Below are 110,080 nucleotides of genomic sequence, written 5' to 3'. Positions count from 1 at the left end.
ACAGTACATGCAAATGTCCGACTATGACTGCCCATAAACCCGGATCTGTTGCCAACCCCGCCCGACACCGGCACCCCGCCGAGTCCACGGCGAGCATCCGGTCGTTCGTGCAGCAGGTGAACCCGGGCGGAGGCGTTCACTGTGGTCACCCGCGAGTACAACCACAGCTTCCCGGCGTCGTTGAAACAGACGATCGACTACGCGTACGACGAGTGGCAGGCCAAACCGGTCGGCTTCTTGTCGTACGGCTGCGGTTCAATCGGCCTGCATACGGTCGACCAACTCCGGACGGTCTTCACCGCCCTGCACGCGGTGACGGTGCGCGGCTTCGTCGGCGTGGACCCTGCTGGCCGGCGAGCCGACGCCGCAGGTCGAGGACCAGCTGCGCGAGGGCCGGGCGGCGCGCCCATACGTCTCCTGAATGTCGAAGGAAGGTAGTGATCATGAGTAACCGGAACACCGGGTTGGCCGTCGAGGCCGACGGCCTGGTCCGGTCGTTCGGCACGACCCGCGCCCTGGACGGCCTGGACCTGCAGGTCCCCGCCGGCACCGTCTACGGGCTGCTCGGCCCGAACGGGGCCGGCAAGACCACGGCCGTGCGGGTGCTGGCCACGCTGCTGCGCCCCGACGGTGGCCGGGCGCGGGTCTTCGGCCACGACGTGGTGACCGAGGCTGACGCGGTGCGCGCCCGGGTCAGCCTGACCGGCCAGTACGCCTCGCTGGACGAGGACCTGACCGGGATGGAGAACCTCGTCCTGCTGGGTCGCCTGCTCGGGCTGCGCAAGCCGGCCGCCCGGGCGAGGGCGGAGAGTCTGCTCGCTGCGTTCGGGCTGACCGACGCGGCGGCCCGCCAGGTGAAGAAGTACTCGGGCGGCATGCGGCGGCGGATCGACATCGCGGCGAGCATCCTCAACACCCCGGACCTGCTCTTCCTGGACGAGCCGACGACGGGGCTGGACCCGCGCAGCCGCAACCAGGTGTGGGAGATCGTCCGGGCTGTGGTGGCGCACGGCACGACGGTGCTGCTGACCACGCAGTACCTGGACGAGGCCGACCAGCTCGCCGGGCGCATCGCGGTCGTCGACCACGGCAGGGTGATCGCGGAGGGCACCCCGGGCGAGCTGAAGTCGTCGGTCGGCTCCGGCACCATCCACCTGCGACTGCGGGACCCGGGTCAGCGGCCGGAGGCCGAGAAGCTGCTTGAGGTGGTGCTGGGCGTGCCGGTGCAGCTGGAGGCGGATCCGGTGGCGGTGATGGCCCGGGTCGGCGAGGCGGGCAGCGACCTGGAGGCCAGCGAGCAGGCGGCTCGGGCGCTCGGGGAGCTGACCCGCGCCGGCATCGTCGTCGACGACTTCTCGCTGGGCCAGCCGAGCCTGGACGAGGTGTTCCTGGCCCTGACCGACCACCCCGCCGTCGCGGCCGGCGAGCGAGACGACGAGCTGGAGGCAGCCCGATGAGCGAGACCGCGACCACGACCGGACGGGCGCCGTCGGTCTACGTACCCTCGGCGGAGGCGTTGGCGACGGTCCTCGCGCCGGGTGAGCGGCCGCCGAGGCCGGGGCCGTTGTCGGCGTCGCTGATCTTCGGCTGGCGGGCGCTGTTGAAGATCAAGCATGTGCCGGAGCAGCTGTTCGACGTGACAGCGTTCCCGATCATCATGGTGCTGATGTTCACGTACCTGTTCGGCGGTGCCCTCGCCGGCAGCCCCCGGGACTACCTGCAGTTCTTCCTGCCCGGCATCATGGTGACCAGCGTCGTGATGATCACCATGTACACCGGGGTCGGCCTCAACAACGACATCGAGAAGGGCGTGTTCGACCGGATTCGGACGCTGCCGGTGTGGCGGCCGGCCGCGTTGGTCGGCATGATCTTCGGTGACGTGCTGCGTTACGTGCTCGCCGCGCTGGTCATCCTCGGTGTCGGGCTGGCGCTCGGCTTCCGGCCCGACGGCGGGCTGCTCGGTGTGCTGGCCGGGATCGGTCTGCTGGTGGTCTTCTCGTTCGCGTTTTCCTGGGTCTGGACGTTCTTCGGCCTGGTGCTGCGCAGCGAGAAGTCGGTGATGGGGGTCAGCATGATGGTGCTGTTCCCGCTGACCTTTTTGAGCAACGTCTTCGTCAACCCGAGCACCATGCCGGGCTGGCTGCAGGCATTCGTCAAGGTCAACCCGATCACCCACCTGGTGGCGTCGGTACGCGCGGCGATGGCCGGATCGTCGGACGCGGCGAACACGCTGTGGCTGCTGCTGTGGAGCGCCGGGTTCGTGGTGGTGTTCGGCACGCTGACCATGTACCGCTACAACCGCCGTTGACCGTGGCCCCGGGTCATCCTGGGGGCAGACCGGTCCGGCCTCGTTGTCGGGCGGTGCGGGCCGTGGACCCGGCGGGGTCCACGGCCCGCACCGCAGCGCTCTCGAACTCGCGCCCGAGCAAGCCCCCGGTAAAGGTCAGTGCATCCGGTGGCGTGCCTTGGCACCCCACTGGGCCACCGTGACCAGCAGGGCGCCGAGGCCGAGGACGATCGCGCCGATCAGTCCCACAGCGGCGGCCGGTGCTCCCGTCACGGGTAGCTCCTGGTTTGCGGACATGTTCACCTCCTCATGCTTTGACGGGATCGGAAGCGCCGATGCGTGGGGGCGAGGCCCACACACAGCGATCGACGGTGGGATGGCGGAGTGCCTTCACCAGCGCGTGCACCATGACCACCCGGTAGAGCAGATCGGCCAGGATGATGAGCGGCAGGAAGAACACCAGCCGGGGACGGGCCAGCCGCCAGGCAGCCAGCACCACCCACAGCGCCTGACCGCCGAGCAGCAGCAGTAGGCCCCGCCCGACGTCTAGCCCGGCGGTGGCCAGCAGCCACAGGGTCAGTGGGCCACCCGCGACGTAGAGGAGCCAGTGCAGCATCAGCAGCAGGTACGCGTAGTCGAAGCGGCTGTGCATGCGGCCGACCCGGTGGCCGATGATGCCCTGAAACGTGCCCCACATCCACCGCAGGTTCTGCTTGTACCAGTCACGCATCGTGGTCGGATCCTGCAGGTACGCCACCGCCCGGGGTGCGTAGACGATCCGGCCGAGCCGGCGCCGGTGGGTTTCCAGGAGCCAGTACGTGTCGTCCACGATGTACGGCGGCTGCTGCGGCAGCACCACATCCAGCAACTCCACCCGGTACAGGGAGTTGCTGCCCGAGATGCAGTTCATGACGTTGAAGTGGCTCTGGATCCGCCGAGTGATCACTTGGTAATTCCAGTAGCTGTACGCCCGCTTGGCCAGCCAGAGGTTCCAGCGGCGTTCGGGTGGCCACCAGGTGACGTTGTGTCCCACTACGATGGCAACCTGGTCTTCGAGCAAGGCGAGTGCGGAACTGACGAAGTCGGACGCGACCAGCACGTCGTCGTCGATGATGGCCACCGCGCGGTAGGCCAGACCGAGCCTGAAGTGGACGTAACCCGCGTGCAGGGCGGCGGGCTTGCCGACGTTGGCGCCAAGGGCGAGCACCTGTGCGCCTGCTGCGGCTGCGACCCGCGCGGTGTCGTCGGTCGACCCGTCGGAGACGACGTAGACGGGTGCTCCGGTCGCGCGTGCCGCGGTGACGGCCGCGGCGATGGTCGCGGCGCCGTTGCGGCAGGCGATCATGATCGCTACCTGATCGCCATGAACCGGGCCGTAGCGGGGGTACGCCGGCCGCCGAACACTGTGCCGGGCGCGAGCAGGGTAAAGGAACCCGTAGACGAACGACACGGCCATCGCCAGCAGCACAAGGGCGGTGAAAACGATGGATGCGATCAAGAAGACGTGAAGAATTGTCCGCTCCTTATCCGCATCAGACGCGCGCCGTTAAGCCAATTGGCTGGCACCGGTGACGCTATCTGTCAATGACGCCCCGGCGGCCCCACCTAAGGGCGCTGAATTGTCGACGGTGTACTGCGATCCGGCATCCGATTGGTTGATCAGGCCTGCCGTGAGGGTCAGAGACCGGCATCCGTATCGGCACCGCGCCGTGAAGCAGTCGCCCAGGTGACGGACGCGCTGTCGGAATCCCAGCAGGCGGCACCGAGCACGAGTGCGCCGCGCCGGCGGGCTTCTTCCGCCGCCGCGGTCACCAGCGTGGTCTTGCCGACGCCGGGCTCGCCCGCCGGCGCTTCTCAGGAACGCCGTGACCCCGCCGACCCGGATGCGGTCGGCGGGGTCACGTTGCTTGCGACTACGGGTGGCAGGACGCCGAACCGGCGTCGGTGAAACCCTTGGTGCTGCCGGCGATCGGCACGAATCGCCAGTCGTAGCCGGTGGGCTTGAGGGTCAGCTCCAGCGCGCCGAACGTGTCGCCCTGGGCGGCCTCCAGGTTGGGGACCTGGTCGGGGGTGCCGTGGAAGCCGACGCCGCCGGTGCCGACGATGAACTCCCGCGGTGCGTCGGGCCGGGGGTTGCCGTCGACGTCCTGCGGCGCGAACCGCTGGTAGCTGTGATCGTGCCCGTTGAGGATCACGTCCACCCCGTACCGGTCGGCAAGCTTGTAGAGCGCGTTGCTGTCGGGGTTGCCGTAGATGCCGCCGCGGAAGGTGCCGGTGTGCACCGGCTTGTGCCAGGTGGCCATCACGCACATGTTGTGGTGCCGCTGGAGGTCCTGCTCGAGCCAGGCGTACTGGGCCGAGCCGGGAGCGCAGGACACCACGCCGCACTCACTGTTGAGGGCGACGACGTGCCAGCGGCCGATGTCGTACGAGTAGTAGCCCTTCTCCCGGTCGGCGGCCCGGCCGTCCTGCGCACCGACACCGTTGAAGTAGTCGAAGTAGCCGTCGGCGCGGGCTCCCGGGTAGTAGGCCTGCCCGTACTCGTGGTTGCCGACGATCGGGTAGGTGATGTCCTTGAGTGCGCCCCACGACTTGTCGTAGGAGGCGAGGAACGCGGGGAGGGTGCCGACGTCGTACTGGTTGTCGGCGAGGGTGAGCACGGCGTCGGGGTTCAGCGACCTGACCGTGTCGGCGACGGCGGCCTGCTGGCAGGCCGTGGGAGTCGTACGGCTGGTCGCGGCGCAGGCGATGTCGCCCGCGGCCACGATGCGCGCCACGTCGGGACCGGCCATGGCGCGGTCGGGCCGGATCTGGCCGCGGTCGTAGGCGCCGGGTGCGATGGTCGGCGGTGGGGTGCGGAACGTGACGTTCTTCGTGCTCGCGTTGCCGGCGGTGTCCTTGGCGGTGACGGCAAGTGTGTGCTCGCCGGCCGGGATGTTGCCGGTCGGGAAGGAGTTGGGGACCGGGATGGTGCGGCCGTCCAGCTTGGCGGTCACGGAGGCGACGGCGGAGACGCTGTCGGTCGCCGATACGGTGACCTCGATGCGATCCCCGGTGATGGTGGCGCCATCGGCGGGAGTGGTGCCGGTGATCACCGGTCCGACGTTGTCGGTGAGGAACCGGACGACTGTGGCAGCGCCGGCCGAGGTCGCGGTGAGGGTGTGTGGGCCATCGGTCAACGGACGGGTGTCCACTGTCGCGGCGACACCGTTGGCCCGAGCTTCGTCGAGGGTGATGGCGAAGTTGGCCGTCACCTGCTCCTCGGTCGCGTTGCCGCCCGGGTAGCCGTCGCCGAGGTCTATCTTGCGGGTTGGCGGGACGGCGGGATCGGAGATGTCCGTACCGTCGAGAGTGGTGATCCGAACGTTACGGATCGTGAAGTCGTCGTGGTTTGCGGTGAGGTCGGTGGGCGAGATCGAGCTGCCGGAGCGGACCGTCAGCGTGTTCGTTCCGGCGGTCAGGTAGCCGGCCGGGATCGGGATCTCCGCGGTGGCGTAGCCGAAGTAGTCCTTGTTGATCAGGGTGACCATCCTGCCGTTCACCCAGATCGAGTTCAGCAGTTTCTGGGATCCGCTCTGAATTCCCTCGCCCTCGAAGAGCAGGGTGGCGGGCAGGCTCGACACGGGATCGGTGGCCAGCGGGTCACCGTCCACGTCCAGCGAGGGCAGGGGTGAACCGGCAGCGTAGATGGTGGTGACGCCGTGGATGACGTCGCCGTCGTGGACCGAGGTCGCGGGTGCCGTCCCCTCCGCGAATGCCGGTCCGCTCAGCATGCCGACGAGCAGTCCGGCGGTGGCGAGGGCCGCCGACGCCCGGCCCTGGGGGCGTTGCAGGATCATTTGTTCCTCCACAGCTTCTGTCGGGCGCGCCACTGTCAAGGGCACAGCCGCAGGCCCTGGTCAGGCTAGGGACCGCGGCGATCTCGCAGGTGAACGCGGCGACAACACTGGAGGACGAGGCAGCGGCAGCCGTGCCCGGACCAGCCACGATCTGATCGTCCCTGGATCACAGGGCGGCGAACTCAGGCCGTACGACGACGTGCGCTCGCTGGACGATCCACGCCAGCGCGATGACTATGCGCTCCCGTGACGGGTACGCGCGGCGCATGGGTAGTCACAAGGCGAACAAGCACGACCCCGGCGGTGAATCGGCGCGCGCGGGACGGAATCCGGGCAGCGGGGCCCGGGGCCGGCAGGGCTCCGAGGTCGAACGCTCGCCGCAGCGCCGGCGCCTGCGGGCCGCGACCGGTACCTCGGGGACGGAGCGCGACCAGGGCCGGGCCAGGGTCGAGCGCGGCGAACGGATCCAACGCCAAGGGACGCGCTGAACGCACGGCTGCGGGACTGATCCGAACAGGCATCGGCGGCCGCGAGGGCGCCGGAGGACGTGAGAGGTGATCGAGGTGCCGAAATTCCTGTTGGAGTCGACCTACACCACTGACGGAGCCAAGGGGCTCGCCACCGACGGTGGCAGCAAACGGGCCGAGGTAGCTCGGCGGGCGATCGAGGCCAGCGGCGGGCGCATGGAGTCCCTGTTCTTCTCGTTCGGCGAGTACGACACCTATGCGGTGTGTGACATGCCGGACGACAAGGCCGCAGCCGCGCTGGTCATCGCCATCCGGGCGGCGGGCGGTGTGACCACGCGGATCACCCCGGTGCTGACGCCGGAAGAGGTCGACGACGCGACCCGGATGAAGGTGGGCTACCAGGCTCCAGGCAAGTGATCCGGAGGCCCGGTCGCTGTCGTTGAGTTCCGGCTCGGCGTCCGCCGGTCGGCTCAGATGCCGCCGTCGACCTGCAGGGTCTCGCCCGTGACGTACGAGGCCTTGTCGCTGAGCAGGAAGGTGACCACGTTGGCGACCTCCTCCGACCGTCCGTAGCGTCGCAACGAGACGATCTGGGAGTGGCGTGCGATGTGTTCCCGCCGCTGTTCCGACGAGTCCCGCGCCGCCTCCTCGGTCTCGATCGTGCCCGGGGAGAGCACGTTGACCCGGATGCCCTGCGGGCCCAGTTCCTTCGCCAGCGAGCGCATCAGCCCGACGAGGCCGGCCTTCGCCGCTGTGTAGTGCGCCCGCTGCGGGATCCCGACCGTGGCCGCCCGGGAGCCGATGACCACCACCGAGGAACCCGCGGTCATCAGCGGCAGCGTCTTGTTGACCATGAGGTAGGCGGCGGTGAGGCTGGTGTCCACCACCCGATGCCACTCCTGGGGGGTCAGCTCAGCGAACGGCACCTGGCTGATCACCCCCGCGTTGTGCACCAGACCGTGGATGGTCCGGTAGGTGCTGCGGGCCTCGTCGGCGAACCGCTCGACGTCCGCCAGCTGGGTCACGTCGGCCCGTACCAGCCGGTGGTCGCCGGGGGTCTCCTTGAGCTGTTGGGCGAGCGCTTCGAGGTGCTCGCCCTCGGTCCGGTAGCAGGCGATCACGTTCGCTCCGGCGGTGGCCAGACCGAGGGTGATGCCTCGACCGATGCCCCGGGTCCCCCCGGTGACGATGACGTTCTTGCCGATGAGTTGACCAGGCATGGCTGTTTCCCTTCTCGGGGCCCCGGTCCGATCGACCGCCGCTGGGTCGGTCGGCGCCGATACGTGGCATCGGCGGCGGTCCACCCGTCAGGCTAACAACGGATGCCCGATTTGCTCCAGACAAGTGGATCTTCCGGATAAATCCTCATGAGTGGCACCATCAGGCCGGGATCACGGCGGGCAGCATCCGCGCCGGTTGCGCGGGGACGGGCGCGCTCAGGGGTGGCAGGGTCACCGCCACGACGAGTCCGCCGCCGTCGCGGGGGTGGGCATGCACTGCGCCACCGTGCGCCTGGGCCACCGCCCGCACGATCGACAGACCGAGCCCGAAGCCGCGGGCGGCACCGGCCCGGTCGTGGGCGCCACCCGACCGCGGGCCGGCCAGCCGGTCCTGGCGTAGCCGGCGGAACGGTTGGAAGATCGTCTCGATGTCATAGCTGGGCACCACGGGGCCGGTGTTGGCGACCACCAGGAAGGCACGGCCGTCGGCGGTGCCGGCACTGACGTCGATCTCGCCGCCGGCCGGCAGGTTGTGCCGGACCGCGTTCTCCACCAGGTTCTGCGTCAGCCGCTCCAGCAGCACCGGGTCACCGGCGGTAAGGGCGGGCGCGAGCTGCCGGCGTACGGTCAGCTCCGGCGCGCCGGCCGCCTGGTCGAGGACGTGGCCGGCGATCTCGGCGAGGTCGAGGGGGGTACGGTCGACGACCTGCTGTTCCGAGTCGGCGAGGGTGAGCAGCCCGTCGATGAGCCGTTCGTGGCGTTCGTTGACCGCCAGCAGGGTCTCGCCCAGCTGCCGCAGCTCGGCGGAGGCGCCCGGCCGGGAGATCGCCACCTCCAGCAGCGACCGGTTGAGCGCCAGCGGGGTACGCAACTCGTGCGACGCGTTCGCCACGAACCGCCGCTGGCCGTCGAAGGACCGGTCGAGCCGCTCCAGCATCAGGTCGAACGTGTCGGCCAGTTCCTTCACCTCGTCCCGGGGGCCCCGCAGCGCGATCCGCTCGTGCAGGCCCCGCCCGGCCGCGCCGGCGGCGATACGCCGGGCGGTGCCGGTGATCTGGTGCAACGGCTGCAACGCCCGTCCGGCGATCAGCCAGCCGAAGCCGAGCGCGACCGCCGAGATCAGCAGCAGGGCGAGGCCGCCCTGGGTGAGCAGGGACTCCAGCGCGTTGCGCTTCGCCTCGTCCTGGGCCTCTTCGACCAGGATCCGCAGCTGTTCGGCCGCGGCCACGCCGGGCAGCTTGCCGAACGGGGGCTGGACGATCTGGGCCCTCACCCCCGTCAGCGGCTGCCGCATCCGCTGGTCGACCAGCACGTACGTGACGCCGAGCAGGACCACGCCGGCGAGCAGCAGGAGTCCACCGTAGACCAGGGTCAGGCGGGCGCGGATGGTCAGTCGCTTCACTGGATCTGGTACCCCACTCCCGGCACCGTCTCGACCACCGGCGGATCGCCGAGCTTGCGGCGCAGCTTCATCACGGTCACCCGTACCACGTTGGTGAACGGATCGATGTGCTCGTCCCAGGCTCGTTCCAGCAGTTCCTCCGCGGAGACCACCGCCCCGCCGGCCCGTACCAGCTCCGCCAGCACCGCGAACTCCTTGCGGGACAGCGGGACGTACCGGCCGTCGCGGTAGACCTCCCGCCGGGCCGGGTCGACCACGATGCCGGCCCGGGCCAGTTTCGGCGGGACCGCCGGCCGGGCACGCCGGGCCAGCGCGTGCACCCGGGCGGAGAGTTCGACCAGCGCGAACGGTTTGACCAGGTAGTCGTCGGCGCCCAGGGCCAGCCCGGCCACCCGCTCCCGGACGGCCGCGGCGGCGGTCAGCATCAGCACCCGCGTCTCGGCGCCGCTGTCCACCACCGCCCGGCAGACGTCGTCGCCGTGCACCACCGGCAGGTCCCGGTCGAGCACCACCACGTCGTAGTCGGTGACGCCGAGCCGCTCCAGGGCGGCGTCCCCGTCATAGGCGACGTCCACCGCGAACGCCTCCCGGCGCAACCACTCCGCGATGGAGTCGGCCAGCAGCGTCTCGTCCTCGACCACAAGCACTCGCACGGACCCATGGTGCCGCGCCCGCGGATAACGACGGCGTAAACGCAGACGGTTACGCCCTGGATACGTCCGCCACGGTCAACTCGTCCCTATCGGCCGGCGTTCGGTGCCGGCCCGGAGAAGGGAGTTGGGCCATGCGCCGACTCAGGTCGGGCACCCTGCTCGTACCACCTCTGCTGTTCGGCCTGGCGGTCGCGGGCTGCGGTTCGAACCCGGACACCCCTCAGGTCGCCACGGCGGGCGGTATCGCGGCCGGTGCCTCGCCGAGCGCCAGCGCCAGCCTGAGCGACCAGGACCGGCAGCGCGAGTTCGTCAAGTGCATGCGGGAGAACGGGGTCGACGTGCCGGACCCCGAACCGGGCCAACGCGGCATGAACGTTCGAATCGGCGGCGCCGACAGGGAGAAGATGCAGCCGGCGATGGAGAAGTGCCGTTCCCTGCTGCCGAACGGCGGCGAGCGGCCGGCGCTGACCGAGGAGCAGGTGGAGAAGATGCGGGAACTCGCCCGGTGCATGCGGGAGAACGGCGTGCCGGACTTCCCGGACCCGGGCGCGGACGGCAGCCTCCAGATCAACGGCAAGTTCAAGCCGGACGACCCGAAGATCAAGGCCGCGATGGAGAAGTGCCGGCCGGAGGGTGTACCGGTGATGATCAGGGGTGGGGCGGGGTGAGCGCGGACACCACGGCACCGATCACCGGAACGCCCGCCACCACGTCGGCCGCTCCGGGCCCGTCCGGCGTGGGTCGGGGTCGCCGGCGCCGCTCGCGTACCCCGATCGTGGCCGTCACCGCGGTGGCGGTCGCCGCCGCAGCGGGCGCCGCGGCCGTCGTCGGTCTCGGCAGCCGCGACGCGGGTACGGCGGCCAGCGGCGGGCTCCCGCCGGCGACCGCCAAGATCACCCGGCAGACGCTGGTCGACTCGCAGACCTTCGACGGGGAACTCGGCTACGGTCAGACCCACACCGCCACGCTCCGCGCCCCCGGCACGATCACCTCGCTGCCCGGCACCGGCAGCCAGATCAGCCGGGGCAAGCCGCTGTTCACGGTCGACGACGCCAAGGTGGTGCTGCTGTACGGCCAACTGCCGGCGTATCGGACCCTGGCACCCGGTGTGTCCGGCAGCGACGTCAAGCAGTTCGAGAAGAACCTCTCGGCGCTCGGCTACTCCGGGTTCACCGTCGACGAGGACTACACCTCGGCCACGGCGACCGCGGTCAAACAATGGCAGGAGGATCTCGGCCTGCCGGAGACCGGCCGGGTCGAGCTCGGCCAGGTCGTCTACGCCGACGGCGCGGTCCGGGTGGACAGCCTCGACGCGGCCCTCGGCGACCCGGCCCAGCCCGGCAAGGCGGTGCTGACCTACACCGGCACCGCCCGGGTGGTGTCCGTCTCCCTCGACATCGACGACGAGCGGCTGGCGAAACCGAACGCGAACGTGAGTGTCACCCTGCCCAACGGCAAGGAGGTCGCCGGGAAGATCGCCGACACCGAAACGGTGATCGAGAACAACAACAGTGGCGGCAACGGCGGATCCAGCCCGGTGACCAGGATCGACGTCACCGTAACCGTCGCCGACCCGAAGGCGCTGACCGGCTTCGAGCAGGCCTCGGTCAAGGTGGCGTTCACCGCCGACGAGCGCAAGGACGTGCTGAGCGTCCCGGTCGCCGCGCTCCTCGCGCTCGCCGAGGGCGGATACGGCGTGGAGCTGGTCGAAGGCACCACCACGCGGATCGTGGCGGTCGATACGGGGCTCTTCGCCGCCGGCCGGGTGGAGATCACCGGTGCCGGCCTCAGCGAAGGGGCGACCGTGGGGATGCCGAAGTGACCGGCGAGGCGGACGCGGTCATCGAACTCGACAAGGTGACCAAGGCCTACCCGGGCGGCGTACGGGCCCTGGACGGGGTCTCGCTGACCATCCGGTACGGCGAGCTGGTCGCCATCGTCGGCCCCTCCGGGTCGGGCAAGTCCACCATGCTGCACCTGATCGGCACCCTGGACCGCCCGTCGACGGGCCGGGTACGCATCGCCGGACACGACGTGGCGGCCCTCGGCGACCGGCAGCTCTCCGCGCTCCGGTCGTCCCGGATCGGCTTCGTCTTCCAGCAGTTCCACCTCGCTCCGGGCGTATCGGCGCTGGACAACGTGGCCGACGGGCTGCTCTACGCGGGCGTACCCCTGCGGCAGCGGCGGGAACGCGCGGAGGCCGCGCTGATCCGGGTCGGGCTGGGGCACCGGCTCGACCACCGGCCGCACGAGCTCTCGGGCGGTGAACGGCAGCGGGTGGCGATCGCCCGCGCGGTGGTGGGTGCTCCCCCGCTGCTGCTCGCCGACGAGCCGACCGGCAACCTGGACTCCACGTCCGGCGCCGGGGTGCTGGAGCTCCTGCGCGAGCTGCACGCGAGCGGGACCACCGTTGTGGTGATCACCCACGACCTGGAGATCGCCGCCAGCCTGCCCCGCCAGATCCAGATGCGCGACGGCCGGATCATGGCGGACCACCGGGCGGCGGGGGTACTGAGATGAGCCGAAACCGGCCGGAACGGCTCACGCCCGGCCGGCTCCGCCCACGCGACATCGTGCGGGTCGGCAGCGTCGGCCTGCGTACCCGGCCGCTACGGGCGTTCCTCTCCGCGCTCGGCATCGCGATCGGGATCGCGGCGATGGTCTCGGTGGTCGGGATCTCCGCGTCGTCCCGGGCGGAGCTGGACAACACCCTCGCCAAGCTCGGCACCAACCTGCTGACCGTCGGTCCGGGCCGTACGCTCTTCGGCGACAACGCCCAGCTGCCGACCGAATCGGTGCCGATGATCAACCGGATCGGCCCGGTCGAGAAGGTCGCCGCCACCGCGCTGCTCTCCGACGCGAAGGTGTACCGGTCGGATCTGATCCCACGTGGGGAGAGCGGCGGGATCGCGACCCGGGCCGTCAACCTGGAGCTGCGGGACACCGTCGGGCTGGAGCTGGCCAGCGGCAGCTGGCTGAACGCCGCCACCGGACGCTACCCGGCGGTGGTGCTCGGCGCCACCACAGCGCAGCGGCTCGGGATCGGCTCCGCCAACCCGGACGTACGGATCCAGATCGGTGGACGCTGGTTCGCCGTGGTCGGAATCCTGGCGCCTGCGCCGCTGGCCCCGGAGCTGGACCTCTCCGCGCTGATCGGCTGGGATGCCGCCGCCTCGTACCTCGGGTTCGACGGGCACCCGACCACGGTGTACGCCAGGACCCTCGACTCGGCGGTCGAGGCGGTACGCGGGGTGCTCGGCGCCACGGCGAATCCGGACGCGCCGAACGAGGTGGAGGTGTCCCGGCCTTCCGACGCGCTCGCCGCGAGGCAGGCCACCGACGCGGCGTTCAGCGGGCTGCTGCTCGGGCTCGGCGCGGTCGCCCTGCTGGTGGGTGGCGTCGGGGTGGCGAACACCATGGTCATCTCGGTGCTGGAACGGCGTGCGGAGATCGGCCTGCGTCGTTCACTCGGCGCCACCCGCGGCCAGGTACGCACCCAGTTCCTGGCCGAGTCGCTGCTGTTGTCCGCCATCGGCGGGGTCGGTGGCGTGCTGTTGGGCAGCGGGGTGACCGCCGGCTACGCGCTCTCGCAGTCGTGGCCGACGGTGGTGCCGGTGTGGGCGGTGGGCGGCGGGGTCGGTGCGACCCTGCTGATCGGGGCTCTCGCCGGGCTCTACCCGGCGATCCGCGCCGCCCGCCTCGCCCCGACCGAGGCGCTCGCCACGCCGTAGCGCCTCGGCAGGAGTCCTGGCGGGTTGGGGTCTACACCGGCCGCAACCCGCCAGGACCACGCTCGTCGTCCACTACGGATCCTCACCCTGCTGTCCATCCGCCGGACGTGGCGCTCCAGGTCCGTCCGGCCGAGGCCCCCGAAAGTGCCGGATCGGCGAGCGCAAACACGCGCTGCAACACCACCGCAAATTCCTGGGGCAGCCGGTCGTCGAGGCGATGCTTGCGCCGCCAAGCGGTCCACCGTGATTGGGCCAACACCGCGTAGCCATCGAGGACCTCGCTCAGCGGAGCGGCCTCGACCTCGCGATACTCGGCAACCCGTCGCACGGCCGTCGCGAGTTCCCCGCCGTCCACGTTGTGCTGCCCAGACAGTAGGTGCACGTCGGCAAAGTCACGCCAGCGAGTGTTTGCCTCGCCGCGCTGCAATGCCGTCACCAGCTTCTCCGCGTACACCATGGGCAGCGGGTAGCCGGTTACCACGATTTCCCCGTCGAGCAGACGGGGCAGCTTGATTGGCTGCGGGTCGGGCCATATCGGATCGCCGACATTGACATCGACATGAAAGGTCAACCGGGCGGCAGCGAGGTTTCCCGTGAGGCTGACTCGGACGCCGGTGTAGACGTCGTCGTCCCGGATCGTTTCCGCAGTCACGGTGGTCGTGTCAAAGATCAGGCCATCGTCGAGCGGCAGGCTGGCCACGTCGCGGACGATGCCGAGCACATGATCCGTGTCGTTGGAGATCCATCGGCCCTGCAGGTCCACGTCCCTGGTGGGCCGACGGGCGGCATAAGCCGCCATCAAGACGCCGCCTTTGAGCACAAGCCTGTCCGCATAGGAAGAGCGGGACAGGCGAGCAAGAAAGCCTTCCAGGGCGTACAACTGGTGCAGTTCATCGGTGGGGCGGTTCGTGCGGCGGGCAAGGTTCTGAAGGTCGAGGTAGGCACGGCCGGCGATGGTGCCTCGGGTCGGTCGGGTGGTCACAGCAAGATCTCCAACGCCTCTCGGAGTGGCCGCTCGGCCTTGGGAAAATGCCGAACCATCGCCAGGAGTTTTGACGGAGACGCACCTCGCTGTCTCAGCCACCGTCTGAGCGCCGCATACGCCAGGTCCGGTCCCTCACGATGCCGCAGGCGGATGGCATCGATGATGCTCCGTTCGGCGTTGTAGAGCCCAATCGAGGTCTCGAAGTCAAGGGGCAGGTTGGTGCGCCCGATCTCGAAGGTGACGGGATCGAACAAATGCCAGGCAACCGGCGCGGTGGTGATGGGTCGGTGCTGCCCGCGCGGCACTGCGACGTCGATGCGGGACGGGATCTCATCGGTGAGGCCATGCCTAGCCAGCGCGGTAGCCAGGCAGAGTGTGGCGAGAGGTGCACGCCGAGCGATCTCGATGAGATCTATGTCCGCCGCCTCCGCGTTATGACGACGGTAGAGACCTCGGCCGACGACTTCGATGGAACCCTGGTCACGCAGGCGGTAGAGCTGCCAGCGAGAGACCCCAGCCGCCATCGCCTGCGAGTACGTAAAGGTCGGTGGAAGATCTCGCAAGACCCCCCGTCCGGCTGCCGACTTTCCCGCTCGACCCACAGGAGGAATCCTATACACGTCCGGCGCATCTGTAGCGGATTTCTCCGGCGCGGCCGGCTGGGCCACGCCCCCGGATTCCGCCCATCCAGGGCCCGGACCTGGGTGAGCCTGACCCCGGCCGGCCGTACCGCCTTCACCGCTTACACGGAATCGCTAAGAAAGATCATCAACGCCGGCGACTGATCCGATCACCTTCGCCCCGGCGCGTGCCACCACTCATGCGCCGACCGGTGTGGCAACCCATTTGTCGGCGAGGTCGGTGCTGACCTGGGTGAGCAGCGCGAGGAATTGCTCGGCGAGCGGGGTCGGCGTGGTGGACGCGGTGACGGCGTGAACGTGCCGGTGCAGGCGAGGCCTGGTCAGCTCACGATGCACCGCGCCGGGAGTAGGTGTGATGGTCAGGCGAGACAGCATCGTGACGCCGATGCCGGTGCCGACCAGCGACTGGGCAACGTTGTAGTTCTCGGTCTCGAACTGCACCCGCGGGGTGAACCCGGTTTCGGCGGCGACCTGATCGAGCTGCCTGCGGGCGGCGTGCCCGGCGACGATGACGATCCACGGATCCTCGGCCAGCTGGTCGAGGCGTAGTCCGCGCGGTGTGCGCTGGCGGCGGATCAGCGGATGGTCGTCCGGCAGGCACAGGGCCATCGGGTCGATCAGCAACGGGTGGGTGCGTACGGCCGGTGGCGCGGTGAGTGTGGTGCCGTAGCTGGCGGTCACGGTGCCGTCGAGCTGCCCGGTGTCGACGAGGTCGACGCCCCGGTCCGAGGTGATCTCGACGATGGTCAGTTCGGCGTCGGGGCGGTGGTGGCGCAGCGCGGTGAGTGCTGGTGGCAGCAGGTGCTGGGCGGCGGCTTGGAACGTGCCGATGCGCAGCCGGCGCGACAGCGGGCCGAGCATGGCGCTGACCCGGTCACCGGCCCGGGTGCACTGCTCGATGATGACGTCGCCGGCGTCGGCGAGGACATGTCCCGGTTCGGTGAGTCTGGCGCCACGCGGGCCGCGGACGACCAGCGGGGTGCCCCAGTCGGCTTCGGCACGGGCGAGCTGCCCGGAGACCGCCGCCGGGGTCACCCCGAGTGCGTGGGCGGCGCCCGCGAGGGAGCCGTGTGCCCGGATCAACGCGAGCAGCTGCAGTTGACCGGGGTCGCGCTGCATGAAGGAATCTTAACGCCCAAGCCGGTATAGGTAACTTCTGTAATTGCTCGACAAGCGTCACGCTGGGAGCCGGCCCTCGATCCCGCTTCACGAACAGGACGCTCATGCCGACGCACCTCGTCGCCTTCGTCACCACGGTGGCCCTGCTGGCCGTGCTGCCCGGTGCCAACAACGCCTCGGTCACCCGACAGATGCTGGCCTTCGGTCGCCGCAGTGGCCTGCTCACGGTGGCGTCCACCGGCATCCTGATCTGGGCGAGCGTCGCCGCCCTCGGCCTGTCCGCGGTGCTGCTGGCCAATCCGCACGCCTACCTGGCGATCCGGATCGGCGGCGCGGCAGTCCTCTGCGGGCTGGGCGGGCAGTCGCTGTGGGCGCTGCGCGGGCGACCCGGCCGGGAACCGTCAGTGGTCGGACCTGGGGCAGCCACGGGCCGGAACAGCTTTCTCGTCGGCGTGGCGACCAGCCTCGGCAACCCCAAGGCCGGCGTGGTGGCCGTGTCGCTCATCCCGCAGTTCGTCACCGCCGACGGACCGGTGCTCGCTTCGTCGGTCGCCCTCGGCGTGATCTGGGCGGCCATCTCCGGTACCTGGTTCAGCCTCTACGTCTGGACCCTCGACAAGGGCCGCGAACGGGTGACCTGACCCGCCACCCAACGCTTCATGCAGGCCGCGACCGGCGTCGGCATGCTCGTTCTCGGCATCGCCGTCGCCGTCGGCGCCTGACTGCCGCCTGCGTGAGCCGATTCGTCGGGTCCGAACCGATAACGCGAAGTCGGCCCGTTGCCGAAGCCAGTTGCAGAATCAGGATGAGAATACGGGGCTGGCGAGTAGCGCGATGGTTGCCAATGTCATCGCTGCGGTGCTTATCCAGGTCACGCTACGACTGAGTAGCCCGCTGGCCCGCTGGCCCATGTGGTGGGGGTCGGCGCCGAACAGGGTCATCAACACCAGGAGTGGCACTGCCGCGACGCCACTGAGGACCGACGCTATGACGAGGGCCTGGATGACGTTCACGTGCAGCAGGTTAATGGCGACGCCGATCGCTGTTGCGAGCACGATGATCACGTAGAATGTGGGTTGGCGTTTGGGCCGTGCGGCGAGGCTGGCGGGTATCAGCGCCGCCTCGTTGATTGCGTAGGCGGTTGACGCGGACAGAACGGGAATCGCGAGGATGCCGGTGCCGATGAACCCGGCGGCGAAGAGCACGGAGGCGATTTGGCCGGCGAACGGGGTCAGCGCTTGGGCGGCGTCGGCCGCCGTCTTGATGTCAGTTTTGCCGTGCTCGTGGAGGACGGCGGCCGCGCTGAGGATGATGCAATACGCCACCAATTGGCTGAAGAACATGCCGATGAAGGTGTCGACTCGTGCCGATTGAATCTCGTCCTGGTCGGCGTTCGCTCTTTCTTCGACGGACAGCTTGCCGGCGGCTAGTTGGTCATCGATCTCCTCGGCCGGCTGCCAGAAGAACAGATATGGCGAGAGGGTCGTCCCCAGGACCGCCACCAGCAAGAGCAGGAACTGGCCTGATATCTCAACGTGTGGTACGAAGGTGGCCGCCAATACCTGCAGCGGATGTGCGTGAGACAAAATGGCCGCGCCAACGTATGCGAACAAGGTCAGCGTAAGCCATTTGAATGTCCTGAACAGCGTCCGGTATTTACCGAGCAGCTGGAAGCCAACTAGCACAACCGCCACCGGAGCGATCAACCATGACGCGCGCAGGAAGCCGTGTGAGAGCAACTCCATTCCGGCGGCCACTGCCTGCAGGTCGGCAGCTATTACGATGACGTTCGATACAGATAGCGTTGCCACCGCCGTCGTGACCAACCAGGCCGGGAACTTCCGGCGCAACGCGGTGCCCAAGCCAACGCCGGTCTGCAGCCCGATCCGCTGCGCCAACTCCTGCACCGCCATCATCATCGGCAACGCGAACAGGCCGGTCCAGAGCAGTCCGAAACCCGCCTGCGCGCCAGCCTGGGCATAGGTGCCGATAGCGCTGGGATCGTCATCGGCCGCCCCGGTGGTGATTCCCGGCCCGAGGACGCGCAATAACCCCCGTGGCCCCTGCCTACGAGCCTCCGCGAGGGTCGGACGCCGAGTATCCTCGCCCTTCTGCCCACGGCGCTCATATTCGGAGCCCGGAACCTCCACCGGTTTGCGTAGCCAACGAAGAATGGGGTCTTGGCGCTGATCGCGGTCGGGCGACATTCAACCCACCTTGCGATAACGGGGCCTGGCGATTATCGCGTAACCCTAACCTCCGTTGTTCCTCGCCACACGGCCTTTGACAGGATTCCACGTGCGTAATCTTGGGGCCGGACGGGGTATCCGGGCACGTGTTCACGACCCGGAGCCGTGCGGCCACGGCCGCACGGCTGGGTAGAAGACGGGTCCGGCGCCCGGGTATCACCCGGGCGCCGGAGCACCGGTCAGTGGCAGCGCCAGCGGACCGCGCGCATCTCGATGGTGCGCCGGTCCGGCTTCGTGTCGAGCTGGCCACCGATCACCTGCCCGTCATCGCTGATGCTCACCGCGCCCGCGCCGTACCGGCCAGTGCCCCCGTCGAAGTCGGGCAGCCGCACCAGCCCGTCGTCGGTCGTCAGTCCGGCGTCGATGTGGTCGAGCGGGCCGACCATCCATCCTCGACCGTTGCCGGCGGACGGATTGAGCTTGGCCGGCAACGGCACGTACTCGCCGCGGGCCAGGTGGTAGCGGACCGCGTGTATGAACCGCGTGTCGCCGTCGTCCCGGTACGCCGTGCCGGTGATCCACCCGCCCTGGAACGACACGGGATGGAATTCCGTCGCAGTACCGTCGGTGACCGACGGCAGCGGCAGCAGCTCGGGCTTCCCGCCGGAGCGCCAGACGACCGCCTGGGTTGCCCCGCTCGGACCGTTCTGAATCTTGCCGACGACCGTGCCCTCGGAGTCGACGCCGATGGCGATCCCTTCCCACTTCGGGCCGGGCAGCGGCAGGTCGACGGCCGGCTTGCCCGGGTCGGACCACAGCACCGGCAGCCGCCGGTCGCCGACCTGCCGGGCCCCGACGATCCGGCCGTCGTCACTGATCGCCGTGGCCTCGCCCGCCGCCACCCCGGGCAGCCGGGTGGCCTTGCCCGACCGCACCACGTACGGCTGCGGCCGGTCGCCGACATACGCCCCACCGACGGCGACGCCGGACGGACTGATGTCGGTCAGCTGCTGGTCGGAGCCGGGCAGCCGCACCTCGTGGGCACGATCGCCGTCCCAGATGATCACCGGGTAGGAAAAGCCTCTGTTCAGGTACGAGCGGCCGAGCAGATACCGGCCGGTCGGGTCGCCGCCGGTGACCAGGCTCTTGCGGGCTCCCCCGGGGATGGGCAGCAGCTCGGGCGTGCAGGTGGTCGGCCCGGACGACGGCGGCGGAAGGCTGGGGCTGGCCGACGGCGGCGGAAGGCTGGCACTGGCCGACGTCCCCGTCGCCATCGGCGGCCCCTGCTCGGCCGGCCGTCCGGCCCGTACGGCCAGCGGCACCGCCGCCACCGCCGCCACCGCCGCCACCCCGGCGACCGAGGCGGTGAACGTCCTGCGGTTGCGCCGGCGCCGGCGCGCCTCGCGTATCGCCGTGGACAGGTCCACCCGGGACGGCCGGTCGGGGCCGTCGTCGAGATGGCGCAGCAGTCCGGCGAAGTGTTCCTCATCGGTTGTCATCGCACCGCTCCTCTCTCCATCAACTCCCGGTCGCCGAGCAGTCGGCGCATCGCGGCGAGACCGTGCGAGGTCTGGCTCTTCACCGTGCCGGCCGAGCAGCCCAGGGTGTGGGCCACCTCGTCCACCGGCAGGTCGTGCAGAAACCGCAGGACCAGGACGGCCCGCTGACGCGGGGCCACCTTCGCCAGGGCGTCGCGCAGCACCGTCCGGTCCTCCACGCCGTGGTCCTCAGTGCGGCGGACATCCGGCGGCGCGCCGAAGAGCCGGATCCGCCACCAGCCCTTTCGACGGCCGTCGAGGAAGAGCCGCACCAGGATCGTCCTGACGTACGCGTCGATCTGGTCGGCCCGCGACGCCCGGGACCAGCGCTCGAAGAGCCGGACCGCCGTCTCCTGCACCAGGTCGTCGGCCTGGTCGGTGTCTCCGCACAGCGAATACGCCAGCCGGTGCAGCATCGGCAGCCGCGCGCTGAGGTACTCGACGTATTCCTGTTCCGATGCGTCGGGCATCCGGTTACCTCCGTCAGTTCCCCCCTACAGACGGCGGTCGGTCGGAAACGGTTGTACGGGCCGACGAGCCGCGCGCGGCACGGCCCCGGCGGGATCGGATCCCACCGGGGCCGCGGGGCTACCAGATTGACCGAGTACGGCTCAGCCGATGGCCACGAGGCCGATGTCGAGGATCGCCTCGCCGCCCTCCGCGATGTCCACCGGATCACTCTGCGCGCTCACGTAGTCCCAGGAGTCGTACGTGACATGAACGTCGGAGTCGGTGGCGTCGTCGCCGACGTCTGGCGTGGTGAAGCGGTACGAGCCCGGGGCAAAGCCGGCCTCAAGGAGATACCGGCCAGCGTGCACGGGCACCCGGTACGTGCCGTCCGCGTTCACCGACACGTTGACGGAGGTGCCGCCGTCCGCCGGCACGACGGAGATGTCGAGCTGGTCCAGCCCCGCCGTGCCCTCGCCGGGGTCGCGCTGGCCGTTCTGGTCGGCGTCGAGCCAGACCCGCCCGCTCACGTACGCCGGGGTCCCGTACTCGAAGCCACCCTCGTACACGCTGCGGGCCGGGTCCTCGTCCGGGGTGCTGGTCGAGAGCGTCACGGTCACTGGCAGCCGGTCACCGGGCTGGCCGCCGGCCGGCACCCGCCCGCTGAAGGAGAGCGTCGGGGTCACCGCGCCGACCGCGAGGGGGCCGTTGACGCACTCCCACTCCCGGCCGTCCACGATGGTGGTGCACTGCCACGACGGGTCGGACTGGTTGCCCACGCCTCCGAACAGGCCCGGGGCGGCGACGACGTGGGCCCGTACGTCGTCGGCGGCGATGTTGCCGGTGTTGCCGAACCGCATCGGGTACTTGACCCAGTCGCCCTCGATGACCTGGTAGTCCGGGATCGGCACCGCGCTGTCCACGTACAGGTCGGGGTAGACGATGCTCGCGTCGTAGGTGACCGACTGGCTGTCGGAGTTGTTCTTGGTGAACGATTCGTGGCTGGTGGTGGTACCGGTGGCGGTGATGGCCACCGACCGGCCGTCGGTGCCCTCGGGCAGCGAGATCGGGAGGCTCAGCGGGGCCGCGCTCGTCCCGGCCGCCAGGGCGGGGTGGGTGCAGCGGGCTGGCCGGCCCAGGACGCACTGCCAGGGCGAATCCGTGGCTGGGCCCTCACCGCCGATGTGGGCGGTGGCGGGAATCCCGATTACCACTGTGATGCCGTCCGCGGTCGCGGCCCCCGCGTTCGCGACGTGGATGTCGGCGGTGACGGGCTTGCCGTTCAGCGGGATCCGGGTGGGGCTGACGGCGAGATCGACGGAGAGATCCGCCCGGGCCGGGGCGGCTGACGCGGGTACGGCGGTGGCCGCCGCGCCGAGAGTGGTGGACAGGGCGATCAGCGCGATGGACGCGCCTGGACGTCGCCGGAAGATGGACATGCAACTCCCAGGTCGGAGGGGGGTGCCTCGTGGAGCTCGGCACCTGTCGGACAAGCCGGGCGGATCCGACGATCAACACCCGGCACTACCGAATACGGCGGTGCTTCGATCCGAAGCGTCACATCGGTCACCGGTCACCACGATGGTCGCCATCGGCGCGCTACCGGCTCGCCATGCCGGCTTCAATCAGAGATCGTTGATCTTTTCCCGCGCGACACGTAGCGTATTTTGCGCCTCCTACCGGGGCGAACTATGCGCCGTTCTCGTACCGGAGGAAACGCCTCATGTCGAAACGTGCCCTGTCCACCTTTTGATCTGGAGGATCCGTTGAGATTGAACATTCACCGCCGTGCCCTGCTCGGCGCCGCGCTCGCCGCTGCGCTGGCACCGCTGTCGCTGGCCGCGCCGGCCAGCGCGATCGAGCCCGCGGGATCGTCCGCGCCGCCCGTGGCGCTGCGGGTGGCCACCTACAACATCCATGCCGGGGCCGGGGAGGACAACGTCTTCGACCTGGACCGGACCGCCGAGGCGATCCGGGCGCTGAACGCCGACGTGGTCGGCCTTCAGGAGGTCGACGTCCACTGGGGGGCCCGCAGCGACTTCGTCGACGAGGCCGAGGAACTCGCCGGGCGGCTGGGCATGCGGGCCTTCTTCGCGCCGATCTACGACTTCGACCCGCTGACCGCCGGTGCGCCCCGCCGGCAGTACGGGGTCGCGGTGCTCAGCCGTTACCCGATCCTCGACGCGGTGAACAATGAGATCACCCGACTCTCCACCCAGGTGCCCAACCCGGTACCCGAACCGGCGCCGGGCTTCGCGGAGGTGACGATCAACGTGCGGGGTGCGCACGTGCACGTGTATTCCACGCACCTCGACTACCGTGCGGACCCGACTGTGCGGCGCATGCAGGTCGCGGACACGCTGAACATCCTGGCCGCCGACTCCGGGCCGAAGGTGCTGGTCGGCGACCTCAACGCGCAGCCGGGGGCGCCCGAGTTGGCCGCCCTCTGGCAGGACCTGCGTGACACCGCCCCGGGTGGCGCCAAGACGTATCCGGCGATCAAGCCGGTGAGCCGGATCGACGTCATCAGTGTCTCGCCGGACATCACCGTGGTGGGCACGGGCACCATGGCGACCGAGGCGTCCGACCACCGGCCGGTGGTCGCCGACCTCCTGCTGCACCAGCGCGGCGACTGATCCGGGCCGCCCGAGCGGCAGCCAACGCGCCAACGACCGGGGCCGCCTTCGCGTGGAAGGCGGCCCCGATCGCACTACCGTCGAATCAGCTGGTGCTCTTCCACGGGCCGTTGGGCTGGCCGGGGACCTGATTACGGGTCCACCACTGGGCGACGTACTTCTTGCCCTGGTAGACGACGGTGTCTCCGGTGTCGAAGACGCGCGACGGGGTCCAGATGGCGGTGCCGTCGGCGGCGGTTGCCATCTCCTGCCACGGGCCGTAGGGGTCACCCGGGGTCTGCTTCTGGGTCCACCAGAGCGCCTGCCACGTGGCGCCCTGGTAGGAGACCTTGTCGCCGGTGTTGTACGCCTTCGAGGCGCTCCATGCGGCCACGGGCGGCGTCACCGGCGGGTTCAGCCCGACGACGACCGGGTTGTGGTCCGACGCCGAGAACGGCTCGTTGCCGTTGAACAACAGTGTGGCGTTGTAGTTGTAGCGGCTGTAGCCGTAGGCCACCGCTTCCTGCGCGTTGATCTGCCACACGTCCGCCCCGGTGACCAGCGCGCGTGCGGCCGCGTTGGCCAGCACGTGGTCGAGCGAGCCCTGCAGGCTGTTGTAGGAGTACGTCCACTCCGACGGGTCGAGCGTGGAGCCCAGGTCGCTGTAGCCGTTGGCGTACAGGACCCGCATCGGGTCTTCCTGGGTGTAGGCGTTGAAGTCGCCGACCAGGAAGATCCGGTTCGTGCCCAGGCTATCCGCCACCTGCGTGGCGAAGGCGCTCGTGTCCTGCGCCTGGCGCACCCGGGTCGCGTTGAACGCACCCTGGTTCACCGCCGGCGAGGACGTGTCCTCGGCGTCGCCGTCGTACAGCGGGGTCCCGCTGCCCTTGGACTTCCAGTGGTTGGCTACGACCAGGAACGCGTCGGCGTCGGTCGCGCCGGCCTTCTTGAAGCCCTGCGCCAGCGGCTGGCGAGCGATCGAGAACGGCTGGCCGGGGCCCGAGTCACCGGTGAGCACCACCGACGACCCGACGAACGCGACATCCGCCGGCTTGTAGATGAACGCCGTGCGGATCACGTCCTGCTGGGAGAGCGGCGGCAGCTTGTCGTCGGCCGGGGAGGGCACGTACGCCCACACCTTGGAGCCGGCGGCGGCGTTGAGCGCGTCGACGAGGCCGGCGAGCGCGGTGTCCCGCGGCTGGCCGAACTTCACGGAGTTCTCGACTTCCTCCAGCGACACGATGCTGGCACCGAGCCGGTCGATGCCGGTGATGATCTTCGCCTGCTGCCGCTGGAAGCTGGCGTCGTTGGCGGCGCCGCGCGGGCCGGAGCTGTTGCCGGGGCCGGAGCAGGTCTTCACGGTGATGCGATTGCCGGCCCGGTCGTTGTAGTAGGTGCAGGTGCCCAGACCCTTGGCGACGTACGCCTCTCCGGTCGTCGGGAAGTAGTTCTGGACGTTGAACGTCGCCAGGTGCACGCTCCCGCCGACGGCGGCCGGCTGCTGGTTCACGGCTCGGGTGTCGCTGAAGGTCGCGACCGCGTGGCCGTCGTCGGTCACCTGCTGGGTCGGCTGGAGGTTCCACAGCGAGAACCGGTATTCGAGGATCAGCGGCTGGTGGAAGGTGACCTTCGAGCCGATGCGGACGGGGTTGTTCGGCGTGAGCCACGGCAGCGGCGTGCCGGTGTACGTGCTGGTGCTGTAGTTCCAGCTCGAGCCGTCGTCCAGGGTCACCGTCCGGGCGGCGTTGTCGGCGACCGCGGCCTGCGCCTCGGCGCTGCCAGCGGGGCCGACGTCGGTGGGCTGGCGCAGCGGCGTGTCACCGGCGGCGAGGGTGAAGGAGCCGTAGTAGTTCGCGTTGTAGTTGTCCGCCACGGTGAAGGTGCCTTGGGGCGCGATCAGCTCGCCCTCGTGCGCCTCCTTCTGAGCATCCGTCGTGAGGTGGGACCACGGGATCACGAGCGGCTTGACGGCGGGCAGCGCCGTGGCGAGCTTCCTGACCGTCGGGAAGGTGATCTCGGTCTCGCCCTGGTACTCCGCGACAGTTCCGGTGACCCGGACGCTCTCGCCGATGCTGACCTGGCCGGCCGCGTCCGAGCCGAACACGAAGATCGCGTCGGAGGCGCCCGGCGTGGCGTCTTCCGCCTCGGTGCCGCCGGCGCCACCGGTCTGAATGAAGAAGCCGTTGAACCCGCCGGTGGCGTAGACAGCGGTCACGACGCCTTCGGTCGTCACGGTCTGGTCGACGTACGGCGACGTGTCGGTGTTCGTGCCCTGGATCTCGGCGATCGGCAGGACCGCCCCCTCGGTCGCGACGTAGAAGTCGAAGGACGCGGAGCCGCTGGCGCCGGTCGAGTCGGTCGCGGTGACCGTCACCGAGGACGTGCCGGCCGCCGTCGGGGTGCCGGAGACGACGCCGGCCGAGGAGATCGCGAGGCCCGCGGGCAGCCCGGTCGCCGTCCATGCGTACGGTGCGGTGCCGCCTGAGGCGCTGAGGGTCAGTGGCGCGATCGAGGCGCCGACCACCGCATTCTGGGTGCCGGGTTTCGTCACCGTGATGGCCGCCGTGCCGCCGTCGGAGGCCGCGTTCTGCGGCGACGGGGTGGCGACGGGGAAGTCGGGAGCGTTGTTGTCCGTGTCAGTACCGGCCGCGTCGCGCTGATAGCTCAGGACGACCGAGTTGCCGGTCGCGGCGGTTCCCTCCGGGGAGTTGCTGTTCCCCCAGCCGATCTTGTCGATGACGGAGGTGTCGGTGGGGAGCACGCCCGAGGTGCTGGCCGCGATGAAGAGCGTGCCGCCGCCCGCGCCCGGGTTGATGCTGCCGCCGGTGCTCAGGTCGGGCGTGGGCAGTGGTTCGCCGGTGGTGCCGTTGCTCGGCAGTTGGATGAGGAAGTGGCCGTGCGCGGCCACCGTCCCCGACAGCGCGAACACCTGCGAACCGGTCGGCACGCCGGTGCTCGTCGGCGCGCGGTACTGCAGGGTGTCGCCGGTGAGCGAGACTGCCTTTGACGTCGGGTTGTAGAGCTCGACGAACTTGTTGAGGTGGCTCGCGCCGGACGACCCGCCGTTGACGTACGCCTCGCTGATGACCAGGTCCGTACCGTCCGGATTGGCAGCTGCCGGGTCGGCGAGCATCGGGCCGGCTAAGCCAGCTGTTGACAAGGACAGGGCGACGACGACTCGCCGTATTAGCGCACGGGGCATGGACCCGGACCTCCCGGTGGTGGTGATTCGGCTCCGACATTCCGCGGGCCGACCTGGGGACGCTGGCGTCCGACTTCAACCTGTCGATGGATGAAAGGTGAACGCCGAGCGACAGCCTCAGGCAACCTTGCAGAATTCATGCCAGTGGTAAAGGCCCCGCGCGTCGATTTGCCGCATTCGCCCCCGGCAATCCGGCTGCTGACCTGGGAAACCCGATCGGAGTACCGGCGCTTGGGATGGTCCGTCCCGGCTTCCTTGATCCAGCAGGTGCGGAAGTCGAGGTCGACGAGGTTCGATTCAGCTCTGGTTGGCGGGGCTCAGGGCTGGACCAGGCCGGCCCGGATCGCGTACCGGGTGAGGTCGATCCGATCGCGCATGCCGAGCTTCTGGAGAATGTTGGCCCGGTGCCGGTCGACCGTCTTCACGCTGATCACCAGCGTCTCGGCGATCTCCTTCGCCGAACTCCCCTCGGCGATCAGCTTTATGATCTCCTCCTCCCGGGGCGTCAGGATGCTCTCCGGCAGCTTTTCGCCCTGCCGGGCCCGGTGCAGGTAGTCCCGGATCAGCGCGGTGATCGCGCCCGGATAGAGAAACGGCTCGCCGCGCATCGCCGCCCGGACCGCCTCCAGCAGATCACGGTCGGCAACCGACTTGAGCACGTAGCCGGAGGCGCCGGCCCGGAGCGCTTCGAAGAAGTACTGCTCGTTGTCGTGCATCGAGAGCATCAGGATGCGTACGTCGGGGGCTCGTCGGGAGATCTCCCGGGCGGCCTGCAGGCCGGTCATCCGCGGCATGGCGATGTCCAGAATGGCCAGGTCGATCTCGGTCCGGCGGACCGCCTCCGCCGCTTCCGCCCCGTCGGCGGCCTCGGCGACCACCGTCATGTCAGGCTCGGCGTCGAGAATCAGTCGCAGCCCCCGCCGGACCAGTGCGTGGTCGTCCGCCAGCATGATCCGGGTCTTGGTCGTGGACACGCTCATCCCCGCTTCCTCTCCGCCGTCGAAGGAGTGGGACCGTCGGCGGGAACGGTCAGCCGGACCTCGGTGCCGGTGCCGGGCACGGCGGTTATGGACAGCCGGGCCCCGATCAGCAGCGCCCGTTCCCGCATTCCTCGGATGCCGGCGCCCTCCGGGCTCACCTCGCCGAGACCATTGTCGGCGACCCGCAGCACCACCGTGCCCGGCTCGGGCCGCAGCGACAGCTCGACCCGGCCGGCCCGGGCGTGCCGGGCCACGTTGGTCAGGCTCTCCTGGGCGATCCGGTAGATCACCAGTTCCTTCTCTGCGCTCAGCGGCGGCAGGTCGGGCTTTGCCCGTCGTACCACCGGTACCCCACTGATCTGGGAGAACTCCGTCGCCAGCGCGTTCATCGCGCTGAGCAGCCCGAGATCCTCCAGCACGTCCGGCCGGAGCCGGCGGGCCACCCGTCCCACGTCGTCAAGGCTGGACCGCAGCGTCTCCTGTACGGCGTGCAGTTCATCGCGGAGTTCGTCCGGGGCCCGGTCCACGGCCCGTTTGAGGCCGAGCAACACGACCGTGAGGCTCTGCCCGATCTCGTCGTGCAGTTCCCGGGCGATCCGCTGCCGTTCCCCCTCCTGGGCGGCGAGCGCGTGCGCACTGCTGGCGCTGCGTTCCGCCTCCAGCCGGTCCAGCATCGCGTTGAAGGTCGCGATCAGGTCCGCCAGGTCGCCGTTGCCGGAGTCCGCCAGCCGGTCTCCGCCGCGCAGCAGGTCCACCCGGCGCATCAGCGCGGTCAGTGCGTCGAGCGGGGCCAGGCTGGCCCGCAGCAGCAGGGCGTTCACCGTCAGGATGAGTGCCAGCCCGACGGTCAGCACCGGGATCTCGGCCAGCCGCACCCGCGACGAGACGGTGGCCGGCGAGAGCGCGAGCACGAGCGTGCCGATCGTGAAGACCAGGCCGTTCAGCACGACCAGCCGGCGGAACAACGCCTGGGCCGGGGCCTGGCGTCCGGCCTCCCCTCGGCGGCCAGGTTCGGGGAGGGCTGCCCGGTCAGCGGTGTTGGTCACCGGGCCAGCCTCGCCCGGGAGCGGAAGGTTTGTCCATCCGGTCGAGCACCCATTCACACCCCCGTTCACCTGCATGTTCCGCCCCGGTCGAGATGGGTGTCGGACCCCATGGTCGGGCAGGCCGGATTCCCGAAACGTTGATGGCGAGCAGCCGCCCCTACCCGAAGGAGGCCACGGTGGAGATCACCCGAACCAGCGTTTCCGGCGTCGGCGTCGTCAACCACTTCCTGACCCGGGGTGGGCAGCGCTTTGGCGTACTGGTGTATCAGACCGGCCGGCGATCGCTGCTCCGCTACGGGGCGGGTGATCCGGACGTACCGGTCGACCGCATCGAACTGGACCTTGACGAGGCCGACCAGGTCGCTGCGGTGTTGCAGAGCGCCTCGGTGGCCGACCGGCTGGCGAGCCTGGAACGGCAGCTCGCCGAGCTTCAGGGCAGGTCCGCATGATCGCGGCGTTTCAGGAGATTGGTCCACGTCCGGGGAGTTGGTGGAATGCAGGCACAGCAGATCGCCGTGACAGTACCGACGGTGACCGTTTCGGACTCCGTGGCCCGGGCGGTCCGGCTGATGGCCCTGCGCCGGCTGCCCGGCTTGATCGTGGTGGACGACCGGGGCCGGCCGCGCACGGTGCTGCCGGGCACCCAGGTGCTGCGGATGGCGGTGCCCGACAGCTTCCGGGCGGATCGGGCGTTGGCTCGGACCATCGACGAGGCGCACGCGGATCACTACTGGGACGAACTCGGCGACCTGACCGTGGGCGACTGCCTGCATCGGGAGCCGGCCCGGGTGGTCACGGTCGGCCTGGATGGGACGCTGCTGGAGGTGGCCGCCCTGATGGCTCGGCAGCGCAGCCCGCTGGTGGCGGTGGTCGACGGCGTCGGCGTACTTGTCGGGGCGATCACCCTGGAGCGGGTGATCGCCGAATTCGCGGTGGCCCACCCGGACGTCTGATCTCAGGGCGCGGGGGCGCGAGCTGGTCGGAGGGTGACCGGTGAGCGCCGTCGCCGCGCTGGTCATCTTCGTGGTGGCGTTCTTCTTCATCGCCACCGAGAAGATCGACAAGGTCAAAGTGGTGCTGGTCGCCGCCGCTGTGATGGTGGTGGTCGGCTTCGCGCCCGGGGCTGACGTGTGGTTCTCCCAGCACGCGGGGGTCGACTGGGAGGTCATCTTCCTGCTGCTCGGCATGATGATCATCGTGGGGGTGCTGAAGCAGACCGGCCTGTTCGACTACCTCGCCATCTGGTCCGCGAAGCGGTCGGCCGGTCGGCCGTATCGGCTGATGGTGATGCTGATGCTGATCACCGCCGTCGCGTCGCCGTTCCTGGACAACGTCACCACGATCATGTTGGTCGCCCCGGTAACCGTGGTGGTCTGCAACCGGCTGCACATCCCCGCGCAGCCGTACCTGATCGCCGAGATCCTGGCCTCCAACATCGGCGGCGCCGCGACCCTGATCGGCGACCCGCCGAACATCATCATCGGCAGCCGCGCCGGGTTGACCTTCACGGACTTCCTGGCGCACATGGCCCCCATCGTCGGGGTGATCTTCGTGGTCTTCGTGCTCCTCACCCGGGTGCTGTTCCGCAAGTCGTTCCAGTACAACCCGGAACACGTCAACGCGGTGCTGGCGCTGCAGGAGCGGCGGGCGATCACCGACGTGCGGCTGCTGGTGCGCTGCCTGGTCGTGCTCGGACTGGTGGTGGTCGCCTTCTCGCTGCACTCCGTCCTGCACATCGACCCGTCGGTGGTGGCGATGGTCGGCGCCGGGGTGATGCTGCTGGTCTCCCGGATGGACGTCACCGAGGCGCTCAACGAGGTCGAGTGGCCCACCCTGGTCTTCTTCATGGGCCTGTTCGTGATGGTCGCCGGTCTGGTGCACACCGGTGTGATCAGCACGTTCGGCGAGTGGGTGATCGGCCAGGTGGACGGCGACTTCTTCGGCGCCGCGACCGCGCTGCTGTTCGGCTCGGCGGTGCTGGGCGCGTTCTTCGACAACATCCCGTACGTCGCCACCATGGCCCCGGTGGTGGAAGGGCTGGTGGCCGAGGTGCCCGACCCGCGGATCGGCCAGGCGCTCTGGTGGGCCTTCGCCCTCGGCGCGGACTTCGGTGGCAACGGCACGGCGGTCGCCGCCAGCGCCAACGTGGTGGCGATCGGCATCGCCGCCCGCACCGGTCACCGCATCTCGTTCTGGCAGTTCACTCGGTACGGCATCGTCGTCACGATCATGAGCTGCCTGATCGCCTGGCTCTACATCTGGCTCCGCTACTTCCTCTGACCGGGCCGCCTGACCGGGCAGGGCGTGGTCGCTCTGCCCGGTCAGCTCTGGTTGGCGCCTCCTCAGCAGACGTGATGCGTAGCGAGGTGGGTGAGCATCGTGTGGTTGGCCGCCCAGCCGTCCGGGAACTTCACCGGCACGTCCAGGTGCACCCGCTCGGTCGACGGGTGCGCGTCGAGCAGTTCGGCGATCCCGGCCCGCGCCACCACCACGCACGCGTGCCGGTGCCGGGAGGCGAGCACGCACAGCCGCCCCGACTCCAGGTGGAACGCGGTCGCGTCCCGCCGCCCGGACAGCGGGTGCAGCACGATCGTCACGTCGTACTCCCGGCCCTGGAGCCGGTTGGCGGTGTCGATGGTGATGCCCGCGCCGGCCTCGCCGAGCCGGGCCCGGATGGCCGCCACCTGGTCGCGGTGGGCGGCACCGACGGCGATCCGGTCCGCGGTCACGGGCGCGCCGTCGGGGGCCTGCTCGGAGACCGCGACCGCGCCGCGCTCCAGCACCCGCAGCGCGAGGGCCGCGCACGCCGCCGCGGCCTCGCCATCGGTACGCAGGGTATGGCTCGTACAACGCCCAGCCGGAGGCGCTGTGGCAACCGGCGTCCATCAGGCGACTTCTCGGATCAGCACACAATGCGCCTGAGCGCGGCGCAGGCACAGGTCGTAGTCCTTCCGATGTGCCGATCACATGTCGACGCCGGCGAAGTAGAACGGTATCGCGACGATCGCCGCGACCAGCGGATCCCACCGCCACGGCTGGCACGCCCACCGCAACAACCGCAGATGCCGGCGCCCGCTGGCGTTCGCCTGCGAGCCCTGGCGCTGACGCAGCCGCAGCCGGGTCTTCTTGTCCGCCGCATCGCCGGGGAACACCCGCCAGCCCCACCGGCCCGCCGCCATCGCCCGCAGCCCGCTCAACCCTGCGCTGACCGCCGATAGCACCAGCCCGAACATCACCACACCAAAGAACGTGTCGGCGGCCGTCTTCCCGATCGCCGGTCCGAGCAGCAGGTCAGCAGCCACACCACCGAACGCCCACAACGCGCCGAACACCGTCCACGCGTAGCCTCGCTCCTGGTTCCGCAGGTTGGCCTCGACGGAGTGGGTCGGCCGCTCCACCGTCTGCCGGCGCAGCGCCGCCTGGTCATCGGCCAACCCCGTCAACCAAACAACCGGACCAGCCATCAGGCGCACCAGACGACCGCCGGGGTCCGAGAGAACGTCCTTCGGGCCCCGATCGTCACTCAGATCCAACCGCCCCGCCACCTACATACCCTGCTCCCGCATGGATGCACGTCCTTGCAGGCCGTCTGGACTCCCGCCGTGGCAGCGTAGCCGACACCGGTGTACTTCCACGGGTTGTACCGCCGCTGGGCCTTGTCGGCGGCCTTCTCGCGTTCGCGGCCGCTGTACTCAACTTGCGCTTGTTCTGCAACTTCCGGGAGTTGTACCCCGGCTTGTAGACGGCTCGTGCTTTCTGGGCACTCTGATAGCCGGCTCGGGCCCTGTTCGCAGTCTTCGCCAACCTCATCGCACCGCCACCGACAACGGCTCCCCCGATGCCCAGGCCACACGAGACTGCTTTTGCCTTGCATGAGGCCGCCGCGTCGATAACTCCAAAGACCAGCGATACCACACCTATCCACTGCAGACCAGGCACAAACGCCTGCATCGGCGCCCGCCGAACTCTTCGTAGTCGAACAGTTCGGGCTCGGTCAGCCCGGCGTCGATAGTCGCGGCCACGTCTGCGTGCAGGCAGGTCAGGTGTAGTCGGGTACCACCGGCCGAGGACGCCGTGGCGACGAGGTCACCGTCAGGCCCCGGGATGTTCCGGGTGACCGCGCCAGTGGCGTCCTCGACAATCCATCGGGGTTTGTCGGAGTCGTCGCCATAGTGGTTGAGCTTGGAGGTGGTGTTGACCCAGCTCGCGTCGACGCGGGTTTCAGTTGTGAAGGCTCGGAACCGGTGGGCGGGGTCGAGGGTCCAGGTCTGCCGGGTGACTCTACGTTCAGAAACAGATAAGGGGCGGAACATAATAATCGAGATCACCGATACCCTGTGGACGACAACATAGGGCGAACGTTGGCGAAGTACTCGGCACATCGGGGCGTACGGCACCTCCGGCAACAGGCAGCGGGTACGGCCGGTCTCCTCAGGCGACGTGGTGCGCGGCGAGGTGGGTGAGCATCGCCTGGTTGGCCGCCCAGCCGTCCGGGAACTTCACCGGCACGTCCAGGTGCACCCGCTCGGTCGACGGGTGCGCGTCGAGCAGTTCGGCGATCCCGGCCCGCGCCACGACCACGCACGCGTGCCGGTGCCGGGAGGCGAGCACGCACAGCCGCCCCGACTCCAGGTGGAACGCGGTCGCGTCGCGTCGCCCGGACAGCGGGTGCAACACGATCGTCACGTCGTACTCCCGGCCCTGGAGCCGGTTGGCGGTGTCGATGGTGATGCCCGCGCCGGCCTCGCCGAGCCGGGCCCGGATGGCCGCCACCTGGTCGCGGTGGGCGGCGCCGACGGCGATCCGGTCCGCGGTCACGGGCGCGCCGTCGGGGGCCTGCTCGGAGACCGCGACCGCGCCGCGCTCCAGCACCCGCAGCGCGAGAGCCGCGCAGGCCGCCGCGGCCTCGCCATCGGTACGCAGGGTGTGCCGGGCCGGCAGCTCGTACAGCGCCCAGCCGGAGGCGGCGGCCACCTCCACGGTCGCGTCGAACCGGTCGCCGGGGCCGGGTTCGGTGAACGTCAGCGCCCGGTCGGCGTGCCCGGTGCCGGCCCGGAACCCGGTGAACGGGTAGAACGCCGCGGCCACCACCGGCGCCGCGGAGGCGGGCAGCCGCCAGGACACCGGCAATCGGTGTACGGGCAGCTCCGGGTTGTGCCGCAGCAGGGTGAGCACCGCCGACTGCATCGGATCCCAGGTCAGGCCGGTCCAGCGCGCGGTCTCGACGGTGGAGAACGGGTCGAGCTGCCCGGGGTCACCGACGAACAGCGCCCGCTCGAACCGGCCGGCCACGCGCAGCAGGGCGTCCGAGCGCATCTGGTACGCCTCGTCCACGATCGCCCACGGCCAGACTCCCTCGCCGAGGGTGGCCCACTTCGCGGCCGTACCGATGATCACGGCCGACCCGCTGAGGTCGGCGACCTTCGCGGCGACACGGACGGTCTGGTGGCCTGCGACCCGCTCGGACGGCTGGTAGTCGGTGGCGGAGAGCCGGCCGATGCGCAGCTCAGGGGCCTTGCGGGCGAGGCGGTCGATGAGGTCGTCGACCTGCTCGTTGGTCTGCGCCACGATGATCAGCGACTCGCCGGCGGCGGCCAGCTCGACGGCGGCGCGCACCACGAGCGTGGATTTGCCGGCGCCGGGCGGGGAGTCGACGACCACGCCGCGGTGGTCGCCGGAGCGCAGGTCGGCCAGCACGGCGGTGATCACCCGTTCCGCCTCGACCGCGGGCGGCACCGCCAGTCCCGCGAGCATCGACAGCCACCTCCCGACTCAGTGTCCCCGGCACCCTACCCGTGAAGGGTTGCCGGTGCGCCGGCCGAGGAAGGCGGCGACGGCCGGTGCGACGCCGAGTGTGACGCTCAGTGAGGTCGACCGCGACCGAGAAGGCTCGTGAGAAGCTCCGGACCTGGACGACGGGCTGACGCGCGGGTGAGTGCGGGTCGACTGGCGCGGGCCAGTGCCTTGGCCATCGGCCACTGACCCTCCTACCATGAGCCATCGTCACATTTACGAGGGCGAGTGCCTTGAACGATCGGACCATGGAAGGTAAGACCGTCGTGATCACCGGCGCCAGCGCGGGCATCGGTGCCGAGGCGGCCCGCAGGCTGGCCGGCCTGGGCGCGACGGTGGCGGTGGTCGGCCGGTCACCGGAGAAGACCGCCGCCGTCGCCCGCGAGATCGGTGCCGAGCCGCTGGTCGCCGACTTCGCCCGGCTGGCCGACGTACGCGCGCTCGCCGACACCCTCCTGGACCGCTACCCCCGCATCGACGTCCTGGCCCACAACGCCGGGGTCGTGCTGTCCAAGCGGATCCGCACCGAGGACGGCCACGACCTGATGTTCCAGGTCAACTACCTGGCCCCGTTCCTGCTCACCAACCTGCTGCTGCAGCGGCTGACCACCGTCGGGCCGGCGCGGGTCATCAGCACCTCCAGCAAGGGCCACCGGTTCGGCAACGTCGACCTCGACGATCTCGAAGGCGCCCGCAAACGATCCGGCATGCTCCGGTACGGGACGACGAAGCTGCAGAACATCCTGTTCACCCGCGAGCTGGCCCGTCGTACGCAGGGCACCGGCCTGACCGCGACGGCGTTCCATCCGGGCGTGGTGGCCACCACCGAGATCAACCGGGACACCCCGCTGATCGCCGCGCTGGTCCGGTATCGCCTGTTGGGCGGGCTGGTCACCCTGGAGCAGGGTGCCGCGCCACTGGTCCACCTGGCCACGATGCCCGATCCGGAGACGGTCAACGGCGACTACTACCACGGCTTGAAGCCCAACGGGCCGGTGCACCGGCAGGTCAAGGACGACCAGTTGGCGACCCGCCTGTGGGAACGCACCGCCGACCTGCTTGGCGTTCCGGTGGCGTGACTTACCCCTTGACACCGCGTCAAATCATGGTCAACGAGCTGACCCTGAGGAGGAGGCGCCGGTGAGCAGCACGGACAAGCCGATCGGCTACTGGCTCAAGCACCTGCACAACCTGATCGACGAACAGTTCGACGCGACGCTGGGCGACCTCGGCCTCGACCGCCGGCAGTGGCAGATCCTGAACGTGCTGTCCAGGGCGGCGCGGAGCCGTGACGAGATCGAGCAGGCGCTCGCACCGTTCTGGCCGGACGGCGTACCCCAGCTCGGTGCGATCCTCGACGGCGCGGACGGCCTGGTCACGCGGGGATGGGTGGGATACGACGGCGACACAATCACCCTGACCGAGCAGGGGCGCGCGGCACACCGCACGGCAGCCGAGCGTGTCGGCGAGACCCGGCAGCTGCTGCTGCGCGGACTCACCCCCGAGCAGTACGCCGAGACCGTCCGGATCCTGTCGGTCATGGCCGGCAACATCGAGGCGGCGCTGGCCAGCCGGACGGCGAGCGGCAACCGGAACGCCGCGATCGTGGTTGAGGAGCGGTAGCCGGCCACCACCGCGCAGACCGCTGCGGTCACCGTGAACGAGAAGCGGGGCCGGCCCGATGGGACCGGCCCCGCTCAGGGATTTTCCCTTTCAATTCCCTCGATCAGCGTTTGCGATCGACCACCGTCAGGGTGAATTCGGCGTACGACGCCGCGTGGGTCTCGTCGCCGCCGTAGACCGCCCGCACCTTGTGGGTGCCGGGGTTGGGCAGCATGCGGACGGTGCAGGAGGCGGTGCCCTTCTTGACCTGGGCCTCGCAGAGCACGTCCTCACCGAGCATGAACTGCACCGGGCCGGTCGCCTTGGTCGGCGTGACGGTCGCGGTCAGTTTCAGGGTCTCCTTCCAGTTGGCCTGTACGTCGTTGACGCGGACCGAGGTCGGGGTGCGCTCCACGGTCGGGACCGCGGTGACGGTGACCACCCGGTTGGCGACCGCCTGGTTGCCGTTGGTGTCAGCGACCACGTAGGACAGCGCGTAGCTGCCCGGGGTGGCGGTGTCGACGGTGCCGATCACCTGGATCCGGTCGGTGACGTCGCCGTCGGTGTTGTCCACCGCGGTGACCCCGGCCAGCGGATCAAAGACCTCATCCTGCTTGACGGAAGTCGAGGCGGGGACGGTCAGCACCGGCGCGGTGACGTCCGTGCCGGCGGCGGTGGCGATGAACATGCCGCCGAACTGGTCAACCGAGCCCACCTGGTCACCGTCGCCGGTGCGGCTGGTGGTGGTCCAGGCGTAGAGCTCGCGCTCGGTCAGGCCGCTCCATTTCACCGTGGCCGGCCAGCCCGACTTGACCGTGGTCTGACCGATCACGGTGTCGGTCGGTGTGACCAGCACGAGACTGCCGGTGCTGAAGCTGGTCTTGCGCGTCGACAGGTCGATCGGCAGGACCATGTTGTCCTCGGCGCCGTTGTAGCGCTTGCGGTCGTCGTACTCGGTGGCACCGAAGTTGTCGAGCATCGGCGAGTAGGTGTCGATGCTCATCTGCGCCCGTTTGACGTCGATCTGCAGCAGCCGCAGGAAGCTGGCGCCGAACTGCAGCAGGTCGCCCTTCTTGTGGTCGATGGTGCCGTCGCCGTCGAGGTCGAGGTTGCCGTTGGCGTCGACCTTCTCCGGCCACAGCTCACCCGCGGTCATCTTGTAGAACTGGTAGTCCGCGAGCAGTTCGACGACCTTGTGCTTGATGGTGACGCCGACCCCGGTCTTGAGGTTGGTGCCGACGCCGTGCTCGTGACCGGCGAGGACCAGGAACACGTTCGGGTTGGCCGCGACGATGCTCGAGAAGGCCCGCGAACCGTCGGTGGAGAAGTTGGCGCCTCGGCCGTCGGGCGTCGCCGACGGTGCGAGGTAGGCGTGGGTCAGCAGGATGCCGTTCCGGTCGTGGTAGCGCCGGAAGATCGAGCTGGCCCAGTCGGCCTCGGCCTGGGTGACGCCGTAGGAGAGGCCCACCGCGACGAAGTCCAGACCGCCCGCGGAGAAGAGGATGTAGTTGTTCTGGTTGTCCTTACCGGGGGTGACCACGGCACCATTGGCGTCGGTGGTCTCGTCCCACGCGTGGTACGACGCCTTGGACGCGGCCGGCCACTGCTTGGCGCCCTCGTAGTAGCGCTCCGGGCCGTAGTACTGGTTGAACCGTGAGGCCGGGCCGGTCTCGGCGCCGCTCTGGTTGTCGTGGTTGCCCGCGACGACCTGGTTGACCAGTCCGGCCGCATCCAGGGTGCGCTGCGCCTCGGCGGTGAACTGGTACTCCTTGGTCACCTGCTCGTTCAGACCCGGGCGGAGCAGGTTGCCGCTGGCGTCGGTGGCCAGCGGGTTGCTGATGTCGTTCTCGATGATGTCACCGGTGTGCGCGGTGTAGGCGATCTTTCGGTTGGCGGCGTTGTCGGCCAGCCATCGGGTGGTGTCCTTGTAGGACTTTGCCCAGAGCGCCTGCTCCTCCATGGTCATCTTGTCGCTGGGCTCGTCGACGCCGTTGAAGTTGTCGTACGTGCCGCCGACCGCGCCCTCGGCGAGGTACTGCGTGTCGGTGAAGTGGGCCAGCGCGAAGTCGTAGGCCGACGGGTCCTCGAAGTGGTCCCGGTTGGCCGCGGCGCCGGCGGTGGCGTCCCGCGACGCCAGGTCGTCGGCGAACGGGTCCTGGCCGGTGACCAGGACGTGGACCGCCTCGTTGTCGACCAGCTCCGGCCGGACGACGGCCTTCAGCGCGGTCTCACCCTCGGCCTGGCCACGGGCGGTGGCGAGCTGGGTCCACGCCTGAGTGGTGCTGTTCCAGGCGTGCAGCGCGACCTCACGCGCGGGGTCGACGACACCGCTCCACAGGATCTGGCGGCGCTCGGCGGACGCCGGCACCTGCACGTCGTACCGCTGGAAGGGGATGTCGCGCGTCGAGGGGCTGTCGATGGCCTTGCCGCCGGGGCGCGGTGCGGTGCCGATCTGGCCGCCCTCGGTGTAGGAGAAGTCCAGCGTGGACGGCATCACCGGGACGACGCCCTGGATGCCGCCGGCCGGGATGCTCGGGGTGGCCTGCTTGAAGGTGGTGGTGACGTCGCCGCCGTCGGGGTTGTGGGCGATCGCGGAGAGGGTCACCCGGCCGCTGCCCTGACCGGCATCGGTGCCGCCGCTGGTCGGAATGGCGTCGGAGGTGAAGCTCACGGTCTTGCTGACCGGTTTGCCGAAGACGTCGGTTGCCGAGATCTGCAGGGTGTGGCTGCCGGACTTCATACCGGCGCCGATCTCCTGGCCGACCTGGACCGGCTCGCCGTCGAGCAGGTACCGCCAACCGGTGGCGTTGCCCTGGTTGGTGGCGGTGACCTGGAACTCGGTCGGGCGGCTGAGGTGGGCGCCCGCGGCGGGGACGGTCTTTGTGACGGCGACGCCCGCGTCACGGACGTCGCCGAAAGCGGCGATGTTGAGCGCCTTGACCTCGTCGAGGGTGAGCACCTTCGAGTAGATGCGGGTGTTGAGCACCGAGGCCGGGGCCCAGAACTGGTTGACCGCGTCGGCGCCGATGTAGAAGGAGTTGCGGGCGGCGCCAGTCGGCAGTCCGAGCGTGCCGGCGGCCGGGGTCTGCGCCGCGAGGACGCCGTCGACGTACAGCCGGATGGTCTGGCCGTCCCAGGTGCCGACCGCGTGGTACCAACGGCCGGAGACGATCTGGGTCTGCGCCGACTTGTAGCCGCCCCCGACGTACGCGGTGAAGGTCAGCTTGTCGCCGTAGATCACGATCGAGTAGCCGCCGCTCTCCTTCTCGGAGCAGACGGAGTGCTCACCGCTGTTGGGCAGGGTGCCGTTGGACTTCAGGGTGCACTCGATGGAGACCTGGGTGTTGATCTTGCTCCACTGGTCTCCGAAGGCGTAGGAGTAGGCGTCGTCGGAGCCGTCGAAGGTGGCGACCCGCGCCTTCACCGCGCTGTCCTGCGCGATCACCGGGTCGCCGTGGACGGTGACGGCCAGGTTCTGCGCGTTGTCCTTCGGGGTACCGTCGTGGAAGTCGACGTTGAGGACGTCGGCCACCGGGACGGGCGGCTTGATGTTGTAGCCCGACGCCAGCTCGGCCACCTGGGCGCTGGTCAGTGCCGCGCTCCAGACCTTGCTCGCGGCGAAGGAGGAGGGCGGGGCGACCTGGCCGATGCCGGTTGGGGCGGCGTCGGCGCCAATCACGAAGCGGCGCGCGGTGGCGACCGGCGGGGTGAGCGTGCCGGTGGCCGCGGACGAGCCGGCCAGCTGGCCGTTGAGGTAGAGGCTCAGGGTCTGGCCGTCCCAGACCGACACGGCGTGGTACCAACGGTTGCCGCTGATCGGGGTCAGCACCGACTTGTAGCCGCCACCGATGTGGGCCATCGTGCCGAGGTTGCCGCCGTTGACGTAGACCGAGAAACCGCCGGCCTCCTTGTCGGAGCAGAGGTCCTTCTCGCCGCTCACCGGCATCGTGGTGTCGACCCGGAAGACGCACTCGATGGCGAAGCCGGTGGAGAGCTTGCTCCACTGGTCGGTGAAGTCGAAGGAGACCGCGTCGTCGACCCCGTCCACCTGAAGGATGTCGTGACCGAACGCCGCGTCGTTGGCGTAGCTCGGGTCGCCCCAGGTGGTGGCGGTCAGGCCCGCGGCCCGGTCGGTGGCGGTGCCGTTGGCGAAGGCGACGTCGAGCACATCGGCAGCCGGAACCGTGACGGCCGTGGCCGCCTGGCCGGTCACGGCGGAGGTCGCCACGTTGCCGACCAGGGTCGGAGCGGCCTGGGCGGGCAACAGCAGCGTGCCGCCGACCACCGCGAGCCCGAGGGTGGACGCGCTCAGGCGGCGCCACCTCCGGGCGATCGGATGGAGTCGTGTTGTCACGACATCTCCTTTTTCTAGGGGTTTCCTGTTGGTGTTGGGTGGGGGCGGGTCGGAATCTCCGGTAAAGAAGGAGCCCGCGGTCAGGTGCCGGGTAGGCCAGCTACGGCGGCGGCCGAGATGCCGACGCCGATCAGGGTGATTCCGCAGGCGGCCAGCACCGGCGCTGCCCGGGTGGCCAGTCGCAGGAGGACGTGGGACCCGGCGGCGCGGGCCACGAGGGATCGGCCGGTGAGGGCCAGGATCCCGACGGTGAAGAGCACCGCGGCGAGCCCGAGGCCGAAGCAGACCACGAGGACGAGAGCGAACCCGGCCCGCCCGGCGAAGATGCCGGTCACCAGGACGAGGAAGGCCGCCGGCGAAGGCGTCAGGCCGCCGGACATGCCGAGGAGGAGAAGGCCCGGGCGGGACGTACGGACGTGCTCGTGTTCGTGGCCGTGATCGTGGCTGTGACCGTGTTCGTGGCTGTGACCGTGGCCGTGGCTGTGACCGTGGCCGTGGCGACGCAGGTGGCGTCGCAGCAGCCAGAGCCCGACGGCGACGACGGTCAGGCCCGCCGCCAACTGCAGGCCGGTGGTCAGCCGCTCGAGACTGACCAGGTCGGACAGCGAGAAGAAGGCCCAGGCGACCGCGACGGCCAGCACCGACACGGTGTGCATCGCGGCCACCGAGAAGCCCAGCCACGCGGCGTCGCGGACCCGGCCCCGGGAGCCGACCAGGTACGCCGCCGCGAGACTCTTGCCGTGGCCGGGTGCGAGTCCGTGCGCGGCCCCGGCCACGAAGGCGATCACCAGCGCCACCGGCACGAAACCCGGCGACTGCACCATCTCGATCAGTCGATCGCCGAACTTGGCGGCGCCGAAGAGATCGACTTCGAAAGGGAGGGCTCTGAGGCCGGAGCCGAGGGCTGCCGCCGCGGTGTCGAGGCTGGTGGTGGCGGTCATGGTTCAGGCCTTTCGTCCCCGCCGGCGGTGCCAGAAGAATCCGGCCGCGACGGCGGCCAGCAGGACGCCCCCGACGACCGAGAGTTGCAGGGCACTCCGGCCCGCGGGCACTGCGGCAGCGACCTGGCTGGACGCGGGGCGGGAGCCGCTGTCCGGGCCGGCGGTGACGGTCCAGTCCACCGACTCGTGCGCGGCGTCGTACACGGCCTTCTGCCCCTGGGGGCCCCGGGCGAGTGTCCGGTACGCCTCGTGCAGGTCGGTGAGCATCCGGGACGCCACGGCCACCGTGCTCACCGGTCCGGGGCAGGTAAACAGCACCTCGGCACCGTGGGCCGCCAGGTCGTCGGCCACGCTGACCTCGCCCGCGCAGGGCTGCCCGTCCTGGGTCACGGCGATCCGCTCGGTCAGGTACTTGGCGAACTCGGGAGCGCCAGCCATCGCCGCGCCGTCGGAGGCCTCGTAGGCCACCGCACCGTCCAGCATCACCCGGTCCTTCGGCAGTACGCCGAGGGAGATGCCGAGCAGGGTCAGGTCATCGGTGCCGCCGACGAGCCAGCGAACCCGTACCCCGTGATCACCCTTACCCGTGATCTCGATCTGCTGTGGAGCACCGAAGGGGTGTGCCGAGGCCGGGTCCGGAACCAGCCCCGCCACGAGCACCACTGCGAGTACGCACCAGGAGCGACGCCGGGCATGGCGTAGGGCAGCACGGCACAGTGCGGACACAACAGACCCTCATCGGCTCGGTGAGTGTGGAAACGCACTGACTGTTTCGGCCGCAGATGACCAACGGGGTTCCGGAAACCGAGCGAACTCTTACGGCAAGGTTGCCGACTACCGAACTGTTGATCTCTGCCCGCAAAGCTCATCGCCGGTGCTCACCAGGTGAGGGCGCGGCCGGTGCTGGGCGCGCCGAGCCAGACGATCTCCTTCTCGCCGGCCGCCCGGCGGTTCGTCCCGCGGCACCCCTCCACACCCAATACCTGCACACCGTCGTGGAGAGGTAACGCTGAGGGATGATTTGACGCCTATCACTGCATGGAAGACCGGGCATGCGGTCCACATGCCGCCGAACCCCTTGCCTGACAAGGGCTTCGTGACGAACAGCGCCACCAACCCGAAGAGGTCTCAATCTACAATTCATGGTACGCATGGGAAGGTTGGGACTGATGGTGAACGGCGGAGTTGCGCGACATGCAGCGCAAACCCGTCCTGTTCGATCCGGCCCGTTGGCCGCTGCGCCTGCCCTTGCTGGCGGCCACCGGGCAATTGACGAGGAGATCCTGGGAATGGACGGTTACTTCACCACGGCACGCCACCACCGACTGCGACAGAAGGTCAGGGCCTTTGCGGAGGCCGAGGTACGGCCCCGGGTGCCGGAGATGGAAGCCTCCCGCGCTGTGGCGCACGAGATCTCCCGGCTGATCGCCCGCCAGGGCTGGATCGGCGTCACGATCAGCCCGGAGTACCGCGGGATGGGCCTGGGACATCTCGCGAAGACGATCATCATCGAGGAGTTGGCGCGGGTCAGCGGTGCCATGGGCGCGATGGTGCAGGCGTCGCAGCTCGGCGTGGCGAAGATCGTCCACTTCGGCAACGAGGCTCAGATGAAGACCTGGCTGCCGGCCATCGCGGAGGGCAAGTGTCTGCCCACCATCGCGGTCACCGAGCCGGAGTCCGGTGGGCACGTCCTGGGTATGACGGCCAGCGCCGTACGCGACGGCGACGACTACATCCTCAACGGCCGGAAGGTCTTCGTCGGCAACAGCCACGTGGGCGACCTGCACGGGGTCGTGGTGCGGACCGGGTCGGGCTCGAAGGGGCTGTCGGCGTTCCTGGTGGAGTCGGACCGTCCGGGCTTCTCGCTGGAGCCGCACCGGCCGGCCATGGGCCTGCACGGCTTCAGTTTCGGCGAGCTCATCTTCGACGACTGCCGGGTGCCGGCGGCGAACCTGCTCGGCGAGGAGGGCGACGGGCTGGCGGTCGCCTACTCGTCCAGCATTCTCTACGGCCGCCCCAACCTGACCGCGGTCTCGCTCGGCATCCACCAAGCCGTCATGGAGGAGACCGTGGCGTTCGCCGCGCAGCAGCAACGCTACGGCAAGCCGCTGTACGAACTTCCGTCGATCAAGCTGAAGATCGGGCAGATGCAGTCGCGCCTGATGACCGCCCGGTTGGCCGCGTACCACGCGGTGCACCTGCTCGACCAGGGGCACCCCTGTGACGCGGAGCTGATGAACGCCAAGCTCGTCAACGTCGAGTACGCCCTGGACTCGGCGCGCAACGCCTTGGAGGTGCAGGCCGCAAGCGGGCTGTCTGCCGATCGGCCGCTCGAACGGTACGTGCGCGACGCGTACCACATCTTCGCCCCGGCCGGAACCTCGGATGTGCAGATGCTCCGGCTGGGCGAGGTGGCGCTCGGTCACTCGAAGGGTCAGTGGTCGCAGCGGCTTGCCGCTGCCCTGACGACAGCGGGGGTCGCCGGCTGACTACTGCCGGCGCCGGTCACGCTGGTTGATTCGCTCCACCAGCTCCTGGGCCAAGGCCTTGATCGTTTCCAGCCCGGGCCGCCCCCAGGGGCGTGGCTCGGTGTCCACCACGCAGATGGTGCCCAGCGTCGCGCCTGTGTGGTCGATGAGCGGCGCTCCCAGGTAGGAGCGGATACCGATCTCGTCGACCACCGGGTTGCCGGCGAATCTCGGGTAGTCGCAGACGTCGTCCAGCACCAGCGCCTTGCGGCGGACGACGACGTGCGGGCAGTAGCCGTGGTCGCGGGCCATCACCCGGCCCGGCTCCCCGTCCGCGCCGCCCTGCGGGTTCGCGTCGGCCTGCTCGGACGACGGCGTGTAGAGCCCGGCGAAGTACTGGCGGTCCTCGCTGATGAAGTTGACCATCGCATACGGTGCGCCGGTGATCTGTGCCAGTCGCTTGGCGAACTCGTCGAACTCGTGGTCCGGGGCGTCCCCGATCCCGAGTTCCCGCAGCCGCTGAACGCGTTGCGGGGCCTCGCGGTCCTCGGGAGTCATCAGCGGGTACCTTCCGGTGTCGTTGGTCACGACGAACTCCATATCTGCTGGTTGCTGCCGGTTCACGGGAGGCGGGAGGGGTGGTTGCCCAGCAGGTGCTGGATCAGCGTGACCAGTACGGAGGTCGCTGAGCGGCTCTGCCGGGCGTCGCAGAGCACGATCGGGATGTGGGGTTTGAGGTCGAGGGCGGACCGGATCTCGTCCGGCTCGTAGCGGAAGGAACCGTCGAACTGGTTCACCGCGACGAGAAAACCGATCCGGCGGGATTCGAAGAAGTCCACCGCGGCGAAGGAGTCCTCCAGCCGGCGGGTGTCGGCCAGGACAACCGCACCGAGGGCGCCGTTGCACAGCTCGTCCCACATGAACCAGAAGCGCTCCTGGCCGGGAGTGCCGAAGAGATAGAGGACGTACCGGGGGTCGATGGTGATGCGACCGAAGTCCATCGCCACGGTGGTGGTGGTCTTCCTTTCCACCCCGTGCAGGCTGTCGGTCCCGACGCTGACGGCGGTCAGGATCTCCTCCGTGCGCAACGGCTCGATCTCGCTGACCGCGCCGACGAAGGTCGTCTTTCCCGCGCCGAAGCCACCGGCGATCAAGACTTTGAGCGCAGCGGGAAGCTGCTCAGAGTCGCCGTCGTAGGCCATCGAGAATCGCCTCCAGGACTGAGGGGTCGGTGGGGTCGACGCCCGGGCCGGGTGCTCGGGCGACCACGGCGTCCCAGCCGACGAGGTCCGAGAGCAGCACCTTGGTGATGGCCGCCGGTAGCTTCATGCGCGCGGCGACCTCCGCAACCGAGGTCGGACTGGCGCACAGGCCGAGCGCCCGGGCGTGGTCCGGTTCCAGGGCCACCCGGGGCGACCGGCCGGTGGCGGTCACCATGGACAGCAGATCCAGCGGGATGGTCGCCTGGGTCCGTCCGTTGCTGATGGCGTACAGGGGTACGAGCCGCCCTGCCTCGTCGTCGAACCAGGTTTCCTCATGCGGCTCGGCCATGCTTACCGAGACGTCGTGCTCGGCACGCCCACGGCGCGGCGCGGGGCTGTCGCCAGGTACGGCCGGACGCTCTTGACCAGCTGTGACATCTCATAGCCCAGCACGCCGGCGTCGGCACCGCGGGTGGCCAGCACGGCGAGGACCGCGTTGGAGCCGGCCGCCGAGACGAAGAGCAGGGTCTGGTCGAGTTCCGCGACCACCTGCCGGACCTGTTCGTCGCCGGCGAACCGGTTTCCGGCGCTTCGGGCGAGTGAGAAGAGGCCGGAGGCGATCGCGGCCAGGTGGTCCGCCGCGTCGGGCTCCAGACCGTGTACCGCCTTCTTCAACCCGTCGGAGGACAGCAGCAACGCGCTGACGGTGTGGGGGACGCGTTGGACCAGACCAGCCAGCAGCCAGCCGAGGTCAGGAGCGTGGCCCGAGGCGACGTCGCTTGGCATGAGGATCAGACCCTTCTGGGAGTTGTGGCGCGTGGTCAGCTGAGGCCGTCAGTACGATCGCGTGGGCCGCTTCCCTCGTCGGCCGCGCTCTCTGCTCGGCTGGCCCCCTGCATGAACGAGGCCGCCAGGCCAGGGTCGTGTTCGACGGGCGGTTCGTCCTCAGGCGAGCCCGGGAGGTGCTTCAGTTGGGGTGCCAGGTGCGTCTGGGCCTGGCGTCGCGGCAGTTGCGGGCGGATGTCGTGGTTGGCGGCCTGGCCGGTGCCGGGGCGGGCAGCCGGACCGGCCGTGGGCGGCGCGGGCACGGGAGCCGGCTCCGGATTCTGCTGCGGCACCCACACCGGCGGCCGGCCGAGGCTGCCGGAGCGGTTGTGGTGGCCGTTGGTGAGGGCCGCCACCTCGGTGGTGGGCGCCGTGAGGGAATGCAGGGCCTGCGGGGCGGCGGCAGTGACCGCCGGCGCGGCCGGGGAGGGCAATCCGGCTGTCGTCTCCCGGCGCACCGGCTGGCTCGCCGGCTGCGCCAGCACCTGGGGCCGCGATCCGCGCTCCGCCTCGCCCTCGCCGAGCAGCGCGTGCGGCAGGACGACGACGGCCTGGATGCCACCGTAGATGTTGTTCTGCAGCCGCACGGCGATGCCGTGCCGGCGCGCGATGGCCGACACCACGAACAGCCCGATCCGGCCGTCGCTGAGCAGCTCCGCGATGTTGACCCGTTCCGGGTCGGAGAGGATTGCGTTCACCCGGTCCTGGTCGGCCAGCGATATGCCCAGGCCGCGGTCCTCGACCTCTACGGCCAGGCCGGCGGTGACGGCCTGGGCGCGCAACCCGATGGTGGTGTGGGGCGCCGAGAAGTTGGTGGCGTTCTCGACCAGCTCGGCGACCAGGTGGATGACGTCCGCGACGGCGTGGCCGCGCAGGGTGCCCTCGATCGGAGGGATGAGCTTGACCCGTGAGTACTGCTCGACCTCGGCGATCGCCGAGCGGAGCACCTCGGTCATGGCTACCGGCCTGCGCCACTGGCGGCGCGAGACCGCGCCACCGAGCACCGCGAGGTTCTCGGCGTGGCGGCGCACCCGGGTGGCCAGGTGGTCGACCTGGAAGAGGCCCTTGAGCAGGTAGGGGTCCTCCACCTCGTTCTCCAGCTCGTCGAGCAGCTGGATCTCCCGATGGACCAGGGACTGCAGCCGCCGGGAGAGGTTGACGAAGATCTCGACCGGCTGGTCGGCCCGGTGGCGGGAGGCCATGGCCGACGCTTGCAGGACGGCCGCCTGGGCGGCGTGCCGGGCGGCGTTCAGATCGTGCTCGAGCGGCCCGAGGAAGTCGCCGCCGACGGGCGGGAAGTTCGGAGCCTGCAGCGCCGGACGTTCACCCCGGTGCAGCTGCTCAAGCAGCCCCCGCACCGCCATGCTGCCCTGGCTGGTCGATGCCCGCATCGCGTCGATCCTGAGCTGGAACGAGCCGGCGAGCCCGGTGGCCCGGTTGGCCGCGCCCAGCAGAACAGCGGCACCGGCGGCCACGGCCACGCCCAGCGTGACAAGAGTCGCGCCGGAGAGCGGATCCTCGGACACGGCAAGCAGGTAGATCACCACGGCTGTCGCGAGCAGGGCCGTGACGGCAGCGGGCAGCACCGAGATCCACAGGAGGTTGGCTCGCAGCCCGCGATCGTCCTGCCCTTGACGTCCTGCGGAAGCGCCGCCTCGTCCGGCGTCACGGTGCACTGCGCGCCCTTCAGGGGGGAAGAGATCAGACATCAGAGCCCTCGACACAGGGAAACTTGCCGGCAAGACGTGGCATAGCGGCTCACTCTACATTGCACGCCCCAAAACAGATATTGGGGAGGGTCGCTAAATCATGAGCGTTGAGCTAGCGCGTCCTCAACCCCTGCCCGCCGCCCCAGCATTCCGCGCCGATCAATATGTCCAGGTCGGCGCCCCTCAGGCAGGCGGATATTCTCCTTCCCCGCGCCCGAATCCCGGTCGACCCGGCCCCGTGGGCGGCATCGCCGCAGGGGCCCACCTGTTCCCCGCAATCACATTAAAGTGACGCGTAATGGACCAATAGGGTTAGCGGAACGCCCAGACGTGCGTACGCGGGCGCACGGCACCGGGCCCAGGCTTCAGCCCCACCCGCGCGGAAGGCGCCCACCTACCTCTGGCTGCTCCTGATCAGCGGCCTCGGCGGCGGGCTACTTCTCGCCCTCCTGCCCCGCTTGGCCGACACCGGACACCGCCTGCCGTGACCGGTACGACGCGGACGCGGATGCGCAGACCTCCACCGGCAAGGCATCCGACTGGCGCTGCTACCGCATCTAGTCGATGTGACCGCAGGCTATGGGTGCGGCCGGCGCCGTCGAGCGGTCCGGCCGCACCCCGTTGAGCCCCGGACGTGGGCCGCTGCTGCGGCTCTCGTCGGCGGTGGCGTCAGTTTCCGCTGCGGTACGGGCCCTCCACATAGACGAGCGCGTCACCGACGGCCCGTTCGGTCGGATCGCTCGGCCGGTTGACGAGGGTGCCCTCGATGGCCATCGCGGTGGAGCCGCCGCCGTCGAGGTTGATCGCGTCGGACATGCCGAGCGCCTGTGCGACGGCGGCCGTCTCGTCCATGGTGGTGCCGACGCTGGTGGTCTGACGGCCGTCGATGGTGGCGAGCACGATCTTCCCGTCCCGCATGGTGCCGGCGATGGTACGCGGGTTGCGGTCGAAGAAGCTGCCGGAGCCGGCCGGGACGACGATCTGGCCGTCCGCCGTCAACGGGTACCGCCCGTTCACCCCGAACAGCCCCGGCCGCAAGGGAAGGTTCTCGCCGTCCTGGTCGGTCAGGGTCGAGGTCACGCTCACGCAGCCCCGCGCGGTCGCGTCCAGCAGGGCGACGGTGTCCCGCCCGGTGGCCTGCAGCGACGTCTGGCCGGCGGCCAGCGCGGTGCCGCGGGTGGTCGAGGTCCGCACCACGCAGCCGAGCCGATCGAGTACGACCTCCACGCCCGCGCCGGACGGGGTGGACGAGGCGAACTCGGGCGTGAATTCGACGACATCGCCGGGGAGGGTGCACTGCGTCTGGTCGGCGAGGGCGGCGCAGCCAGCGGGCACGACCGGCGGGTGGTTGATGAACTCCAGCGGCAGGGTGGCTTCGGTCTGCCGGTTCCGTACGCTGCCCGACCAGGTCAGCTTGCCGGTCAGGGCCCGAGCCCGGTTGCTGTTGGCGTCGACGACGAAGTTGACCTCGGCCGGGTGGGTGGGCTCGCTGAGCAGTTTCCCGCCGAACAGGCCCAGCCCGACCGGGTCACCGGGGTAGAGCTTGCTGGCGGTGAAGGTGAAGAAGGAGGCGTTGACCCCGGCCAGGGCGCCGGAGTCGCGGACCAGGTCGGTGGTCTTCTCGACCTGGCTCAGGTCCGGGCCGTACGTCGCCTTCAGGTGCCCGCGCGCCTGGCGCGGGTCGATGGTGAGCACGTTGACCACCCAGGGGCCCCGCGTGGTGGTGTTGATCTGGTCGGCGGGCGCCGGCTCGCTGCCCCGCTCGATCCGGGTGAGGGTGACACCGTCGGCCAGGGCACGGCTGGTGCGTACCTCGGTCAGGTCGGCGTCGCCGAGCGGAAGGGTGGCGGTGGTGGCCTCGGCCCGGGCGCCCGGAACGACGCCGAGCGCCGCCGCGGCCAGCGCGGCCGCCGCGATCGCTCCGGCCCGGCGGACGCGGGACAGGTCAGGAGTGGAAGCAGTCATAGCCGTGATGTTGGGGTTCGAAAGGAACATCGTCATCGATTTCATCTGACACCTAGGCGAATTGTGCTGTAAGGAGCCGTAGTCAGTGCACCGTGAACAGGTCCTCGACCGGCCCTCACTCCACTTTCCGCCCGGCGCGATCGGACACGTAACGAAAATCCACAGTGGAGCGCCTATAGCGATCGGACAGGATGGATTCCTGCCCCGCCCGGAGCAATCCGGCGCACCCATGACGGAAGGATCCCATGGCTCTGCACCACCGACGACGTCTCAAGCTGGTCGGCGTACTCGCGGGGAGTGCACTGACCGCCACCAGCATCGGGTTGCTGCCCGCCACCGCCGCGAACGCGGCACCGCCCCGCGCCGACCTCGTGGTCACCGCCGGCGTCGACCCGGCCGAAGTCGTCGACAGCGGCGACTGGACCAACCTGACGGTCGACATCCGCAACAACGGCAAGAGGACGAGCGACGCGGTGACCCTGTCATTCGCCCTCCCGGCCGGCGTCTCCTTCGTCACCGACGGCTACGTGATCCCGGATGGCTGGCGGTGCGACCTCTTCGGCACGTCGACCTGCACTACCACTCCGATCGCCGCCGGGTCGGCGGCCGAACCGCTCACCATCCCGCTCAACGTCGCTGCCGGCACCTCCGGTGCTGTGCTCACCATCAGCGCCACCGCCAGCGGTGGCAGCGAGTCGTCGCTCGCCAACAACACCGGCACAGCGACACTCCGCTACATCCCCGCGACTGTCGACCTCGATTTCACCGCCGAGCCGACCGAGTACCAGATGATCAACGGGGAAGTCACCGGCTTCACCACCTACGTACGAAACAGTGGCCGGGCGAGGTCGGGCGAGGTGACGGTGAACGTGCCGCTGCCTGCCGGCCTGATCGAATACGACGCGTCCGGCGACGGCTGGACCTGCGCCTACGGCGACACGGCCGCCGACGGACTGCCCGGTTACCACTGCACCTACGCCCCCCTCTGGGCCGGCCAGACGAGCGACCTGCTCAGCGTGGCGGCCAAGATCTCCGGGGCGGAGCCCAACGATGTCCTCGATATGGTCGCCACCGTGTCCAACCCGGTGCCGGACGTCAATCCTGACAACGACACGGTGCGGACCCGGGTCACCGTGCTCGAGCCGGTGACCATCCGGGGCACAGTCTGGGTGGACAGCGACCGGGACGGCGTACGCGACGAGGGCGAGGCAGGCGCGGCCGCCGGCAGCATCTCGCAGATCGTGCTCGACGCGCAGGCGGTAGGGCAACCTGGCGCCGTCGCCACCGTCAACGCCGACGGCACCTACCTCGCACAAGCCCGGCCGGGCACCTATCGTGTCGAGTTCTGGGTGAAGGACCCGTACCTCTACACCGACTCAGCCGACTCGGACCTGGTCTACTACGACAACTTCTCCGGCTTCAGCAGGTACGGCTACAGCGGCTGGCTGACCCTGGCGGGCGGCGAGGAGGCCGTGGTCGACGCCGCCGTGGTCTCCAGATACCTGTCCTGACAGTCCGGCAACGGACGGGCCCAGGACCCGGGGGTAAAGCCCTGGGGCCTGGGCCCTTGGCGTTCGGGTCGGAGGCCCACGCCGCCCTGTTAGCGTCGATCGGTGATCGTCACCGTACCGGCGTCCCCGCAGCGCACCCGCCGTGCCCCGTCGGGTGGGACGGGGACTGGTCTGGCTGGCGACCGCACTGGCCGGGACGACGGTGGTGGTGGTGACCGGAGTGCGAGCGACTCGCCAGCGCCGTACGCCGGCTTGGTCAGGTCGCGGTGGTGGTACGTCCGCGTCAGCCGGGTACGGTCACCCGCTGCTCCGGGGTCGCCTTGCCGGCGCCCGGAAAGTGCACCTCGGTGTCGAAGGCGAGCACACCGTAGTGCCCGCCCGAGGTGTATCCGGAGAATCGGATCGTGTAGGCATCGCTGCCCGTCGTCGGGGTGACCGCATGGGGCACCAGCCGGCCGCAGGACGCGGTGTGCCCGGGCCCGTTCCCGCTCGGTGAGGTGGCGGTGAGGGAGTAGTCCTGTTCGCCGGCGTGGCTGACCCGGCAGGTGATGGTCAGGCTCAGCGGCTCACGCGAGTCCGGGAGCCATCGGCCGCCGTCGAGGAAGAAGGGCTCGACGAAGACGTACGGGTTGAGGTAGTAGCCGCCCGTGTCGTTCTTGCGCAGCCGTTGGGTGCAGAAGCGGAATTTTCCCTTCGTCTTGCCGCTGAGCGAGACGTACACCTGCTGGCCGGACTGGAGGGTGCAGGTCTGCGACAGCAGGGTGTAGCCGCGGGGGAATTCCGGGGCCGGGGTGGCCCTGGCGGCCGGTGCCGGCGGCGGGGCGGCCGCCGAGCCGGCCCGCGCTGTCGCGGGCGGGCGCGGCTTGGGCGTCGGGGAGGCGCTCGCGGGCAGGTTGCTCGGCGTGGGGGTCACCGCCGCGGCTGCACTCGTCGTCGCCGCCCCGGTGGGCGCCGTCGCCGCGATGGTGGGCGCCGTCGCCGCCCCGGTGGGCGCCGGGGTGGCCCCAACGGTGCCGGCTCCGGCCGTACCGGATCCGGCGCAGCCGGCAGCACTGGTGGTGAGCAGCAGCAGCGCCAGTACGCCGTAACGGAGGAGCGGACGGCGCCGCCGGACCGGTGCGCTCATCGCTGCAGCGTCGCGGTTGCGTAGCCGTCCGGGTAGAACTGATAGTAGTCGCGGTACCGGACCGCGAAGGTGGTGGTGCCGCGCGGCAGCGAGTAGGTGAGGGCGTATCTGCCGCTGGCATCCAGCCTGCCGCGCCAGAACTCCCGCTCGGCCCCGCCGTCGGTCGACGCGGTGATCCACCAGTAGTGGTCGTTGCCGATCGGCGAGCTCCAGGTCACGGTGAGCTGCGCGGTCTGCTTCTCCTTGCCGGTCCCGACCTGGGCGGTGACGGCCAGGTCGGTGACCGGCGGCGTCGGCGGGTGCGCCGGCCCGAAGGAGTGCAGCAGCTGAGTCTCCTGGTAGGGGTCGGTCGAGGTGACCGCCCAGGCCCGGGTGCCGGCCTGGTCGACCAGCAGCGTGCCCTCCCAGAGGCTGTCGCCGCTGCGGAAGTCGACGGCGTACGTCGGGACCGTGCTGCCCTTGCCGTAGAGGTAGACATCGGCGTCACCGGAGGCGGTCGAGGAGCGGCCGATGGCGACGGTGGAGCCGTCCCCGGACCAGGCGGCGTCCTGCGGATAGACGCCGCTGGGATAGACGGTGGCGTCGGCGAGATCCGGCAGCCGGTACGAGTGGTGCTCGTACGGGTGGCCGACCGTCTCCACCACCTCGGTGCCGTCCGGGCTCACGGCGTAGTCGATGAGGTTGCTGCCGGTCTTGTCCCGCCGGGCGATGATCCTCGGGCTGTCGCCGGAGACGTCGATGACGTACGTGGTGACGGGCGAATACCCGGTGTCGCCGGCGACGAGGAGGCCGGGCGCGCCGGGGCTGGCGTCGATGATCGGGTGGTAGTTGGGGCCTGCGGTGTAGACCACCGGCGGGGTGCCGGGCGCGGACCAGATCAGCAGACCGCCGGAGCCGATGCCGGCGTCGATGAACCCGCCGACGACCTTCTCGCCGGTCGGTTCGACGGTGTACAGCCAGGCGCCGGCGGGTGCGGGGTAGCTGGCGATCATGGTGAGCGTGGCGGCGTCCAACGCGATGATCCGCTTGAAGCCCTGGGCCGCGTACAGGATGCGTCCGTCGTCGCTGAGGACGAGGTCGGAAATGTCGGTGACGGCGGTGACCCGGTTCAGCAGCCGACCGTCGAGGTCGGTCACCACCAGCGGCCGCCCGGAACCGACTCCCTGGGCGATGTAGAGGCGCCCGCGCGCCTCGTCGAGCTCGATCGCCCGCAGGTCGTCCACCGGCAGCTGCTTGCCAACGCTCTTGAGCGGGGCCGTCTGGGCTGCGGCGGGTCCTGCGGACAACATCTCCCCGGCACCGAGCCCGATCGCCGCGAACATTCCGGACGCGAGCAGTTGACGACGTCGCATGACACCTCCCTGTCGGTCAGCCGCCATGCCGGCGACCGGGCGGACCCTAATACGCGGCTCGCTGCCGGCGCCATTGCCTCGTAACGCCCGCCGGGGTGACGCCGGTCGTGGATGTAGTGCCCACGAGGCCGAACAAACCCCGGGTCGCGATCTCGTACGCCAGGATGAGCACGGGCAGAAAGTGAACAATCCGCGCGATATTGGGGTTGACTCGACGGGCGCTGCCGAGGCGTACTGGTAGTACTTCCCGCACCGACGGCTGGCGCGGTCGGCCACAGAGGAGGCGGGCAGGCACTCCCAAAGCTGGGGTGCCTGCTCTTGTTCGCGCCGATGCTGCCGGAAACGCCGAGAGATGGGAGGGCCCCACATGAAGGATCGTCCGTCGGCGAGTTGAGCCGCCGCACCACCCTGGCGTCGTCTGGCGCTGCCGGTGGTGAGTCCTGACCCTCGCGGCTCGGCTTGGCCGTCTGCCCTGTGTCCGCCTGTTGACCGCAGCCCGCTGTGCGGGTTGGGTCGATGCCTGCTGCCCTGGTGCCTGCCCCTGCATCCCGGCACCTCGAACCCCTACCAACAAGGCTGGAGGACAAACATGACCTCAACCCACATCACTCCAACCAAGCCGGCGGCTACCTTCCCGGTCCGCCTGAACACGACGACGACATCCGGGGCTTCACCCGGGCGACCTGCCGACAGGTGGTGGGCCGTTGGCGACACCTGAGCAGCGATCCCCTGACCCGCCCGCCGAGACACGGTCGCGGCGGGAACGGCTGGAGAACCGGGCACAGGTGCTGATCATGCTGCTGATCGGCGGCGCCGCCGGCGCAGCCTCGTTCCGCCACGTCCATGACGTCGCCGCCGCACACGGCCAGCCAGGCTGGCTCGCCTGGGCCGACGCTGTCGTCCTGGAGTTGGCCTCGATCGCCGCCGGTCTGGAACTGCGCCGCAACCGGCGCCGGGACACCAGCGTCACCTTCCCCGCCACGGTGCTGACAGTGGCAGTGTTCCTGTCCCTCGCAGCACAGGTCGTCGAGGCGGAAGCGTCAGCGATCGGCTGGATCGCCGCCGCGCTGCCCGCGCTCGGCTTCCTGACGATGGTGAAGATCGCCCTCGGTCGCGCCGACCCCGCCCCACCCGACCGCACCGCCCAGCCCATGCGGGCCGAGCCAGGACCGGCGCTGGTCCTGGACGCCGCGGTCCCGGACACCCGCGAGCCGGTCCCCGGACCGCGGCTGCCGGTCCCCGCGACCACTGCCGCGGTCCGGGACTCCACCACCACGGTCCCCGCTGCTGGGGACCAGGACCCGGCGGTCCCGGACCGACACGACAGCAAAACGCCGGTCCGGGACCGAGGCCCGGAAATCACCGCGCTGGTCCCGGCCGCCCGGACCGCCGCCCGCGCCCTCGCCGCCCATGGGACACCGCTGTCCCGCAAGGAACTCGCCCGACAACTACGCGCCGACGGGCACCAACTGTCCAACGCCACCGCCTCAGCACTCGTGCGCGTCCTACGCGCCGAGGCCATCCCACCCGGACCGGATCTGTCACAGCAGGAGGCCGCGTGACAGAACTACGACCCGCAACTCTTGTCAGATCAAGCCGTCCCTGTCAGACCAGCGTCCGCGCCTGTCAGGATGCCCGCCGTCTGACAGAACCTGGCAAGACCTGGCAGAACACGCCCGCCATGGCGGTACTGCCACTCCACCCGCAGATTCTTCAAGGAGGAACAAGCATGCTGACCCAGCTCAACGCCCCCTACCCGCGCCATCAGCGTTGTCACCGGCCCGCGTCACACGTCCTCTCACACCACGGTCACCGTGTGGCTGGCCGTGTCGGCGTCGGTATGGATCTCCGTTCCACTGTCCGTCTTGATACTGACCCCCGAACCGACCCCCTGTACTCGCTCACAGTCCAGGTCAGGCCCACTTTCACCGATCCCGATCGGCTCCAGACACACCCAGTTTGGGGTGTCCCCCCAGGGGCCGCCCATGCGTAAACCGCTGCCCGCTCAGGATCCGCTGCTGCGGGTGCAGGCCAGCATCACCGCCCGCGACGACCGTCTCCTCGGTTGGCTCTACGACCACGGAGTCCTCACCACCGACCAGATCGCCACCGCCCTGTTCCCGTCCCTGGACTTCGCCCAACGCCGGCTCCGCCGCCTCACCGTCCTCCGCGCGACAGACCGATTCCGACCCAACCGGGCCTACGGCGGCTCCTACCCGTACCACTACGTCCTGGACCAGCTCGGCTACGACCACGTCCACGCCCAACGCGGACTCGGACCACCACGCCGGGACCAGGCCCGTCGCCGCAAACAGTCCCTGACCGCCCGGCCGGACCTGCCGCACCTGCTCGGCGGCAACCAGGTCTTCATCGACCTCGCCGCCCACGACCGCACCCACCCCAACAGCCGTCTGGACCGGTGGCAGCCCGCCTCCGCCTTCCACAGCCCGGGGGTGCTCTACCGGGAAGGCGGCAACCCGCAGATGATGGTCCGGCTGAAAGGACTGCCCCGCCCCGACGGCGCCGGGGTGTGGACCGAGCACGGACGGTCCGTGCCGTTCTTCCTCGAGTACGACACCGGCCGCGAACGCCTCGACATCCTCACCGAGAAGATTGCCAAGTACCAGCGGCTCTACGACATGAGCACCTGGGCGTGGCCAGTCCTGTTCCACCTACCCTCCGCCCGACGGGAAGCGAACCTGCACCACCGCCTCGCCGACATCGGCCTGACGGCGATCATCGCCACCACCACCGCCGACCTCCGCACCGCCCCCCGCCTCAGCCCCGCCGACCAGGTATGGCAACTGACCGGCCGCAGCACCGGCCGCCACCGCCTCATCGACCTGCCCTACACCGACACCCGCCACGACAGCGAGTTCCCCACCCCCACCACGCCCGACCCGAGTGGGCGTGCCGTCTGACGGCCCAGGCCAGGTAGCGCGTCGCGCGGCGTGTGAGGCCCACACGCCGCCGACCGCGCCCACGCTCGCCTGGGGGCCGCCGCTCGCCGTGGTGCCGCCTCCGGGCTGCGGTGGCAGCGGTACGCACCAAGTCGATGCTCGGTCCCCTTCCGATCGGCCCCAACTACCTCGACAAGTGCCGAAGCCGCGCGACCGGCACGTCAGCCGCTGCGGTGGGAGCCGCCTGGGCGGCAGCCGGAACGAGCGGAGTAGTGACCGACAGGCCGTCCGACCCGAAAGGTGACTCATTCTCCGATTCGGCCATCGCTCAGAATCGCCGATTTTACGATCGCCGAGGTGCCCGAGCTGTCGGAGCGTCAGCGTGATCGAGCTGTCTTACATCCAGGAGGGGACATGGCATCGACCCGAGCACTTCGGGCGCTGGTCTCGGCGGCTGTCGGCGGCTTGATCGCCATCGCCGCGACCGCACCGGCCATGGCCTGGGCCCCATCGGATCCCGGCATGGCTCTGGCTGGCGGCACCACACCCGCTGCGCCGGAAGAGCCACGCCCCCCGCTACTCCCGGCAGACTTTCAGGGAACGGGCCGGTACATCGTTCGCGACCTCGGCATCGATGTTCCCTTCACCTGGCAGGGAAGGGACGGCGACAGTCAGATGATCGCCGGAGGCCCGGAGTATCCGATCTGGTTCACAAACCTGATCTACCACAACACGCTTTACACGCTCACCTACAAGTGGCCGGGCATTCCGCTGACTCCGCCGCAGCCTTGTCAACAGGTGGGGTTCTTCAACCGCCAGATACTGAACGACCTGCTGAAGACAGCGCGCTTCGTGGGACCGGAAATTCTGCAAGGGGACGACGATCGGCACGTCGATCATTGGCGGATTGGTGTGGTGGCGGGCTTTACCCAGCCGGGAGCGTTTCCCCGGCTCCCGCTCGCGCTCGGTGATGTCTACGTCGATCAGAGGGATCCAAGCCGCTGGTGGCAGGTGCTGCAGTTCGGCATTCAAAACCTCTTCGATCCAGCGCTGGATGAGTGGTTCACGATGGACACGTTCAGGCCCCGGCCAGGGCAGGTGACGCTTCCCGACAGGTGTCCGCCGCCAACGGCTTGATCTCGCACCGACCTTTGGGACTGCCGCCTCGTCAACTGTCACGACGCCAAATCGGGGCCGGCACCGCCAGGAGCCGCCGCCTTCTCACCGGCGCGGCTTCGGCACCTGACGGTTGAAGCGGGGCTTGAGCACCAGAACCAGGGCTTCCTTCGTACCCTCCGGGTTATCGGTCTCCTGCCAGCGGACCTCGCACCGGCCCAGCCAGTCGGCGATGTCCGCAGCGGACGCCTCGTGACCGGGCTGGTCGAGGTGCTGGCCGACCTGCTCGTGCAGCACCGACGAGTCCCGGTTGCCCGTCAGGTGCTGCCGCAGGCGGTTACGCAGGTTCCCGGTGTAGCCGACGTAGACAACGGTGCCGCGGTCGAGGACCACGTGCACCCCGGGCGAGGTGGGAGCGTCGGCAGCGGCCTCCGTGGTGTACGGCTGGGGAGCCGTGAAGCCGGCGAGCAGATCGTCGATCATGGGATCGGGCATTCCTGGGACGCTACCGGCACGAGCCGCCACCCGCAGGCCGCTACCGGGAGCGCCTCGAGAAGCCAGCACATTGCCTGCGCTGCCGATGAGTTCATCACCGACCGAAGGTCGTCACGGTTTTCGGCCGTGACTTCTGGTAATAGATCAGGCCGTAGAAGGGCAGCCAGCAGCCACCGGTGATCACGCACAGGATGATGTTGGCGACGTGGAAACCGGTGCCGATGTACTCCCTGGTGTAGGCCGTCAGAGGCGGGGGAGCAAACTGCGGCGGGTAAGGCATCGACTGAGCTGGATATGGGTACGCCTGCTGGGGCGGGTACGTCGGCTGGGGCGCGTACGGTCCGGGTGGGTAAGCGGCAGGCGGAGCGGAATAGGGCACACCGGACTGCGGCGGGTGAGCCACCGGCGGGCCCGAATAGGGGACGGCGGACTGCGGCGGGTAGACGGCTGGCATGCCCTGGTATGGCGCGGCGGCGGGGGGCGGGTAGGCCGGGCCGGGCGCGTACGGGCCACCGTTGCACGGGATCATTGGTTGCTCAGGATGCACCAGAACACTCTTGGCTCCCGTCAACGGGACCGCCATCCGCCGGACAGTCCAGCGACAAACGACAATCAGCCAGCCTGGACAGCTTCGGCCCTGTTAAGGCATCTAGGCGGTCGGCGCCCACTCAGTCTTCCTCGTCGCGTTCCTCGTCGTCCCCGCGCCGACGGAGCGCTCGCTCGGCGATCCGGCTGGAGAGCTTGCCCGTCGCCCACTTGGCCCGGCCGAGGGTCTCGTTGCCAAGGCGCCTGGCGGCACCAAGGCCGTCTGCTCCTGTCTCGAGCGCCTTGTCCCTCGCCTCCTTGGCCGCTTCCGCCCATCGTCGCGCCTCTGATGACTCTCGAGCGCGCTCGATCCCGAGCCGCCCGTGGAAGTCGACGATGGCGATCGAGACATGGTTGCTCGACTGCACTACAGCCGGGGAGTCCATCGGATGCAGCAGCACCTTGGTGTTGGCCGTGCCCGCAGCCGCATCCATGCGGGCCATCAGGCGCTCGGTGCACCGTGAGATGAGGTCCAGCCGGTTCTGCCGGGCAGCCTTCAGTCCGAGGCGATGCCCGTCCAACTCCCCCGGAGACGCGTCCAGCACCCGGTCGAGCTCAAGCACGGCAATCGCGTCTTGCAGCTGGAAGCAGCGAGCCAGGACAGCGAGCCACTCCCGTCCCTTCGACTCTGCTTCCTTGGCCGCCCTGGCGAGATCACCAATCGTGGTCTTGCGCTCCAGCTTCTCCGCGAGCGCGTCGAGTTGACGCAACGCGTACGCCTGGGTTTCTGCGATCGACGCCGGCGCACCCTGCACCTTCGACCACGTGACTTCGTCGACCCGGCCCCGCTGCTCGCGGATGGTCATGGCCTCCTCGATGACGAAGCCGACTCCGATCATGCGGGCCAACACGGCGTCCTTCTGGGCGCGCAGCACATCGTCGACCTTCTCGTCGATCGTGGCGAGATAGTCGGTGATCTCCTTGATGCTCTGTTGCATCGCAAGCTGCGCCATGATCCCCGCAGCGCCAGCCAGAATCGCCGGGTTGGTCACCGCCGACCCCTTTGTGATCTGGAGCCATGACTTGATCGAGCCCGGCTGCCCCACCATCGCATGACTGACGCCTGGAGTCTTGCTCGGCATCAGCCCAAATTTATCCACAAGCTGCGCGGACTCCTTGGTCAGCTGCACCCAGCGACCTGAGTTGGCGGCAATCTCGGAACCTGCCTGTGCGGCTGCAGCCCCGGCACTGAGGGCAGATCCGAGCCGTTGCAGTCCGAGGTCCTTCGACGGCAGTCCCTCAGAGACGAGGAAGCGGTCGGCAGCCGTCGGATTCCCGATGACCGCCAGCCCATCGCCGTCACTGATCAGCTGAATCTCGTTATCCATCGTCGGCTCCTGACGTGCGGGCAGGGTAAACCTCATGCTCGGGGCGCGGATGGCCCAGGGCGACGGTGAGCAGGTCGCTCGCTCCCCCGACACCAATTTCGTGATGACCTACGAGGTAGTCGAGACCAGGTTGAAGACACCGCTTAGAACCCACGAGGGTTGCGTCGTGACAGGACGTATCCGCGATACGAGCAGAGTTCCTGCCACGCCTCTTCATCTATCGCCGAGAAGTTCCGGCCCCTGGCCTGGCAGATTCTCCGCCACCCGCTGCTGCTCACCAGGTCTTCCGCATCGATTGAGCCGCTATTGATCGCGCGCACGATTTCGCCATCCGACGCCGAGCTCAACTCCACCGATCTGTCCCTTCTGCTGCTCTTACCGCTCCTACCCGGCCAACTGCCGCTGTCGCCGCGTTACTGCGATGGATGTAACCCGTTGGAGACGCGGCCTAACACCTGGTCCGCGAGCTGGTAGTTGTGATGCCGGGCGTTGTTGGTCGTGCCGACCAGGAGTGCCGCGGCGAACTCGCGAGCGGCAGTGGCGAATGATTCCTGCGCCAGAGCGTCGATCAGCTCGTCGTACCAGCCCCAGATCCGTACCTGGTCGGCTCCGGCGTCCTGGTAGGGCCGGCTCCGATCGAACTCCAGGTGCGGGTGCTGCTCCTCGACGCTCTGCCTCGACCTGGCGTAGCGGTGCAGCACCGACGCGCGGACAACCATGAAGCCGCCGACGTCATCGGCGCCGTCAGCCTCCTCGGGCCGAAGCAGCACGAACGTCTCCATCCGCTTCATGTTCACGGTCGACAACCGGCGCCCCGAGTTGGTCTTTGGCAGGCAGGACAGCGCCCAATGATCGCGTTCGGTCGCGATCGGCTCGGGTACCGCAGCCGCCAGGTACGCCCGGTTGGCTGCGACCACCTGGTCGAACCAGGCGTCGCCGGCCAGCATCGCGAATCTTGCCTGCTTCTCCGGGTCGGCGCGCATCTCGTCTTCCCGGCTCATCGCGTAAGCGTCGCCATCGGTTCGCGTCTCGGCCACCCCGTGCACTGTAGACAGCCGACGCAGACCGAACCTCCCACGAACGGCTACGGCCCGCGGCCGAACCGCCGCGCCGCCTCGGCCGACTGCCAGCTCCGCAGGGCGTCCTTGATCCGCCGGTTCTCGGCGCGTACCTCACCGAGCTGGCGGGACCGCTCCCCCAGCTCGAAGGCCAGCCGGTGCAGCAGCGCGTCGACCTCGTCGATCTGGTAGCCACGCCGACCACGCCCACTCAGCGGGAGCGGCATGGCGGTGATCCGGTCCGGGGTGAGGGGACCGCGCAGGGCGTTGCGGCTGCGGTACACGGTCATCGCCACGCGATCCGTTCCGGCAGGTGGATCCGCTCGGCGGGCACCCCGGCGGCGAGCAGCCGCAGCCGCGACCCGGCCAGCATCGCCGGCGGCCCGCACACGTACACCGCCTGGTCGGGGTGCAGATGGTCGAGGGCGACGGTGAGCGCGTCGCCCTGCTCCCCCGGCTCGGCAAGCTGGTCGTGGGAGAACGCCGGCACGATCGTCAGCCAGTCGTGGCGCAGCTTGTCGAGGGTGACTGCGTCGTAAAGGCTCTCCACCGAGCGAGCCCCGACGATCAGGGTCACCCGCCGGCCGTCCGGGGCGGCGGCGACCTGCTCGACCAAGGCGCGCAGCGGCGCCAGCCCGGTGCCGCCGGCCACCAGCAGCAGGTCACCGTCGACCAGGCTCAGCCCAGTGTCGACGGGCGGGCCGAAGTGGAGTAGCTCTCCGGGGCGTACCTCGTGGACCAGGCTGGTGGAGACGGCGCCGCCGGGGACCGCGCGGACGTGCAGCTCGACGGTGCCGTCCGGGCGTGGCGCGTTCGCCGGGCAGAGCCAGCGCCACCGGCCGGGCCGGCGCGGCGTGCACACCGGCATCGCCTGGCCAGACTGGTACGGCAGCCGCCGCCACGGCCGTACCGTCAGGATCGCGACGCCGTCGGCGGCCCGGTCGTGGTCGAGTACCTCGGCCGGCCACCAGGCCGGGCCGTCGCCCATCCGCGCGGCGGCCCACTCGACCTTCTGCCAGGGCACCCTGGTCTGTAGCGCGTCGTCGATGACGGCGGTGTGCGCCGGGTGCAGGCCGTAGCGACGGTACGCGCGGCCGAGCACCGCCAGCAGCGCCCACCTGTTGGGGCGGTCGTCTTTGATCGTGAGCTGGTGCAGGGCGGCTTGGAGCAGCGGAGCCTCCAGCTCCGGGAGCAGGCCCGGGCAGCGGTCCTCCACCGCCTCCCAGAAGTTGGCGGCGCCCGGTTCCGTGGGTGGTTTCAGGACCCCCATCAGGTAGTCGGCCGCGCGCCGATGCTGCGCCTCCGACCAGCCCATGGGCGGGATCTCGGGCTCGGCCGCACCGCCGGTCACGCTGGTCAGCGACCGCGCCAGGTGCGCCTTCAGCCGCTCCCAGTCCACCCCGATCAGGTACGGGGACAGCTCCACGTCCGCCGCCACCAGACTCAGCCAGCGGGCGACCACCTCGCGTGCCTCCGGCTCGGTCATCGTGCCGCTTCCTTCATCGCATCGGCCTGCTGCTCGGTGAGGCCGGCGGCTTCGCGGGTGGCATGGCCCCAGCGGGCCAGGCGGCACGGGTATGGGACACGCTCGCTGCGGCAGAGCAGGCCGTGCGGCCAGGGCTCGGGGATGTGGACGCGGACCGCCAGCGCGGCGAGGCCCAGGTCCTCGTCGGTGACCGGGGTGAGAACGGGAAAGTCGGCGAGTACGGCGGACATCGGTGGTCGCCTCCAGCGTCGTGGTACGTGGAGCGGCACCGGGGCGGGCGGGGACGGCGGATCCGCGATCGGGGGACGCGTGCCGCCGGAGCCCAGCACCCGCCCCGGGCCATGCGTCCAGCCTCGGCGAGGAGCTGACCAGGAACTACAGCGCCGAAGGGGCCTGTGTGACGCAGAAATGAGGCGTCTGCGTACCCGCGCGATCAACGGGCTGTTACTACAGTGTGGACAGGACGGAGGGAGATCGGGCGTGGCACTGAAGCGACACCGGCTCTGTCAACGGCGCAAGGCCCTCGGCTACAGCCAGGAGCGCCTGGCCGACATCCTCGGTGTGGAGCGCTCGACCGTGGTGCGCTGGGAGAACGCCGAGACTGATCCGCAGCCGTGGCACCGAACCCGGATCGCATCCGCGCTAGGAGTTACGCTCGAACAGCTCGACGACATGCTCGTCGACGTGTCGGTGGCAGCGCATCGAGGGCAGGCCATGGGAGATAACATTCGGGATCCCGCTTCTGCTGCTGCCCGGCCCGAGCTGCTGAGCGGACTCCGGACGTTCCTCACCAGCTACCTGGCGGCCCCGGCTCGGCCGGGTCAGTCGCTTGTCGAGGTGCGACGCTCTGTGGGCCGGGTGCACAGCCTCTACCAGCGGGCGAGCTACACGTCGGCAGCCCGCCTGTTGCCGGATGTGCTCGGCCAGGCGACGGAGCTGTCCAGCCGGTCGACCGGGCTTCGTTGCGGGAGCGCCTTTCGGCTGCTCGCTGCGGCGTACATCGCGGCGTCCAAGCTTGCTGCCAAGGTCGGTGATGGCGACACCGCCCTGCTGACCGCTGACCGGGCATCCACCGCCGCCAGGCTCGCTGATGACCAAGCCTTGGCGGCCGTCGCGGCGTACCAGGCGGCCTGCGGTCTCATGCGGCTGCCCGGAAGAGCGGCCGAAGCCGAGCAGGTCGCGCGGAGCAGCATCGAGCGCTTGTCTTCTACTGGGCCCACGGGCGATCCTGACCTGCTTTCCGCTCACGGCGCTCTGCTGCTCCTTGCCGCAGTGATGACGGCCGGGCAAGGCAACCCGAAGGAGGCAGCCCAGTTCCTTGCGCAGGCCGAAGGGTTGACGTCGACGCTGGGCAGTGACCGCAACCGGCTGTGGACTGGCTTCGGTCCGACGAATGTTGTCATTCATGCTGTTTCCGCCTCGGTTCGAGCGGGCAACGCGGACCAAGCCCTGGAGATCGGAACGGGCCTCGACACCTCGCGGCTGCCGGCGGTGCTGGTTGGTCGAAGGGCACAGGTACATGTCGACCTCGCGGCGGCGGCCTTGATGTCCGCCGGTGACAGGTCTGTGTCCGTGCTACACCTGCTCGAAGCCGAGCGAGTAGCCGCCGAAGTGGTCCACGCCAACGTCCAGGCCCGCATGCTCCTGCTCGACCTGTTGGCAAAGGAGCGACGAGCGGCGACGCCGGGGCTGCGGCCACTGGCGGAGCGGGCCGGGCTGCTGGCATGAGCAAGCGAGGCGTGCTGGCTCTGGTCGTCTGCGCAGCACCTCCGGTGCTGCGGATCGGCGAGCTAATCGAGCTGCTCCAGGAGGACGGCTGGACCGTCTGCGTCACCGCTACGCCCACCGCTGCGACCTGGATCGACCGGGAGGCGCTGGCACGGCAGACGGGCTATCCGGTCCGGGTCGACTGGCGAATGCCTGGCGATCCGGAGCCGCATCCCCCAACGACCGCACTTGCCGTCGTCCCTGCCACGTTCAACATCATCAACAAGTGGGCTCAGGGAATCAATGACACCCTCGCGCTCGGCATCCTCAACGAGGCGCTTGGCGGTGCCATCGCGGTTCAAGCATTCCCGAACGTCAAGGCGCAGCTTGCCGCCCACCCAAGCTACGACCGCCACCTTCAGATGCTAAGGGACGCGGGTGTCATCGCGACACCGCTGGGCACCGAGTTGGAATGGCAGGCTGTCAGGGATCGAATCCGACCTTCCGCGTAGGCACTTCTGACATTTCCGATAAGCAAAGGCCCGATCGCCGCCTTCAACCAGGATATCAACGACGGCTGCCCTACGAGCTGAGTTTTGGCATACTAAGTAGAGCATCAGAGGCGGTTGGCCGATCCGAATCTGCAACTAGCATCCTCAGCCAGCCGCCCACCGCATCTCCATGCCGATTGGCACCCAGGGCCAGAAGGTCCTTCAGGTTATCTCCATCGAATCGAGCGCCCGCTCCGAGCTGAGCCAGGGTGACGCCCAGTTGGAAGATGTCTACGTCTGGAGTCCAGGAAATGCCATTGAAGTCGGGCGGAAGATAGCCTGGCGTAGAGGACATTGTTTCAACCGGATCCGCCGCCCTCACTGAGATGTTGAAGTCAATTAGGACCGGGCCGCGATCGGCAACAATTATATTTTCCGGCTTAATATCCCGATGAACAATACCATAACGCAGGCGCTCCCAATCTTCAAAGTCACCCGGCGTTAGTTCAGGCTTGTCCACAAACGCTGCCGCACCAGACGCGGACGGATGCATGTATGCGAGCGCATCCAGCAGACTAGCGGTGATGGACAGAAGCGATGCCGTGTTGGGGGCCAGCGTAATATTACACATATCGGCAAGCGTGCTGCCTTCAAGATACTCCATCACAATACAAGGAATACCGCCGGGAGCCTGCGTGGCTTCGATGAATTTGACGATGCCCGGATGATTAAGTGCTTGAAGGTATTCAACCTCGCGTTCCAGAGCACTCAGGCGGGCAGAGCGGAATGCCTTCACTGCAACTTTCCCACCTTTATCGTCCTGGGCAACCAAAACGTCAGCAAACCCACCCGACCTTATTCGAGCGACGATGGCGCGGCCGCCAACGTAGTCCCCAACTTGCAGGACGGGAGCGCCCGGCCCTTCCTTTGGCCTGTCCTGTCGCGCCTGAAGGTAGGACTGCAGCAAGCCGATCGACAATGCCTCACTCCGGTCACCATTAGGCAACAAGCCATATCCAATGAGATGCGACATTTCATCGACGTACTCGGACGCCAGCATTCGAAAGTTGTACACCTGCCCCTCGGCCAGCATCCTAAGCATGACGAACTCGTCCGGATACTGGTCCTCGAGAGAAGCCGTCACCTGAGCGAGAACTGCACTATGCGCCGAGACCATAGATCTCGCTGCAAGCACGGCATGATCACGCCGAACTTCTGCGGCTTCATGGCGAGGTAACAAGCTTACGTGAACAAGGCTTCCTAGCGTTCTTAGCAGGGCAGGGTGTCCACCTGTTTGCTCCAGCGCATAGGCAAGCGCGTCATTGGTCCAACGCAGACCAATCGGGGATCCGAGATTTACTAAAAGCTCCTTACCGTCTCGCGGGTCAAGGGGGCCCAGGTAACGGATCGAGAGATAGCGATACAACGGATTATCTAGGCCCGCTATCGTCGCAGATTCCGCACATTCAGGGCTGGTTCCTGAAATAAGGTACTTCAGCCTCCCCGGAAACTGCTGATCCAACCCACGGAGAACCCGCCATAGACGAACAAAGGAGCCCTTGTCGGGAAGTTCGAATAGCCTCTCAATTTCGTCAACTGCAATCACGATTCTACGACTAGTGGAATGAATTATCGCAGTCAGGTCATGCGCAAAGGATTCCCAGACGGAAAGCCCGGATACTATTGCGTCAGTAGCCGTTGAATATTGGCCGAACAGCTTCAATCCTTTGGTGCTTCGCGCTACACGACCCGACGCAAAAATGGCCTCACCAAGCGCCCACAAGGTGTACTCAGGGCGCGGATCGATGGACGTTGTCCATTGCAAATCAACCTTAGCAACTATGCATCTTCCACTTTGAGTAACGGATTCCGTGATCCTGTTCGTAAGACTGGTCTTTCCGATCTTTCTCAGTCCGAAAACTCCGACCTGAGATCGCCCAGTAATGAGCTCATCCGCAATATCATCGATAGTGTCTCGCCTGCCAAAGAAGTCCGCAGCCTTAGTGGCAGCCGAGGGCAGGTCATACAGATCTCGCACATACAGGCGATCCAGAAGTATCCGCTGCAGAGCCGGCTCCTGCTCGCCGGTCCGCTTCGCGCTCAACTCATCAAAGGAACAATGAACGATTGTGGTATCAAGGGAGGACTCTGCTTCGATTCGGCTTCGCGTGTGTGGATCGTATCGCGAAACAAGGATTGCAAAGCTTCGACTCAGCCGCATCCCCATTCGGTCTAGGACGAGCTTGATATCGTCAATATCGCGAGCTTGGAACCTGGGGTAGGTGGAACACCAGAGAAGAACCTCCCGATCCAGCCTGAAGAGCTCGGACAGCCTCCGATTTGGCTTGAGGATCAGTCCCCACTTCTGCGGATGCTTCAAGTCTTCCTGAATGTTCTCGATTGAGAAACCTGCAGCCCTGACCGCGTCGATAACACGACCCCGGTCACGCGGATCGTTCAGGCGAAAAGTTCTAAGAAGGTAGTCGGAGATCGGCATTTCCACTCCTGAAGGAATGCGAGAATTCAACGCAATCAGAGCTGGAGGGTGAGATGATACTTGCGAATCGCCCGATCTGGCTGCTCTCCGTACTCATCCATCGCATGATGGCGCTTGGCCGAGCGCACTCGCGGCAGAGCAGCCACCAGCAAACAAGCTTCAAGCGATAGATGCCGGACGGCCGGCATCTCGGCCATCTGCCGGTTGACCCACGCCATGATCAGCAACTTTCACGGTGATCAACTCCATGGCGATGCGCATCGCTTGGGCCCATTTGCCGGCCCCGCCGGCGATTGGAGGACCACATGCCGGTGGTAGCCGGAACGCAAATCGGCGCGCACAGCCGTTATCACCAGTTTCCAGTTCGACTGTGGGCGGTACGCTCAGCCCAAAGAGCATGGCCCCTCACCTCCCCACAATGCGTGCCGGGGACATTACCGTCAGCACTCCTACCCGCGGGACCCCCTACGTTCACCCGTTCAGCCGGTCCCGCCTGGTCTCTCTGCGCCGTCAATAGCCTTCGGAGTCCATGTTGGTCGGGGCAACCAAACGCCAAGGCTGCGAAAACTTGCTGCTCAGGCCATCCAGCGAAGCTGCGCCTCGTCGGAGCTCACCTGTGTGGAAGATTGAGCGATCAACTGCCGTTGAGGCCGCTTGTCGTGGACCCGACAGTTGGACACTTAGCTCCATGGCGGGGACGGTCCTCTCATCCCTTACTCGGCTAGGGTGCCGGGGTGACGGACCTTGAGCCCGGAATCTACGAGCAACTGATCACCCACCAACTCGCGGAACAGCTTCAGCACGTTGATCCCGCCCTGGTCCAGCGGGGCACGCTCAACCCCGCTGACGCGCACGACGTCCTCGCCCGGCAGATTGCAGCCCTGGCTCGGCGGGCGCTGCTCGCCGTCGGTGGCGAAGACAAGCTCGTCCGCCAAGTCGAGCTGGCCAACCGCATCACCGAGGGCATAGCTGCCCTCGAGCCTCATGCAGTCGGCGGTGACGACCAAGTCGTCGATGCCGCACGTCTGCTGCACGCCATCGCAGCCCCACCGGTGCCTCCGACCACACCTGCCTTCCCACAGCGTCCCACCACGCCGCTCTCCACCGGCGCGCTCTTGGTCAACGGCCGCCACCAACCTCGTATCGGCCACGAGGTCACCTATGAAATGGCCTCGGCAGACTCCGTCGACCTGCTATGCGCGTTCATCAAGTGGCACGGTCTGCGTCTGATCGAGCCCGCCATCGGGGAGCTGATCGACCGCGGTGGCCGCCTCCGGGTCATCACCACCACGTATATGGGCGCGACCGACCAGCGAGCCCTGGACAGACTCGCTGAGCTGGGGGCCGACATCAAGGTCTCCTACGAGACCAGGACCACCCGCCTGCACGCCAAGGCGTGGCTGTTCCGCCGCGACAACGGCATGACCACCGCCTACGTCGGCTCGTCCAACCTGTCGAAGGCGGCGCTGGTCGACGGGGTGGAGTGGAACGTACGGATCTCGAACGTCGAGCAGCCGCACGTCATCGACACGTTCACCGCCACCTTCGAGGACTACTGGAACGACCCAGCGTTCGAGGCGTACGATCCGGCGAAGGATGGCGAGCGGCTGGGATACGCACTGCGGGGCGAGCGCGCCGCCGAGGCGCCGACCGAGATCGCGAACCTGGACGTGCGCCCGTACCCGTATCAGGCGGAGATCCTGGCCGACCTGGATGCGGAGCGGCAGGTGCATGGCCGCTGGCGCAACCTCGTCGTCATGGCCACGGGCACCGGCAAGACCGTGGTCGCCGCGTTGGACTACCGCCGGCTGCACAAGGCCGGGGACGTCGACTCGCTGCTCTTCATTGCGCACCAGGAACAGATTCTGAAGCAGAGCCGGTCGACATTCCGGCAGGTGATGGGGGACGGCAGCTTCGGCGAGAGGCTGGTCGCCGGGGAGAAGCCGCAGCACTGGCGACACGTGTTCGCCTCGATCCAGTCGCTGCACCGGCGGGAAATCGACCCCGAGCAGTTCGACATGGTGATCGTGGATGAGTTCCACCACGCCGAGGCGAAGACGTACGCCCAGTTGTTGGAGCGGCTGCGGCCGCGCGTGCTCCTGGGGCTGACGGCGACTCCTGACCGTACCGACGGCCGTGACGTGCGGCGCTGGTTCGACGGGCATGCGGCCGTGGAGCTGCACCTACGGGAGGCGCTGGACCGGCAGTTGTTGGTGCCGTTCCATTACTTCGGGCTGCACGATGACGTGGACCTCTCGCAGGTCACGTGGAAACGGGGACAGGGCTACGACCGATCGGAGTTGGGGGGCCTCTACACCGGCAATCAGGCGCGGGCGCGGTTGGTGCTACAGGCCGCCCAGAGACTCGTTGACGTGGGGCGGATGCGGGCGCTGGGATTCTGCGTCAGCATCGGGCACGCCGAGTTCATGGCGGAGTGGTTCACTCGGCACGGCGTGCCGTCGGCGGCGGTGACCTCGGAGGTCAATCGACCGGAGCAGCATGCCCTGATCCGGGACTTCAAGGCCGGCAAGCTGCGCGTGCTCTTCACCGTCGACCTTTTCAACGAGGGCGTCGACCTGCCGATGGTCGACACGATCTTCCTGCTGCGGCCCACGGAGAGCGCCACGATTTTCCTTCAGCAGCTCGGCCGTGGGCTGCGCCTGGACGACGACAAGCCCTGCCTGACCGTGCTCGACTTCATCGGCGCACAGCACGCCAACTTCCGGTTCGACCTCCGCTGGCGGGCACTGACCGGGGTCAGCCGCCGAGAGGTGCACGAAGCGGTCGAGCAAGACTTCCCGACCTTGCCGAGCGGGTGCCATATCGAGCTGGATCGGGTCGCCAAGGATGTCGTGCTCCGCAACCTGGAGCGGGCGATCCCATCCTTGAAGAACAGCATGGTGACCGAGCTGCGGCAGCTCGGAGACGTGCCCCTGGCCGAGTTCCTGCGGGACAGCGGCCTGGAGGTCGAGGACGTATACCGGTCGGCGACACTGGGCGGCTGGACCGGGTTGCGGCGGCTCGCCGGGATGGAGACGTCGACGCCGGGGGCGGACGACCGGGAGTTGGGCCGGGCGATCGGACGGATGCTGCACACCGACGACCTCGATCGGCTGGCCCTGTGGGAGCAGGTGGCGGCGGACGGGCCGGTGCCCGATGGGCGGCTGCTGGACATGCTGCATTTCGGTCTATGGGGGCCGAACGTGCCGCTGTCGCAGCGGGACGAGCGGCTGGCGCGGCTCTGGGCCGAGCCGGCCCGGTGCGTTGAGCTGCGCCAGCTCGCCGACGTGCTGCGGGAGCGGATCCACCGGGTCACTGAGCCCGTCGGGCTGGGCCAGGTGCCGCTGCGGGTGCACGCCCGGTACACCCGCAACGAGGCGTGCGCTGCCTTTGGTATGCCGAACCCGGGGTCGCTGCGGGAGGGCGTGAAGTGGCTGCCGAACGAGCAGGCCGACCTCTTCTTCGTCACCCTGGTCAAGTCCGAGCAGCACTACTCCCCCACCACCATGTACGCCGACCGGGCCATCACCGAGACGCTGTTCCAGTGGGAGTCACAGAGCACCACGGCGTCGGCCTCGGCAACGGGGCAGCGCTACATCAACCACGAGAAGCTGGGGTCGACGGTGCACCTGTTCGTCCGGGACACCAAGGTCGCCGACCGCGACCTGGGCGTGCCGGCGTACCTCTACGCCGGACCGATGACGTACCAGGGGCATACCGGCGATCGGCCGATGCGCATCATCTGGAAGCTCGCGCAGGCGCTCCCCGCTGACATGTACGCCGCCGCCCGGGCGATTGCCGCATGAGCAGATGACGGTCCGGGTCCGGGTCCCCGGCTCTGTTGACTTCGCCGCGTCGGTTGCCGGCTACGGGAGGAACGCCGAAGGACCTGCGGGAATCCGAAATCAGAACGCAGGCTCAGCCTCCCCAACACGAGGGGAGGCCGAGCCTATGGATGTCCACCGAAGCTGTGTGCGTCAGACTCCAGCGCCTACGAGAGGCTCCATGCCCGGCAGAGCACTATCGGCAACATCAGCGGGGGCGGACAGACCGATAGCCGCCATGACCCTCGCCGCCGCCAGACGCCCCGGCGCACGGGTAGTGCTGATCTTGTCGCCCGAGATGATCGTGCCCTGCCAGATCTCAGCATCACGTCGCCAGTCAACCTTGCTCGCAAGATCGAGGTAACGAGCGGTGCGCCAGGCAGGGTCCTGGTTCTTCTCGATCTCGTACGCGACGTGACCGATGATGACCAGGCCCGTGGCAGTCATGTTGATGTAGTGCTTGCGGTAGTCAATGACCTGGTTAGCGGGACCACCCGAGGTCGGCAACTCGGCAATAGCCCTCCACGGCGTCATGTGCTCAGTCAAGATCTCCATCATCGAGAGGGTCCGCTCGACGAAGGCATCTTGCCTCTCGATAGAGCCGATCACCTGATTGCTCCGCGCCGGGATGCTGGATTCGCTCAGCGCATAGTCTCGGAAAAGCAGCTCCTTGACCATGCCGCGGACCTGGTTGAGCAGGAAAATCGCCGGTGAGTTCTTGGACAGGCTCTTCGAAGTTTCGTCGATACGGCCCTCGAACAGCCTGGAGCCGTCAACGATCTTGGTGAGCACACGGTTCAGGGGCTCGCGGGTATTGAAGGCGGCTAGGAGGCTGGCTGGAATCTGCTTGGTCTGGGCCGCGTCGGCGAAGTCCTGGTGAATCCGGGGAAGCTCAGGCTCAACGACGATGACGACCGAGACACTGTCACTCATGAACGTCGAGTCCGGGTCCGTCAACGATTCGCTCGCCTTCATGATGGCGGCGAGCCGGTGCTGCCCGTCGGTCACAGAAAACTTGGTCTCGTCGCCGATAACCACAAACCCGACTGTCGTGGCGAAGTTGCCCCGTGGGATGTGAATGGCAGGTACCGAGCGGACGTTCAGGGTCACCGGCGGGAGGATGTAGTTGCGCTCGTTTTCGACAAGGTACTTGCTGATGGCCCGGACGTGAGCGGTATCCATCGGACGGTTGGTTGCCATGCGAGGGTTCCCGCCCTTGGCCGCAGGGTTAGCAACTACGTGCTTGACGAGGAAGCTGTGCGAGAAGGCGGTGGTGAGCATGAGACGACCGCCCTGCTGGAAGACGACACAGGTGAACGAACGGCCCCCCGAGGCCGAGGCGGCCTCGCTCGCGGCTTGCTGGGCGGCGGTCAGGGAATCGTGCTGGGTTAGACCCAACTCGGCGAAGAACATGGTTGGTCCGCTCCGTCCTCTATGGATGCCGGACGCAAACATAGCTTGACCAACGTACGACGCCAACAGATCCACGTAGTACGTTGGGAGAGACACGTACAAACGTCTGGCGCCGCGCAAGCGCAGATCGGAGCTGGAATGTCTAAAGAGGGCAATACACATTGCCGACTCGGAGATGGAAACTTGGCGCTGGACGAGCGCGTCTCAGCCGTTCAGGTACGCCAACACCGCCAACACGCGCCGGTTGTCGTCCTCTGACGGTGGCATCCCCAGCTTGCTGAAGATGTTGTTGATGTGCTTACTGACGGCCTTCTCGGTCACGAACAGCCGCCCCGCGATCGCCGCGTTCGACCGCCCCTCCGCCATCAACCCCAACACCTCCCGCTCCCGAGCGGTAAGTTCCGCCAACCGATTAGCGCCCGTGTTCCGCGCCAGCAGCTGCGACACCACCTCCGGGTCCATCACCATCCCGCCGCCGGCCACCCGCTGCACCGCGTCGATGAACTGGCCGACGTCGGACACCCGGTCCTTGAAGCAGATAGCCAACTCCCCCACCCCATTCGGCGAGCGGTTCCCGCGCGTACAGCTGCTCGCCGTGTTGGGACAGCACGAGGATCGGCAGCCCGGGCATCTGCTTCCGGGCCGCGAGCGCCGCCTGTAGGCCCTCGTCGGTGAAGGTGGGTGGCAGGCGTACGTCGAGGACGGCGACGTCGGGGCGGTGCCGGGTGAGCGCCGGCAGCACGGACGGCCCGTCGGCGACCGCCTCGACCACCTTGAACCCGTACGCGTCGAGGATGCGGGTCAGCCCGTCCCGGAGGAGGGCGAGATCCTCGGCGATGACAACTCGTAGGCCCGTCGCCCCGCCGAGACCTCCGCACGCTGCGCAAGCTTCCGACATGCTCGCCGAACTCAGCTCACCGCCAGTTCAGTCTTCCTGTTGCAGATCCGCGGCCAGTAGCGATGTCCAGGCAACTATCTCTCTCATCCTTTTGGAGGACTCATGCCAGTCATTCGGTCACTTACCGCGCTGGCCGCGGCGACCGTGGTCGCGGCGAGCGTTGGTGCGGCACCCGCCCGCGCCGCAGTCAACGACCCGATGTTCGGCAAGCAGTGGGGCCTGCAGCAGGTGCGGGCCGAGGCGGCCTGGGCCACCAGTACCGGCAAAGGGATCGTCATCGCGGTGGTCGACACCGGGGTGGACCTGAGCCACCCGGATCTGAAGTCCAAGCTGGTCAAGGGTGCCACGTTCGTCGACTGCGGCACCGCCTCCTGCGGAAACGGCGACTGGCGTGGGCCCAACGGCGTAGCCGACTCCTCCGACGAGCACGGCACGCACGTGTCCGGCATCGCGGCCGCTGCCACGGGCAACGGCGTGGGCATCGCGGGTATCGCGCCCGAGGCGAAGATCATGCCGGTCAAGGTCTTGGAGGCCGGCAGTGGCAGCTTCGAGGACATCGCCCTGGGCATCCGGTACGCGGCGGACCACGGGGCGAAGGTGATCAACCTCAGCCTCGGGGCAGTGCCCGGTGCACAGGCGTTGACGCTCACCGGACTGGCCTCCGACGCCACCGAGGCCATCGCGTACGCGAACGCCAAGGGTGTCGCGGTGATCGCCGCCGCCGGCAACGAGGCGGCCCCGCTGTGTGACACCCCGTCCTGGGAGCCGGGGGCGCTCTGCGTGGTTGCCACCGACCGTAACGAGCTCAAGGCCTGGTATTCGAACCTTGGCCTGAAGGCCGATCTCAAGGCGGTCGCGGCCCCCGGCGGCGCGGGCTTGGTCTCCTGCGACGACGACATCTGGTCGACGGTGCCGCAGGGCACCGGCTCGACCGCCTGCGGCCAGCGCGACTACGACGCGTACGCCGGCACGTCGATGGCCACGCCGCACGTGGCCGGGGTGGCCGCGCTGCTGTTCGCCCAGGGCCGGAGCCTCAACAACGTGTACTCGGTGCTGATGTCGACGGCCAGGACGCCGGGCAGCCTCGCCCGTGGCATCTACACCCCGGTGTACGGGTGGGGAATCGTCGACGCGCAGGCAGCCGTCGCCGCGGCCCGTGGCTAGCCGTCCGGGCTTGGGTCGGATTCGGTAGCAGCACGCCGGTTGTCGGCCGGGTCGATCCCCGGCCGGCAACCGGCGCTTACCACGGCTGACCGCCTGACTCTCAGCCGTTCAGGTACGCGAGCAGACCGCGTTGGCCGGCACACTCCTCGGGCAACCCGCCCACCAGGCCGACCAGACCGTCCTTGCACGTCAACACGTGGCCGATGCCGATCCAGAAGTCATCCATGCAGGGGAAATAGCTGCACACGTCGGCCGCCGGCTCGCGGATGAGCGTGCCACCACAGTAGGTGTAGCCGTACGGGTTCCGCGGCGCCCCGCAGCGGTCGATCTCCGTCGGTGAGACGGACGGAGAAGGGCTTGTCTGGGGCCCGCTGGACGTCTGCTGCGGCTCAGGTTTGCCGGACGCGGCCGAGCTGGGCGACGGCTGGACTGGGGCCGAACCACCACCGATCACCCCCGCCACCGCCGTCGATTTCCCCGCGTCGGCCTTGTTGGCGGGCGGCGCCGCGGCCCTCCCGCCCGGTCCGGTTGGCGCAGGCGCAGCGCTCGTGGCGGAGACTGCGCCGCCGGTCGAGTCGACCGTGCCGACCACGCCGATCGCTGGCGCCTTCCTGATGATGTCCGGAGCCGGTCTCCCGGGCCCGACGATGCCCACGGCCGTGACGAGCATCGCGACGGCCGCCGCCCCGACGGCGATCCGCCGGTCGTGTAGCAGCGCGATCAGCGGGGCCTCGTCCTCCTCGGCCGGGTCGGGCAGCGCCGGCCGCGCTCGCTCGTGGACGGTCACCTGCTCATCGAGGTACGCGGCCACGGCGTCGCGGTCTCCCCGGACGTCCGCGAACGCGAGGGTGAGATACAACCGGAAGTTCAGTGCCGATTCCGGCAGCACCCGCAGCCCGGCGAGCTTCCCGCCGCGGGTGGTGTGCAGCAGGGTGACCGGGGCCTGCGGGTGGTGCGCGGGTCCGATGAGGTCGGCGTACCACCATTGCCGCCGCCCACGCGGACCGGCGAAGACCAGGCGGCGGCTCGTGACGGCGGCCATGCCGGTGTCGGCGATCCCCAGGCCGCGTGGTAGCGCGGGGCCTGGCGCGTCGGCGGGGACCGGCGTGACGGCGAGCCCCGGCGCGGGCAGCCCGGTGCGGTGCCGGGCCTCGGCCTCGACCAGCTCCACTGCCGGGAGTACGCGGAAGAGGACCTCGTCGTCCTCGAGGTCGACCGGTAGGTCTGTGCTGGGTTGGTGGTAGCCGTAAAAGCAGGTGACCTCGGCGCGCAGCCGGATCAGCTCGTCGGCCCGCCGGCGCCAACTCTCGGCGTCCGCGTCATGTGCGCATCGCCGTCGCTCGTTCTCCCGCTCCGCCCATCGTGTCCGCCAGTTTGGACGCTTCGCGTCCCTGGTTGCCAGAGCTACGGTGGCGGCGAGTGACTCCGTCCTCACATCCGGCACAACCGTTCACGTTCCTCTTGAGAAACGCGGCGACCGGAAACCCGCCCCATTGCTGCCAGTCCATACAGAGTGTCCGGATGCGCCAGGCATCGCCGCCGTCCGGATCGACGGAATAGCAGCCCAACGACAGACCTTCGAGTTGACACTATTCGGTGGGGAGCCGATCTCGGTCCGGGTAAGCGGAGAGGAGCAGTGGCACAGCATCAGCGCAGGGCATGGCGCCCTTGCGGCCCTGATGCGATGATCTCCGCGACAACCCTCGAGAGAGCGGGGAAGGGCCATGGAGCTTCGCAGGAGCCGATCCCCCCTGATCGGTGGCACCGCTTTTCTGGCGTTCGGGGTCGTCATGCTGCTCTGCAGCCGGACCGACAGCGCTCTCCGGGCAGTCTTTTTTGGCTTCGGTGCCTTTGGGCTGCTGAGGGGCGGCGTGCTGGCCTTCAATGGCGTCCGGCCGTTTCGGTTCCACATCGGGGCCGAGGGGCTGACCGTACGACAGCCCGGACTCAACCGCCTCGTGCCGTGGGCCGAGATCGACGCGCTTATTCTCGACCAGCCGCTGCCGAGCCCTGCCGGCAACAAGGTGCCGTCCGCTGTGTTGCTGCTCGTGCCGGCCAGCGGCTCGACTCTCGATCGTCCGCTGACCCAGCGCAGCCCCGTGGACGACCGTCCCTGTTTCGTGCTGCTCGGGCTGAACGACGTCGGGGAGTCGCCGAACGAGGTGGCGGCGGCCCTGGCCCGCTACGGCGACAGTCGCTTCACGGATTTCCGGGAACTGACCCGGCAACGTTTCGACTCGCCGGATTTCACTATCGGGCTGCGAGGATATGACCCGGCCAGAGTGGATCGCCTCATCAGGCAGGGTCAGGAGGCGCTCGCCTCGGACGTGAAGGAGAAGCGCCTCGGCGCAAAGGCAGAGATTGAACAGGCTCGCAAGAGCCTGCCGGCCGCCATGCGCGGGTACAACACCGCGCAGGTCGACGCGTTCCTGGATGATCTGTCCGCCGCGCTGGCGCGGTGGGACGACGAGAAGCAGGACGCCGGATAGGTCCCGCTTCCCCCGTTCAGGCGTCGCCCGCTACGGGTTCGCCGCGCCCGCCGGCTCCGGGGCGGCACCACCAGGGCTGTGCCCTCTGGCGGTCGCCCGGCGAGGAGACCCGGCGCGACGGACAGCATCGGCTGTGACCTGGTCACTGAAGGTGGAGCCGTTCGTTGATGGCGAGGGTGCCCTTTATGACACTCCCGTGACGTGTAGCCCGTCCTTGATTGCGCTGCGGGCGTCGAGGTAGCCGGTAATGCTCTTCAGGACGGCGCTGTAGAGGTCGCGTCGTCGGTCGACGCGAGGCATGCTGTCGATGGCATGGGCTAGGTCGATGACGCGGATGGTGGGCTTCAGGGACAGCCAGATGGGGATGGCTTCGGCGCGGGTGATACGCCATCGATGGTCGGGCTGTTCGGTGAAGGTGAACTTGGCCAGGATGCCCTCACGGCTGGTGTCGTCGGGCAAGTCGTGGCGGGCCAGGGTGTTGCCGACGCCGTACGCGATCCATTTGTCGCCGATCTTCTCGACTGGCTGCACGGCGTGGGCGTGGTGCCCGATGATCAGGTCGATGTTCGGGTCGGCGATGAGCTGCTTGGCCCAGACGAGCTGTTCGATGTTTGGGTCGTGGACGTATTCGGTGCCCCAGTGTGCGGACAGGACGATGATCTGCGCGCCGGCTTTGCGGGTCGCAGCGGCGGCGGCGTGGATGGCGGCTACGTCGATGCGGTTGGCCAGCCATTCCTTGCCGGCGGGGGGTTTCAATCCGTTGAAGTGCATGGCATAGGACAGGTGACCGATCTTGACGCCATTGACCTCGTATATGGTTGGTTTGGCGTGCTCGGCGGCATTGTGGAAGGTGCCGGTGTGGCCCAGGCCGGCGGCGTCTAGGGCGTCGAGATTGTGGTGAACGCCGGTCTCGCCTTGGTCAAGGGCGTGGTTGCTGGCGGTGGAGCATGCGTCGTAGCCGGCGTTCTTGACGGCAGCCGCGAGGTCGGTGGGTGCATTGAAGCGCGGGAAGTCCTGGGGGCTGCCGGGACCCATCGGGGCTTCCATGTGGCAGATCGCCAGATCTGCCGAGGAGACCGCGGGACGGATGTTGGCGAACATGGGGTCGAAGTCGTAGCCGGTCCGGCCCGCCGTTTTGGCGTTGGTTTGCGCCTGCTGCCAGGTCGGCGGGTGCACGAGGATGTCGCCGGATCCGAGGATGCTGATCTGCCGGGGTCCAGCGGGCATGCTGGTTTGGGCGGCCGGCTGGGGTTGGCCGGCGAGCCGGTCGCGGATGATGTCGCCGCGCAGCGCCCACACCACGACCGGGGAGAAACTGAGCGCGACGATGAGGATGATGCGGACTGCGCGCATTGTTGAGGGTCCCTCGCTAGAGGCGGATGACACGGCGTAGCCGCTTACCGAAGTAGCCGGAACCGACGACGCTGTCGCTTGGCGTCGGATGGCCCGGTGAGGTGAGATGCCACGACGGTGTCGATCGCCGCTGCCGCTATGGCTGCCGCGATGACGACGCCCCGGCGGGTCGGGATCATAGCGAGATCACGGCCAGGGCTGCGCCAGCGGTGCCCAGGGTCACCACGGCGGTGGCGGCGAGGGTCTGCAGTGCGCGAGGTCGCACCAGTTGGTAGGCCATCAGCCCGGGGATGACGAACGACAGCGTGTCGTCGCGGAACAGAAACGGGTAACGCAGGTGCAGCAGGACAAACGCGGTGACCGACATGAAGGACGAGAGAAGCACCGACACGGCGAACAGCCGCTTGCCGTAGAGGATCATGATCCGTTGCAGCAGCTTCATCACGCCGACGGTGACCGTGGTGACCGCGGTGACGGTGATGAGGCTGCGCGGCTCCGCGAGAGCGGTCAGGACCAGGCAGCCGGGCACCATCAGCCCTGCCGGTGAGATGTTGGTGATGAGGTATCCGACGAGCCCGAACAGCAGACCCGCGGCGATGATCACGGCGCTCAGTTCGGAGGACAGGTCGAACATGGGCATGACAATGGCTTCCCTTTCGGTCAGTCCTGGACGGGTTGTCGTCCAGCGGCGTGCGGGACGGCGACGCGGGCGGTGTTCAGCGCGGCGGTGGCGGCCAGGTCCGCGTGGGACAGCACGACGGCCGCGTCGAGATCGCCGGGAAGCTGCGGGTGAGTCGTGTCCGCCGTGGCAGCGGTATCGATCGCACAGATCCTCTCCGAGGTCCGCGACGGTTCATCGAATGGCGCCGCCGCAGGGGTCGCGACCGTGACCTGGTGCAGCGACTCCAGCAGTTCCTCACCCCGGCCGTGAACGTTGCCGATCAAGAGCAGTGAGGTGACGGTCTCGCCGACTCCGAGCGCCTCGACGATCGCCTCGCGCAGTTCGGGCCCGGTGCGGTGCTCGCCGTCAAGGTCGACGACGCGATCGCGCCACTGTTCGGGAATCATGCGCAGGGCGCTCCGGGTGAGTGACCCGATGAGGAAGACCCGCTGCGGATCGATGTGCGGGATGATGCTGCCCATCTGGCCGTTGCGCTCGACACGGTCCGGCCGACAGTTGATTACTACGGCGACGCGGTCACCAATCAGCCGCCGCCGGCGGAGCAGGTCGATGCTCATCAGCGTCGAGGCGGGGTCGTTCGCGGCGAACAGGTTGACGACGGCGAACCGCCGCCCGAAGTGGGCGCAGGCGTCGACCCGCAGGACCCCCGGATCGGGCGCGGCCCGCCACATACCCTGCAGAGCGGTAGCCCGGTCGACACCACACAGTTGCGCGACCGCCAAGGCGATGGCGACGTTCTCCTTGAAAGTGATCCAGCGGAACCGGCGCATCTCCGCGTCCGTGACACTGTTGGGATCCACGGCAATCAGCGCGCACTGTCGGCGGGTCGCTTCCTCCTGCAGGATGTGCAGCCGTTCACATTCAGCTGTGATCACAGTTCCGCGATACGGCATCGACCGGCACAGCGATCGGGCGACGTCGTCAAGCGTCGGGCCCATCTCGTCCAGATGGTCCTCGCGCACATTCGTGATCACGACAATGTCACCGTTGATCAGCAGTTCCTGGTTGACCTGTTGCAATTCGGGAAGCACCGCCATGCATTCGACGACGAGCGTTTCTGCGCCCGCACGCACGGCCCGTCGAACCACGCCGATCTGCTCGATCACGTTGACGCCGCCCCGGCCCCGCCGGATCGGCACCTCCGACCCGTCGGGATGGATGAACCTCGCCGCAGTGCCGGTCGTCTTCGCCACCACCGTGCGCCCGCGCTCCGCACGCAGCGCGCCCGCGATGAGTCGGGTCACGGACGACTTCCCCCGAATGCCGTTGACAACGATCCGGGTTGGCAACCGCGACAACTGCCGGCGGTGGAGCGCCCGCTCCACCACAAGGTGACCGAGGAGAGCCGCGATGCCGAACCCGAGAAGCCACAGCGCAACGACGACCGGGGTCAAACGCAGGTCGGGCCCTCCACCGTTCAGCGGAGTCGGGAAGGTGATGGCGGCGTAGGCGAAGCCGCCCCGTGCCCTGCGCCTCGCTACCGGGCGCCCGACATCTCCCAGCGCCAGCACAGGCAGACCTTTGACCTGCATGCCCTCTATCATCGGACTTTACGGAACTTAGGGAACAAATCCGACTATCGTCCCCTAATGGTATGAAAGTCCTTCAGCGGGCGCCTATCCGTCAGAGCCACTTGACGATCGCGACGGCGATCACCGCGGCGAGGGCGCCGAGCCCGCCGAGGATTGCGAAGCCTGCCGCGATCTTCACACTGGCGGGCTGAGCCTCCCGCCAGCCCAGCTCCCCGGCCGCACCCCGGATCAGATGATGGCCCTCGCCGGCCGAGAAGGTGTACTGATCGGAGCCGTCCACGGCCCGCCGCGAGGTGACGTACAGGCTCCGACCGACGAACACCGCCTTCCCCAGCCGCACTCCGGTCAGGCCCGCCTCGTACTCGACGGTGCGGACGACATCCGTCATCGTGAAGATCTTCTTCTCCGGGCGCAGCGCGACGCGGTAGGTGTGCACCTGGGTGACCCGACGGCGGATCAGCAGCATCCGCCACTGTGGGACGTTGACGTCCACGGTCAGGTCGAATCCCCGCTCCGTCCGGCACATCCGGTACGGCGTGCCTGCTGCGGCGGTCTCGATGTGGGCGTACAACTCATCGGCAGCACCCGCGCTGTTGGCTCCCGTCATGGGCACGCAGGGTAACAGTGGATCAATGGCGCGCCCAAGGCGCATGGCGGCGGCGCAGAGCACCGCGCGGACGAGGTGCCCTGCCCCCTACCGTCGTCGCCAGCTCAGGTGCGGGGTGGGCGGATCGGCACCCGCCACCCGTACGGCTGCAGGGGTGGATGCTGCGCACGTCGGGTTGACCGCACCTCCGCCCACAGCCAGAGGAGCCCGATGATCGCCACGATCGCGAGCCCTATCCACTCCAGCGCCGTGAACAGCACCAACTGGCCGCTGGTGGGCCGGACGAGGCTGCCGTTGGACACCTGTCCCCCGGTGAACAGCAGGGTCAGGTACAGCGCGATCACCCGCATGCCGTCCCAGAGGGCGTGCAGCAGGGACACGCCGAGGTAGGCCAGGATGAGCCGCACGGTGATGGTGAAGTGTTCCCGGGTGCTGGAGGAGAAGAGCACGCCGCCGAGGATCGCCGTCCACAGGCCGTGGCCGAACGGGCTGAGCACGCTGCGCAGCACTTCGGTCGCCACCAGCTGGGGCACCGACAGCCCGTGGGCGGTGAACAGCGCGGTGAAGGCGTACCCGGCGGTTTCGAAGGCCGCGAAGCCGAACCCGACCGAGGCGCCGAGGACGATCCCGTCGCGTACCGCCTTGTGGTGCAGGTGCCGGGTCAGGAACGCCAGCACCGCGAGCTTCACGGCCTCCTCGATGAGCCCCACGCCGAGGTACAGAAACCACGACGACGGGCGCAGCAGGTAGGCCTCGAGCAGCGAGGCGGCCAGCACGCCGAGCACACCGCCGGCTATGAACGTGTTCAGGATCAGGCCTGGGGTGAGTTCGCCGGTTTCCCGGCGCTCGAAGGCCCAGGCCACGAACGTCACGGGGACCAGGAAGCTGCCCAGCAGCACCAGCATCGGCACGAGGAAGGGGTTGCCGGTCACGAAGATGACCAGGACGGTGGCCAGCCACAGCACCAGGCCGACCCAGAAGATCCGCAGCCACGCCCGCCGGCGTATCACCGGAGGGGGCGGCTGGGGGTACGCCTCTGCCACCACCGCCTCCTCGGAACTCGCCTCGCGGGCCTCCGGCACCGCTGACGTACGTGCCGGGTCTGAAGGCCGCGTTCCCAGCCTAAGGGTGTGTGGCGTACAAAAGCAGCGTTACCGGGATGCTCGCGGCGCCTGTTGCCGCCGGTCTCGCCGGAACCGGCGACCAACGGGCCGGTAGGTCCATAGCCTGGCAGGTGGGAGCACGTCGGGAAGCTGACGGGAGGCACCGTGGCCAACGCGATCAGGGACGCTCTCGAGGGCGTCAACGAGGTCGAGATCACCGTGACCGGGCGGAAGACCGGCCGGCAGATCTCGCACCCGGTGTGGTTCGTGCAGGAGGAAGACAGCGTGTTCCTGGTCCCGGTGACGGGCTCGAACAGCCAGTGGTACAAGAACGTGCGGCGGACGCCGATGATCCAGCTGGCGGCCAATGGTACGGCGCTGAGCTCGAGCGCCACCCCGATCACCGACTCGGACCGGGTCCGGCACGTCGTGCAGCTGTTCCGCGACAAGTACGGCGGGAACCAGGTGGAGGCGTACTACCCGAAGCGTGACGTCGCCGTGCAGGTCCCCCTCGGGTAACCCGGACCGGAAGGGCCCGGCGGTGTCGCCGGGCCCACCCCAGGACACTCACTCGTTGCGGGCGGTCTCCGGGCCGGTGATCCGGCGCAGCAGCGGCAGCGTCGACGCGATGATGCCCAGCGACACGGCCAGCCCGCCGGCGACCATGAGGTAGAACGACATGCCCGGCGCCAGCAGCGTGTAGCCGAGCTGCGCCCGCAGGAACAGGTGCGCGGCCAGGAAACCCATCCCGATCGCCACTGCGGCGACGAGCAGTAGCGGTACGACGGTCTCCAGCGCGACCACCCGGCGCAGCGTACGCAGCTGCATCCCGGTCAGTCGCAGCATGCTGAACGGCCGTTTCCGGTCGCTGAGCCCGCCGGCCACGCTGACCGCCAGGCTGCAGCCCGCGATCGGCAGGCTGGCCAGCATGATCACGTTGGCCAGCTGCTGGAACTGGTTCATCTGCCGCCGGGAGTTCGACTCCCACTCGCCGATGCTCACCGGGAAGCGCCCCAGCGGAAACGCGTTGATCAGCATCGTCCGGGCCTGCTCGAACGCGGAACGGCTGGTCGTGTCGACGACCACCGACAGAATCGGCTGCCGGTCCACGTCCGCGGGGGCGATGTCGGCGGCGGCCCAGACGTAGGTGTCGTCGTTGGTCAGGTCGAATGCGCGCATGCCGATCAGGTCGCCGGGCACGGCCGCGACCTGCGCGCCCGCGGGGCAGCTGCCGAACACCGCCAGGCGGTCCAGCTCGGCACACGTGATGACGCCCGGCCACCACGCTTGATAGGCGGCGGGATCGGCATCCGTCGGCATCGGCTCTGGATTGGCGCGGACCACGGTCACGCTGCGTACCCCGGGGATCGTGCTGAGCCCCGCCGGGATCTGGTCCGCGGTCGGCGCGGATCCTTCCTCGGGCCCGAACCTCTTCGGCAGTGAGGTGGCAGCCACCGAGTCGGTGCGCGGTGCGCCCCGGTTGGCGACGAACGTGGTGATCGTGCCGGTGGCCACGCTGGTCACGAACAGCGCCACGATCAGTCCGCTGACGGACCGGAAGCCGGCCTGCGGGTTGTCCGCGAGGCGGCGCCCGGCGATGAGCGTGGCGGGTCGACTGGCCCGCCCGGCCAGCACCCGGGCACCGACCATGGTCAGCCAGGGCCCGGCCAACACGAGCCCGATCATGATCAGCACAAACCCGGAGAGGTACGCGGTGAGCTGGCCGTTGGTCGTCGCTGGACGCCGGCCGATGAAGTACGCCATCTCGGCGAGCCCGGCGACCAGCGGGATCAGCCGCCAGGCGCGTGGCGGTTTCGGGGTGACCCGTCGGCTCACGCCCAGCGGCGAGATCTGCACCCGGCGCAACGCGAGCCAGGCGGCCACGACGGCGCCGAGCGGTACGCCGAGCGCGACCGCCAGGATGTTGACAATCGTGAGTGACAGGTCGCCGGGGAAGAACGGTTCGCCGGTGAACGGGATCGCGGCGAGTCCCGGCCGGGCGGCGAAGAACAGGCCGAACCCGACGGCGGTGCCCACCGCGGCGGCGAGGGTCGACTCCACGGCCGAGATGAGGGAGATCTGCCGTGGCGTGGCGCCGACCAGCCGCATAGCGGCGAAGCGCTGCTCCCGACGGGTGGCGGCCAACCGGGTCGCGGTGCCGATGAAGATGAGCACCGGGAAGAGCAGCGCGGCGGCGACGATGGAGAGCACGAGCGTCATGCCGGCCTGGTTGATCCCGATCTGGCAGCCGCTGCTGCAGTGGCTCGGCGAGAGGGTCGTGATCTGGGGGACCTTCCGGGCCCCGAGCGGCTCCAGCTCTGCCGGGGTGCGGCCGATGACGATCAGCAGCGAGTCGGGCGAGGGCAGCGCCGCCGTGCCGATCGTGCCGATCTCGTGGCCGGGGAAGCGGTCGCCGAGTTCCGCGGCTGGGGTGGTCCGCAGCAGCTCGCCGAGGGCTGGCGAGACGTAGTACTCGCCCGGCCCGGGCAGGTGCGCAATGCCCGGCGGGACGGGCGCGTCCGGGCCCGCCACCGCGACGTCCAGCCGGCCGATGGACCGGCCGTGGTAGTAGTCCTCCCGCAGCAGCCACCACAGCTGGCTGGCCGACGCGTCGGAGGAGGCCGCCGGGACGGTGGAGGTGTTGAGCCAGCCGTACCGCTGGTTCTGCGCGCCGACCGCGTTCATGCCGGCGAGCGCGGTCAGGAGCATGCCGACGCCGAGCGCCACCGCGGCGGCGATGATGACGAGCCGGATGGCGGCCTCCCGCCCACCGGCCAGCGACAGCCGCAGGCCGAACCGGATCATGAGAGCACCAACGCGTTCACCTTGCCGTCGCGCACGATGACCTGCCGGTCGGCGTACGCGGCGACGCGGGCCTCGTGGGTGACCAGCACGACGGTGGTGCCCTCCTCGCGGGCCGAGGCGACCAGCAGGTCCATGACCTGCTCGCCGGTCAGCGAGTCGAGCGCCCCGGTCGGCTCGTCGGCGAACAGCGCCCCGGGCCGGGCGACCAGCCCGCGGGCCAGCGCGACGCGTTGCGCCTGGCCGCCGGAGAGCTCGCCGGAGCGGCGGTGCTCCAGCCCGGCCAGGCCGAGCCGCTCGAACCAGGGCCGCGCCTGCTTCAGTGCGGCGGCCCGCTTGACGCCGCCGAGCAGCAGCGGCAGCGCGACGTTCTCCTCCGCGGTCAACTCCGGCACGAGCTGCCCGAACTGGAACACGAAACCGAACTGGTCCCGGCGCAGCATGCTGCGCTCGTGCTCGCTCAGGGTGTCGATCCGGCGGCCGTCGAAGTGGATCTCGCCCGCGTCGGGGACCAGGATCCCGGCCAGGCAGTGCAGCAGGGTGGACTTCCCGGAGCCGCTCGGGCCCATGATGGCGACGATCTCGCCCGGGGCCACCGAGACGTTGGCCCCCCGCAGCGCCGGCGTCTCACCGAAGGAGAGCACGACATCGCGCGCCTCGACCGCCTTCATTTCCGCACCACCTTGCGCAGCGCGTCCAGCCGGGCGATCGTGGTGTCGATCCAGTGCAGGTCGGCGTCCAGGTGGAACAGGCCGTGGTCGGCCAGCATGGTGTCGACCAGGTCGCCGTTGCGCCGCAGCTCGGTGAGTTCCTTCATCCGCAGCAGGTGCGCCGCGCGCTGCCGGTCGAGGTATTCCTCGGCGGGGCGGTCGAGCATGAGGGCCAGCACGACCTTGGTGAACAGCACGCTCTGCAGGTTGGGCTCGGCCTCGACCGGCTCGGTCAGCCACGACTCGAACTCGGTCGCGCCCCGTTCGGTGATGACGTAGCGCTTGCGCTCGGGGCCGACGCCCGGCTCGACCTCGCCGACCACGATCTTGCCGTCCCGGGTGAGCCGGCCGAGGGTGGCGTAGACCTGGCCGAACGGCAGCGGCTTGCTCCGGCTGAAGAAGGAGTCGTAGTCGCGCTTCAGGTCGTAGCCGTGGCTGGGCTCGCGTTCGAGCAGGCCGAGGAGGGTCATGGGTACGCTCATGCCGAGCACCATACCCCGAGGGTATACCTCGGGTATATACCCCCGGCGTATATCGAGGCGAGCCTCCGCTCGTGGCGGAGGTTGCCTGGCTGCGTCTACCGCTGAACGACGACGCCGTCGATGATGACCGTGCGGTTGTTGTTCGACTTGATGACCATCGTGCCGGACATCTGGCCTGGCCTGGTGGGGAGCCAGAGCACCGCCCGCCCCGTGGTGGATCGCTTGAGGTTGATCTTTCCGATGGTCACGCCGGCGACGGAGACCGTGACCTCACCACAGGTGGGGCAGGTGCGGGCGACGATCCCGAACCGGCGTCCGGTCACCGCGTGCGAGGCTTTGCCCTTGGGCGCCAACTTGGTGTACGTGCCGCGGTAGTAGGAGCCGCTGGTGCCGCGCACGCTGCCCTTGGACACGGCGAGCCACCGGTCGTCGTAGGGGGTCATGGTGCAGGTCTCGGCCGACCAGGCGGAGGTCCGGTTGGCATAGTCACGGGCCCGGGCCGAGAAGCAGTACCGGTAGCCGGCCGTGGCTGCGAGGGTGGTCCGCTTGGCTGACGTCCGCTGAAGAGCCGCCGGGTAGACGTACGCACTCACGCCGCTGCTGGCGGAGCTGGTGCGGTAGCGCACGTCGTAGTTGGCCACGGCCACGTTGTCGACCCCGGTCCAGGACACCGCGACCGAGTTCGTCAGCTGCACGGCGGCGGGCACCGCCACCGACGCCGACGTGGGTGCGGTGAAGTCGACCACGAAACGGACGTCGGGCGGCACAATCGTCCGGCCCCGGGCCGTCGCGCTCACCCGGAGCGTGTGCAACCCCTCGGGCACCTGCATGCTGCTGATGTCAGGATTACCCCACCACAGCGTCCTGGTTGCACTGATCTTCATCGGGCTGCTGAACCCCACCGGTATCTGGTTGTCGATGGTCGCAGACACGGCATCGACCGGACCGGGATTGTCCACGGTGACGCCGATCCCCATCCGGAAGGGGGAGTCGAACACCTGCCCGGCGGTCGGGTCGGTCACCTGAACCGAGGAAGTCAGGCCGACCACGATGTCCACCGTCGCGAGCACCGGAGGGCAGTTGGGGGTGATCAGACAGTCCGGGCCGACGCCGATCCGGTGCGCGCCGTTGGACAGGTACCGCGTGGGAATGCCAAAGCTGAACCTGCCGTCCTCACCCAGCCAGGCGACGGGCCCGCCCGACCTGATCTGGTCGCCGTCGAGGTGAGCCGTGAGGTAGGTGCCGGGCTCCAGTGATCGGCCGACGTCCGGGACGTGACCGGTGAACCGGATCCCCTCCTCACCGGAGGTGCTGATGGTGGCGCCGCTGGCCGGGGTGTCGATGACGATGTCGTCGGCCACCTCGTCGACGTAGACCATCCGTGCGGCCCAGGCGGTGCCGCCGAAGCTGCTCGGCACGTCGGCGGAGAACTGGTAGACGCCGTCGGGCACGCCTGCGGTGTCGACGCTGACCGACCAGCGCCCGTCCGGGCCGGGGGTCGCGATCCACTCCTGGCCAGGGCTGCCGGTGAAGGACACCGACACCGTGTCACCAGGATCCATGCGCTCGAGCCGCCCGGCCACCAGCACCGGGCCGGGGGTGATGCGGGCGCCCATGACCGGTGAGTCGAGCGAGATGACCTCGGCGGCGGCCGCCGGCTGGGAAGCCGCGGTCAGCAGGCCCGACACCATCGCCATCGCGGCGATCGCACCCATCACTCGCCGGCCTGCACGCATCGCCCGCTCCCCCATGGCCGAGGGCGGGCAGGACGCCCACCACACAGTCCGAACCACCATGCCCGACAACGGCCGTAAATTCCTCCACCGAACGGACATGCGGTGCTCGTCCCCAATCAAATCGCAACGCACGGCCGCCCGGCCGAAGAAGAAGTATCGTGGCCCAGTGCCGACCAACCGGCTGGAGGCGTTCAGCGATGGCGTCCTCGCCATCATCATCACGATCATGGTGCTGGAGCTGAAGGTCCCGGCAGGTCACGACCTCTCCGACCTGGTCCACACGACCGGCGTCGGGCTGCTGACCTACCTGCTCACCTTCATCTATGTCGGCATCTACTGGAACAACCACCACCACATGTTCCACCTGGTACGGCAGGTCAGCGGCGGACTGCTGTGGGCGAACCTGGCGCTGCTGTTCTGCCTGTCCCTGTTCCCGTTGACGACGGCCTGGGTCGACGACTCACGGTTCGAACCGATCCCGGTCGTCGTCTACGGCCTGAACCTGCTCAGCGCGGCCATCGCGTACTGGGTGCTGCAGACGGTGATCATCCGGCAGCAGGGACCGAAGTCGCTGCTGCGAGAGGCCGTCGGCGCCGACATCAAGGGCAAGGTCTCCCCGGCCCTCTACCTCACCGGGATCCTCAGCGCCCTGCTGATCGACCGGAGCGGGCCCATCGGAGTCGGGCTCGCCGAGGCATGTTACGTCGCCGTGGCGATCATGTGGGTCGTACCCGACCGCCGCATCGACCGGGTGGTCCGCGAGCACAAGCCCGCCGGCTAGCGGGCGGCCAGGGCCTGCCGGATGGCGCCCGCCGCCCGCTCGGCCACCGTCTGCCCCGGCGTACGGGAACGGAATGACCGGATCATCTCCAGTTCGAACTCGATCGGGCCGCCCTCGGCGAGCGGCCGGCGCAGCCGCAGCACCGGCGCCCAGGTGGGCCGCAGCAACCGCTCCCCAGCCCGCTGGTAGCTGACGTCGGCGACCGCGTCCCAGGGGATGCGCCGCGTCCGCCAGAGGTCGTGCACCGCGATCCCCTCGGGGCCGACGACCACGCGCTGCCCGAGCACCCGGACGGTCAGCACCGCGGCGCCGACCGCGAGCAGGGCGTACACCGCCTTGGCCACGGGGGCTTCCTCGACGACGACGATGCCGGCCAGCACGCCCGTGAACATCACGGTGATCGCGGCGAGGAGCAGGTTCCACAGCCACGGTCGAAACGTACGACGGCTGCCTTTCACGCCACCTCCAGGGGCCGGCTGGCGCGCGCGAGAGGTCGCGCGCGCCAGCCGTCAACGCTACCGCTCGGCGAGGTGCCCGGCCGTCACCGCAGCACCGTACGACGGCACGCCCGTGCCGGCCTTCATCAGCGCAAAGCGGACCCACTGGCCGGTGTCCTTCTTGAGGAACTTGGGTCCGAACGCCGCTGCCCAGTTCTCGGTGACCCGCACCCCGTTCGCGTTCTTCGCCGGCCGCAGCCAGCTCAACTTGCCGTACTGCGCGGCTGCCAGCGGCGTCTTCACCAGCCCCAACGTGCCCAGGCTGATGACCGCGTCGGCGAGGTTCGCCTGTGCGGTCTTGCGCCAGCCGCCGCCTTCCCGGGCCCGTTGCTCCATCCGTACGGCCAGGGCGAACGCGCCCAGCGCCAGGCAGCCGAGGGCACCGGTCAGGGCGCAGCCCGCGGTCGCGGCCACCGAAGCGAGCAGGCTGCGGTGCTGCCCGGCCCACTGCGCCGCCTTGGCCGCTCCCGAGGCTGTCGCATGCCAGGCGCGGCTGGCCGCGTGTGCCGTACGCCGGGCGCCCTGCCGCACCACGTGCGCCGCCCGGTGCACCACCCGTCTCACGGCGTGGTAGGCGCGTGCGGCATGTGCTCGGACCTTGCGCGCCACATGGTGGTAGGCCTTCCGGACGGCATGGTAGGCGGCCCGCACATATCGTTTCGCGTGGTAGACGACCCGTTGGACGGCCCGGTGCACCGCCCGCCGGACGACGTGGAAGACCCGGCGTACGGTGTGCACGACGTGGTGCACGATCCGTCGGGCGTGGTGGACGACGGTGCGGGCCACGTGGGTGACCCGGCGTACCACGCGCTTTGCCGCGTTGAACGCCTTCTTGCACCAGCCGCAGGAGAACCACAGGCCGTCCGGGTCGCTGAACGTCGGCGGGGCGTTGTTGCCGTAGGCGTATCCGTGCAGTTGTTGCGGGTCCTCGGGGTCGATGACCGGGTCGACGGAGAGGAACCGGCCTAGCGCCGGGTCGTACTCGCGGGCCCCGAGGTGGGTCAGTCCGGTGGCGTCCATCGTGCCGTCGACGAAGCCGCGGTCGCCCTTCCAGGCGACCGGCTTCGGGCCGCGTTCCTCACCGAACGGGGTCTGCCGTCGGCGGCTGACCGCCATCGTGCCCGAGTCGACCTGGAGCACCGCTGTGTTGTGGTGGTCGGCGACGAGCCAGGTCAGCTTGTTGTCGTAGGTGCGTACGGCGATGGTGGAGCCGCCGAACTCGTAGTAGCGGGTGGCCTTGACGACGCCCACCAGCTTCTGCAGTTGCAGCTCCATCCCACCGAGGTAGAGCGTGACGGTGGTGTTGTCCCGCCGGATCAGCCGGTCGCCGTCCGCGTCGTAGACGAACGACGTGGCGTTGGCCCCTTCGGTGATCTTGGAGACGTGGCCCTCGGTGTCCCACTCCATGGTCTGGTTACGTCCGGCGACGACCCGGCTGGTGGTGTTGCCGGCCGCGTCGTACCCGAACTGGTCGGTGCTGGATCCGGCCGGCCCCTGCGTGGCGACGGTCCGCACGGTGTGCGGCTGCGCCTGCCCGGCCGCCGGGTGGCCGTAGGTGCGGGTGGTGTCCCCGCCGGCCGCGTGCCGCACCTCCGACAGCCGGTTGCCGGTCACGTCGTAGGTGTAGCTGTGCCAGTAGGGCGCCGGCCCGCCGAGCGCGCCGACGGCCGGCGCGCTCGCGCAGTCCCCGTTCGGCGTCCACGCCTCCGACAGCCGCCGCAGGTAGTCGTAGCGGAAGCACTGGGTGTCGGCCGGCGCGGCGCCGGCCGACGGTGCGTCGGCCATCTTGAGCAGGTTGCCGGCCTGGTCGTAGTCGTACGTCACGTCGGCCTGCCGGGCGGTGGCCTGGCCCTCCACGTCGACAGTGGTGCGGCCGAGCCAGTTGGTGCCGTCCTGCCAGGTGTTGTCGCGGACCACCCGTTTGCCGGTCACCCCGTAGCTGACCTGCTGCAACATGCCCAGCTTGGCGTAGGTGGTCGCGCCGACGTAGGTGCTCAGGCCGGTCAGCGAGGTGGGCATCCCCAGCTCGTTGTACGTGTAGCTGAGCGTCTCGGCGGCCAGCCCGCCGCCGCCGGGCACCGACACAGTGGCGACGGTGCCGTCGACGTTGTACGTCCCGCCGAACGAGTACGTGCCGGCCAGCAGACCCTCGGACGCCGGGACGGTCACCTGGGTGCCGGTCGGCCGGTCCATGGTGTCGTAGCCGGTCACCGTGCTGGTGTACGCGTCCGTGCCGACATAGCGGGTGGACGCGGTCGGCAGCCCCTTGACCAGCGTGTCGTACGTCCACTCGGCGAGCTTGGGGCCCGCGGTCGACCCGTCGTACATGCCGGTGCGCCGGTCCAGCGCGTCGTAGGTGTAGGCCACCGTCCGGTTGCGCGCGTCGGTGACCGACGCCAGCCGGTCCGAGTCGTCGTAGACCATCGTGCTGGTGCCCCGGTCCGGGTCCTCGACCTTCACCAGCCGCCCCCGCAGGTCGTACGTGTTGCGCCACTGGTTGCCCGCCGCGTCGGTGACGGTGCCCAGCAGACCGTCGCGGGTATAGGTGTACTTCGTCGCGTCGTACGCGCCGGTCGGCGACGAGCCCTTGTACTGCCGCAGCTCGGTCTTCCGTCCCCGCGCGTCGAGGTAGGTGGTGGTGGGGGTCGCGCCGTCCGGCGGGTCCATGCTGACCCAGTTGCCGCCGTACGTCGTGGTGTTACGCCACTTCTCCTGGCCGTACACCAGGAAGATCTCGGCGGTCTCCCGGCCGGCCCCGTCGTAGACCGTCTTCGTCTGGCCGGGCACCACGTTGTCCGCGACCAGCAGCAGGTCGGTGCCCGGCGGGGACGAGTTGTAGTAGTCGTCGTTGGTCTTCGTCACCAGACCGCTGGTGTTGTAGAAGGTGTCGGTGACGATCCGCCCGCCGCCCGGCGCCGGCACCTGCGTCTGCCGGGGGCGCAGCAGCGAGTCGAACAGGTCGTAGCCCACCTGGTAGCTGCCGTCGTTGCGCAGCGTCTTCGTCGTCACCGCGATCGGGCCGTTGGTACGCAGCAGGTAGGTGTACTCGACGTTCGGGCTCTGCCCGCCGGACTTCGACCGGTCCGGGTACCACACCTTCGACAGCCGCCCGAGCGGGTCGTACGACACGTCGGTGCGCCGCCCGTTCGCGTCCACCTCGGACACCGCCAGACCCCAGGCGGGTTCCAGCATGGTGGACGTGGTGTGGCCCAGCTCGTTGGTGATCGCCGTGCCGGTCACCGGGCCGCCGGTCGCCGGGGTGTAGCTGGCCACGCTGCGTCCGCCGGCCGCGTCCCAGCTCTCCACCACCCGGCCGTGCACGTCGTGGTTGGCGCGGCTGGTGGTCACGTACACCGGGCCGCCGGACCAGCCGGACAACTCCTCCACCCGGGTCTCGTTGCCCCGGGTCGCGGCCGTGGTGTACGTGGCGGCGCCGTCGTAGTAGTGCCGCTCGTCGGAGATCACGTCGGCGGGGCGGTTCGGGGTGACCGAACACGCCACCCCCACCGTCTCCTCCCGGGCCACCGGGTCGATCAGCCAGGCGGCGGTGTTACGGGCGTACTCGTAGCGGGTGCACTGGTCGTCGGCGCTGGTGCTGGTGTCGCCCAGGTCGTCGACCTGGGTCGCCTCGCCGTAGCTGTCGAAGGTGGTCCGGACCTCGGTGCGCAGCCACCCGGCGCCGACCGCGACCCGGGTGCGGGTGGCCGACGTCTCCAGCTTGTACGCCTGCCGGCTGCCCTGCGTGGCGGTCGGCCCGTACAGCCACGGGTCGCTGACCTCGGCGGAGACGATCGCCCCGCCCGGACCGTCGTACTCGATCTCCTCCCGCTCGAAGTCCTGCAGCCGCCAGTTGTCCCGCACGCTGGCGCCCTCGGAGTCGGTGACCGACACGCTGCGGCTCGCCCCGCCCGGCAGGGTGTCGCCGTCCATGCCCCGGAAGTACCGGTACTCGGTCATCGACCGCTGCTCGTTGCTCTGCCCCTCATAGACCCGCACCCGGCCGTAGCCGCGCCACTGCGACCAGGTACGCCGGGTCGCCGGGGCCAGCTGGTTCTCGTCGTAGTGCCAGGCACCGCCGTCGAGATACTCGTAGCTGGTCACGTCGAACGGCCCACCGCCGGTGTTGTCGACCGCGACGACCTGGGTGACCACGTACCGGTGGAACCAGTCCAGGAGCGGGTTGATCGCGCCCTCCGGCACCCAGTACATGGGGAAGCAGCGCCGGGTGTTGCTCTCCGGAGCCGGCAGCGCCGCGCGGGTGCAGTCCGGTTCCGAGTACGTGATGTTGAGGGTGCCGCCCGTCTCGGTCTGGATGGCCGACACCCGCCACTTCACCATCGGGGCGATGCCTTCCAGCGCGTCCACCCGGTTCACCCGCTGCTGCCCGTCGAACTTGACGTCCGGGGTGGACGCGGAGCCGCCGACCTTGCCGGTGTGCGAGATCCGCTCCAACCACAGCGACGCGCTGGTGCCGTCGCCGGGGGCGGGGAAGGTGTGGGTGAACGTCCACTGGTCGACGTCCCGGTAGGCGCTGCCACCCCACACCTGGGTGCTCACCGAGGTGAGCCGCTTGCGGCTGAAGAACGACGGGGAGTACTGGTTGGTGCAGGGCGACGCGGCGCAGATCCGGTCGTACGGCACGTCCGGCCACGACGAGGCGGTGGCGCTGGACAGCTTGCTCGCCGCGCAGTCGAAGCTGGGGGTGGGGATGCAGCGCTCGGCGACGTCGAAGAGCAGCCGAGCCGGCGCGGTGGTGGTGTACTCGGCGCCGTTGCGCAGCCCGTACTCGGCCCGCAGCGGATAGCCGGCGCGGACGTACGAGGTGGCCGCGCCGGCGGTCAGGTTACGGCCGTAGTAGTTCGTCTCGGTCTCGTAGTAGAAGGCCATCGAGTTGCCGTCGGCGTCGACAACGTGGTCGAGATTCCACCGCCACGCCTGCTGACACCAGGAGGTGTCGAAGGTGCTGCCGTGGCAGGGCTCGCCCGCGTCGTCGCCGAAGACCGGCACCGTCCACGCCGACTTCGTCTCCGGCTTGCCGGCGACCCAGCCGGGCAGCCGGTTACGGCCGAAGAAATACTGCGTGCCGTCGGTCGTGGTGAGCTTCCAGTACTCCCCGTCGTTGTCGCCGTTGACCGCCCCGGTGAGCCGCTCGACCCGGGTGCCGTCGTCCGAGCGCGGCTTCCACACCCCGGTGGCGTCGTCGCGGACCAGCTGACCCGAGTGCCCCTCCAGGACCAGCACCATCTCGTCACCGGCCCAGCACAGGTCGCCGGGCTTGGTGCCCACCCCGTCGTCGGCGCAGCTCCGATACTGCCGCTCCAGGTAACCGACCGGCAGGTCGAAGCCCTCACCGACCAGCGAGGGCTGGTTGTTGGTGGAGGCGGTACGCCCGTCCACGCCGCCCGAGCTGTACGCCAGCTCCAGGTCCGGCTCCGGGCCCTCCACCCCCGGCGGGTTCTCCAGCGGGTACGACCAGGAGAAGTCGCCGGTCTGCGGGGACACCTGCCAGCTCGCCGCCGGGGACAGCGAGGTGGCCTTGTAGTCGCCCGTGCCGCCCGAGGCGGCGGCGGTCACCGCGTACACGCCGCCCTCCCGGCCCGCCGACGCGCCGCTTTCCGGGGTGCCGACCGGCACCTGCGCGCGGACGTGCCCGGCCACCGGGTCGTTGCGGCTGGCCAGCGGCTGCTGTTCCCGGCAGGCTTCGACCGCCGGCGTGGTCAGGGCGCAGGCCGGCATGCGCACGAGCCGCAGCCGGGCACCCCAGTCGCCGCCGTACGCGTACCGGAATCCGGAGTAGTCGACGTCGAGCGCAACGTCCCCGCCGCCGGTGTCGGTCGCGGCGACCCGCAGCAGCAGGCCGTCGACCCGGGCGGCCAGCGCGGCGGAGCGGTCGGCCACGGCCACCCGTACCCGATCCGGGGCCCTGCCGCCGCCCTCGGGTGGGGCGATCGACAGCGGGGTGCCGGGCACGGCGGCCGGCGCCACCGCAGCGCTCAGCCGCCGCTGCAGCGCGTCGGCGACCGGGACGTCGACCTCGACGGTCGCCGCCTTCGGCCACGCCACAGCCGGCGCGGCGCGCAGCGCGGCCCGCTCGGCCGGGTCGGGGGCCCGGTCACGGACCGGGACCCGGGTGCCCGGCACCGACTTCTGGGCCTGCGGCGCGGGCGGCCGGAAGGTGGCGGCCGCGGCGGCCACCTCGGGGGCGACCAGGATCCCGGCCGCCACGACAGCCGCCAGGGGCAGGCCCAGCGCGCCGCGGCGACCGGATCGGGGCATGCGATACATCGGTCCCTCCTTCCCTCGTGTTGCCAGCTAGGCCGCCGCCCACTCCGCGATCGTGGCGTCGTCGACCACGCCCTGATAAACCCGCACGTCATCCACGTCGCCGGGCCAGAAACCGGTGAGCGAAGCACCCGACCGCGCCCGACCGATCTGCAGGGCGGCCGGGGCGTGCCACGGTGTGCCGTGGCTGCCCACGCCGGACAGTTCACCGTCGACGTAGACGCGGAGCTGACCGGTGTCGGCGTCGTACACACCCGTGAGGTGGGTCCAGGTGTCCGGCGCCGGGGTGTGGAACGCGACCGCCTCGTCGTAGCCGGCGGTGCTGGTGTCGCTGCTGGCCAGCCCGAACGACCACTTGTTGTCCGACGGCCGGAACTGGAGCACGAACCCGCTCGCGGCGGTGCCGTCCTGGCTGACCGCGGTGAGCCGGGTGGTGCTCGGGTAGCCGGAGCGCACCTGCACCCAGGCGCCGACGGTGAAGCTGCGGTCGGTACGCAGCACCGGCCCGTTCGCCGACGCGTACCCGGTGGCGCCGTCGGTGCGCAGCGCCCCGCCGGCCCGGCCGGCGGTCCAGCTGGCCCCGCCGGTCAGCGTGCCGGTACGCCCGGCGCCGGACGAGTCCGCGGCGACCGTGCCGACGCTCTCGTCCAGCTTCCAGTGCCCCACCAGCGCCGGCGGCACCTCGGCGAACTCCCGGATCGTGGCGTCCGACAGCACGCCCTGGTAGACCCGCACGTCGTCGATGTCGCCGGCGACCCAGTCGACGGAGGCACCGTGGTACTTGGCGCGGCCGATCGACAGCGGGCCCGTGGCGTTCCACGCGCCGGTGAACGCGACGCTGCTGTTCAGCACCCCGTCGACGTAGAGGCGCAACTGGCCGGCCGACTTGTCGTACACGCCGGTGAGCTGCGTCCAGACGTTGAGCTTGGGTGGGGCGGTGGAGTTCGCCGAGGTGTGGGTGCCGGTGGTGGAGCTGTCCGCGGACACCATCGACATCGTCCAGGTGTTGCTCGACGACCAGTTGCCGAGGCGGAACGAGCTGTTGGCGGTCCCGTCCTGGCCGACCGCGGTGACGTTGCGGGACAGGTCGGTCGGCCGCACCCACGCCGACACGGTGAAGCTCAGGTCGGTACGCAGCACCGCCGTCGAGGTCGCGGCCTGACCGCTGGTCCCGTCCAGCCGTACCGATCCGGTGCCGACCCGGCCCGACACGCGCGTGGCACCGCCGGCGAGGGTGGCGGGGTGACCACCGTCGGAGCTGTCCGCGACCGTGCTGCCGCTGGCCTCGTCGAGCGCCCAGGCACCGACCGGCATCGTCACCGGCCGGACGTAGAACTGGTAGCCGTAGACCAGACCCTTGTTGCCGGCGGCGTCGACCGACCGCACGTAGAGGGTGTTGAGCAGGTCGGTCGTGGGGGTGACGCTGACCGTGGCCGAGCCACCCTTGGTGGCCGCGTTGACCCGGGTCGCCGGAGGCTGGGTGTTCAGGCTCCACTCGAAGGCGACGACGTCCGCGTCGGCCGCGGCCGCGGTGAAGGTGAACGATCCGGGCAGGCCGGGCGAGCCGCCGAAGACCGGGTCGCTACCGGGCAGGGTTTCCGGGTACCTCGAAGAGGTGACCGTCGGGGCCGCGGTGGGCGGGCTGAGGTCGACGGCGAACTCGCAGTAGCCCGTCCACGGGCCGAGGTTGCCCGCCGTCCCGGTGTCCTCACCGCGTACCCGCCACTTGTACAGGCCGCCGTTGGTCAAGGACCCCTTCGCGTACGAGTGGACCGCCCCGGAGGCCACCTTCGGCGTCGCGTACTCGCCGAGCAGCGTGACACCGTCCTGCGTGTACAGCTGGAAGCGGGCCCCCACACTCTGCGGGTCCTTGTCGGTGATCTTCGCGCGCATGGTCGCCGTCGTGGTGCCGATCACCGGCCGGTTCGCCCCCGTGGCGCAGGGCAGCCCGGGGTCGACCGACAACGAGGTCGGCACGTCCGGCGGGGTGTTGTACTCGATCTCCAGCGTCGGGTTGTTCTGGAACTTCTTCCACGCGTACGTGTCGGTCTCGCTGGTGGCCCGCAGGCCGAGGGTGGCGTCATTCCAGCCGCCGGCGGCAGCTTGGACCACGATGGACGTGACGGGGAAGTCCACCCCGCCGGCCGGGCAGGAACTGCCGTACCCCTTGGCCACGTTCAGCGTGGCAATCTTGGTGTTCCAGCCCGGCTGAGTGTTCCAGGTGGTGCCGGTGCCGATCGCGCCGGTCCACCACACCTCCACCTGCCGCGCACCGCACGACCACGCGTGCGTCTCGTACGTGCGGAAGGTGGCGCTGATGATCGTCTTGCCCTTCACCGAGTGGGTGTCCATCCGGAAGAAGGACCGGTTGGTCATGCCGGTCTGGTTCTCGTGCCCGACCCGGGCGATGTCCGAGCTGTTGAAGTAGGAGCTGTTCGGGTAGGCCTTCCACACCGACGTCCACGCCAGTTTTCCGCCCGCCCACTTGATGTTCGGGTCGAGGTAGACGGGGAACCTGGTGTCCGGCGCGGCCAGCATCGCCAGGTCCGGCTCGACGGTCAACGCCTGCTGGGTACCGCGCAGTCGCATGGCACGGTGCTTGCCGTTGTGCCCCGGCCCGGTGACGCGCTCCCGCGCGGCGAGCCGTGCGCCAACGGCCCCGCCACCGGTCACGTCGCCGGCCACGTCGGCGGTCTCGTCGGCGGTCTCGTCGGCGGTCTCGTCGGCGGTCTCGTCGGCGGTCTCGTCGGCGGTCTCGTCGCCGGAGGAGTCCCACATCAGCGGCGTGCCGCCGTGGAACACCACGCTGCCGTCGGGCGCGACGAGCTGCAGGTTGCCTGCGGCGTCGACCTGCGTATCCACGCCGTGCCCGCGGGTGGTGTAGCGCAGCGTACGCAGCTCGGGATTACGGGCCGCCTCGGCGGACTTGACCACCAGCACCTGGGAGAAGCCGTCCACATCGGCGCGTACCACCAGATCCACCCCGGGCAGCACCTCCGGATAGGTGGCGGTGTCGCCGTCGAGCGTCGGGCTGGGCAACGGCCACGCCCAGCCGATCTCCAGGCCACGGCCCTCGGCGAGCATGCGGACCAGGGGCCCGGTGCCGCCGCCGGAGAACTCCAGGTGCACCTCGGCGGCCGCCGGGGCGACCAGGCCGTCGGCGCGCCGCCGCAGCGTGCTGTCGACCGGGACCCAGGTGTCGCCGTGGCGTACCCGTTGCGGGCGTGCGCTCTGCGTCAGCGTGAACGTGCCGCTCGGGTTGGCGAAGACCTGCTGCGTCTCCGTACGCAGGCCGGTCACCTCGATGCGCCGCCCGCTCGCCCGCGCCAGTGCGGACGCCGACTGCTCCGTCGGCTGCTCGGAGACGGTTGACTGCGGCCCCGGTGGGGCGGCGGTCGCGGTGGCGGTCCGGGCGACGGCCCCCACCGGGGCAGGGCTGAACGCCAGGGCTGCGGCGGTCGCCAGCGCGAGAAGGGCGTTGGGTACGGAACGCATACGGGCCTCCTCCGGGGCTACGCCCGGGACGACACGACGGAGAAATTTTTAGGGAGAAGCTATTCCTACATCGAGCCATTTGCAAGCATCTCTTTGTGTAGCGGCCGGCATGTGTTGACGCAGGCGGCACCCGGACGACCCCTGCGGGCATCTGGGCTGCTCAGGACGACGCCCGGAAACTGTCACAGGCGGCCCTTAGCCTGGCCCGGTCATCAGCGACCGTAGGGAGACGACGACGTGCTCGACCACTTCTCCGTCATGGTGCGCGACCTGCCGACCAGCGCCGCCTTCTACGACAGGGCGCTCGCCCCGCTCGGCGGCCGCCGGATCATGGAGCCCGGCCCGATCGCCTACGGCGTCGACAGCCCCGACTTCTGGCTGGTGCCAGGGCCCGCCGAGGCCGCACCGCTGGAGGCGCACATCGCCTTCACCGCCCCCGACCGGGCCGCGGTGCAGGCGTTCTACGACGCCGCGGTCACGGCCGGCGCGGAGGTGCTGCACGCGCCCCGGGTCTGGCCGGAATACCACCCGACCTACGGATTTGAGGCGAGAGGGCTGCCGTCTTCAGGCGGCAGGTGAATCGTTGCCCTACCACCGCGCTGTTAGCTATACGCCGTGTGTATACTCCGAACGTGGTTGAGTACCAGACAGACCGCGGGGCGGCATACAGCCTCGGATACCACGTGGTGTGGTGCCCGAAGTACCGTCGTCCGGTGCTCGTCGGTCCGGTCGCCGAACGCTTGCGGGAGCTGATCGGGCAGAAATGCGACGAGCATGGCTGGTCGATCGGGGCGTTGGAAGTCATGCCCGACCAGGTCCACCTGTTCGTCCGGGCAGACCCGGCTGCCTCTCCGTCGTATGTCGCGAATCAATTCAAGGGTTTCACCTCGCGGGTGTTGCGTGAGGAGTTTCCGCATCTGCGCCGCCGGTTGCCGACGTTGTGGTCGCGGTCGTATTTCGTGTCGTCGGTCGGCAGCGTGTCCGCCGCGGCTATTGAGAAGTACATCGAGACCCAGTGGGAGCGGCCGTGGAGGAAGGGGGCGGGTCGTGAAGGTCAACCGCGGGCAGGTGCGTCGTCTCGTCCTCACCTCGGAGCAGGCCGCCGCTCTTGATGTTCAGGGGCATGCTGCCCGCGCGTTGTGGAACCTGCTGCATGCGTGGTGGACGTGGGGTGGCAAGGGTCGACGGCCGAGTCTCCAGCAGGCTGACGATGCGATCCGTCAGGCCCGTAAAGACATCCCTTGGCTCGCGGATCTTCCCGCGCAGGCTGCGTAGCAGGTTCTGAAGGCGTACGTGCGTGCGTGGAAGAACTGCTGGGAAGGCCGCGCCTGTGCGCCGGAGTTCAAAGGTCGTCTGCGTTCGCGCATGTCCGTGGATGTGCCGCAGGGCCGTGACCTGGCGGTTACCCGCCTGTCTCGCCACGTTGGGCAGGTGCGTATTCCGAAGGTTGGTGTGGTGCGGTTGCGCTGGTCCGGTCCGATCCCCGGCGTTGGCCGTGAGTCGGGGCGCGTTACCGGCGCTCGCCTGGTCAAGGATGTGCTGGGCTGGCACATCGTGTTCCGCACCGAAGTGGAGGTCGGGACGCCGGCGCAGCATCCTGGCCCTGCGGTCGGGATCGACCGGGGTGTCAATGTTGCCCTGGCCCTGTCCGACGGCAACGACCAGCACCACGGCCCGTGGCTGCGGCCGAAAGAGGCTGAACGGCTGCTGCGGCTGGAACGTAAGGCGGCCCGGCAGAGGCGGGCACGTCAACCGTTCGAGCGCACGTCGAACCGTCTGCACCGCACCTATGACCAGATCGCCGGGTTGCGCGCGAGAGCCAAGCGCCGCCGCCACGACTGGCAGCACCAGGCCACCACGAAACTCGCCAGCACCTACGGCACTGTGGTGGTGGAACGCCTACGGATCACGAACATGACCCGCTCAGCGAAAGGCACCACCAAACAGCCAGGCCGTAACGTGCGGCCCAAAGCCGGCCTCAACCGAGCCATGCTAGACGAGGCGCACGCCCGCACGGTCGAACTGCTGGAGTACAAGCTGACCGAGCGCGGCGGGCAACTGTTGCCGGTACCGGCCGCGTACACGTCGCAGACGTGCTCGACCTGCGGGCACCGCGACCCAGCATCCCGCGCCGGCATCCGCTTCGCGTGCACCTCATGCGGTTGGACCGGCCACGCCGACACCAACGCGGCAGTGAACATTCTCAACGCGGCCGGACTTGGCCGTGTACGGACGTGGAGCCCCGCACCTGAGGGCCGTGAAGCGTCAACCACCCGGCGGGCCACATGAACGCCGCCAGGAATCTGCCCTCTTCAGGGGCAGAGGATGTCAATTCGGCGCGTTCGTCCGGGACCCGGACGGCAACAACGTCGAGGCCGTCTGCCACCGCCCCGAGTAGTCGACCCTGGGCAGGGGGCGGTCAGCGCAGCGGATCGTGGGTGCCGCGCGGCACGTAGGGCTTACCCGGCGCACCCGATCGGCGGCCAACCGCCCGCCCAGCGCGAGGCCGTCCCTCTCCACCGCCGCGAGGCCGTACGCACTGCACGTGGGCGTGCAGCGGCACTGGCCGGGCCAGCGGTGCGACAGCCAGCGCCCGGTAGCCGAGAATAACAGCCCGGCCAGCCCTGTCCATAATGGATGCATGGGTGGCGGCGGTGCCATGATGCGGCACCCGCGCCACCACGGTCCCACGTCATACGTCACCCAGCGTCGTATGCGGCCACAACTCGCTTGGGGGCCTTGTTGCGCCAGGCATGTTCGACCAACTCCTTGACGCGGTCCTCCGCCACCTTTGTGAGGTCAACCCGAAGGCCGACGAAGCTCCTCCTACCGGCCGTCCGCCAGACCTCTTCGTAGGTGGTGGGGTCGTCGGCGACCGCAGTCGCCGCCTCCTGCTGGCTGACCGAGAACACCGCCGTCGTCGCACCCTTCTCCGCCCCGGCGAAGGGCTTGCCGCTCACCTTGAAGCTCGGCATCCGAAAGTGCGTGACCTCCTCCACCTCGGGAAACGCGGCCACGTAACGCCGAATGTCGTCGAGTGTTATCACGTCGCTCCTCGTTGGTCGGCTCATTCGGGCCGGGCGACGACATGATTCACCAGCGCCTGCATCCGTGTCCGGTCCGCCCGCGTCGCGGACACTTGAGCAAGGCCGGTCGCGCCGGGAGCCCCGAAGAAGCGGTGCATTATCTGGGCGGCTGTGCGGCCGGTGGTGCTGGTTGGCTAGGTTTCCGCCGCAAGCCCTGCAGCGCCGACAGGTCGGCGAGTGTCCGGAAGCCGGCATCAGCCGCGCGGCTGGTGGAGGTCAGCGTCAGGACGGCGGACGGCGTGGCATCAGATGGCAGGGGTCGAGTCATGCCGCTCGGCTCTCACGCGCTCGCTGGCGGTGCTCACGCAGCGTTCGTCGCAGGTGTCGAACCGCCTCATCGGTGTCCGGGCCTGGGGCGCGTGCCACGTCCCACAGGATCTGCAACGGGTCTGCCAGCGGCGCGCTCCCCGGCGCCCCCTCCGCCGTCGGGCGCGGCCAGACTCCGGGGTCCTTGGGCACAATCAGCTCCACCGTCGCGTCTTCTTCGTCGGCGGGTGTGAGGCCAACGCGGGTCAGGTCCTCGCCGGTTTGGGCGTAGACGACTGCTCGGCGCGGGGCTCGCCACGGGGCGACGTGATCGGCTGCTACGTCGCCGGAGATCGCGTTGCGCCCAGCGTCGCCGCTCGCCAGCAGACCGATGACCGCTTCCGACTGGTGCACCGGCGACTCCAGGCCGTACCAGAGGGTCCTCAGGCCGCCCGGTCCCGGGTACGACCTCAGCCACCAGTCGAAAACCGCCTCGATGTCGGTGACATCCCAGCCTGCCGGCGTCCGGTGCGCGAGGCCTTGTTCGGTCAGTGTGGCAAGGGCCTGTGACACGCGAGGCTGGGAGACGCCGATGACCGCCGCCAACTGCTGCTGCCCGGCCCAAGGTCGCTCGGCCAACCGTCGCACAACGGTGAAGGTGCCCCACGGCACGCGGCCCGGCCGGGTCCGCGAGGACCGGGTATCGGCCTGCCTCGTGTCGATGGACACCTTCTGGCCTGCCAGCTGAACGAGACCCGTGACCTGCCGCCTGTTGTCGACCAACCAGGACCAGCCAGTGGCATCGACTGCGGATCGGACAGCGGGGGTGGCTGAGGGTACGACGAGCAACACCTGCCCCCGATGTCGATTCTTCAGCTCAGCGATGTCGCTGGGATTCAAAACCGTTGGCGAGGCCACCACTCTCAGGACCCCGCGCCCAGCGCTACTCCGCAACTCGACATGCTCGGCATCGAGCGGCACGACCAGGACTCCGGCATCAACCAGAGCCCTCCATGCCGCCGCCGATATAAGCATTTGACGACCTCCTCAGATAATACTTATACCACCGGCTCTGGGCCTGGGGCGGGGATCTTCGGAGATCTCAGCTAAGTGATTTCCCTCAGACCCAACGGGCGTTCGCCTGGGCGTTCAGGGCCGGTTGCCCCGAGCGAGGCCCGGTGGGTTGTCAGGCCGCGTCGGCGGCCGGCGAGAAACGAACGTCGAGCCGCATGTGCAGCGCGCGGGCCAACCGTTCGAGGACGACCAACGTGGGTACGGTGCCGCCGGCCTCGAAGCGCGCCACCGCGGGCTGGGTCATGCCGGCCGCTCGCGCCAGTTGCGTCTGGCTCCAGCCATTCCGCTCCCGCAACTCACGTACGGTCTGCCCGAGCTCGAACGCGATCCGCGCGGCCTCGTATGCCTCATCTGCCCCCGGCTCGGCCATCCGGCGCTCGCGCAGGTCCCGCCAGTCAACTCCACCTCGTGCCATAGCAGCCATGCTATGACTTCGACAGGCTTCTCCATATGCGGGTCCGGCGGGGCTGACCGGTCTCACCCGTCGGCGGGCACCGGGCTCGCCTGCTTCGCTTCGGCGGCGGCCCGGCCGAGGCAGGCCGGCACGTCGGCCGCGTGGTACGGGTGCTCGCTCGGTTCGATGCCGGCGAGGAACATCGCGTACACGGCGGCCATCCGCAGCGGCGCGACCGGGCGCAGCAGGTCGACGGCGCGTTCCGGATCGCTGCCGGGCACGTCCGCCCGCCAGCGGGCGGCCCAGGCGTCGAGCAGCGGCGCGGCGGCGGCCGGTTCGAGGGTCTCGGTGAGCCGCAGGATGTCGAAGGCGGGGTGCCCGACGAACGCGTCGCCCCAGTCGATGACCACCCGCCGCGCACCATCGCCACGGACGTTGCCGGGGTGCAGGTCGCCGTGGACGAGGGTGTCGGGCAGGCCGCAGGCGCGTACCTGGTCGAGCCGGTCGTCGAGGCCGGCGAGCAGGTCGGCGACGACGGAGAGATCGTGCGGGGCGAGCCGGTCGCGGATCCACGCCGCAAGGCGCGGGCCGCGCAGATCGGGTACGCCGGCGGCGACCAGCCCGTCGGCGTGGTCGACGGCGCGCACCTGGACGGTGTGGTGGTCGGCGGCGATGGCGGCGCGTTCGATGTCGTCGGCGGCGTAGCGGTCCTCGCCGGGCACATGGTCGAGCAGGACCCGGCCGGTGTCGTCGGCGGCGAGCAGGACCGGCCCGGTGCCGGGCGCGACGGTGGCGAGCCAGCGCAACACGGCGGCCTCGTGCCGGAAGAATCCGGGTACCTGCTTGAGCCAGGCGCTGCCGTGCGGGCCGTCGAGCCGCCAGATCGCCGACAGGTTCCAGGTGCGGCGCTGGGCGACGCCGGCCACCGGCCGGCCGAGGCAGTGCAGCTCGCCGGTCGCCCAGGCGAGGCTGCGGGCCGGGCCGCCGGGCCGCGCCCAGGGGGCGCGCAGCGGGTGCGGTGCCAGGTCCACCGGCACCGGTGCGAGGGGTACGGCCGGGGGTGTGGTGACCTGGCCGAGGTAGGTGAGGTGGCCGCCGGGCGGTGCGGGCCGGTCGGCGGCGAGCAGCCGCAGCACGGCCACGTCGACGTCGTGGCGGTGCCGGGCCTCGTCGACGATCGCGCCGACCTGCTGCCACCACGGTTCCGGCACCTCGAACGCGGGCAGGGCGCCGAGTGGCGCGCCGGTGTCATCGACCAGGACGAGGGTGATCGTGCGGGACACGGCGCGAGGGTAACGCCGCTGCTCGCCGTACGGCGAGCGGTTATCGACAGCTTGCCGGCCTGGCCAGGTTCGGCGCCGCGCTGGTCTTCGCCGGTCTGTTTCCGCTCGGGAGGCCCGTCGCGGGCGCTGAGGGCGGAGTCAAACGTTGACCGGGCGACGGGTGCCCTCGTGTTCCGCGCACGGCCCTCGCTTCATCCCGGTCCTGCTGATAAGACCGTCCTCGCACTGCACCAGGTACCCGTTGCCGTCCCAGAGGTTCTCAACGCAGGCGAACCAGGAACACACGTCTGGAGCGGGGTCGTAGACGTATGAGGAGCCGCCGCAGTAGTTGTAGCCGTACGGGTTGGCCGGCGCGCCGCAGCGATCCGGTTCCGTCGGGCTCGGCGCGGCGGACGGCGTCGGCGAGGAAGTGACTGTCCCGGTGGGCTGCGGTGAGGGCTGGACCGGCAAACTGTCGGCGGTGGGGGTCGGAGTCGTGGAGGTGGCCGGGGATGTGGCGGTAACGGGTGCCGCACCCGGGAGCCGATCGGACGTCTTGCCGGTGGTGCTCGGAGCGGTGGAGCTAACCGGTGCGCCGAGACCCGTGGACGGGGACGGGAAACCTGTGTCGGTCGGATCCGCCACCCCGGCACCCCGGTCCATCTCCATCCCGACCACCGGCCGGTCCGGCACGGATCCGTGGACCACGCTCACGACCGCCGCGACGGCCAGCGCCACCGCGACGGCGGCGACCAGCGCCGGCCGGAAGAGCCGGGCGATCACCGGGGCATCGGCGGGCGTGGCCGGCGCCGGGACCGGTGGTCGGTCGTGCCAGTGCGCCAGCACCGCGTCGTCGAGCCGGTCCAGCAACACCTCCCGCGTTCCCGTCGCGTCGGCGTACGCCACGGTGAGGCGCAGCCGAAAGGCGGTCGCGGCGGCCCGGGGCACCTGCACCCCGCGAATCCTTCCCGGGCCGTTCGTGTGCAGCAGGGTGAACGGCTCCGCAGGATGGTGCGCCACTCCAGCGAGCCGGGCGTACGGCCACTCGTGCTGCTCGTCGCGTCCCACGACGATCAGCCGCCGGTCGGTCACCACCGCCGTGCCGGCGTCGACCACGCTGACGTCTCGTGGCTGCCGGCGCGGCCGCCGGGTGTCCTCGACGGGCACGACCGTCAGCTCCGCGGTGGGCAGACCCACGGTGTGCCGCGCCGTCGCCTCGACGAGTTCCGCCGCGGGCTGCACCGCCAGCACGACCTCGTCGTCGTCGAGGCACACGGGCAGCCCCGCCGTCGTCTCCGCCGACCGGACCGGCCCCTCGGCAGCGTCGTAGAGCTGGCGCAACTCCTCGTCGCGCCGGCGCCAAGTGTGCAGGGCGGTGTCGTACCCCGTGCGTCGCCGCTCGTTCTCCCCTGCGACCCACCGGGCCAGCCAGCCGCGGGCCTCACTGACCCTCGCCGTCACCGGATCGCCTCTCATCGTGAAGGGCCTCCGCGTCCTCCCGGTACAACCGCGTTGGTGTGTGAAGGACACGGCAGGCATCGACGGGTTTCGGCTGGTTTCCAGGTGTCCGATCGGTGGAGGCGACGTCGAACCAGGTGTGCCATGCGCCGGCCGGAGCGGCGGTAGGGTCCGAGCATGGAACAGCGGGTCAGTCTGATCACTTTGGGCGTCGCGGACCTGGCCCGGGCCCGCACCTTCTACGAGCGGCTGGGCTGGCGCGGCCAGGAGGTCGAGGAGACCGTCTTCTTCCGGGCCGGCGGCCTGGCGGTGGTGCTGTGGGGGCGGGACAAGCTGGCCGACGACGCCGGGCTGACCGACCGGGGCACGGACGGGTTCGGCGGGCTGAGCCTGGCGCAGAACGTGCGGAACCGCGACGAGGTCGACGACCTGCTGCGCCGGGCGGCCGAGGCGGGGGCGACCATCACCCGCCCGGCGCGGGAGACCTTCTACGGCGGGTACGCGGGCTGCTTCACCGACCCGGACGGTCACCTGTGGGAGATCGCCTGGAACCCGGGCTTCCCGCTCGGCCCGGACGGTTCACTGACCGTCCCCGACTTCGGCTGAGCCGTCAGGTCCAGAAGGTGCGGCGGAAGCCCTGGTGGCCGGCGCAGGAGTTGTGCTGCCCGCCGGTCAGGCTGACCGTCCCGTCGCGGCACTGCACCAGCCAGCCCCGGCCGGACCGGAACCCGGGGACGCAGTCGAACCAGTCGCAGACCCCCCGGGCCGGCTTGCGGATCCGCTGGCCGCCGCAGAAGTCGTACCCGAAGGGATTGACCGGGGCGCCGCAGCGCCGCTCGGCGGCCGCCTGCGACGGCGCGGCCGTCGGCGTGGCGCGGGTGCGGCGGGGCTTCGGCGAGGTGGTGACGTCGATTCGCACTGCGGGGGCGACCGGCGGCGGCGCGGGCGTGGCGGTGGACGCCGGGGCCGCGGCGGAGGCCAACTCGGAGCCGGGCCGCACCGGCGGGTTGGACTCGAAGAGCATCGCCGGCACGATCAGCGCGAGGGCCGCGCCGGCGGCGACGGTACGCCGGCCACCCGGAATCCGCGCGGAGATCCGCGCCTGCGCCGGGGTGAGGACGGCCGGCCGGGCCGGCAGGGCTGCGGCGTGTTCCTCGATCAGCTCGTCGAGCTGGGCGACGACCGCCGCCCGCTGCTCGATCGCGTCGGCGAAGGCCAGGGTCAGCTTGAACCGGAAGTCGGCCACCGCGCCGGTGGGCAGCAGCAGACCGGAGGTACGCCGCCGGTCCAGGACCTGCAGCAGCGTCACTGGCGCCCCCGGGTCGTGCGACAGTCCGGTCATCCTCCCGTACGCCCAGTCGCGCCGGCCCCGTCCGCCGAGCAGCAGCAGCCGCCGGTTGGTGAGCACGGCCAGCCCGGCGTCGACGACCCGCACCCCTTCGGGGCGGCGTGGGCGCAGCAGCGGCGGGTCGGGTTCGACGGTCAGCTCGGGGGCCGGCAGCACGGCGGTGTGCCGTGCCTCGACCAGTTGCGCGGCCGGCAGCGTCCAGAAGACCACCTCGCCGGGGGCGAGTTCCATCGGCAGGCCCGCGCCGGCCTCGGCCGAGCCGTGGAAGGACGCGGCGAGGGTACGCAGCCGCCGCAGCTCGTCGTCGCGTCGCCGCCACGCCTCGTCGGCCGCGTGGAAGGCGCGCAGCCGTCGGTCGTTCTGCCGGTGTGCCCACCGGTAGCGCCATGTGGAACCCGTCGAATCAGTCTTCGCCACGCCGACTCCTCTGCCGCCGCGAGCCCACTAGGTGTGTCATACCTGTCAACTGTGGTGAAGGGCCGGAAAGACACGCGAAAGTAACTGATCTGACCGATCGGGTGATTGACCAGCGCGTTAGAGCCGAAGCTTCAGCGGCGACTCGCGGCACCTGGCAGGGTGCGACGGGGAGGTGCACCGGTGGGCGAACCGGCCGTCGTGGTGGGTGTGGACATCGGCACCACCAGCACCAAGTCCGTCGCGTTCGACACGGACGGACGGCAGCTCGCCGCGCACTCGATCAGGTATCCCCTCGACGAACCGCACCCCGGGTACAGCGAACAGGACCCGCAGCGGATCCTCGACGCGGTGGTGAGTTCGGTCCGCGCCGTGGTCGACAAACTGGCCTGCCCGGTCGCCGGGCTGTCGTTCGGCAGCGCCATGCACAGCCTCATCGGCCTCGACGCCGACGGCATCCCACTCACCCCGTCGATCACCTGGGCCGACTCCCGCGCCAGCGTCCAGGCCGAGCGGCTGCGCGCCGTACCGTCCGGACTGGCCCTGCACCGACGCACCGGCACCCCCGTGCACCCCATGGCGCCCCTGCCGAAACTCGTCTGGTTCGCCGAACAGCGGCCGAAACTGTACGAACGGGTCGCCCACTGGGTGGGGATCAAGGACTACGTCCTGCTACGGCTGACCGATGCCCTGGTCACCGACCACTCGCTGGCCTCCGCCACCGGCCTGCTGAACATCCACCAGCTGGCCTGGGACGCCGAGGCCCTGGGCATCGCCGGGATCACCGAGGAACAACTCCCGCGGCTCGTGGCCACCACCCACGTCCTGCCCCGCCTGACCGCCGACGCGGCCCGAGCCACCGGCCTGCCCGCCGACACCCCGCTCGTGGTCGGCGCCGGCGACGGCCCGCTGGCCAACCTCGGCCTCGGCGCGGTACACCCCGGCGAGGTGGCCTGCTCCATCGGCACCAGCGGCGCGATGCGCGTGATGGTGGAACGCCCCGGCGTCGACCCGCTCGGTGGCGTCTTCTGCTACGCCCTCACCGAGAACCGCTGGGTGGTCGGCGGCGCGATCAACAACGGCGGGATCGTCCTGCAGTGGGCCGGCGAGGCGCTCGCCCCCGAACTCGGCGAACGCGCCGAGGAGCGCCTGCTCGAACTGGCCGCCCACGCGCCCGTCGGCTCCGGCGGACTGATCATGCTGCCGTACCTGCTCAGCGAACGGGCACCGCACTGGAGCGCGCTGCCCCGCGGCACGTACGTCGGGCTCGCCCGCGGCCACCGGCGCGAGCACCTGGTCCGGGCCGCGCTGGAAGGCGTCTGCCAGCAGCTCGCCCTGGTCCTCGCCTCGGTGCGGGCCGCCGGCAACGAGGTCCGCCAGGTCCGGGCCAGCGGCGGCTTCGCCCGCAGCCCGCTGTGGAAGCAGATCCTCGCCGACGTGCTCGGCATGCCGGTGTGTTTCCCCGCCAGCCACCACGGGTCCGGCTTCGGTGCCGCGCTGCTCGGCATGCAGGCCCTCGGCCTGATCGAGTCGATCGACGTCGCCGCCGACCTGGTCAAGATCGACGAAACGGTACGCCCCGACCCCGCTTCCGCCGCCACCTACGCCGCTCTGCTGCCTCTCTTCTCCGAGCTGCACGACGCGCTCCTGCCCACGTACGCGGCGCTGCGGCGGCTGGCGCCGAGCCTGCCGCCGGAACCACCACCCGTCGCCCCTGTCCCGTGAACTCATCGACGCGGCCGTGGGGCAGCCTGGTCGCGGACGTCGGTCCCCGCACCGCGTCATCCATCCGCCCGACGGTCGTGGTCGTTGCCGGTGTGCCGCCACCCCGCGTCGGCGGCATTGAGCGGCCGCCGGGCCGGCCGGGGATGCACTCGCCAGCGCCCTGTCGAGCTGACGTCGTAAACGACTCGCCGCCAGTGGCGGCGGCACCCTGCTTCCGGCTTGCGACGGCCGAGTGACATCACAGGCGACTCAGCTCGAAAGGCGCCGAACATGGGGTGCCGCACCCCAGCCGGCGCGGACGAGGCCGGCCACCACACCGCCTCGCCCGCGCGGCTCGGCGCGCTCTGCGGT

Annotated in this window: 90 protein-coding genes and 5 pseudogenes; 33 read left to right on the top strand and 62 right to left on the bottom strand. The window is 69.5% G+C overall.

Annotated elements, in window-relative coordinates; all coding sequences use genetic code 11:
- Positions 1 to 141 precede the first annotated feature (141 nt).
- Genes ACNAW0_RS11360 through ACNAW0_RS11350 form a run of 3 tightly spaced genes read left to right on the top strand, consistent with a single transcriptional unit; the run spans position 142 to position 2,308 of the window.
- Positions 142 to 438, top strand: coding sequence for an NADPH-dependent FMN reductase (locus tag ACNAW0_RS11360; protein WP_416287735.1), 297 nt, complete (start codon positions 142 to 144; stop codon positions 436 to 438).
- Between the two features lie 5 nt (positions 439 to 443).
- Positions 444 to 1,457 (top strand): ATP-binding cassette domain-containing protein, encoded by a 1,014-nt coding sequence (locus ACNAW0_RS11355; RefSeq protein ID WP_416287734.1) that lies wholly within the window; start codon positions 444 to 446, stop codon positions 1,455 to 1,457.
- The gene (locus tag ACNAW0_RS11350; RefSeq protein WP_416287732.1) at positions 1,454 to 2,308 is read left to right on the top strand and encodes an ABC transporter permease; all 855 of its coding nucleotides are present in this window, start codon (positions 1,454 to 1,456) and stop codon (positions 2,306 to 2,308) included. The genes ACNAW0_RS11355 and ACNAW0_RS11350 overlap by 4 nt, the downstream gene beginning before the upstream one ends.
- A 135-nt stretch (positions 2,309 to 2,443) precedes the next feature.
- On the opposite strand, the gene ACNAW0_RS11345 is transcribed toward ACNAW0_RS11350, so the two are convergent.
- The 3 genes from ACNAW0_RS11345 to ACNAW0_RS11335 all read right to left on the bottom strand — a co-directional run bounded on the left by ACNAW0_RS11345 (position 2,444) and on the right by ACNAW0_RS11335 (position 6,126).
- The gene (locus tag ACNAW0_RS11345; RefSeq protein WP_416287731.1) at positions 2,444 to 2,584 is read right to left on the bottom strand and encodes a hypothetical protein; all 141 of its coding nucleotides are present in this window, start codon (positions 2,582 to 2,584) and stop codon (positions 2,444 to 2,446) included.
- A 10-nt stretch (positions 2,585 to 2,594) separates the two neighbouring features.
- Positions 2,595 to 3,632, bottom strand: coding sequence for a glycosyltransferase family 2 protein (locus tag ACNAW0_RS11340; protein ID WP_416287730.1), 1,038 nt, complete (start codon positions 3,630 to 3,632; stop codon positions 2,595 to 2,597).
- Positions 3,633 to 4,200: 568 nt separating this feature from the next.
- Positions 4,201 to 6,126 (bottom strand): metallophosphoesterase, encoded by a 1,926-nt coding sequence (locus tag ACNAW0_RS11335; RefSeq protein WP_416287729.1) that lies wholly within the window; start codon positions 6,124 to 6,126, stop codon positions 4,201 to 4,203.
- A gap of 563 nt (positions 6,127 to 6,689) precedes the next feature.
- On the opposite strand from ACNAW0_RS11335, the gene ACNAW0_RS11330 reads away from it, so the two are divergent.
- The gene (locus ACNAW0_RS11330) at positions 6,690 to 7,010 is read left to right on the top strand and encodes a GYD domain-containing protein (protein ID WP_416287739.1); all 321 of its coding nucleotides are present in this window, start codon (positions 6,690 to 6,692) and stop codon (positions 7,008 to 7,010) included.
- A 53-nt stretch (positions 7,011 to 7,063) separates the two neighbouring features.
- Here the strand turns inward: ACNAW0_RS11330 and ACNAW0_RS11325 are convergent, their stop codons facing one another.
- From ACNAW0_RS11325 to ACNAW0_RS11315, 3 genes are all read right to left on the bottom strand, one after another.
- Entirely contained in the window at positions 7,064 to 7,813 is a 750-nt protein-coding gene (locus tag ACNAW0_RS11325) for an SDR family NAD(P)-dependent oxidoreductase (RefSeq protein ID WP_416287728.1), read from the bottom strand.
- A gap of 160 nt (positions 7,814 to 7,973) precedes the next feature.
- Positions 7,974 to 9,215 carry a sensor histidine kinase gene (locus ACNAW0_RS11320; RefSeq protein ID WP_416287727.1) on the bottom strand — a complete coding sequence of 414 codons (1,242 nt, stop codon included), beginning with the start codon at positions 9,213 to 9,215 and terminating at the stop codon, positions 7,974 to 7,976.
- Positions 9,212 to 9,868 carry a response regulator transcription factor gene (locus ACNAW0_RS11315; protein WP_416287726.1) on the bottom strand — a complete coding sequence of 219 codons (657 nt, stop codon included), beginning with the start codon at positions 9,866 to 9,868 and terminating at the stop codon, positions 9,212 to 9,214. Before ACNAW0_RS11315 ends, ACNAW0_RS11320 begins: the two co-directional genes overlap by 4 nt.
- 131 nt (positions 9,869 to 9,999) lie before the next feature.
- On the opposite strand from ACNAW0_RS11315, the gene ACNAW0_RS11310 reads away from it, so the two are divergent.
- From ACNAW0_RS11310 to ACNAW0_RS11295, 4 genes are read left to right on the top strand one after another with little or no spacing between them, the layout of a single operon-like run.
- On the top strand, positions 10,000 to 10,536 hold the full coding sequence (locus ACNAW0_RS11310; protein ID WP_416287725.1) for a hypothetical protein: 537 nt from the start codon (positions 10,000 to 10,002) through the stop codon (positions 10,534 to 10,536).
- Positions 10,533 to 11,690: a peptidoglycan-binding protein gene (locus ACNAW0_RS11305; protein WP_416287724.1), complete on the top strand. Its 1,158-nt coding sequence runs from the start codon at positions 10,533 to 10,535 to the stop codon at positions 11,688 to 11,690. Before ACNAW0_RS11310 ends, ACNAW0_RS11305 begins: the two co-directional genes overlap by 4 nt.
- Positions 11,687 to 12,388, top strand: a complete 702-nt coding sequence (locus ACNAW0_RS11300; RefSeq protein ID WP_416287723.1) for an ABC transporter ATP-binding protein — start codon at positions 11,687 to 11,689, stop codon at positions 12,386 to 12,388. Before ACNAW0_RS11305 ends, ACNAW0_RS11300 begins: the two co-directional genes overlap by 4 nt.
- Positions 12,385 to 13,599, top strand: a complete 1,215-nt coding sequence (locus ACNAW0_RS11295) for an ABC transporter permease (RefSeq protein ID WP_416287721.1) — start codon at positions 12,385 to 12,387, stop codon at positions 13,597 to 13,599. Before ACNAW0_RS11300 ends, ACNAW0_RS11295 begins: the two co-directional genes overlap by 4 nt.
- Before the next feature lie 82 nt (positions 13,600 to 13,681).
- On the opposite strand, the gene ACNAW0_RS11290 is transcribed toward ACNAW0_RS11295, so the two are convergent.
- The 3 genes from ACNAW0_RS11290 to ACNAW0_RS11280 all read right to left on the bottom strand — a co-directional run bounded on the left by ACNAW0_RS11290 (position 13,682) and on the right by ACNAW0_RS11280 (position 16,344).
- Positions 13,682 to 14,581 (bottom strand): nucleotidyl transferase AbiEii/AbiGii toxin family protein, encoded by a 900-nt coding sequence (locus tag ACNAW0_RS11290; RefSeq protein WP_416287720.1) that lies wholly within the window; start codon positions 14,579 to 14,581, stop codon positions 13,682 to 13,684.
- On the bottom strand, positions 14,578 to 15,186 hold the full coding sequence (locus ACNAW0_RS11285) for a type IV toxin-antitoxin system AbiEi family antitoxin domain-containing protein (protein ID WP_416287719.1): 609 nt from the start codon (positions 15,184 to 15,186) through the stop codon (positions 14,578 to 14,580). The genes ACNAW0_RS11290 and ACNAW0_RS11285 overlap by 4 nt, the downstream gene beginning before the upstream one ends.
- A 216-nt stretch (positions 15,187 to 15,402) precedes the next feature.
- Complete coding sequence (locus ACNAW0_RS11280; RefSeq protein WP_416287718.1) at positions 15,403 to 16,344, bottom strand: LysR family transcriptional regulator; 942 nt, start codon at positions 16,342 to 16,344, stop codon at positions 15,403 to 15,405.
- Between the two features lie 104 nt (positions 16,345 to 16,448).
- Here ACNAW0_RS11280 and ACNAW0_RS11275 point away from each other — a divergent pair, with 104 nt between their 5' ends.
- Positions 16,449 to 16,985 (top strand): LysE family translocator, encoded by a 537-nt coding sequence (locus ACNAW0_RS11275; RefSeq protein ID WP_416287717.1) that lies wholly within the window; start codon positions 16,449 to 16,451, stop codon positions 16,983 to 16,985.
- Positions 16,986 to 17,144: 159 nt separating this feature from the next.
- Here ACNAW0_RS11275 and ACNAW0_RS11270 read toward each other — a convergent pair whose 3' ends face one another.
- The 4 genes from ACNAW0_RS11270 to ACNAW0_RS11255 all read right to left on the bottom strand — a co-directional run bounded on the left by ACNAW0_RS11270 (position 17,145) and on the right by ACNAW0_RS11255 (position 21,957).
- Positions 17,145 to 18,551, bottom strand: a complete 1,407-nt coding sequence (locus tag ACNAW0_RS11270; RefSeq protein ID WP_416287716.1) for an NRAMP family divalent metal transporter — start codon at positions 18,549 to 18,551, stop codon at positions 17,145 to 17,147.
- Between the two features lie 221 nt (positions 18,552 to 18,772).
- The gene (locus ACNAW0_RS11265) at positions 18,773 to 20,032 is read right to left on the bottom strand and encodes a hypothetical protein (RefSeq protein ID WP_416287715.1); all 1,260 of its coding nucleotides are present in this window, start codon (positions 20,030 to 20,032) and stop codon (positions 18,773 to 18,775) included.
- A complete protein-coding gene (locus ACNAW0_RS11260) occupies positions 20,029 to 20,541 on the bottom strand; it encodes a SigE family RNA polymerase sigma factor (RefSeq protein ID WP_416287714.1) in 513 nt (170 codons plus the stop codon). The genes ACNAW0_RS11265 and ACNAW0_RS11260 overlap by 4 nt, the downstream gene beginning before the upstream one ends.
- A gap of 141 nt (positions 20,542 to 20,682) precedes the next feature.
- Positions 20,683 to 21,957: an SdrD B-like domain-containing protein gene (locus ACNAW0_RS11255; protein ID WP_416287713.1), complete on the bottom strand. Its 1,275-nt coding sequence runs from the start codon at positions 21,955 to 21,957 to the stop codon at positions 20,683 to 20,685.
- A gap of 327 nt (positions 21,958 to 22,284) precedes the next feature.
- Between ACNAW0_RS11255 and ACNAW0_RS11250 the strand changes: the two genes are divergently transcribed.
- The gene (locus ACNAW0_RS11250) at positions 22,285 to 23,154 is read left to right on the top strand and encodes an endonuclease/exonuclease/phosphatase family protein (RefSeq protein ID WP_416287712.1); all 870 of its coding nucleotides are present in this window, start codon (positions 22,285 to 22,287) and stop codon (positions 23,152 to 23,154) included.
- A gap of 85 nt (positions 23,155 to 23,239) precedes the next feature.
- Here ACNAW0_RS11250 and ACNAW0_RS11245 read toward each other — a convergent pair whose 3' ends face one another.
- The 3 genes from ACNAW0_RS11245 to ACNAW0_RS11235 all read right to left on the bottom strand — a co-directional run bounded on the left by ACNAW0_RS11245 (position 23,240) and on the right by ACNAW0_RS11235 (position 28,361).
- On the bottom strand, positions 23,240 to 26,266 hold the full coding sequence (locus ACNAW0_RS11245; RefSeq protein WP_416287711.1) for an ExeM/NucH family extracellular endonuclease: 3,027 nt from the start codon (positions 26,264 to 26,266) through the stop codon (positions 23,240 to 23,242).
- Positions 26,267 to 26,652: 386 nt separating this feature from the next.
- Positions 26,653 to 27,315 (bottom strand): response regulator, encoded by a 663-nt coding sequence (locus tag ACNAW0_RS11240; protein WP_416287710.1) that lies wholly within the window; start codon positions 27,313 to 27,315, stop codon positions 26,653 to 26,655.
- Positions 27,312 to 28,361, bottom strand: coding sequence for a histidine kinase (locus tag ACNAW0_RS11235; RefSeq protein WP_416287709.1), 1,050 nt, complete (start codon positions 28,359 to 28,361; stop codon positions 27,312 to 27,314). Before ACNAW0_RS11235 ends, ACNAW0_RS11240 begins: the two co-directional genes overlap by 4 nt.
- A gap of 176 nt (positions 28,362 to 28,537) precedes the next feature.
- Between ACNAW0_RS11235 and ACNAW0_RS11230 the strand changes: the two genes are divergently transcribed.
- From ACNAW0_RS11230 to ACNAW0_RS11220, 3 genes are all read left to right on the top strand, one after another.
- On the top strand, positions 28,538 to 28,810 hold the full coding sequence (locus tag ACNAW0_RS11230) for a hypothetical protein (RefSeq protein ID WP_416287708.1): 273 nt from the start codon (positions 28,538 to 28,540) through the stop codon (positions 28,808 to 28,810).
- Positions 28,811 to 28,891: 81 nt separating this feature from the next.
- Positions 28,892 to 29,314 carry a CBS domain-containing protein gene (locus tag ACNAW0_RS11225; RefSeq protein WP_416287707.1) on the top strand — a complete coding sequence of 141 codons (423 nt, stop codon included), beginning with the start codon at positions 28,892 to 28,894 and terminating at the stop codon, positions 29,312 to 29,314.
- A 40-nt stretch (positions 29,315 to 29,354) separates the two neighbouring features.
- On the top strand, positions 29,355 to 30,641 hold the full coding sequence (locus ACNAW0_RS11220) for an ArsB/NhaD family transporter (protein WP_416287706.1): 1,287 nt from the start codon (positions 29,355 to 29,357) through the stop codon (positions 30,639 to 30,641).
- Between the two features lie 62 nt (positions 30,642 to 30,703).
- On the opposite strand, the pseudogene ACNAW0_RS11215 reads toward ACNAW0_RS11220, so the two are convergent.
- The 4 genes and pseudogenes from ACNAW0_RS11215 to ACNAW0_RS11200 form a co-directional block, all read right to left on the bottom strand.
- A pseudogene (locus ACNAW0_RS11215) lies at positions 30,704 to 31,229 on the bottom strand (AAA domain-containing protein); the annotation flags it as partial.
- A gap of 95 nt (positions 31,230 to 31,324) precedes the next feature.
- Positions 31,325 to 31,795 (bottom strand): hypothetical protein, encoded by a 471-nt coding sequence (locus tag ACNAW0_RS11210; RefSeq protein ID WP_416287705.1) that lies wholly within the window; start codon positions 31,793 to 31,795, stop codon positions 31,325 to 31,327.
- Positions 31,796 to 32,278: 483 nt separating this feature from the next.
- Entirely contained in the window at positions 32,279 to 32,689 is a 411-nt protein-coding gene (locus ACNAW0_RS11205) for a hypothetical protein (RefSeq protein ID WP_416287704.1), read from the bottom strand.
- Between the two features lie 103 nt (positions 32,690 to 32,792).
- A complete protein-coding gene (locus ACNAW0_RS11200) occupies positions 32,793 to 34,115 on the bottom strand; it encodes an AAA domain-containing protein (protein WP_416287703.1) in 1,323 nt (440 codons plus the stop codon).
- Positions 34,116 to 34,402: 287 nt separating this feature from the next.
- Between ACNAW0_RS11200 and ACNAW0_RS11195 the strand changes: the two genes are divergently transcribed.
- Both ACNAW0_RS11195 and ACNAW0_RS11190 read left to right on the top strand, forming a co-directional pair.
- The gene (locus ACNAW0_RS11195; RefSeq protein WP_416287702.1) at positions 34,403 to 35,233 is read left to right on the top strand and encodes an SDR family NAD(P)-dependent oxidoreductase; all 831 of its coding nucleotides are present in this window, start codon (positions 34,403 to 34,405) and stop codon (positions 35,231 to 35,233) included.
- Positions 35,234 to 35,294: 61 nt separating this feature from the next.
- Positions 35,295 to 35,777 (top strand): MarR family winged helix-turn-helix transcriptional regulator, encoded by a 483-nt coding sequence (locus ACNAW0_RS11190; protein WP_416287701.1) that lies wholly within the window; start codon positions 35,295 to 35,297, stop codon positions 35,775 to 35,777.
- Between the two features lie 103 nt (positions 35,778 to 35,880).
- On the opposite strand, the gene ACNAW0_RS11185 is transcribed toward ACNAW0_RS11190, so the two are convergent.
- The 3 genes from ACNAW0_RS11185 to ACNAW0_RS11175 all read right to left on the bottom strand — a co-directional run bounded on the left by ACNAW0_RS11185 (position 35,881) and on the right by ACNAW0_RS11175 (position 41,705).
- Entirely contained in the window at positions 35,881 to 40,110 is a 4,230-nt protein-coding gene (locus ACNAW0_RS11185; protein WP_416287700.1) for a LamG-like jellyroll fold domain-containing protein, read from the bottom strand.
- Between the two features lie 80 nt (positions 40,111 to 40,190).
- Positions 40,191 to 41,051 carry a cobalt transporter gene (locus ACNAW0_RS11180; RefSeq protein ID WP_416287699.1) on the bottom strand — a complete coding sequence of 287 codons (861 nt, stop codon included), beginning with the start codon at positions 41,049 to 41,051 and terminating at the stop codon, positions 40,191 to 40,193.
- A 3-nt stretch (positions 41,052 to 41,054) separates the two neighbouring features.
- A complete protein-coding gene (locus ACNAW0_RS11175; RefSeq protein ID WP_416287698.1) occupies positions 41,055 to 41,705 on the bottom strand; it encodes a hypothetical protein in 651 nt (216 codons plus the stop codon).
- A 635-nt stretch (positions 41,706 to 42,340) separates the two neighbouring features.
- Between ACNAW0_RS11175 and ACNAW0_RS11170 the strand changes: the two genes are divergently transcribed.
- Positions 42,341 to 43,540: an acyl-CoA dehydrogenase family protein gene (locus ACNAW0_RS11170; RefSeq protein WP_416287697.1), complete on the top strand. Its 1,200-nt coding sequence runs from the start codon at positions 42,341 to 42,343 to the stop codon at positions 43,538 to 43,540.
- Here ACNAW0_RS11170 and ACNAW0_RS11165 read toward each other — a convergent pair whose 3' ends face one another.
- From ACNAW0_RS11165 to ACNAW0_RS11140, 6 genes are all read right to left on the bottom strand, one after another.
- Complete coding sequence (locus ACNAW0_RS11165) at positions 43,541 to 44,107, bottom strand: GAF domain-containing protein (RefSeq protein WP_416287696.1); 567 nt, start codon at positions 44,105 to 44,107, stop codon at positions 43,541 to 43,543.
- Positions 44,108 to 44,139: 32 nt separating this feature from the next.
- On the bottom strand, positions 44,140 to 44,721 hold the full coding sequence (locus tag ACNAW0_RS11160) for a GTP-binding protein (RefSeq protein ID WP_416287695.1): 582 nt from the start codon (positions 44,719 to 44,721) through the stop codon (positions 44,140 to 44,142).
- Positions 44,699 to 45,070 carry a DUF742 domain-containing protein gene (locus ACNAW0_RS11155; RefSeq protein WP_416287694.1) on the bottom strand — a complete coding sequence of 124 codons (372 nt, stop codon included), beginning with the start codon at positions 45,068 to 45,070 and terminating at the stop codon, positions 44,699 to 44,701. Before ACNAW0_RS11155 ends, ACNAW0_RS11160 begins: the two co-directional genes overlap by 23 nt.
- Before the next feature lie 2 nt (positions 45,071 to 45,072).
- Positions 45,073 to 45,507 carry a roadblock/LC7 domain-containing protein gene (locus tag ACNAW0_RS11150; protein ID WP_416287693.1) on the bottom strand — a complete coding sequence of 145 codons (435 nt, stop codon included), beginning with the start codon at positions 45,505 to 45,507 and terminating at the stop codon, positions 45,073 to 45,075.
- A 35-nt stretch (positions 45,508 to 45,542) separates the two neighbouring features.
- A complete protein-coding gene (locus tag ACNAW0_RS11145) occupies positions 45,543 to 47,132 on the bottom strand; it encodes a sensor histidine kinase (protein ID WP_416287692.1) in 1,590 nt (529 codons plus the stop codon).
- A 792-nt stretch (positions 47,133 to 47,924) separates the two neighbouring features.
- Complete coding sequence (locus ACNAW0_RS11140; RefSeq protein WP_416287738.1) at positions 47,925 to 49,172, bottom strand: phosphodiester glycosidase family protein; 1,248 nt, start codon at positions 49,170 to 49,172, stop codon at positions 47,925 to 47,927.
- Between the two features lie 293 nt (positions 49,173 to 49,465).
- On the opposite strand from ACNAW0_RS11140, the gene ACNAW0_RS11135 reads away from it, so the two are divergent.
- Positions 49,466 to 50,731 (top strand): hypothetical protein, encoded by a 1,266-nt coding sequence (locus tag ACNAW0_RS11135; RefSeq protein ID WP_416287691.1) that lies wholly within the window; start codon positions 49,466 to 49,468, stop codon positions 50,729 to 50,731.
- A 283-nt stretch (positions 50,732 to 51,014) separates the two neighbouring features.
- On the opposite strand, the gene ACNAW0_RS11130 is transcribed toward ACNAW0_RS11135, so the two are convergent.
- Both ACNAW0_RS11130 and ACNAW0_RS11125 read right to left on the bottom strand, forming a co-directional pair.
- Positions 51,015 to 51,857, bottom strand: coding sequence for a hypothetical protein (locus ACNAW0_RS11130; RefSeq protein WP_416287690.1), 843 nt, complete (start codon positions 51,855 to 51,857; stop codon positions 51,015 to 51,017).
- Positions 51,854 to 53,209 carry a hypothetical protein gene (locus ACNAW0_RS11125; protein WP_416287688.1) on the bottom strand — a complete coding sequence of 452 codons (1,356 nt, stop codon included), beginning with the start codon at positions 53,207 to 53,209 and terminating at the stop codon, positions 51,854 to 51,856. The genes ACNAW0_RS11130 and ACNAW0_RS11125 overlap by 4 nt, the downstream gene beginning before the upstream one ends.
- A 704-nt stretch (positions 53,210 to 53,913) precedes the next feature.
- On the opposite strand from ACNAW0_RS11125, the gene ACNAW0_RS11120 reads away from it, so the two are divergent.
- The 3 genes from ACNAW0_RS11120 to ACNAW0_RS11110 all read left to right on the top strand — a co-directional run bounded on the left by ACNAW0_RS11120 (position 53,914) and on the right by ACNAW0_RS11110 (position 57,246).
- The gene (locus tag ACNAW0_RS11120; protein ID WP_416287687.1) at positions 53,914 to 54,771 is read left to right on the top strand and encodes a DUF2637 domain-containing protein; all 858 of its coding nucleotides are present in this window, start codon (positions 53,914 to 53,916) and stop codon (positions 54,769 to 54,771) included.
- Positions 54,772 to 55,194: 423 nt separating this feature from the next.
- Complete coding sequence (locus ACNAW0_RS11115; protein WP_416287686.1) at positions 55,195 to 56,130, top strand: replication-relaxation family protein; 936 nt, start codon at positions 55,195 to 55,197, stop codon at positions 56,128 to 56,130.
- Between the two features lie 393 nt (positions 56,131 to 56,523).
- The gene (locus tag ACNAW0_RS11110) at positions 56,524 to 57,246 is read left to right on the top strand and encodes a hypothetical protein (RefSeq protein ID WP_416287685.1); all 723 of its coding nucleotides are present in this window, start codon (positions 56,524 to 56,526) and stop codon (positions 57,244 to 57,246) included.
- A gap of 84 nt (positions 57,247 to 57,330) precedes the next feature.
- Here ACNAW0_RS11110 and ACNAW0_RS11105 read toward each other — a convergent pair whose 3' ends face one another.
- From ACNAW0_RS11105 to ACNAW0_RS11075, 7 genes are all read right to left on the bottom strand, one after another.
- On the bottom strand, positions 57,331 to 57,720 hold the full coding sequence (locus ACNAW0_RS11105) for a hypothetical protein (RefSeq protein WP_416287684.1): 390 nt from the start codon (positions 57,718 to 57,720) through the stop codon (positions 57,331 to 57,333).
- Positions 57,721 to 57,814: 94 nt separating this feature from the next.
- Positions 57,815 to 58,000: a hypothetical protein gene (locus ACNAW0_RS11100; RefSeq protein ID WP_416287683.1), complete on the bottom strand. Its 186-nt coding sequence runs from the start codon at positions 57,998 to 58,000 to the stop codon at positions 57,815 to 57,817.
- A gap of 388 nt (positions 58,001 to 58,388) precedes the next feature.
- Positions 58,389 to 59,633, bottom strand: coding sequence for a hypothetical protein (locus tag ACNAW0_RS11095; RefSeq protein ID WP_416287681.1), 1,245 nt, complete (start codon positions 59,631 to 59,633; stop codon positions 58,389 to 58,391).
- Positions 59,634 to 60,046: 413 nt separating this feature from the next.
- On the bottom strand, positions 60,047 to 60,670 hold the full coding sequence (locus ACNAW0_RS11090) for a hypothetical protein (RefSeq protein ID WP_416287680.1): 624 nt from the start codon (positions 60,668 to 60,670) through the stop codon (positions 60,047 to 60,049).
- 47 nt (positions 60,671 to 60,717) lie between these two features.
- Positions 60,718 to 60,981, bottom strand: coding sequence for a hypothetical protein (locus ACNAW0_RS11085; RefSeq protein ID WP_416287679.1), 264 nt, complete (start codon positions 60,979 to 60,981; stop codon positions 60,718 to 60,720).
- Entirely contained in the window at positions 60,978 to 62,177 is a 1,200-nt protein-coding gene (locus ACNAW0_RS11080; RefSeq protein ID WP_416287678.1) for an FAD-binding oxidoreductase, read from the bottom strand. Before ACNAW0_RS11080 ends, ACNAW0_RS11085 begins: the two co-directional genes overlap by 4 nt.
- The gene (locus ACNAW0_RS11075; RefSeq protein WP_416287676.1) at positions 62,174 to 62,407 is read right to left on the bottom strand and encodes a hypothetical protein; all 234 of its coding nucleotides are present in this window, start codon (positions 62,405 to 62,407) and stop codon (positions 62,174 to 62,176) included. Before ACNAW0_RS11075 ends, ACNAW0_RS11080 begins: the two co-directional genes overlap by 4 nt.
- Positions 62,408 to 62,657: 250 nt before the next feature.
- Here ACNAW0_RS11075 and ACNAW0_RS11070 point away from each other — a divergent pair, with 250 nt between their 5' ends.
- Both ACNAW0_RS11070 and ACNAW0_RS11065 read left to right on the top strand, forming a co-directional pair.
- Complete coding sequence (locus tag ACNAW0_RS11070; RefSeq protein ID WP_416287675.1) at positions 62,658 to 63,905, top strand: helix-turn-helix transcriptional regulator; 1,248 nt, start codon at positions 62,658 to 62,660, stop codon at positions 63,903 to 63,905.
- A complete protein-coding gene (locus ACNAW0_RS11065) occupies positions 63,902 to 64,396 on the top strand; it encodes a flavoprotein (RefSeq protein ID WP_416287674.1) in 495 nt (164 codons plus the stop codon). Before ACNAW0_RS11070 ends, ACNAW0_RS11065 begins: the two co-directional genes overlap by 4 nt.
- A gap of 70 nt (positions 64,397 to 64,466) precedes the next feature.
- Here the strand turns inward: ACNAW0_RS11065 and ACNAW0_RS11060 are convergent, their stop codons facing one another.
- A complete protein-coding gene (locus ACNAW0_RS11060; RefSeq protein WP_416287673.1) occupies positions 64,467 to 66,872 on the bottom strand; it encodes a protein kinase domain-containing protein in 2,406 nt (801 codons plus the stop codon).
- Positions 66,873 to 66,907: 35 nt separating this feature from the next.
- The gene (locus ACNAW0_RS11055; RefSeq protein WP_416287672.1) at positions 66,908 to 67,090 is read right to left on the bottom strand and encodes a hypothetical protein; all 183 of its coding nucleotides are present in this window, start codon (positions 67,088 to 67,090) and stop codon (positions 66,908 to 66,910) included.
- A 516-nt stretch (positions 67,091 to 67,606) separates the two neighbouring features.
- On the opposite strand from ACNAW0_RS11055, the gene ACNAW0_RS11050 reads away from it, so the two are divergent.
- Complete coding sequence (locus ACNAW0_RS11050; protein WP_416287671.1) at positions 67,607 to 70,678, top strand: DUF3427 domain-containing protein; 3,072 nt, start codon at positions 67,607 to 67,609, stop codon at positions 70,676 to 70,678.
- Between the two features lie 171 nt (positions 70,679 to 70,849).
- Here ACNAW0_RS11050 and ACNAW0_RS11045 read toward each other — a convergent pair whose 3' ends face one another.
- Both ACNAW0_RS11045 and ACNAW0_RS11040 read right to left on the bottom strand, forming a co-directional pair.
- The gene (locus ACNAW0_RS11045; RefSeq protein ID WP_416287670.1) at positions 70,850 to 72,109 is read right to left on the bottom strand and encodes a DNA sulfur modification protein DndB; all 1,260 of its coding nucleotides are present in this window, start codon (positions 72,107 to 72,109) and stop codon (positions 70,850 to 70,852) included.
- A gap of 204 nt (positions 72,110 to 72,313) precedes the next feature.
- Positions 72,314 to 73,007 (bottom strand): annotated as a pseudogene (locus ACNAW0_RS11040) (LuxR C-terminal-related transcriptional regulator).
- A gap of 102 nt (positions 73,008 to 73,109) precedes the next feature.
- Between ACNAW0_RS11040 and ACNAW0_RS11035 the strand changes: the two are divergent.
- The gene (locus ACNAW0_RS11035; RefSeq protein WP_416287669.1) at positions 73,110 to 74,171 is read left to right on the top strand and encodes a S8 family peptidase; all 1,062 of its coding nucleotides are present in this window, start codon (positions 73,110 to 73,112) and stop codon (positions 74,169 to 74,171) included.
- 100 nt (positions 74,172 to 74,271) lie between these two features.
- On the opposite strand, the gene ACNAW0_RS11030 is transcribed toward ACNAW0_RS11035, so the two are convergent.
- Positions 74,272 to 75,606, bottom strand: a complete 1,335-nt coding sequence (locus ACNAW0_RS11030; protein WP_416287668.1) for a hypothetical protein — start codon at positions 75,604 to 75,606, stop codon at positions 74,272 to 74,274.
- A 289-nt stretch (positions 75,607 to 75,895) separates the two neighbouring features.
- Between ACNAW0_RS11030 and ACNAW0_RS11025 the strand changes: the two genes are divergently transcribed.
- On the top strand, positions 75,896 to 76,660 hold the full coding sequence (locus tag ACNAW0_RS11025) for a DivIVA domain-containing protein (protein ID WP_416287667.1): 765 nt from the start codon (positions 75,896 to 75,898) through the stop codon (positions 76,658 to 76,660).
- Positions 76,661 to 76,843: 183 nt separating this feature from the next.
- Here the strand turns inward: ACNAW0_RS11025 and ACNAW0_RS11020 are convergent, their stop codons facing one another.
- From ACNAW0_RS11020 to ACNAW0_RS11000, 5 genes are all read right to left on the bottom strand, one after another.
- Positions 76,844 to 78,013: a CapA family protein gene (locus tag ACNAW0_RS11020; RefSeq protein WP_416287666.1), complete on the bottom strand. Its 1,170-nt coding sequence runs from the start codon at positions 78,011 to 78,013 to the stop codon at positions 76,844 to 76,846.
- 175 nt (positions 78,014 to 78,188) lie between these two features.
- Positions 78,189 to 78,653 carry a poly-gamma-glutamate biosynthesis protein PgsC/CapC gene (locus ACNAW0_RS11015; protein ID WP_416287665.1) on the bottom strand — a complete coding sequence of 155 codons (465 nt, stop codon included), beginning with the start codon at positions 78,651 to 78,653 and terminating at the stop codon, positions 78,189 to 78,191.
- Positions 78,654 to 78,673: 20 nt separating this feature from the next.
- Positions 78,674 to 80,227, bottom strand: a complete 1,554-nt coding sequence (pgsB, locus tag ACNAW0_RS11010; protein ID WP_416287664.1) for a poly-gamma-glutamate synthase PgsB — start codon at positions 80,225 to 80,227, stop codon at positions 78,674 to 78,676.
- A gap of 91 nt (positions 80,228 to 80,318) precedes the next feature.
- A complete protein-coding gene (locus tag ACNAW0_RS11005) occupies positions 80,319 to 80,834 on the bottom strand; it encodes a hypothetical protein (RefSeq protein ID WP_416287662.1) in 516 nt (171 codons plus the stop codon).
- Positions 80,835 to 80,938: 104 nt separating this feature from the next.
- Positions 80,939 to 81,877 carry a PrsW family intramembrane metalloprotease gene (locus tag ACNAW0_RS11000; RefSeq protein ID WP_416287661.1) on the bottom strand — a complete coding sequence of 313 codons (939 nt, stop codon included), beginning with the start codon at positions 81,875 to 81,877 and terminating at the stop codon, positions 80,939 to 80,941.
- 225 nt (positions 81,878 to 82,102) lie between these two features.
- Between ACNAW0_RS11000 and ACNAW0_RS10995 the strand changes: the two genes are divergently transcribed.
- Positions 82,103 to 82,456 (top strand): nitroreductase/quinone reductase family protein, encoded by a 354-nt coding sequence (locus ACNAW0_RS10995; protein ID WP_416287660.1) that lies wholly within the window; start codon positions 82,103 to 82,105, stop codon positions 82,454 to 82,456.
- A 48-nt stretch (positions 82,457 to 82,504) separates the two neighbouring features.
- Here ACNAW0_RS10995 and ACNAW0_RS10990 read toward each other — a convergent pair whose 3' ends face one another.
- The 4 genes from ACNAW0_RS10990 to ACNAW0_RS10975 all read right to left on the bottom strand — a co-directional run bounded on the left by ACNAW0_RS10990 (position 82,505) and on the right by ACNAW0_RS10975 (position 87,667).
- Positions 82,505 to 84,742, bottom strand: a complete 2,238-nt coding sequence (locus ACNAW0_RS10990) for an FtsX-like permease family protein (protein WP_416287659.1) — start codon at positions 84,740 to 84,742, stop codon at positions 82,505 to 82,507.
- Positions 84,739 to 85,410 carry an ABC transporter ATP-binding protein gene (locus tag ACNAW0_RS10985; protein ID WP_416287658.1) on the bottom strand — a complete coding sequence of 224 codons (672 nt, stop codon included), beginning with the start codon at positions 85,408 to 85,410 and terminating at the stop codon, positions 84,739 to 84,741. The genes ACNAW0_RS10990 and ACNAW0_RS10985 overlap by 4 nt, the downstream gene beginning before the upstream one ends.
- The gene (locus ACNAW0_RS10980; RefSeq protein ID WP_416287656.1) at positions 85,407 to 85,931 is read right to left on the bottom strand and encodes a PadR family transcriptional regulator; all 525 of its coding nucleotides are present in this window, start codon (positions 85,929 to 85,931) and stop codon (positions 85,407 to 85,409) included. The genes ACNAW0_RS10985 and ACNAW0_RS10980 overlap by 4 nt, the downstream gene beginning before the upstream one ends.
- A 95-nt stretch (positions 85,932 to 86,026) precedes the next feature.
- The gene (locus ACNAW0_RS10975) at positions 86,027 to 87,667 is read right to left on the bottom strand and encodes a hypothetical protein (RefSeq protein WP_416287654.1); all 1,641 of its coding nucleotides are present in this window, start codon (positions 87,665 to 87,667) and stop codon (positions 86,027 to 86,029) included.
- Between the two features lie 166 nt (positions 87,668 to 87,833).
- On the opposite strand from ACNAW0_RS10975, the gene ACNAW0_RS10970 reads away from it, so the two are divergent.
- Positions 87,834 to 88,448, top strand: coding sequence for a TMEM175 family protein (locus tag ACNAW0_RS10970; RefSeq protein WP_416287653.1), 615 nt, complete (start codon positions 87,834 to 87,836; stop codon positions 88,446 to 88,448).
- Here the strand turns inward: ACNAW0_RS10970 and ACNAW0_RS10965 are convergent.
- From ACNAW0_RS10965 to ACNAW0_RS10955, 3 genes are read right to left on the bottom strand one after another with little or no spacing between them, the layout of a single operon-like run.
- Positions 88,445 to 88,906: a PH domain-containing protein gene (locus ACNAW0_RS10965; protein WP_416287651.1), complete on the bottom strand. Its 462-nt coding sequence runs from the start codon at positions 88,904 to 88,906 to the stop codon at positions 88,445 to 88,447. The genes ACNAW0_RS10970 and ACNAW0_RS10965 overlap by 4 nt on opposite strands.
- A gap of 57 nt (positions 88,907 to 88,963) precedes the next feature.
- A complete protein-coding gene (locus ACNAW0_RS10960) occupies positions 88,964 to 95,230 on the bottom strand; it encodes an RHS repeat-associated core domain-containing protein (RefSeq protein ID WP_416287650.1) in 6,267 nt (2,088 codons plus the stop codon).
- A gap of 27 nt (positions 95,231 to 95,257) precedes the next feature.
- Positions 95,258 to 98,722 (bottom strand): LamG-like jellyroll fold domain-containing protein, encoded by a 3,465-nt coding sequence (locus ACNAW0_RS10955; protein WP_416287648.1) that lies wholly within the window; start codon positions 98,720 to 98,722, stop codon positions 95,258 to 95,260.
- A gap of 237 nt (positions 98,723 to 98,959) precedes the next feature.
- Here ACNAW0_RS10955 and ACNAW0_RS10950 point away from each other — a divergent pair, with 237 nt between their 5' ends.
- The 4 genes and pseudogenes from ACNAW0_RS10950 to ACNAW0_RS10935 all read left to right on the top strand — a co-directional run.
- Positions 98,960 to 99,301 (top strand): VOC family protein, encoded by a 342-nt coding sequence (locus ACNAW0_RS10950; protein ID WP_416287647.1) that lies wholly within the window; start codon positions 98,960 to 98,962, stop codon positions 99,299 to 99,301.
- Positions 99,302 to 99,354: 53 nt separating this feature from the next.
- Positions 99,355 to 99,738, top strand: a pseudogene (tnpA, locus tag ACNAW0_RS10945) (IS200/IS605 family transposase); the annotation flags it as partial.
- A 265-nt stretch (positions 99,739 to 100,003) separates the two neighbouring features.
- A complete protein-coding gene (locus ACNAW0_RS10940; protein WP_416287736.1) occupies positions 100,004 to 101,011 on the top strand; it encodes an RNA-guided endonuclease InsQ/TnpB family protein in 1,008 nt (335 codons plus the stop codon).
- A gap of 43 nt (positions 101,012 to 101,054) precedes the next feature.
- Positions 101,055 to 101,120 (top strand): annotated as a pseudogene (locus tag ACNAW0_RS10935) (VOC family protein); the annotation flags it as partial.
- A gap of 110 nt (positions 101,121 to 101,230) precedes the next feature.
- Here ACNAW0_RS10935 and ACNAW0_RS10930 read toward each other — a convergent pair.
- From ACNAW0_RS10930 to ACNAW0_RS10905, 6 genes and pseudogenes are all read right to left on the bottom strand, one after another.
- Positions 101,231 to 101,365: pseudogene (locus ACNAW0_RS10930) on the bottom strand (hypothetical protein); the annotation flags it as partial.
- Positions 101,366 to 101,421: 56 nt separating this feature from the next.
- On the bottom strand, positions 101,422 to 101,769 hold the full coding sequence (locus ACNAW0_RS10925) for an MmcQ/YjbR family DNA-binding protein (RefSeq protein WP_416287646.1): 348 nt from the start codon (positions 101,767 to 101,769) through the stop codon (positions 101,422 to 101,424).
- A 303-nt stretch (positions 101,770 to 102,072) separates the two neighbouring features.
- Positions 102,073 to 103,089, bottom strand: coding sequence for a hypothetical protein (locus tag ACNAW0_RS10920; protein WP_416287645.1), 1,017 nt, complete (start codon positions 103,087 to 103,089; stop codon positions 102,073 to 102,075).
- 151 nt (positions 103,090 to 103,240) lie between these two features.
- Positions 103,241 to 103,543, bottom strand: a complete 303-nt coding sequence (locus ACNAW0_RS10915; RefSeq protein WP_416287644.1) for a helix-turn-helix domain-containing protein — start codon at positions 103,541 to 103,543, stop codon at positions 103,241 to 103,243.
- Positions 103,544 to 103,605: 62 nt separating this feature from the next.
- Positions 103,606 to 104,805, bottom strand: coding sequence for a phosphotransferase family protein (locus ACNAW0_RS10910; protein ID WP_416287643.1), 1,200 nt, complete (start codon positions 104,803 to 104,805; stop codon positions 103,606 to 103,608).
- A gap of 138 nt (positions 104,806 to 104,943) precedes the next feature.
- On the bottom strand, positions 104,944 to 106,245 hold the full coding sequence (locus ACNAW0_RS10905) for a hypothetical protein (RefSeq protein ID WP_416287642.1): 1,302 nt from the start codon (positions 106,243 to 106,245) through the stop codon (positions 104,944 to 104,946).
- Positions 106,246 to 106,419: 174 nt separating this feature from the next.
- Here ACNAW0_RS10905 and ACNAW0_RS10900 point away from each other — a divergent pair, with 174 nt between their 5' ends.
- Positions 106,420 to 106,848 carry a VOC family protein gene (locus ACNAW0_RS10900; RefSeq protein WP_416287641.1) on the top strand — a complete coding sequence of 143 codons (429 nt, stop codon included), beginning with the start codon at positions 106,420 to 106,422 and terminating at the stop codon, positions 106,846 to 106,848.
- A 4-nt stretch (positions 106,849 to 106,852) separates the two neighbouring features.
- Here the strand turns inward: ACNAW0_RS10900 and ACNAW0_RS10895 are convergent, their stop codons facing one another.
- Complete coding sequence (locus ACNAW0_RS10895; protein WP_416287640.1) at positions 106,853 to 108,007, bottom strand: hypothetical protein; 1,155 nt, start codon at positions 108,005 to 108,007, stop codon at positions 106,853 to 106,855.
- Positions 108,008 to 108,187: 180 nt separating this feature from the next.
- Here ACNAW0_RS10895 and ACNAW0_RS10890 point away from each other — a divergent pair, with 180 nt between their 5' ends.
- Complete coding sequence (locus tag ACNAW0_RS10890) at positions 108,188 to 109,729, top strand: gluconokinase (RefSeq protein ID WP_416287639.1); 1,542 nt, start codon at positions 108,188 to 108,190, stop codon at positions 109,727 to 109,729.
- Positions 109,730 to 110,080: the final 351 nt, after the last annotated feature.

Source organism: Micromonospora sp. SL1-18 (assembly GCF_047921505.1).
GTDB lineage: Bacteria > Actinomycetota > Actinomycetes > Mycobacteriales > Micromonosporaceae > Micromonospora.
This window is presented reverse-complemented; position numbering and strand designations above follow the sequence as displayed.

Bases quoted from the DNA above. Each gene is read 5' to 3' on its own strand.
- ACNAW0_RS11025 (WP_416287667.1), top strand. From the start codon at position 75,896: ATGGAGCTTCGCAGGAGCCGATCCCCCCTGATCGGTGGCACCGCTTTT.
- ACNAW0_RS11035 (WP_416287669.1), top strand. From the start codon at position 73,110: ATGCCAGTCATTCGGTCACTTACCGCGCTGGCCGCGGCGACCGTGGTC.
- ACNAW0_RS11155 (WP_416287694.1), bottom strand. From the start codon at position 45,070: ATGGCCGAGCCGCATGAGGAAACCTGGTTCGACGACGAGGCAGGGCGG.
- ACNAW0_RS11325 (WP_416287728.1), bottom strand. From the start codon at position 7,813: ATGCCTGGTCAACTCATCGGCAAGAACGTCATCGTCACCGGGGGGACC.
- ACNAW0_RS11310 (WP_416287725.1), top strand. From the start codon at position 10,000: ATGCGCCGACTCAGGTCGGGCACCCTGCTCGTACCACCTCTGCTGTTC.
- ACNAW0_RS11085 (WP_416287679.1), bottom strand. From the start codon at position 60,981: ATGACCGTGTACCGCAGCCGCAACGCCCTGCGCGGTCCCCTCACCCCG.
- ACNAW0_RS11170 (WP_416287697.1), top strand. From the start codon at position 42,341: ATGGACGGTTACTTCACCACGGCACGCCACCACCGACTGCGACAGAAG.
- ACNAW0_RS11110 (WP_416287685.1), top strand. From the start codon at position 56,524: ATGGCATCGACCCGAGCACTTCGGGCGCTGGTCTCGGCGGCTGTCGGC.
- ACNAW0_RS10975 (WP_416287654.1), bottom strand. From the start codon at position 87,667: ATGCGTGCAGGCCGGCGAGTGATGGGTGCGATCGCCGCGATGGCGATG.
- ACNAW0_RS11245 (WP_416287711.1), bottom strand. From the start codon at position 26,266: ATGCTCGCCGACCCGGCAGCTGCCAATCCGGACGGTACGGACCTGGTC.
- ACNAW0_RS11195 (WP_416287702.1), top strand. From the start codon at position 34,403: ATGGAAGGTAAGACCGTCGTGATCACCGGCGCCAGCGCGGGCATCGGT.
- ACNAW0_RS11260 (WP_416287714.1), bottom strand. From the start codon at position 20,541: ATGCCCGACGCATCGGAACAGGAATACGTCGAGTACCTCAGCGCGCGG.
- ACNAW0_RS11075 (WP_416287676.1), bottom strand. From the start codon at position 62,407: ATGTCCGCCGTACTCGCCGACTTTCCCGTTCTCACCCCGGTCACCGAC.
- ACNAW0_RS11335 (WP_416287729.1), bottom strand. From the start codon at position 6,126: ATGATCCTGCAACGCCCCCAGGGCCGGGCGTCGGCGGCCCTCGCCACC.
- ACNAW0_RS11340 (WP_416287730.1), bottom strand. From the start codon at position 3,632: ATGATCGCCTGCCGCAACGGCGCCGCGACCATCGCCGCGGCCGTCACC.
- ACNAW0_RS11160 (WP_416287695.1), bottom strand. From the start codon at position 44,721: ATGGCCTACGACGGCGACTCTGAGCAGCTTCCCGCTGCGCTCAAAGTC.
- ACNAW0_RS11045 (WP_416287670.1), bottom strand. From the start codon at position 72,109: ATGTTCTTCGCCGAGTTGGGTCTAACCCAGCACGATTCCCTGACCGCC.
- ACNAW0_RS10955 (WP_416287648.1), bottom strand. From the start codon at position 98,722: ATGCGTTCCGTACCCAACGCCCTTCTCGCGCTGGCGACCGCCGCAGCC.
- ACNAW0_RS10980 (WP_416287656.1), bottom strand. From the start codon at position 85,931: ATGAGCGTACCCATGACCCTCCTCGGCCTGCTCGAACGCGAGCCCAGC.
- ACNAW0_RS11135 (WP_416287691.1), top strand. From the start codon at position 49,466: ATGGCTCTGCACCACCGACGACGTCTCAAGCTGGTCGGCGTACTCGCG.
- ACNAW0_RS11200 (WP_416287703.1), bottom strand. From the start codon at position 34,115: ATGCTCGCGGGACTGGCGGTGCCGCCCGCGGTCGAGGCGGAACGGGTG.
- ACNAW0_RS11275 (WP_416287717.1), top strand. From the start codon at position 16,449: ATGCCGACGCACCTCGTCGCCTTCGTCACCACGGTGGCCCTGCTGGCC.
- ACNAW0_RS11015 (WP_416287665.1), bottom strand. From the start codon at position 78,653: ATGCCCATGTTCGACCTGTCCTCCGAACTGAGCGCCGTGATCATCGCC.
- ACNAW0_RS10960 (WP_416287650.1), bottom strand. From the start codon at position 95,230: ATGTATCGCATGCCCCGATCCGGTCGCCGCGGCGCGCTGGGCCTGCCC.
- ACNAW0_RS11125 (WP_416287688.1), bottom strand. From the start codon at position 53,209: ATGCGACGTCGTCAACTGCTCGCGTCCGGAATGTTCGCGGCGATCGGG.
- ACNAW0_RS11020 (WP_416287666.1), bottom strand. From the start codon at position 78,013: ATGCGCGCAGTCCGCATCATCCTCATCGTCGCGCTCAGTTTCTCCCCG.
- pgsB (WP_416287664.1), bottom strand. From the start codon at position 80,227: ATGCAGGTCAAAGGTCTGCCTGTGCTGGCGCTGGGAGATGTCGGGCGC.
- ACNAW0_RS10990 (WP_416287659.1), bottom strand. From the start codon at position 84,742: ATGATCCGGTTCGGCCTGCGGCTGTCGCTGGCCGGTGGGCGGGAGGCC.
- ACNAW0_RS11180 (WP_416287699.1), bottom strand. From the start codon at position 41,051: ATGACCGCCACCACCAGCCTCGACACCGCGGCGGCAGCCCTCGGCTCC.
- ACNAW0_RS10900 (WP_416287641.1), top strand. From the start codon at position 106,420: ATGGAACAGCGGGTCAGTCTGATCACTTTGGGCGTCGCGGACCTGGCC.
- ACNAW0_RS11065 (WP_416287674.1), top strand. From the start codon at position 63,902: ATGAGCAAGCGAGGCGTGCTGGCTCTGGTCGTCTGCGCAGCACCTCCG.
- ACNAW0_RS11100 (WP_416287683.1), bottom strand. From the start codon at position 58,000: ATGCCTTACCCGCCGCAGTTTGCTCCCCCGCCTCTGACGGCCTACACC.
- ACNAW0_RS10985 (WP_416287658.1), bottom strand. From the start codon at position 85,410: ATGAAGGCGGTCGAGGCGCGCGATGTCGTGCTCTCCTTCGGTGAGACG.
- ACNAW0_RS11350 (WP_416287732.1), top strand. From the start codon at position 1,454: ATGAGCGAGACCGCGACCACGACCGGACGGGCGCCGTCGGTCTACGTA.
- ACNAW0_RS11240 (WP_416287710.1), bottom strand. From the start codon at position 27,315: ATGAGCGTGTCCACGACCAAGACCCGGATCATGCTGGCGGACGACCAC.
- ACNAW0_RS11280 (WP_416287718.1), bottom strand. From the start codon at position 16,344: ATGCAGCGCGACCCCGGTCAACTGCAGCTGCTCGCGTTGATCCGGGCA.
- ACNAW0_RS11055 (WP_416287672.1), bottom strand. From the start codon at position 67,090: ATGGCGTGGGTCAACCGGCAGATGGCCGAGATGCCGGCCGTCCGGCAT.
- ACNAW0_RS11255 (WP_416287713.1), bottom strand. From the start codon at position 21,957: ATGTCCATCTTCCGGCGACGTCCAGGCGCGTCCATCGCGCTGATCGCC.
- ACNAW0_RS11095 (WP_416287681.1), bottom strand. From the start codon at position 59,633: ATGGATAACGAGATTCAGCTGATCAGTGACGGCGATGGGCTGGCGGTC.
- ACNAW0_RS11270 (WP_416287716.1), bottom strand. From the start codon at position 18,551: ATGTCGCCCGACCGCGATCAGCGCCAAGACCCCATTCTTCGTTGGCTA.
- ACNAW0_RS11150 (WP_416287693.1), bottom strand. From the start codon at position 45,507: ATGCCAAGCGACGTCGCCTCGGGCCACGCTCCTGACCTCGGCTGGCTG.
- ACNAW0_RS11355 (WP_416287734.1), top strand. From the start codon at position 444: ATGAGTAACCGGAACACCGGGTTGGCCGTCGAGGCCGACGGCCTGGTC.
- ACNAW0_RS11115 (WP_416287686.1), top strand. From the start codon at position 55,195: ATGCGTAAACCGCTGCCCGCTCAGGATCCGCTGCTGCGGGTGCAGGCC.
- ACNAW0_RS11005 (WP_416287662.1), bottom strand. From the start codon at position 80,834: ATGACGGGAGCCAACAGCGCGGGTGCTGCCGATGAGTTGTACGCCCAC.
- ACNAW0_RS11130 (WP_416287690.1), bottom strand. From the start codon at position 51,857: ATGAGCGCACCGGTCCGGCGGCGCCGTCCGCTCCTCCGTTACGGCGTA.
- ACNAW0_RS11060 (WP_416287673.1), bottom strand. From the start codon at position 66,872: ATGCCGATCTCCGACTACCTTCTTAGAACTTTTCGCCTGAACGATCCG.
- ACNAW0_RS11105 (WP_416287684.1), bottom strand. From the start codon at position 57,720: ATGCCCGATCCCATGATCGACGATCTGCTCGCCGGCTTCACGGCTCCC.
- ACNAW0_RS10920 (WP_416287645.1), bottom strand. From the start codon at position 103,089: ATGCTTATATCGGCGGCGGCATGGAGGGCTCTGGTTGATGCCGGAGTC.
- ACNAW0_RS11345 (WP_416287731.1), bottom strand. From the start codon at position 2,584: ATGTCCGCAAACCAGGAGCTACCCGTGACGGGAGCACCGGCCGCCGCT.
- ACNAW0_RS10915 (WP_416287644.1), bottom strand. From the start codon at position 103,543: ATGGCACGAGGTGGAGTTGACTGGCGGGACCTGCGCGAGCGCCGGATG.
- ACNAW0_RS11265 (WP_416287715.1), bottom strand. From the start codon at position 20,032: ATGACAACCGATGAGGAACACTTCGCCGGACTGCTGCGCCATCTCGAC.
- ACNAW0_RS11295 (WP_416287721.1), top strand. From the start codon at position 12,385: ATGAGCCGAAACCGGCCGGAACGGCTCACGCCCGGCCGGCTCCGCCCA.
- ACNAW0_RS11080 (WP_416287678.1), bottom strand. From the start codon at position 62,177: ATGACCGAGCCGGAGGCACGCGAGGTGGTCGCCCGCTGGCTGAGTCTG.